The sequence below is a fragment of the Streptomyces sp. H39-C1 genome (assembly GCF_027158125.1).
Taxonomy (GTDB): Bacteria; Actinomycetota; Actinomycetes; order Streptomycetales; family Streptomycetaceae; genus Actinacidiphila; species Actinacidiphila fildesensis.
Map to the genome: position 1 here is coordinate 1 of NZ_JAPVLS010000012.1, position 112,022 is coordinate 112,022.

Annotated in this window: 100 protein-coding genes and 5 pseudogenes; 40 read left to right on the top strand and 65 right to left on the bottom strand. The window is 70.4% G+C overall.

Annotation, left to right across the window (positions count from 1 at the left end; translation table 11 throughout):
• The first annotated feature begins 133 nt into the window (after positions 1 to 133).
• Positions 134 to 2,035, top strand: coding sequence for a LamG-like jellyroll fold domain-containing protein (locus O3W51_RS10365; RefSeq protein WP_269285305.1), 1,902 nt, complete (start codon positions 134 to 136; stop codon positions 2,033 to 2,035).
• 84 nt (positions 2,036 to 2,119) lie between these two features.
• Positions 2,120 to 3,790, top strand: a complete 1,671-nt coding sequence (locus O3W51_RS10370; RefSeq protein WP_138355433.1) for a PHP domain-containing protein — start codon at positions 2,120 to 2,122, stop codon at positions 3,788 to 3,790.
• 48 nt (positions 3,791 to 3,838) lie between these two features.
• Here O3W51_RS10370 and O3W51_RS10375 read toward each other — a convergent pair whose 3' ends face one another.
• Positions 3,839 to 4,243 (bottom strand): winged helix-turn-helix transcriptional regulator, encoded by a 405-nt coding sequence (locus tag O3W51_RS10375; RefSeq protein ID WP_138355432.1) that lies wholly within the window; start codon positions 4,241 to 4,243, stop codon positions 3,839 to 3,841.
• Positions 4,244 to 4,344: 101 nt separating this feature from the next.
• Here O3W51_RS10375 and O3W51_RS10380 point away from each other — a divergent pair, with 101 nt between their 5' ends.
• Positions 4,345 to 5,280 carry an NADP-dependent oxidoreductase gene (locus O3W51_RS10380; protein WP_138355431.1) on the top strand — a complete coding sequence of 312 codons (936 nt, stop codon included), beginning with the start codon at positions 4,345 to 4,347 and terminating at the stop codon, positions 5,278 to 5,280.
• A gap of 58 nt (positions 5,281 to 5,338) precedes the next feature.
• Here the strand turns inward: O3W51_RS10380 and O3W51_RS10385 are convergent, their stop codons facing one another.
• The 4 genes from O3W51_RS10385 to O3W51_RS10400 all read right to left on the bottom strand — a co-directional run bounded on the left by O3W51_RS10385 (position 5,339) and on the right by O3W51_RS10400 (position 7,639).
• Positions 5,339 to 5,569, bottom strand: coding sequence for a hypothetical protein (locus tag O3W51_RS10385; protein WP_138355430.1), 231 nt, complete (start codon positions 5,567 to 5,569; stop codon positions 5,339 to 5,341).
• 114 nt (positions 5,570 to 5,683) lie between these two features.
• Positions 5,684 to 6,517 carry a hypothetical protein gene (locus O3W51_RS10390; protein ID WP_138355429.1) on the bottom strand — a complete coding sequence of 278 codons (834 nt, stop codon included), beginning with the start codon at positions 6,515 to 6,517 and terminating at the stop codon, positions 5,684 to 5,686.
• A complete protein-coding gene (locus O3W51_RS10395) occupies positions 6,514 to 7,257 on the bottom strand; it encodes a sigma-70 family RNA polymerase sigma factor (RefSeq protein ID WP_269285311.1) in 744 nt (247 codons plus the stop codon). Before O3W51_RS10395 ends, O3W51_RS10390 begins: the two co-directional genes overlap by 4 nt.
• 160 nt (positions 7,258 to 7,417) lie before the next feature.
• Positions 7,418 to 7,639 (bottom strand): hypothetical protein, encoded by a 222-nt coding sequence (locus O3W51_RS10400; RefSeq protein WP_138355428.1) that lies wholly within the window; start codon positions 7,637 to 7,639, stop codon positions 7,418 to 7,420.
• Positions 7,640 to 8,246: 607 nt separating this feature from the next.
• On the opposite strand from O3W51_RS10400, the gene O3W51_RS10405 reads away from it, so the two are divergent.
• Positions 8,247 to 9,002 carry an alpha/beta hydrolase gene (locus O3W51_RS10405; RefSeq protein ID WP_138355427.1) on the top strand — a complete coding sequence of 252 codons (756 nt, stop codon included), beginning with the start codon at positions 8,247 to 8,249 and terminating at the stop codon, positions 9,000 to 9,002.
• Positions 9,003 to 9,058: 56 nt separating this feature from the next.
• Here the strand turns inward: O3W51_RS10405 and O3W51_RS10410 are convergent, their stop codons facing one another.
• A complete protein-coding gene (locus O3W51_RS10410) occupies positions 9,059 to 9,478 on the bottom strand; it encodes a PPOX class F420-dependent oxidoreductase (RefSeq protein ID WP_138355426.1) in 420 nt (139 codons plus the stop codon).
• Positions 9,479 to 9,788: 310 nt separating this feature from the next.
• Between O3W51_RS10410 and O3W51_RS10415 the strand changes: the two genes are divergently transcribed.
• Positions 9,789 to 10,622, top strand: a complete 834-nt coding sequence (locus O3W51_RS10415; RefSeq protein ID WP_269285489.1) for an aldo/keto reductase — start codon at positions 9,789 to 9,791, stop codon at positions 10,620 to 10,622.
• A 686-nt stretch (positions 10,623 to 11,308) separates the two neighbouring features.
• On the opposite strand, the gene O3W51_RS10420 is transcribed toward O3W51_RS10415, so the two are convergent.
• From O3W51_RS10420 to O3W51_RS10430, 3 genes are all read right to left on the bottom strand, one after another.
• Positions 11,309 to 12,892 carry a HEAT repeat domain-containing protein gene (locus tag O3W51_RS10420; protein WP_269285315.1) on the bottom strand — a complete coding sequence of 528 codons (1,584 nt, stop codon included), beginning with the start codon at positions 12,890 to 12,892 and terminating at the stop codon, positions 11,309 to 11,311.
• 135 nt (positions 12,893 to 13,027) lie between these two features.
• The gene (locus O3W51_RS10425; RefSeq protein ID WP_138355423.1) at positions 13,028 to 13,741 is read right to left on the bottom strand and encodes a peptidase E; all 714 of its coding nucleotides are present in this window, start codon (positions 13,739 to 13,741) and stop codon (positions 13,028 to 13,030) included.
• Between the two features lie 65 nt (positions 13,742 to 13,806).
• Entirely contained in the window at positions 13,807 to 14,676 is an 870-nt protein-coding gene (locus tag O3W51_RS10430; protein ID WP_232485973.1) for an endonuclease/exonuclease/phosphatase family protein, read from the bottom strand.
• A 506-nt stretch (positions 14,677 to 15,182) separates the two neighbouring features.
• On the opposite strand from O3W51_RS10430, the gene O3W51_RS10435 reads away from it, so the two are divergent.
• Entirely contained in the window at positions 15,183 to 16,742 is a 1,560-nt protein-coding gene (locus O3W51_RS10435; protein WP_244809690.1) for a flavin-containing monooxygenase, read from the top strand.
• Positions 16,743 to 16,830: 88 nt separating this feature from the next.
• Here the strand turns inward: O3W51_RS10435 and O3W51_RS10440 are convergent, their stop codons facing one another.
• The 3 genes from O3W51_RS10440 to O3W51_RS10450 are packed head-to-tail and all read right to left on the bottom strand — an operon-like array spanning position 16,831 to position 19,171.
• Positions 16,831 to 17,730, bottom strand: coding sequence for a bifunctional helix-turn-helix transcriptional regulator/GNAT family N-acetyltransferase (locus O3W51_RS10440; protein WP_138355420.1), 900 nt, complete (start codon positions 17,728 to 17,730; stop codon positions 16,831 to 16,833).
• 38 nt (positions 17,731 to 17,768) lie between these two features.
• The gene (locus O3W51_RS10445) at positions 17,769 to 18,311 is read right to left on the bottom strand and encodes a GNAT family N-acetyltransferase (RefSeq protein WP_187145172.1); all 543 of its coding nucleotides are present in this window, start codon (positions 18,309 to 18,311) and stop codon (positions 17,769 to 17,771) included.
• A gap of 26 nt (positions 18,312 to 18,337) precedes the next feature.
• The gene (locus tag O3W51_RS10450; protein ID WP_138355418.1) at positions 18,338 to 19,171 is read right to left on the bottom strand and encodes an alpha/beta fold hydrolase; all 834 of its coding nucleotides are present in this window, start codon (positions 19,169 to 19,171) and stop codon (positions 18,338 to 18,340) included.
• Between the two features lie 177 nt (positions 19,172 to 19,348).
• On the opposite strand from O3W51_RS10450, the gene O3W51_RS10455 reads away from it, so the two are divergent.
• Positions 19,349 to 19,552, top strand: a complete 204-nt coding sequence (locus O3W51_RS10455) for a hypothetical protein (RefSeq protein WP_138355417.1) — start codon at positions 19,349 to 19,351, stop codon at positions 19,550 to 19,552.
• A gap of 38 nt (positions 19,553 to 19,590) precedes the next feature.
• Here the strand turns inward: O3W51_RS10455 and O3W51_RS10460 are convergent, their stop codons facing one another.
• Positions 19,591 to 20,196, bottom strand: a complete 606-nt coding sequence (locus tag O3W51_RS10460) for a dihydrofolate reductase family protein (RefSeq protein ID WP_138355416.1) — start codon at positions 20,194 to 20,196, stop codon at positions 19,591 to 19,593.
• 93 nt (positions 20,197 to 20,289) lie between these two features.
• Entirely contained in the window at positions 20,290 to 20,487 is a 198-nt protein-coding gene (locus tag O3W51_RS10465) for a hypothetical protein (protein ID WP_138355415.1), read from the bottom strand.
• A 219-nt stretch (positions 20,488 to 20,706) separates the two neighbouring features.
• On the opposite strand from O3W51_RS10465, the gene O3W51_RS10470 reads away from it, so the two are divergent.
• Together O3W51_RS10470 and O3W51_RS10475 are read left to right on the top strand one after the other, a co-directional pair.
• A complete protein-coding gene (locus O3W51_RS10470) occupies positions 20,707 to 21,345 on the top strand; it encodes a hypothetical protein (RefSeq protein ID WP_138355414.1) in 639 nt (212 codons plus the stop codon).
• A gap of 130 nt (positions 21,346 to 21,475) precedes the next feature.
• Positions 21,476 to 22,039 carry a dihydrofolate reductase family protein gene (locus O3W51_RS10475; RefSeq protein WP_269285324.1) on the top strand — a complete coding sequence of 188 codons (564 nt, stop codon included), beginning with the start codon at positions 21,476 to 21,478 and terminating at the stop codon, positions 22,037 to 22,039.
• A 77-nt stretch (positions 22,040 to 22,116) separates the two neighbouring features.
• Here O3W51_RS10475 and O3W51_RS10480 read toward each other — a convergent pair whose 3' ends face one another.
• Complete coding sequence (locus O3W51_RS10480) at positions 22,117 to 22,287, bottom strand: hydrophobic protein (protein WP_187145171.1); 171 nt, start codon at positions 22,285 to 22,287, stop codon at positions 22,117 to 22,119.
• 199 nt (positions 22,288 to 22,486) lie between these two features.
• Here O3W51_RS10480 and O3W51_RS10485 point away from each other — a divergent pair, with 199 nt between their 5' ends.
• The 4 genes from O3W51_RS10485 to O3W51_RS10500 all read left to right on the top strand — a co-directional run bounded on the left by O3W51_RS10485 (position 22,487) and on the right by O3W51_RS10500 (position 25,511).
• A complete protein-coding gene (locus O3W51_RS10485; RefSeq protein WP_138355412.1) occupies positions 22,487 to 22,660 on the top strand; it encodes a CsbD family protein in 174 nt (57 codons plus the stop codon).
• Between the two features lie 346 nt (positions 22,661 to 23,006).
• Entirely contained in the window at positions 23,007 to 23,486 is a 480-nt protein-coding gene (locus O3W51_RS10490) for a PadR family transcriptional regulator (RefSeq protein WP_244809688.1), read from the top strand.
• A gap of 90 nt (positions 23,487 to 23,576) precedes the next feature.
• On the top strand, positions 23,577 to 24,833 hold the full coding sequence (locus tag O3W51_RS10495; protein WP_244809686.1) for a DUF2306 domain-containing protein: 1,257 nt from the start codon (positions 23,577 to 23,579) through the stop codon (positions 24,831 to 24,833).
• A gap of 24 nt (positions 24,834 to 24,857) precedes the next feature.
• Positions 24,858 to 25,511: a hypothetical protein gene (locus O3W51_RS10500; RefSeq protein ID WP_269285329.1), complete on the top strand. Its 654-nt coding sequence runs from the start codon at positions 24,858 to 24,860 to the stop codon at positions 25,509 to 25,511.
• Between the two features lie 51 nt (positions 25,512 to 25,562).
• Here O3W51_RS10500 and O3W51_RS10505 read toward each other — a convergent pair whose 3' ends face one another.
• The 6 genes and pseudogenes from O3W51_RS10505 to O3W51_RS10530 all read right to left on the bottom strand — a co-directional run.
• Positions 25,563 to 25,886: a MerR family transcriptional regulator gene (locus O3W51_RS10505; protein WP_138355409.1), complete on the bottom strand. Its 324-nt coding sequence runs from the start codon at positions 25,884 to 25,886 to the stop codon at positions 25,563 to 25,565.
• Between the two features lie 609 nt (positions 25,887 to 26,495).
• Positions 26,496 to 26,840 carry an STAS domain-containing protein gene (locus tag O3W51_RS10510; RefSeq protein ID WP_138355408.1) on the bottom strand — a complete coding sequence of 115 codons (345 nt, stop codon included), beginning with the start codon at positions 26,838 to 26,840 and terminating at the stop codon, positions 26,496 to 26,498.
• Positions 26,837 to 28,186: a PP2C family protein-serine/threonine phosphatase gene (locus O3W51_RS10515; RefSeq protein ID WP_269285332.1), complete on the bottom strand. Its 1,350-nt coding sequence runs from the start codon at positions 28,184 to 28,186 to the stop codon at positions 26,837 to 26,839. The genes O3W51_RS10510 and O3W51_RS10515 overlap by 4 nt, the downstream gene beginning before the upstream one ends.
• Entirely contained in the window at positions 28,186 to 28,995 is an 810-nt protein-coding gene (locus O3W51_RS10520; RefSeq protein ID WP_138355406.1) for an alpha/beta fold hydrolase, read from the bottom strand. The genes O3W51_RS10515 and O3W51_RS10520 overlap by 1 nt, the downstream gene beginning before the upstream one ends.
• A gap of 190 nt (positions 28,996 to 29,185) precedes the next feature.
• A complete protein-coding gene (locus O3W51_RS10525; protein WP_138355405.1) occupies positions 29,186 to 29,536 on the bottom strand; it encodes a PRC-barrel domain-containing protein in 351 nt (116 codons plus the stop codon).
• A gap of 183 nt (positions 29,537 to 29,719) precedes the next feature.
• Positions 29,720 to 30,022, bottom strand: a pseudogene (locus tag O3W51_RS10530) (phosphotransferase); the annotation flags it as partial.
• Between the two features lie 315 nt (positions 30,023 to 30,337).
• On the opposite strand from O3W51_RS10530, the gene O3W51_RS10535 reads away from it, so the two are divergent.
• The 5 genes and pseudogenes from O3W51_RS10535 (at position 30,338) to O3W51_RS10555 (ending at position 34,220) form a co-directional block, all read left to right on the top strand.
• Positions 30,338 to 31,630: a serine/threonine-protein kinase gene (locus tag O3W51_RS10535; protein WP_232485959.1), complete on the top strand. Its 1,293-nt coding sequence runs from the start codon at positions 30,338 to 30,340 to the stop codon at positions 31,628 to 31,630.
• A 253-nt stretch (positions 31,631 to 31,883) separates the two neighbouring features.
• A pseudogene (locus O3W51_RS10540) lies at positions 31,884 to 32,114 on the top strand (thiamine pyrophosphate-requiring protein); the annotation flags it as partial.
• Positions 32,111 to 32,653 (top strand): DUF6328 family protein, encoded by a 543-nt coding sequence (locus O3W51_RS10545; protein WP_232485960.1) that lies wholly within the window; start codon positions 32,111 to 32,113, stop codon positions 32,651 to 32,653. The pseudogene O3W51_RS10540 and the gene O3W51_RS10545, both read left to right, overlap by 4 nt.
• A 138-nt stretch (positions 32,654 to 32,791) precedes the next feature.
• Complete coding sequence (locus O3W51_RS10550; RefSeq protein ID WP_138355402.1) at positions 32,792 to 33,058, top strand: WhiB family transcriptional regulator; 267 nt, start codon at positions 32,792 to 32,794, stop codon at positions 33,056 to 33,058.
• Positions 33,059 to 33,239: 181 nt separating this feature from the next.
• On the top strand, positions 33,240 to 34,220 hold the full coding sequence (locus tag O3W51_RS10555) for an NADPH:quinone reductase (RefSeq protein ID WP_138355401.1): 981 nt from the start codon (positions 33,240 to 33,242) through the stop codon (positions 34,218 to 34,220).
• 50 nt (positions 34,221 to 34,270) lie between these two features.
• On the opposite strand, the gene O3W51_RS10560 is transcribed toward O3W51_RS10555, so the two are convergent.
• Positions 34,271 to 34,732 (bottom strand): MarR family winged helix-turn-helix transcriptional regulator, encoded by a 462-nt coding sequence (locus O3W51_RS10560; RefSeq protein ID WP_138355400.1) that lies wholly within the window; start codon positions 34,730 to 34,732, stop codon positions 34,271 to 34,273.
• A gap of 109 nt (positions 34,733 to 34,841) precedes the next feature.
• Here O3W51_RS10560 and O3W51_RS10565 point away from each other — a divergent pair, with 109 nt between their 5' ends.
• Complete coding sequence (locus O3W51_RS10565) at positions 34,842 to 35,705, top strand: SDR family NAD(P)-dependent oxidoreductase (protein ID WP_164294083.1); 864 nt, start codon at positions 34,842 to 34,844, stop codon at positions 35,703 to 35,705.
• Between the two features lie 73 nt (positions 35,706 to 35,778).
• Here O3W51_RS10565 and O3W51_RS10570 read toward each other — a convergent pair whose 3' ends face one another.
• The 9 genes from O3W51_RS10570 to O3W51_RS10610 all read right to left on the bottom strand — a co-directional run bounded on the left by O3W51_RS10570 (position 35,779) and on the right by O3W51_RS10610 (position 46,753).
• A complete protein-coding gene (locus O3W51_RS10570) occupies positions 35,779 to 36,942 on the bottom strand; it encodes an FAD-dependent monooxygenase (protein ID WP_269285340.1) in 1,164 nt (387 codons plus the stop codon).
• 220 nt (positions 36,943 to 37,162) lie between these two features.
• The gene (locus O3W51_RS10575; RefSeq protein WP_198358919.1) at positions 37,163 to 38,074 is read right to left on the bottom strand and encodes a DUF5829 family protein; all 912 of its coding nucleotides are present in this window, start codon (positions 38,072 to 38,074) and stop codon (positions 37,163 to 37,165) included.
• Between the two features lie 224 nt (positions 38,075 to 38,298).
• Positions 38,299 to 38,583, bottom strand: a complete 285-nt coding sequence (locus tag O3W51_RS10580) for a hypothetical protein (RefSeq protein ID WP_138355397.1) — start codon at positions 38,581 to 38,583, stop codon at positions 38,299 to 38,301.
• A 118-nt stretch (positions 38,584 to 38,701) separates the two neighbouring features.
• Positions 38,702 to 41,518 (bottom strand): DUF5682 family protein, encoded by a 2,817-nt coding sequence (locus tag O3W51_RS10585; RefSeq protein WP_269285343.1) that lies wholly within the window; start codon positions 41,516 to 41,518, stop codon positions 38,702 to 38,704.
• Entirely contained in the window at positions 41,515 to 42,627 is a 1,113-nt protein-coding gene (locus tag O3W51_RS10590; protein WP_269285346.1) for an ATP-binding protein, read from the bottom strand. Before O3W51_RS10590 ends, O3W51_RS10585 begins: the two co-directional genes overlap by 4 nt.
• A gap of 12 nt (positions 42,628 to 42,639) precedes the next feature.
• Positions 42,640 to 44,103: a VWA domain-containing protein gene (locus O3W51_RS10595; protein ID WP_269285348.1), complete on the bottom strand. Its 1,464-nt coding sequence runs from the start codon at positions 44,101 to 44,103 to the stop codon at positions 42,640 to 42,642.
• Positions 44,100 to 45,488 carry a hypothetical protein gene (locus O3W51_RS10600; protein WP_232485961.1) on the bottom strand — a complete coding sequence of 463 codons (1,389 nt, stop codon included), beginning with the start codon at positions 45,486 to 45,488 and terminating at the stop codon, positions 44,100 to 44,102. The genes O3W51_RS10595 and O3W51_RS10600 overlap by 4 nt, the downstream gene beginning before the upstream one ends.
• Positions 45,488 to 45,991 (bottom strand): hypothetical protein, encoded by a 504-nt coding sequence (locus tag O3W51_RS10605; RefSeq protein ID WP_138355393.1) that lies wholly within the window; start codon positions 45,989 to 45,991, stop codon positions 45,488 to 45,490. Before O3W51_RS10605 ends, O3W51_RS10600 begins: the two co-directional genes overlap by 1 nt.
• Positions 45,992 to 46,138: 147 nt before the next feature.
• A complete protein-coding gene (locus O3W51_RS10610; RefSeq protein ID WP_138355392.1) occupies positions 46,139 to 46,753 on the bottom strand; it encodes a TetR/AcrR family transcriptional regulator in 615 nt (204 codons plus the stop codon).
• A 169-nt stretch (positions 46,754 to 46,922) separates the two neighbouring features.
• Between O3W51_RS10610 and O3W51_RS10615 the strand changes: the two genes are divergently transcribed.
• Positions 46,923 to 48,074 (top strand): FAD-dependent oxidoreductase, encoded by a 1,152-nt coding sequence (locus O3W51_RS10615; RefSeq protein WP_138355391.1) that lies wholly within the window; start codon positions 46,923 to 46,925, stop codon positions 48,072 to 48,074.
• A gap of 99 nt (positions 48,075 to 48,173) precedes the next feature.
• Here O3W51_RS10615 and O3W51_RS10620 read toward each other — a convergent pair whose 3' ends face one another.
• Positions 48,174 to 48,497 (bottom strand): putative quinol monooxygenase, encoded by a 324-nt coding sequence (locus O3W51_RS10620; RefSeq protein ID WP_138355390.1) that lies wholly within the window; start codon positions 48,495 to 48,497, stop codon positions 48,174 to 48,176.
• Between the two features lie 120 nt (positions 48,498 to 48,617).
• Positions 48,618 to 49,421 (bottom strand): DUF4232 domain-containing protein, encoded by an 804-nt coding sequence (locus O3W51_RS10625; protein ID WP_331284057.1) that lies wholly within the window; start codon positions 49,419 to 49,421, stop codon positions 48,618 to 48,620.
• A 438-nt stretch (positions 49,422 to 49,859) separates the two neighbouring features.
• Here O3W51_RS10625 and pip point away from each other — a divergent pair, with 438 nt between their 5' ends.
• On the top strand, positions 49,860 to 50,819 hold the full coding sequence (gene pip, locus O3W51_RS10630) for a prolyl aminopeptidase (protein ID WP_269285354.1): 960 nt from the start codon (positions 49,860 to 49,862) through the stop codon (positions 50,817 to 50,819).
• A gap of 93 nt (positions 50,820 to 50,912) precedes the next feature.
• Here pip and O3W51_RS10635 read toward each other — a convergent pair whose 3' ends face one another.
• From O3W51_RS10635 to O3W51_RS10650, 4 genes are all read right to left on the bottom strand, one after another.
• Positions 50,913 to 52,151 (bottom strand): cytochrome P450 family protein, encoded by a 1,239-nt coding sequence (locus O3W51_RS10635; RefSeq protein WP_138355387.1) that lies wholly within the window; start codon positions 52,149 to 52,151, stop codon positions 50,913 to 50,915.
• Between the two features lie 337 nt (positions 52,152 to 52,488).
• Positions 52,489 to 52,986 carry a hypothetical protein gene (locus O3W51_RS10640; protein ID WP_198358898.1) on the bottom strand — a complete coding sequence of 166 codons (498 nt, stop codon included), beginning with the start codon at positions 52,984 to 52,986 and terminating at the stop codon, positions 52,489 to 52,491.
• A 74-nt stretch (positions 52,987 to 53,060) separates the two neighbouring features.
• Positions 53,061 to 53,741, bottom strand: coding sequence for a response regulator (locus tag O3W51_RS10645; RefSeq protein ID WP_138355385.1), 681 nt, complete (start codon positions 53,739 to 53,741; stop codon positions 53,061 to 53,063).
• Positions 53,738 to 54,928, bottom strand: coding sequence for a sensor histidine kinase (locus O3W51_RS10650; RefSeq protein ID WP_138355384.1), 1,191 nt, complete (start codon positions 54,926 to 54,928; stop codon positions 53,738 to 53,740). The genes O3W51_RS10645 and O3W51_RS10650 overlap by 4 nt, the downstream gene beginning before the upstream one ends.
• A gap of 252 nt (positions 54,929 to 55,180) precedes the next feature.
• Here O3W51_RS10650 and O3W51_RS10655 point away from each other — a divergent pair, with 252 nt between their 5' ends.
• Both O3W51_RS10655 and O3W51_RS10660 read left to right on the top strand, forming a co-directional pair.
• Complete coding sequence (locus O3W51_RS10655) at positions 55,181 to 57,409, top strand: MMPL family transporter (RefSeq protein ID WP_232485962.1); 2,229 nt, start codon at positions 55,181 to 55,183, stop codon at positions 57,407 to 57,409.
• 189 nt (positions 57,410 to 57,598) lie between these two features.
• Entirely contained in the window at positions 57,599 to 58,459 is an 861-nt protein-coding gene (locus tag O3W51_RS10660) for a class I SAM-dependent methyltransferase (RefSeq protein ID WP_138355383.1), read from the top strand.
• Positions 58,460 to 58,591: 132 nt separating this feature from the next.
• Here O3W51_RS10660 and helR read toward each other — a convergent pair whose 3' ends face one another.
• Positions 58,592 to 60,748 (bottom strand): RNA polymerase recycling motor ATPase HelR, encoded by a 2,157-nt coding sequence (gene helR, locus O3W51_RS10665; RefSeq protein WP_138355382.1) that lies wholly within the window; start codon positions 60,746 to 60,748, stop codon positions 58,592 to 58,594.
• 431 nt (positions 60,749 to 61,179) lie between these two features.
• Here helR and O3W51_RS10670 point away from each other — a divergent pair, with 431 nt between their 5' ends.
• Positions 61,180 to 62,955 carry a serine/threonine protein kinase gene (locus O3W51_RS10670; RefSeq protein WP_138355381.1) on the top strand — a complete coding sequence of 592 codons (1,776 nt, stop codon included), beginning with the start codon at positions 61,180 to 61,182 and terminating at the stop codon, positions 62,953 to 62,955.
• 30 nt (positions 62,956 to 62,985) lie between these two features.
• Here the strand turns inward: O3W51_RS10670 and O3W51_RS10675 are convergent, their stop codons facing one another.
• Positions 62,986 to 63,546, bottom strand: a complete 561-nt coding sequence (locus tag O3W51_RS10675; RefSeq protein WP_138355380.1) for an isochorismatase family protein — start codon at positions 63,544 to 63,546, stop codon at positions 62,986 to 62,988.
• A gap of 293 nt (positions 63,547 to 63,839) precedes the next feature.
• Here O3W51_RS10675 and O3W51_RS10680 point away from each other — a divergent pair, with 293 nt between their 5' ends.
• Complete coding sequence (locus tag O3W51_RS10680) at positions 63,840 to 64,430, top strand: hypothetical protein (protein ID WP_269285361.1); 591 nt, start codon at positions 63,840 to 63,842, stop codon at positions 64,428 to 64,430.
• Positions 64,431 to 64,625: 195 nt separating this feature from the next.
• Here the strand turns inward: O3W51_RS10680 and O3W51_RS10685 are convergent.
• The 5 genes and pseudogenes from O3W51_RS10685 to O3W51_RS10705 form a co-directional block, all read right to left on the bottom strand.
• Positions 64,626 to 64,865 (bottom strand): annotated as a pseudogene (locus O3W51_RS10685) (oxidoreductase); the annotation flags it as partial.
• Positions 64,866 to 64,948: 83 nt separating this feature from the next.
• Positions 64,949 to 66,019: a CaiB/BaiF CoA transferase family protein gene (locus O3W51_RS10690; protein ID WP_443048269.1), complete on the bottom strand. Its 1,071-nt coding sequence runs from the start codon at positions 66,017 to 66,019 to the stop codon at positions 64,949 to 64,951.
• Positions 66,020 to 66,190: 171 nt separating this feature from the next.
• Positions 66,191 to 66,871 (bottom strand): response regulator transcription factor, encoded by a 681-nt coding sequence (locus O3W51_RS10695; protein ID WP_138355377.1) that lies wholly within the window; start codon positions 66,869 to 66,871, stop codon positions 66,191 to 66,193.
• Positions 66,868 to 68,136 (bottom strand): sensor histidine kinase, encoded by a 1,269-nt coding sequence (locus tag O3W51_RS10700; RefSeq protein ID WP_138355376.1) that lies wholly within the window; start codon positions 68,134 to 68,136, stop codon positions 66,868 to 66,870. Before O3W51_RS10700 ends, O3W51_RS10695 begins: the two co-directional genes overlap by 4 nt.
• 2 nt (positions 68,137 to 68,138) lie before the next feature.
• On the bottom strand, positions 68,139 to 68,783 hold the full coding sequence (locus O3W51_RS10705) for a hypothetical protein (RefSeq protein ID WP_269285365.1): 645 nt from the start codon (positions 68,781 to 68,783) through the stop codon (positions 68,139 to 68,141).
• Positions 68,784 to 69,067: 284 nt separating this feature from the next.
• Here O3W51_RS10705 and O3W51_RS10710 point away from each other — a divergent pair, with 284 nt between their 5' ends.
• Positions 69,068 to 69,586 carry a hypothetical protein gene (locus O3W51_RS10710; RefSeq protein WP_164294102.1) on the top strand — a complete coding sequence of 173 codons (519 nt, stop codon included), beginning with the start codon at positions 69,068 to 69,070 and terminating at the stop codon, positions 69,584 to 69,586.
• A 156-nt stretch (positions 69,587 to 69,742) separates the two neighbouring features.
• Here O3W51_RS10710 and O3W51_RS10715 read toward each other — a convergent pair whose 3' ends face one another.
• Together O3W51_RS10715 and O3W51_RS10720 are read right to left on the bottom strand one after the other, a co-directional pair.
• The gene (locus tag O3W51_RS10715; RefSeq protein WP_269285493.1) at positions 69,743 to 70,081 is read right to left on the bottom strand and encodes a DUF427 domain-containing protein; all 339 of its coding nucleotides are present in this window, start codon (positions 70,079 to 70,081) and stop codon (positions 69,743 to 69,745) included.
• A 71-nt stretch (positions 70,082 to 70,152) separates the two neighbouring features.
• Positions 70,153 to 71,397: an MFS transporter gene (locus O3W51_RS10720; protein WP_269285367.1), complete on the bottom strand. Its 1,245-nt coding sequence runs from the start codon at positions 71,395 to 71,397 to the stop codon at positions 70,153 to 70,155.
• Between the two features lie 80 nt (positions 71,398 to 71,477).
• Between O3W51_RS10720 and O3W51_RS10725 the strand changes: the two genes are divergently transcribed.
• The 3 genes from O3W51_RS10725 to O3W51_RS10735 all read left to right on the top strand — a co-directional run bounded on the left by O3W51_RS10725 (position 71,478) and on the right by O3W51_RS10735 (position 73,794).
• Positions 71,478 to 72,056, top strand: coding sequence for a CGNR zinc finger domain-containing protein (locus O3W51_RS10725; RefSeq protein ID WP_244809682.1), 579 nt, complete (start codon positions 71,478 to 71,480; stop codon positions 72,054 to 72,056).
• 209 nt (positions 72,057 to 72,265) lie between these two features.
• Positions 72,266 to 73,408 carry a serine hydrolase domain-containing protein gene (locus O3W51_RS10730; protein ID WP_164294202.1) on the top strand — a complete coding sequence of 381 codons (1,143 nt, stop codon included), beginning with the start codon at positions 72,266 to 72,268 and terminating at the stop codon, positions 73,406 to 73,408.
• 74 nt (positions 73,409 to 73,482) lie between these two features.
• Positions 73,483 to 73,794 carry a hypothetical protein gene (locus O3W51_RS10735; RefSeq protein WP_269285369.1) on the top strand — a complete coding sequence of 104 codons (312 nt, stop codon included), beginning with the start codon at positions 73,483 to 73,485 and terminating at the stop codon, positions 73,792 to 73,794.
• Here the strand turns inward: O3W51_RS10735 and O3W51_RS10740 are convergent.
• Entirely contained in the window at positions 73,767 to 74,723 is a 957-nt protein-coding gene (locus O3W51_RS10740; RefSeq protein WP_269285370.1) for a GlxA family transcriptional regulator, read from the bottom strand. The two genes, O3W51_RS10735 and O3W51_RS10740, sit on opposite strands and share 28 nt — an antisense overlap.
• 117 nt (positions 74,724 to 74,840) lie before the next feature.
• On the opposite strand from O3W51_RS10740, the gene O3W51_RS10745 reads away from it, so the two are divergent.
• Together O3W51_RS10745 and O3W51_RS10750 are read left to right on the top strand one after the other, a co-directional pair.
• Positions 74,841 to 75,773 carry an NADP-dependent oxidoreductase gene (locus tag O3W51_RS10745; protein WP_269285495.1) on the top strand — a complete coding sequence of 311 codons (933 nt, stop codon included), beginning with the start codon at positions 74,841 to 74,843 and terminating at the stop codon, positions 75,771 to 75,773.
• A 40-nt stretch (positions 75,774 to 75,813) separates the two neighbouring features.
• Positions 75,814 to 76,488, top strand: a complete 675-nt coding sequence (locus O3W51_RS10750) for an alpha/beta fold hydrolase (RefSeq protein ID WP_269285372.1) — start codon at positions 75,814 to 75,816, stop codon at positions 76,486 to 76,488.
• A 32-nt stretch (positions 76,489 to 76,520) separates the two neighbouring features.
• On the opposite strand, the gene O3W51_RS10755 is transcribed toward O3W51_RS10750, so the two are convergent.
• From O3W51_RS10755 to O3W51_RS10765, 3 genes are all read right to left on the bottom strand, one after another.
• A complete protein-coding gene (locus tag O3W51_RS10755; protein WP_269285374.1) occupies positions 76,521 to 77,459 on the bottom strand; it encodes an AraC family transcriptional regulator in 939 nt (312 codons plus the stop codon).
• A gap of 34 nt (positions 77,460 to 77,493) precedes the next feature.
• Positions 77,494 to 78,417 (bottom strand): NADP-dependent oxidoreductase, encoded by a 924-nt coding sequence (locus tag O3W51_RS10760; RefSeq protein ID WP_269285376.1) that lies wholly within the window; start codon positions 78,415 to 78,417, stop codon positions 77,494 to 77,496.
• 170 nt (positions 78,418 to 78,587) lie between these two features.
• Positions 78,588 to 79,514 carry an EamA family transporter gene (locus O3W51_RS10765; RefSeq protein ID WP_269285378.1) on the bottom strand — a complete coding sequence of 309 codons (927 nt, stop codon included), beginning with the start codon at positions 79,512 to 79,514 and terminating at the stop codon, positions 78,588 to 78,590.
• 83 nt (positions 79,515 to 79,597) lie between these two features.
• Here O3W51_RS10765 and O3W51_RS10770 point away from each other — a divergent pair, with 83 nt between their 5' ends.
• Positions 79,598 to 80,536 carry a LysR family transcriptional regulator gene (locus tag O3W51_RS10770; protein ID WP_164294106.1) on the top strand — a complete coding sequence of 313 codons (939 nt, stop codon included), beginning with the start codon at positions 79,598 to 79,600 and terminating at the stop codon, positions 80,534 to 80,536.
• A 103-nt stretch (positions 80,537 to 80,639) separates the two neighbouring features.
• On the top strand, positions 80,640 to 81,158 hold the full coding sequence (locus O3W51_RS10775) for a GNAT family N-acetyltransferase (RefSeq protein WP_269285381.1): 519 nt from the start codon (positions 80,640 to 80,642) through the stop codon (positions 81,156 to 81,158).
• A gap of 24 nt (positions 81,159 to 81,182) precedes the next feature.
• Here O3W51_RS10775 and O3W51_RS10780 read toward each other — a convergent pair whose 3' ends face one another.
• From O3W51_RS10780 to O3W51_RS10810, 7 genes are all read right to left on the bottom strand, one after another.
• A complete protein-coding gene (locus O3W51_RS10780; RefSeq protein ID WP_138355369.1) occupies positions 81,183 to 82,472 on the bottom strand; it encodes an ATP-binding protein in 1,290 nt (429 codons plus the stop codon).
• A 142-nt stretch (positions 82,473 to 82,614) separates the two neighbouring features.
• Positions 82,615 to 83,535 (bottom strand): ATP-binding cassette domain-containing protein, encoded by a 921-nt coding sequence (locus O3W51_RS10785; RefSeq protein WP_269285384.1) that lies wholly within the window; start codon positions 83,533 to 83,535, stop codon positions 82,615 to 82,617.
• Entirely contained in the window at positions 83,532 to 84,578 is a 1,047-nt protein-coding gene (locus O3W51_RS10790) for an ABC transporter ATP-binding protein (RefSeq protein WP_269285386.1), read from the bottom strand. The genes O3W51_RS10785 and O3W51_RS10790 overlap by 4 nt, the downstream gene beginning before the upstream one ends.
• Positions 84,578 to 85,483 carry an ABC transporter permease gene (locus tag O3W51_RS10795; RefSeq protein ID WP_232485969.1) on the bottom strand — a complete coding sequence of 302 codons (906 nt, stop codon included), beginning with the start codon at positions 85,481 to 85,483 and terminating at the stop codon, positions 84,578 to 84,580. Before O3W51_RS10795 ends, O3W51_RS10790 begins: the two co-directional genes overlap by 1 nt.
• On the bottom strand, positions 85,480 to 86,496 hold the full coding sequence (locus O3W51_RS10800; protein ID WP_269285388.1) for an ABC transporter permease: 1,017 nt from the start codon (positions 86,494 to 86,496) through the stop codon (positions 85,480 to 85,482). Before O3W51_RS10800 ends, O3W51_RS10795 begins: the two co-directional genes overlap by 4 nt.
• A complete protein-coding gene (locus tag O3W51_RS10805) occupies positions 86,493 to 88,178 on the bottom strand; it encodes an ABC transporter substrate-binding protein (RefSeq protein WP_198358905.1) in 1,686 nt (561 codons plus the stop codon). Before O3W51_RS10805 ends, O3W51_RS10800 begins: the two co-directional genes overlap by 4 nt.
• A gap of 78 nt (positions 88,179 to 88,256) precedes the next feature.
• Positions 88,257 to 89,984 carry an amidohydrolase gene (locus O3W51_RS10810; protein ID WP_138355365.1) on the bottom strand — a complete coding sequence of 576 codons (1,728 nt, stop codon included), beginning with the start codon at positions 89,982 to 89,984 and terminating at the stop codon, positions 88,257 to 88,259.
• Positions 89,985 to 90,113: 129 nt separating this feature from the next.
• Here O3W51_RS10810 and O3W51_RS10815 point away from each other — a divergent pair, with 129 nt between their 5' ends.
• The 3 genes and pseudogenes from O3W51_RS10815 (at position 90,114) to O3W51_RS48770 (ending at position 91,509) form a co-directional block, all read left to right on the top strand.
• Entirely contained in the window at positions 90,114 to 90,812 is a 699-nt protein-coding gene (locus tag O3W51_RS10815; protein ID WP_138355364.1) for a TetR/AcrR family transcriptional regulator, read from the top strand.
• Between the two features lie 81 nt (positions 90,813 to 90,893).
• A pseudogene (locus O3W51_RS10820) lies at positions 90,894 to 91,217 on the top strand (FAD-dependent oxidoreductase); the annotation flags it as partial.
• Positions 91,216 to 91,509 (top strand): FAD-dependent oxidoreductase, encoded by a 294-nt coding sequence (locus O3W51_RS48770; protein WP_368860189.1) that lies wholly within the window; start codon positions 91,216 to 91,218, stop codon positions 91,507 to 91,509. The pseudogene O3W51_RS10820 and the gene O3W51_RS48770, both read left to right, overlap by 2 nt.
• A 93-nt stretch (positions 91,510 to 91,602) precedes the next feature.
• On the opposite strand, the gene O3W51_RS10825 is transcribed toward O3W51_RS48770, so the two are convergent.
• Positions 91,603 to 92,310, bottom strand: a complete 708-nt coding sequence (locus O3W51_RS10825) for an alpha/beta hydrolase (RefSeq protein WP_269285391.1) — start codon at positions 92,308 to 92,310, stop codon at positions 91,603 to 91,605.
• Positions 92,311 to 92,562: 252 nt separating this feature from the next.
• Here O3W51_RS10825 and O3W51_RS10830 point away from each other — a divergent pair, with 252 nt between their 5' ends.
• Positions 92,563 to 93,057, top strand: coding sequence for a cupin domain-containing protein (locus O3W51_RS10830; protein ID WP_138355363.1), 495 nt, complete (start codon positions 92,563 to 92,565; stop codon positions 93,055 to 93,057).
• 140 nt (positions 93,058 to 93,197) lie between these two features.
• Positions 93,198 to 94,517, top strand: coding sequence for a threonine--tRNA ligase (gene thrS, locus O3W51_RS10835; protein WP_331284058.1), 1,320 nt, complete (start codon positions 93,198 to 93,200; stop codon positions 94,515 to 94,517).
• A 131-nt stretch (positions 94,518 to 94,648) separates the two neighbouring features.
• Here thrS and O3W51_RS10840 read toward each other — a convergent pair whose 3' ends face one another.
• From O3W51_RS10840 to O3W51_RS10850, 3 genes are all read right to left on the bottom strand, one after another.
• On the bottom strand, positions 94,649 to 94,915 hold the full coding sequence (locus O3W51_RS10840; protein WP_138356634.1) for a hypothetical protein: 267 nt from the start codon (positions 94,913 to 94,915) through the stop codon (positions 94,649 to 94,651).
• A gap of 70 nt (positions 94,916 to 94,985) precedes the next feature.
• Positions 94,986 to 95,957 carry a hypothetical protein gene (locus tag O3W51_RS10845; RefSeq protein WP_269285397.1) on the bottom strand — a complete coding sequence of 324 codons (972 nt, stop codon included), beginning with the start codon at positions 95,955 to 95,957 and terminating at the stop codon, positions 94,986 to 94,988.
• A gap of 65 nt (positions 95,958 to 96,022) precedes the next feature.
• Entirely contained in the window at positions 96,023 to 96,484 is a 462-nt protein-coding gene (locus tag O3W51_RS10850) for a hypothetical protein (protein WP_138356636.1), read from the bottom strand.
• 9 nt (positions 96,485 to 96,493) lie between these two features.
• Between O3W51_RS10850 and O3W51_RS10855 the strand changes: the two are divergent.
• Positions 96,494 to 96,868: pseudogene (locus O3W51_RS10855) on the top strand (LysR substrate-binding domain-containing protein); the annotation flags it as partial.
• Positions 96,869 to 96,972: 104 nt separating this feature from the next.
• On the opposite strand, the gene O3W51_RS10860 reads toward O3W51_RS10855, so the two are convergent.
• Positions 96,973 to 97,740 (bottom strand): IclR family transcriptional regulator, encoded by a 768-nt coding sequence (locus tag O3W51_RS10860; RefSeq protein ID WP_138356638.1) that lies wholly within the window; start codon positions 97,738 to 97,740, stop codon positions 96,973 to 96,975.
• Positions 97,741 to 98,058: 318 nt separating this feature from the next.
• Here O3W51_RS10860 and O3W51_RS10865 point away from each other — a divergent pair, with 318 nt between their 5' ends.
• A complete protein-coding gene (locus O3W51_RS10865) occupies positions 98,059 to 98,877 on the top strand; it encodes a DUF2785 domain-containing protein (protein WP_138356639.1) in 819 nt (272 codons plus the stop codon).
• A gap of 68 nt (positions 98,878 to 98,945) precedes the next feature.
• Here O3W51_RS10865 and O3W51_RS10870 read toward each other — a convergent pair whose 3' ends face one another.
• Genes O3W51_RS10870 through O3W51_RS10880 form a run of 3 tightly spaced genes read right to left on the bottom strand, consistent with a single transcriptional unit; the run spans position 98,946 to position 111,928 of the window.
• Complete coding sequence (locus tag O3W51_RS10870) at positions 98,946 to 104,291, bottom strand: neuraminidase-like domain-containing protein (RefSeq protein ID WP_269285401.1); 5,346 nt, start codon at positions 104,289 to 104,291, stop codon at positions 98,946 to 98,948.
• 4 nt (positions 104,292 to 104,295) lie between these two features.
• Positions 104,296 to 104,589 (bottom strand): hypothetical protein, encoded by a 294-nt coding sequence (locus O3W51_RS10875; RefSeq protein WP_269285403.1) that lies wholly within the window; start codon positions 104,587 to 104,589, stop codon positions 104,296 to 104,298.
• On the bottom strand, positions 104,579 to 111,928 hold the full coding sequence (locus O3W51_RS10880) for a SpvB/TcaC N-terminal domain-containing protein (RefSeq protein WP_269285405.1): 7,350 nt from the start codon (positions 111,926 to 111,928) through the stop codon (positions 104,579 to 104,581). The genes O3W51_RS10875 and O3W51_RS10880 overlap by 11 nt, the downstream gene beginning before the upstream one ends.
• Positions 111,929 to 112,022 lie beyond the last annotated feature (94 nt).

Consider the following 112,022-nt stretch of genomic DNA (forward strand, 5'->3'; position numbering starts at 1 on the left):
CGTGCGGCCCTTTCGTTTCGCCCACCCGTTCACGCAGTCTTCGCCATGAGGTCGTCGCCCGGGCCCCGTCGTGCACGAGTCTTTCGCCTAGCGTGCTCAGCGATCACCCGACGAAACGCCCGCGGAGACCTCCATGTGCAGTCCGCTCCACCAGCCCGACGGTGCCCTCCCGACCGGAGCCAGCCGTCGTACGTTCCTCCGTGTCACCGGACTCACAGGTGCCGCCGCGGCCGCAGCGGCCGGAGGGCTCACCACCGCCGCTTCCGCGGCCGCCCTGCCCCGACAGGAGACGGCTGACAACGTTGCCAATCGGAGTCCCGACCCCGACAGCCCCCGCTTCACGCTGGTCGTCATGCCGAACACCCAGTACCTCTTCGACGGCGCCAGCATCAACGCCGCGCCCGTCGAGGCGTCCCTGCGCTACATCCTCGACCACGGACGCGACGAGAACATCGCCTTCCTGTCCCACCTGGGCGATCTCACCGAGCACGGACTCAAGGAGGAGTTCGGGCCGCTGAGCAAGGCCTTCGAGCTGCTCGACCGGCGGCGCGTCGGTTACAGCGTCCTGGCGGGCAACCACGACATCAACTCGTCGACCGACGACCAGCGCGGCCCCACCCCCTATCTGGACGCCTTCGGCCCGCGGCGCCTGCGCAAGCTGCCCACCTTCGGCGGAGCGACACCCGACGGCTACAACACGTACCACCTCTTCCGCGCCGCGGGCCGTGAGTGGCTGGTCCTCGCGCTCGACTGGCGGCCGTCAGCCGCCGGACTCGCCTGGGCCCAGGACGTCATCCGGAAGCACCCGAGGAGGCCGGTCATCCTCACCACCCACGAGCTCGTGTACGCCGACCGGGACGGCGACGAGGCCGACTTCTCCGAGCACGGCCGGCACCTGTGGGACGAACTGATCGCCGGGAACGACCAGATCTTCCTGACCCTGAACGGTCACTACTGGCCCGCCGCCCGCACCACGCGAAAGAACGCGGCGGGCCATGACGTGCATCTGCACATCACCAACTACCAGAACCGCTACTACGGCGGCAGCGCGATGATCCGCCTCTACCGCTTCGACCTCGCCAGGAACACCATCGACGTGGAGACCGTCTCCCCATGGATCCTCGGCCGCGCGGGCGAGGGGCTCAACGAGCTGGAGCGCCGCGAGATCGAGCTCACGGGGCCGCAGGACAGCTTCTCCGTGCCGCTGGACTTCGAGCAGCGCTTCGCCGGCTTCGCACCCGTCACCCCGCGCGGCCCCCGCCCCGCCGCGCAGCTGCTGGTGCCCGGCGCCGTCGCGTACTGGCGGTTCGACGGCCCGCACTCGGACGGCGCCCCGGCCGACGCCGCCCTGCGGGTCGACGACCTGTCCGGTCACGGCAACCACCTGACCCGGGGGCCCGTTCCCGGCTCGCCGGCGGACGCCCTGCGCTGGTCCGCCGACCACCACCCCGACCAGCCGGGCCACGGCAGCCTCTACTTCGACGGCGGCAAGCCCCCGCTGCACGGCGCGTATCTGCAGACCGCCAAGGACGCCCCGCTCAACAGCAAGACCTTCCGCACCGGCTACACCGTCGAAGCCTTCGTGAAGCTCCCCGCCGACTGGGACGCCGGCCACCACGCGTGGGCCTCGATCCTCAGCCGCCGCGGCACCCTCGGCGCCGCCGGAAAGACCGCAGGCGACCCGGAAGAGCCCGTCGCCACCCTGTCCCTGTCCGACGGGCCGGGCCTCCAGTGGGCGGCCGCGCCGCTCGACCAGCCCGGCCTGGTCACCAACTGGAGCCACGAGCTGGCGCGGGGCACCTGGTGGCATGTCGCTGTCGTCAACGACGGCAGGCACACCACCTTGTACGTCGACGGCTGCCGGGTCGCCCGCAACCCCGCGACGCGTACCAACGGTCTCGCGACGCTCGGACTGCCCTGGCTGCTCGGCGCCTACGAGTACGGGGGCGTCCTCGACCAGCTGATGCACGGCTGGATCGGGGACATCAGGATCACCGAACGCGCGCTGCCCGTGCGCGACTTCATGAACTCCTGACCGGACCCCACCCACTTCGCCACCTGGCAGCACCACCTCACAGCACCACCGCCGATATGGCACCACCCCTCAAGGAGACACCTCATGGCGCGATCGAATCAGCCGCTCCCGACTTGGGCGGACCCCGACGTACCGGTCGGCTCGCTCGACCCGCAGGGACTCTCGCGCCGCCGGCTGCTCCGCAGCGCCGGCCTGTTCGGCGCGGCCTTCGCCGGGGCCGGCCTGCTCGCTCCGACCGCGGCCGAAGCGCACACCGACGGCGGCGGGGACCCGGACCTCGCCTATCTCGTCGGTGACCACCATGTGCACTCGGTCTACAGCCACGACGCGAAGTACACCTTCTCCCAGCTGGCGCGGGCCGCCTCCCAGTACGGCCTCGACTGGATGGTCCTCACCGAGCACAGCAACTTCGGACACGCCAGGGCCGGCGGCGCCCAGGCCGAGCACCGCGAGATCCTCAAGGCCCGCCGCGACAACCGGCGCACACTGATCTTCCAGGGCCTCGAGTGGTACATCCCCGGCGCCGAGCACGGCACCGTCTTCTCACCGCCCGGACGCCACGAGGTCGACCTGCTGACGCGCTTCGAGGAGGCCTTCGACGGCAAACTCCTCGGCTACACCGCGGGCGCGCCGGGCCACCCCGACACCCCGCGCAACGAAGCCCACGCCGTCAAGGCCATCAAGTGGCTCGAGCAGCAGCGCCGCAGCGGCTACGTCGACGACGTCCTCGTCCTCGCCAACCACCCGCTGCGCCTGGGAATCGACTCTCCGCACGAGATGCGCGCCTGGCGCGACGCGGCTCCGGGGATCATGATCGGCATGGAGGGCGCGCCCGGCGCCCAGTGCGCCGCCATGCCGGAGCGCGGCTCGACCAGCCACCGCGGCGAGTACGACAACTCCCCGTCCGAGAACTCCTGGCCCGGCTATCCTCGCGAGGCCTATCAGACGTACGGCGGCTTCGACTGGGCGACCGCGACGGTCGGCGGCCTGTGGGACGCCATGCTCGCCGAGGGCAAGCTCTTCTCGGTCACCTCCAACTCCGACGTGCACCGGGTCACGTTCGACACCTGGAAGAACGGCGACTGGCTGCCCGGCCAGAACTTCGACAACACCGGACGGCTCCCGGACCCGGTCAACACCACGGAGCCGCAGCCCGGCAGCGACTTCTGGCCCGGCCAGTTCAGCCGTACCCACGTCGGCGTCACCCACTACGGCTACCGGCACGTGATGGCCGGGATGCGGGCGGGCCGCGTCTGGGTCGACCACGGCCAGCTCGTCGACGGCATCGACGTCCGGGTGAACAGGGAGCACGGCTCCGGCCGTGGTGTCACTCTCGGCGGCCGGCTGCGGGTGCGCCGCGGCGAGAGGATCGTCCTCAATGTCACCGTCACCACCGCCTCACGCCCCAACCACCACGGCGAAGTGCCGGGCCTGGCCCACCTGGATGTGATCCGCGGCGCCGTCCGCGGCCCGGTCGCCGACCGCGACGCGTGGCGCGCACCCGACACCCGGGTCGTGCACAGCGCCGACGTCTCGGGCCGCAGGGGCCGCTACACCCTGCGCATCCCCCTGGGCCACGCCGAGGAGTCGTCCTACCTGCGGCTGCGCGGCAGCGACGGCAAGCGCAACGGCCCCGGGCTGCTGGGCGCGTCGATCGACCCGCACGGCCCGATCACCCATGAGCCGGGCAACGGCGACCCGTGGCTGGACACCTGGCTCTACACCAACCCGGTCTTCGTGGACGTCGTGCGCTGACCGTTCACTGGACGTGATCCTGGCCGACGAAGGGAGCCGCAGCCGCCGCTAGAGGAGCGGCTGCGGCTCGGCCGCCGCCTTCGCATCGTGGGCACACCGCGCGGCCTCGATCTCCCCGAGGTGCTCCTGCGACCAGTCCCCGATGGCCAGGGCCAACCGTGCCGCCTCGCCGCCGAGTCGAGTGAGTGAGTACTCGACGCGAGGCGGCACGGTGGGGTAGACCTCGCGGCGAACGAGGCCGTCGCGCTCCAGCGAGCGCAAGGTCTGCGCGAGCATCTTCTGTGTGACGGTGCCGAGTTGCCGCCGCATCTCGTTGAACCGCATCGGCGCGTCGTGCCTGCGCAGCAGGATGAGCGTGAAGAAGACCCACTTGTTGGCGAGGAGCTCGATGACGGTACGGGCCGGGCAGTCGGCCTGGTAGATGGGGAGTCCGGCCGACGGAGTGGTATCCATGAGGTACCTAGGTACCAAGAAAGTGCCTTCTTCACAAGAGATACCACTCGTACGCAGGATGTTCCTTGGAACCGACCACTCTCTTCCGCAAGGAGCAAGCCATGCGTGCCATCCGTTACGAGTCCTTCGGCGGTCCCGAAGTCCTCCGGCTCGTCGAGCTGGAGCGCCCGGTACCCGGCCCCGGCGAGGTCCTGGTCCGCGTGCGCGCAGCCGGTGTGAACCCGGTCGACTGGAAGGTCCGCCAGGGCATCCTCGACAAGTGGGGACAGCCGCCGATCACCCCCGGCTTCGACGTGTCGGGCGAGATCGCCGAGGTCGGTCCCGGTGTGACCGGGTTCCGGCGCGGCGACGAGGTCTTCGCCGCCCTCTCCAGCCCGAACGGCGCCTACGCCGAGTACACGGTCGCACCCACTCCCGCGCTCGCCCTCAAGCCCGCGTCCCTCGACCACATCACCGCCGCCGCACTGCCCATCGCTGGGCTGACGGCCTGGCAGGCGGTGGTGCACGCGGCCGAACTCAAGCCCGGTCAGCGCATCTTGGTGCACGCCGCGTCCGGCGGCGTGGGCCACCTCGCCGTACAGATCGCCAAGGCGCACGGCGCGTACGTCATCGGCACCGCGAGTGGCCCAGGGCACGCGCTGCTGCGCTCGCTCGGCGCGGACGAGCTCATCGACTACCGCGAGGCCGACTTCGCCGCGACCGTCCGCGGCGTCGACGTCGTCCTCGACTCGATGAACGACGACTACGGCCCCCGCTCGCTGGAGACCCTGCGCCCGGGTGGCCTCCTGCTGGCCGTCAACGGCACCGGAGCCGACGAGCGGGTCACCCCGCAGTCCGCCGCGGCCCGCGGCCTGCGCTACGAACTCTTCGGCATGACACCCTCCGGCGCCGATCTCGCCGAGCTCGGCGAACTCGCGGCGGCGGGCACCGTACGCGTTCAGATCGCCGAGGCCCTGCCCCTCGAGGAGGCCGCCCGGGCCCAGGAGCTGAGCGCGTCCGGCCGGGTACGCGGGAAGATCGTCCTCACCATCGCGTAGCGCCGGCGCCGCTCCCCCGGCCGCACACCGGCTTCACCGTGCGCGCTGCCGCGCGGCGTCAGAGATCCCCGTCGAACGCGGGCTGACACTGCCTGCTCGCCGGGTGCGCTTCGCAATGCGCGCCCCGCGCCTGCCAGGTCACGACCAGGGCGGCGACGAGCGCGGCGAGCGCGCAGGCATGGACGACACTCCCCCACAAGGCCATCCGGCAGCCCGTCCATCGACGGCATGCCGATGCCCCACGTAAGCAGCACGGCCAGAGCGGCACGATCACCAGCACGGTCAGCACGGCGCCTCCTGCGGACAAGTCAACAGGGTCGGTCGGGCGAGCGGTAGTGCGGAGCCAGTGGCATCGGAAAGCCTGCAGAATGGATCAATGGCCGTGATTCCGGGGATCGTTGCGTCACCGGTGCCCACCGCGGGCGGAGTCGTCAGGTGCGGCGTCGGCGCGTGTGTGGTCGGGTCGCCGCCGTAGCGAGGGCGAGCGTGCTTTCTGGCGCTGGCAGACGGCGCCGCCGACGCTGGATGCCGCGGCCAGGATGATCGCGATGTGATCGGCGAAGTGCGGCCCCGGCAGCGGGATCTCGAAGTCGGGGTTGTCGGCGTAGCCGGCCGCGACGGCGCTGGGGACGTACTCCATCACCGCGGTCACGACTTCGGTTCTGGAACGGTCGGCCGGGCTCAGGAGCCGGCCCAGGATACGCAGGACGGTCGGGGTGCTGGAGTCGAGGTCGAGGTTGTCGGCCGGGTCCGTGTAGCCGGGAAGGTTGACCTTTTCCGGCGCCGGCTGGGTGTCGATACCGGTCTGCTCACCCCACCATGCGGCGGCGTGGGTCTCCCCCAGGGCGAGGTGGTGCAGGTACAGGCAGTACGAGGCGACGTCGTCGCCGGCCCCGGCGGCGTACTGCCACCAGAAGCGGGCACCGTCCTCGGAGTCGGCCAGATGCAGGATGCAGCCCAGGACCCGGGCACCGCGCGGCTCCGGCAGCTGCTCGGTGACGAAGTCGCTCAGCGACGTCGCGGCGGTCTGGGTCACGACGGTCTCGCAGAGCGTCTGCAGATCGTAGGCCGCGTCCCGCCCGGGAGGGTTCTCGTTGAAGGGGCTCGACGACGGCCAGGACAGAACGTCGTGCGAACCGGCCGAGGTGTAGACGTCCTCGTACGTCACGACGTCGTGCGGAATCCCGGGCTCCGTCATCAGGAGCGCGCGGGCGAGGAGTTGATCGATCGACGTCATAGGGAAGCGCCTCCCGGGCGGTCGTGGAGGTTGAGGGTCTCGGTCAGCGTGCGTTTGGCGTGCCGGTCGTCGGAGCGCGCCGAGGCCAGCGGAACGCCCAGCACCTCGGCCGCGACGGTGGTGTCCATGCCGCACAGGTAGCGCAGGATCGTTACGTCCATCTGGTTGTCCGGCAGGCGGCTGACCGCGTCGAACAGCATCAGCGACTCACCGACCTGGGCGAAGCGGGCCGTGGGGTCCACGGCCCGGTCCTGGGCGACGGTGGCGAAGGCGGCGGCGGCCAGCAGCGGGTGGTTGTCGATGTGCGGGGTGCGCGCCATGACCCGGGCCCGCAGGAGCCTCCAGGCGAACCGCTGGACGTTCGAGCTCCCCAGTGCCTCGTCCCAGCACAGCCACAGGATGTCGAAGGTCTCCAGGACCACACAGGCGGCCCGCTCGTCGGTGAGCAGGAGCGCCTTGGCGTAGGAGGTGTAGGGGGCCTGGTGGGTGTCGGTGAAGCCCTGGTGGTCCAGCGGCCGGACGTCGGGCCGTTTGGACGGCGGGACCTCCGCTATGCAGCCGTCTATCCAGTCCTTCTTCTTCTGCGCCTCGCGCGCCGCCGCGACCCACAGGCGCCGCATCGGACGGGCCGGTATGCCCAGCACCCGGATCACGCTGTAGGTGATCTCCCACCGCGGGTACCGGCCGGCGCCGCGCAGCAGTTCCGAGATCCGCGTCTTGGAGTACCCCGAGCGCTCCACAGGTCGTCGAGCGTCAAGCCGCTGGTGAAGAGCCGGGTACGCACCGGCTCGAGCCAGGCGCGGTGGGAGGTGCCGGCCTGGTCGGTGATCGGTTCCGGCTTCCGGCCCCGCCGGATGGGAGGCTCCCCCTCGGTCTGCTCGGGCGGAATCGCATGGGGGCTCACCGGGCGGCACCTTCGTCCGGCCCCGCGACGGGCCCGGCCCCCGCGGCGGTGGATTCGGGCTTCCCGCAGGCGGACGCATGGACGACCTGCTGCACCAGCAACGCGAGCGAGGGCACTAACGCGGCCACCGCGGTCAGCTGCCCGAGCGCGGCCATGACCGCACTCCATGAGAAGACCGACACCAACACGATGACGGTCAACACCTGCTTACTGGACATCGAGACCTTTCCCATTCCGACGACGAGGGGCATCCGGAAGGCCTCTTCGCGGCGGTGCTGACGCGCCGTCGAGGAGCCGGGACGCCAGCATGGTGGGAAGACCACCCGCTACGCCATGTGATCATGGGATCAGGGAACAATGACCGGGGATCCCCAGGCCGCTCACCACCGCTCGCCTCCAAGGCAGCAGGACATGATGCCGAGTTGAGCACTCTTCCAGGCGAACTTCCCTCATCCGCCTGCGCGGGCGGCGCCGATGACCGCCAAATGGGAGACCGGACGCCTTTGGCGTCGGACCTTCCCTCCGGAAGGCCGTGCCGTCCCCGTGCTGAGCGACAAAGGGGGGCGCACACACCGCTCCCGCCTGTTCCCTCGCCGGCGGGAGCGGTTCCGGTTCCGAGCCCGCCACGACCCGACAGTTGCGGCTGCGGTTGCGGCTCCCCGCATGATCCGAACGGGTGAGTCACCTCGCCGAAGTATCGTGGCCAGGTGCGGGCAGCTGCTCGGGCGTGCCGCCGCCCGCACGGACCGGACCCATCCGCAGGCCGGTCAGATCCGAATAGGGAGTGCGGGGGTATCCGTCCCGCGCCCCGATCAGGAGGTTCATGTGGCACCAGCACCGCCGTCGGCAGCGGTCCTCATCCTGCACGGCGGTCGCGAAACGGGGCTCAAGCCACCCCCGCCCGGCCTGCTCAATCTGCCCGCCGTACGGATGCGCCCGTTCGTCCGGCACCTCGCACGGGCCACCCGCGATCCGGGCGGCGACAACGGAGGACCGGTACTGATCCGCAGCACGCCGTACACCCACCGTGGCTGGAACGGCGCCCGCGAGGACCCCCTCCACGATGCCGTGCGCGCCCTCGACGCCCTCCAGGACGAGACCGGAGGGATCCCGGTGGTGCTCCTGGGCCACTCCATGGGCGGCCGCGCCGCCCTCCGCGCCGCCGGTCATCCCCTGGTCACCGGAGTGGTCGGCCTCGCCCCGTGGTGCCCGCCAGGCGATCCATTCACCCAGCTCGCGGGCCGCGACACGGTCCTGATCCACAGCAGCCGTGACCGGATAACCAGCCCCCAGGCCACCCGGTCCCTCACCACCCGGGCCCGCCAGGCAGGAGCCCGCACCTGCTTCATCACGATCCGGGACAGCGACCACGCGATGCTGCGACGCGCCCCGTCATGGCACCGCCTGGCGACCACCCTGGTCACCGGTCTCCTCGGTCTCACACCCCTGCCGGCCGACGTCACGGAGGCCCTGGCCCTGCCCGCGGACGCCGAGGCCACGGACGGCACCCTGGACCTGGACCAGCTGCGCGCCGCGGCAGAACCCGACGCCTCGGGCGCCGCCTCCGCCGCGCGGGCCTGATACGGGCCGCACGCGCGGCCGTTCCGATGGCAGATCTCCAGACCCGCGGCCGGGCATCAGCCGATCTGGTCGTTGTCCTTCAAGGTGCCCCACCCGTGCCAGCGGTCGATCTCGATCCATGCGCTGAATCGGCGGCGGTCCCGACGGGGGTAGGGCTTGCCGAGGTACTGCTGGGACAACCGGTCGATGTCGAACAGGTCCTTGTCCTCGCGCAGTTCGGCGACGCGGCCGATGATGCTGATGTGGGTGTACCAGCTGCTCTCGTCGAGCACGGTGATCGTCACCCGCGGATCGTTGCGCACATGCTCCAGCCGTTTGCGGCCCTCATCCATGTTGACCAGTACCCGGCCGTCGTCCCAGAGGTACCAGGTGGCCGTGGACACGGGCTGACCGTCCGACCGCAGAGTCGTGACGACGGCCGAATTGGCCTTCGTCAACATCGCGACTGCATCGTCGGGAAGCGGCGGTTTCGACATCGGACACCCTCCGTCACGCCTTGCTCATTGCACCGGGCTGTTTCCCGCTCGCAGGACTTGAGTTTTCTCCATTGCGTGACGCCGCGCCACCGCACCGGACGGGCGCCGGGGTTGCCTGCGTCGCGCCTGGCCGCACGGGGAGCGGCCGCCGTACGGGACGAAGCAGCCGTACGGGACGAAGCAGCCGCCGAGCGCTACAGCCGCCCGGGTGGTTGTCCTCAGCTCGACGGGAACGTACATGGCGCAACGGGCTGCGATCATGATGATCACCCGCTGGCGACAGACCTTCGTGGCCGACAAGGAGCAGACGATGGCACAGGCTCGGACCGTGACGTTTCCCTCCGGCGTCCGGGTGCCCGCCCTCGGGCAGGGCACGTGGCGCATGGGGGACGATCCCGCACGGCGTGCCGAGGAGATCGCCGCCCTCCGGCGGGGCCTCGACCTCGGGCTGACGGTGATCGACACGGCGGAGATGTACGGAAGCGGCGCCGCCGAGGAATTGGTCGGCGAGGCGATTCGCGGCCGAAGGGACGAGGCCTTCCTCGTCAGCAAGGTGTTGCCGTCCCATGCCGACAGAAAGGGCACGGTCGACGCCTGCCATGCGAGCCTGCGCCGTCTGGGGACGGACAGAATCGATCTCTACCTGCTGCACTGGCGGGGCGGCATCCCCCTCCACGAGACCGTCGAGGCCCTGGAATCACTGGTCTCGGAAGGCAGCATTGGCGCCTGGGGTGTGAGCAACCTGGACGTCGACGACCTCACGGAGCTGCCCGACGGCGCCCTGCCGCAGACCGATCAGGTGCTCTACAACCTCTCCCGGCGCGGCCCGGAGTTCGATCTGTTCCCCTACTGCCGGGAACGCTCCATCCCGATCATCGCCTACTCCCCCGTGGAACAGGGCCGTCTACTGGGCCACAAGGCCCTGCAAACCGTCGCCGCCGCCCATGGAAAGTCCCCGGTCCAGGTGGCGCTGGCCTGGGTGCTGCGCCAGGACGACGTCATCGCCATCCCCAAGGCCTCCACCGCCGCCCACGTCGAGGAGAACCACGCGTCCCTCGACCTCCACCTGACGGACGACGACCTCCGCACCCTCGACAAGGCCTTCCCGCCCCCAGCGCGCGAACAGCCCCTCGAGATGCTGTGACCCGCGCGGCTCCCTCGCGCCGGATGGCCAACCGTCCACCGGTCGACTCCGCCAAAGCCTGGCACTCCCCCGCAGACCAACCCACTGTGCACCGACCGCTCGCAGCAATGCGGCTTGCCCTGCCTTAAGGGCGAGTTGCTGTTGCTGGGCTTTCGAAGGGGGAAGGCCTGGCGTAAATCGGCGGGGGTCGTCATCATGGGGAACGAGGGAACACCCCGGGGGGCCGACGACGCGGACCGTCGAATCCGGGCCGGCGCCTCAGCGCCAGGGGGTCCCGGAGAACGGATCCCTCCCATGGACCTGATCCTCCTCACCGTAGACGGCCTCCTCGGCGTCCTCGCCTCCGCGCTCGCCCTGTCAGGGGAGATTGTTCGCGCACGACAGCGCGCAGCGACAGACCTGCGGCCCAACCGCCCTCAGGGATACGTTCAACTCCCGCCGGCCTGCGACTGCGACTGCGCCAGGCGGGATCAGTACTGACTCCAGCGGACGACACCACCGGGTTTCCGGCGATCTCATTGCGCGGCTCGCCACACACGAAGACCCCGATGTGCGACTCGCAGTCTCCGCCCGCCCGGGACTCTCGGAACGAGAGCGCGCCGCGATCGACTGGACGGTTGGTCCCGAGAACCGGCTGGGCATCCTGCGGTGGCTGCCGGGGCTTCCCCGTCAGCCGGATGCTGCCGCTACGGCCGTCCCGTACCGGTGAGAAGGAAGCGGATGATCCTGACGTCCTCGTCGTCGCCGGAGGTGGCCGCGTCGTGCAGCAGGCCGAGAAGGCTCTGTCGCTGCTCGTCCGTGGGCCGGCTGTGGGCTGCTGCGGCCGAGGTGGCCCAGGCTCGGACGTCGCGGTGTGCTGCGGCAGCCAGGGCGGGGTCGGCGTCGTGAAGCAGCCGCAGGTTCAATTCCAGCCGGTCCCAGGTGCCTGCGGCCCGGATGATCCGGGCTGCCTGAGCCCGGAGCGGGGCCGGGCGCCCAGGGGCGAGCAGGTCGTTGAGACGCTGCCGGGGGACGGTGGCGGCCGCCGCCTCCAACAGGGTGGCGGCGGTCCGCTGGACTCGGGCGGCAGGGTCGCGGTCCATGACGGCGAGGAGTTCCGCGGCGGTGACCGCGGGGGGCCGCATCGTGCCGAGCACGCGGAGAACGGCCGCGCGTACGCCCGGGCGCCGATGGGTCAGCTGCGGGCGCAAGAGATCGGCGGCCTGGGGGCCGGTGACGTCACCGCATTCCGCCAGGCCGGCGATAGCGCCGGGCGTGATCTCACCGGCCGGGCGGGCAAGGCGGGCACGGCAGGCAGGCGCGGGGTCCTGGCCGTGGCTGCGCAGAACCCAGCGCGCGATCTCACGCACCTGCCTGGAGCGGTCCGCGGTGAACGGTTCGGCCAGGTCGGGGCGCTGGGCCCGGCGCAGCACGGTGACGGCGACGGCCCGCACCGCCGACACCCGGGAGGCGAGCAATCGGCGAAGCACGGTCTCTGCCTGCGCGGTGGCCGGCGTATCGGGCCCGGGCGGGACGAAAGAGCGGAGGAGTTGTTCGGCCGCGTGCCGGGCCACGACGGCATCGGGGTCGGAGCCGGCAAGCGCCAGCAGCTGCGCCGTCTCGCACCGGTCGAGGTCGACCGCCGCGCTCAGGGCGCGCCGACGAACCCGGTGATCGGGATCCGTGAGCAGTCCACTCCACACCTCCGGGGCCGCGCCGCCAAGGCAGGCGGCCACGATACGAACGGCGTCCTCACCTCGCTGACGCCCCTCGCACGACCACGCCATGACCGCCGCTTGAACGAGCTCAGCAGGCCCGGAGCTCGCCAGCACGTCGGTGAGCGCCGCCTGGGCGGCGACCCGCACCGGCGCGGCCCAGTCCGAGCAGCGCACCACCAGCAGTGGGATCAGAGCGCGCGCCCCGAGCGGGAGAGTTTCCTGGGCGAGGGCACGCTGGCGGGTGCGACCGTCGGCGGCGCAGACCGCCAGCGCCCAGTCCCAGGCCGGAGACAGCTCCTGACTATCCGGCGCCGTCGAGCCCGTGGACGGAGCCGTGGATGCCGGCGCGGTGGCGCCCAGCAGCGACCGACGGACATGGCGTGCGTGCTCGTCGAAGGCACTCCACCAGTGTGGTCCCGTCGCACGGAACTCGGCGCTGTCGGCCAACTCGTGCAGGACTCGGATCAGTTCGGCACCGCGATGCGCCAAGGGGTAGTGCAGCTCGTTGAGCAGGAGCAGCGCCGCCGCAGATCGCGTGATGGTTTGGGCGTCGGCATCGGCTTCGGCAGTCATCGGGGCGTCTCCTCGCAGCGGCACACCGAGGGTCGGCGACACGGTGGCGACCCGACCGTAGCGCGCTCCGGCGTGACCTGACCAGCGCTTTTGTCCGGCCTTCAGCTCTTCAACAGAGCCCTTTGACGCGCCACTTCAGCCGAGCAGTCGGCAATCCAGTGCCCGCTCGCCGGCTCCGTCTTCCCCGTCGGGCTCTACCCGGTACAGGTTGGCCCCCGCAGTCCGGGTCACCACCTCTGTCAGGAGACCGTCGGTGAAGAGAGCACCCACGCCGTCCTCCAGCGCCCACCCGGCAGGCAGCGCGCCGACTGCCACGGCTGCACGGTAGGAGGGACGGCGGCCCGGTTCGCTGTCATAGTGCGGGCATACCGAGCCGGGCAGCAGGCCCAACCCGTCCGGCAGGAACGTCAGGGGCCCGAAGGAGTCGGTGTGCGAGCCCTCGGCCCAGCAGTTGGCGCCGGCGCTGATACCGCACAGAAGCGTCCCGCGGCCGTAGGCCTCACGCAGCAGCCGGTCCACCCCGTGTGCGCGCCAGACCGCCAGGAGATTCGCGGTGTTGCCGCCGCCGACGTACACGACGTCTTGAGCGAGCAGGAAGGTTCGCAGAGCGTCGTCGTCGAGCTCACGCTGGAACAACGGCAGGACGGAGGGTTCGCACGAGCGTGACCGGAACGCGTCGAGAAAGCGCTCGATGTAGGCGGAGGCGTCCCCGCTGGCCGTGGGGACGAAGCACACCTGTGGCCGAGGGGTACGCGCGTGGCTCAGCACCCAGTCGTCCAACAGCCCGTCGTCGTCGGTGGAGAAGCCGCCCCCGAGGAGGGCCAGACGGCGAGCGGGGACGACGGCCACGGAAGCTACTCCTCAGCAGACGGACAGGCGGGAGAGCAAGTGCCGCGAACGGGCATGCTCGGCGATCAGGGGGCGAGCTTAATGCCGGCGGTGATTGGGAGATGGTCGCTGCCCGTGGCGGGCAGGGTACGGACGTCGGTGACGGTCGCCGAGCGGGTCATGATCTGGTCGATCCGGGAAACGGGGAAGGCAGCAGGCCAGCTGAAGGCGAAGTCCCGGGGCGGCAGATTCATGTGCGCCGTGAGTGGGGCCAACCCGCGATCGTCCACCGTTGCGTTGAGGTCACCCAGCAGGATCACCGTGTTCAGCTTCTCGGCGGCGAGGGCCACGCCCAGCAGCTCGGCGCTTTCGTCCCGATAGGCGGAATCGAAGCCGTTCAGCCGGACGCGGACCGACGGCAGATGGGCGACGTAGACCGCGATCTCGCCCCACGGCGTCCGCACGCTGGACCGCAGCCCCCGGCTCCAGCTCGCGTCGATCCCCTTCGGTTTGATGTCCAACACGCGCACGTCCGTCAGCGGGTACTTCGACCAGAGACCGACGCTGCCTTGGACTGCGTGATAGGCGTATGCGGATGCCAGTGCGCTCTCGTAGCGCGGCAGCGCGGCGGGTGTCAGCTCTTCCAGGGCGATGAGTTCCGGCCGGGCGTCCGTCAGAGCTTTCGCGGTGCCGGCCGGATCGGCGTTCTCGTCGCTGACGTTGTGCTGGAGCACCGTCATGTCGTGTGCGCCGCGCACCCCGGGAAGGAACGGCCCGCCGAACAGCTGTGCCCAGACGGCAATGGGGAGCGACAGGGCCACCAGCGCGGTCGCGGAGCGGCGCAGCAGGGCCAGGAGAAGCAGTATCGGGACGGCCAGGCCGAGCCAGGGCAGGAACGCCTCCAACAGACTTCCCAGGTGGCCGATGGTGTTGGGGACGGCGGCATGGAAGGCCATCAGCCCGGAGACCAGCACGGCAAGCGCTGCGAGAACCCGTCCACGCGCCCAGGAGGACCGGCCCTTGGCATCCTTGTCCCATCGCCACCACCCGGGCCCCACGGTCTGCGATTTCGACGCCACGCTGCCCTTTGCCCGCCTGGTCAGCCAGTGTTTGCCGTCCGTCATGTGCACATCCTGCTCAACCGGTGGAATACGGGTTCGTGGGCCCCTGGGCTCACTGGTCCGGACTCTCCTCAACTACGTCCGGTTCCGACGGCCCGCGGAGCCGGGAAGTCCCAGGACTGCGCGCGCGAGCACCCCGTGCCACGGACGAGTGACGTCGTCGGCTTCCGAGAGCAGCCGGGCGCGCGCTTCGGGATCATGGTTGGGCTGATCACGACGAAGCTCGCCGGTAGATGTCGGAAACGACGGAAGGAAGGCCCAGATGCACGAGGTCCGCCTTTGACCACGATGAATACAACAGACCGAATCCCGTCCGCTTTCCGCTTGACCGGACCAGGACTGTGATCCCGGCGCAGGCCACGCGACCTGCCAAGGACGTACGCGTCGTGGTCGTCGGAGCGGGGTTCTCCGGTATCGGGGCCGCCATCCGGCTGCGCGAGGCCGGGTTCCGCGATGTGGTCATTCTGGAGAAGGCGTCGCAACTCGGCGGCACATGGCGGGAGAACACCTATCCGGGTTGCGCCTGTGATGTGCCCTCGACGCTCTACAGCTACTCGTTCACCCCGGATACCGCGTGGAGCAGGGTCTTCGCCGGGCAGCCGGAGATCCACGCCTACTTACGGACGACGGCCGAGCGGTACGGGCTCGGCGATGCCCTGCGCTGCGGGGTGCATGTGCGGGGCGCCCGGTGGGATGCGGCGGCTGGGCGCTGGCTACTGGAGACGAGCGACGGGCCCTACAGCGCGGCGGTACTGGTCCTGGCCACCGGACCGTGGCACGTACCACGTCACCTGGACGTCCCCGGGATCGAGGACTTCACAGGGCCCGTGCTCCATACCGCCCAGTGGGACCACGGCGTCGACCTGACCGGGCGGCGTGTGGCCGTGGTCGGGAGTGGTGCCTCCGCGGTCCAGGTCGTCCCGGCCATCGCGGGCCGGGCGGCGACCGTGCACCTCTTCCAGCGGACCGCGCAGTGGGTGCTGCCCAAGCCAGACCTTCCGGTACCCGCGGTGTTCAACAGGTTGCTGAACCGCCTACCCGGTGCCCGTGCCACCTTGCGCGCCGGGCAGTACGCACTACAGGAAGGCTTCGGCTATGCCTTCCGTCACCCACCGATCGCCCGCCTCATCGAGTCGGGAGCCCGCGCGCATCTGCGGCTCGCGGTCCGTGACCAGAGCCTGCGCCAGTCGCTCACCCCGGACTACCGGCTGGGCTGCAAGCGTCTTCTGACCTCCAGCACTTTCTACCGCGCCCTGGCCGAGCCGCATGTCCGCCTGCATCCCACCGCTGTGACGGCCGTACGCGGGGACGAGATCGTCGGCGCCGACGGCACCGTGACCAAGGCCGACGTTCTCATCACGGCGACGGGCTTCCGCATCGGTGAACTGCCGCTGGCCCGGAGCCTGTACGGCACGGGCGGCCGGACTCTGCACGAGACCTGGGACGGCGAACCACAAGCGCATCTGGGCACCACCGTCAGCGGCTTCCCCAATCTCTTCCTGCTTCTGGGCCCGAACCTGCTCGGCGGCTCCACCTCCGCGATCACCGTCCTGGAAGCCCAGCTGACGTACCTCACCGCCGCCCTGGCCCACCTCGACCAAAACGGCCACCGAGTCCTGGAGGTCCGGCCGGCCGCGCAGGCCGCACACAACACAGCGGTGCAAGAGGCCTTGCAGACCACCGTGTACAACTCCGGCGGCTGCACCAGCTACTACTTCAGCCCCAGCGGACGGAACACCTTCGCCTGGCCATGGTCCACCGGACGACTCACCCGCCAACTGAGCCGCTTCGACACCGATTCCTACATCTGCCACACCCCAGCCGACCCCACTCCCGTACTCGCCCCTACGGCGCCGCGGCACGACGACCATCCTGCTCCCGCGAAGGGAGAGCGGGCATGACGCCAGAACCCGCCGACGGCGCCGTCCGGTCCCTGCAGCCGCGCTCTCAGCCCCGGCCCAGGGCTGCGCGCCATTCGTCCGCCGGTTCTCACTCCGACGGCGCCGCGGTGATCCGCTTCTCGAACCAGTGGTCGGCGTAGGGCTCGTCGTTGAAGGGGGCGACCTCTTCGAAGCCGCAGGAGTGGTACAGGGCGATCGCGGCGCTGAGTGCCTTGTTGGTGTCCAGGCGCAGGGCGTCGCGGCCGTGCTCGGTGGCTCGGGCCTCCAGTTCGGTCAGGAATCGGCGGCCGAGGCCGAGTCGGCGGGCTTGGGGGGCCACCCACATGCGTTTGATCTCGGCGGGGGCGCCGGGCGGCAGTTTCAGGCCGGCGCAGCCGACGGGGTCGCCGTGCAGCCGGGCGACCAGGAACAGGCCGTACGGTGACTGGAGTTCACCCGCGTCGGGCAGCAGGCTGCGTGCCGGGTCGAAGCCCGTTTCGAAGCGCTCCTGCAATTCGGTGAAGTAGGACCGCAGGCAGTGCTGCGCGTCGGGGTGATCCGGGTCGATGACGGTCAGCGTGACCGTTGCGGCGGTCAGCAGCCGGTCGACCTCGGTCATGGCGGCGACCAGCCGGGCCCGCTGGGTGCTGTTGAGCGGCTCCAGCAGGGAGCCGGCCAGCTCGTCGCTGCGGGAATCGAGCAGGGCGTGCTCCTCGCGGCCCGCGTCGGTGAGCCGGACGGTGCGCACCCGCCTGTCGTGCGGCTGCGGCTCCACCGTCACCAGGCCGTCGGTCTCCAGCGAGCGCAGCAGCCGGCTGACATAGCCGGAGTCGAGCCCGAGGCGCTCCCGCAGCCGCCGGACGTCCTGCCCCTGCTCACCGATCTCCCAGAGGAGCCGGGCCTCGCCGATGGGCCGGTCGCGGCCCAGATAGCGGTCGTGGAGCACGCCCACGCGCTCGGTGACGGTGCGGTTGAACCGCCGCACCTGGTCGATCTGCTCCCCATCCATTCTCTGACTTTAGTCAGAGAACCCGCATGACGTCAGAGCTACCAGACATCGCCGTCGCGCCAGTCGCAGGTGAGTTCCCGCGACAGCTCCAGCGGGACCGTCAGCGGAAGGACGTGGACGCAGCCGTCCTCCGCCGGCGTGGGCACGATCCCGCCGGGCGTCAGCGCCGAGGTCGGCCCCTGCCATCGCTTCCAGCCGCGCGCCACGTAGAAGGCCGCCGCCTCGTCGGTGGCGCCCAGCGCGCCCAGATCGTAGGCGCGACGCGCCACGCGCTCCAGGCCCTGCATGACGGTCGCGCCATGCCCGCGCCCACGGCGGTCCGCGCGCACGCCGACTCCCTCGACGTAGCCGGCGCGCAGCGCCCGACCGCCGTGCAGCAGCCGGCGCTGGACGAGGGAACCGTGCCCGATGAGCTCGGCTCCCTCCCACACCAGGACGTGGACCCCGCCCAGCACGTGCTCCCAGTCGTGGTCCGTCAGGCCGTCGTCGAAGACCTCTTCGAGCAGGGCCCGGGCCGCCCTGAGATCAGCGGCGTCGAGCTCCGCGGTATGGGCGGTTCGCACGTCGGTCACACACTCCATGGTGCAGGAGTCCGCCGTGAAGACGCTCAGCCGCCGCTCAGCACCTCGCGCAGCCGGATCGCGAACCCGTCGGGATCCTCGGCGAACCCGATGTGACCACCGGGGAACATCGTCGGCTCGCCGCCGAGCGCCGAGGCGAGCGCGATCGAGGTGCGCTCGCACAGCTGACCACCCGACTCCTTGCCCAGGCCGACGAGAACACGTGCCGACGTCGAGCGCAGGGCGGCGAGGTCCGGGCGCCACCGGGTGGTCGGGCACAGCATGTGCGCGAACTGGAAGTGGTCGTCCGCGATCTGCTGCGGCTCCCACTCCCCGCCGAACATGTGCTCGAAGACGCCGTCGGGCAGGTTGATGTCGGCCAGCGCCATGAACTTCCTCCATGCACCCGTCACGTCTCCGGACAGGTGGGTGGCGACGATGTCCTCGGTCCGCTCATGGATCTGCTCGCGGTCGTCGAGCAGATCGTTCAGCGGGGGCTCGTGGGCGATGACGGTGTGAACGAGTCCGGGGTGCGCCTGGACGAGGGCGAGGGCGCTGACGGCGCCACCGCTGGAGCCGAGGACCGTGGCCGGGCCGGCGTCGAGGTGGGCCAGGAGCCGGGACAGGTCGTCGGCCCGCATCTCGGGGGTCGAGTCCTGGTCGGGGTCGTCGACCGGGCTGCGGTTGATGCCCCGGGGGTCGGTGGTCAGTACGGTGTGGTCGGCCGCGAGCCGCTCCGCGAGCGGCGCGAACGATCCGGCGTCCATCGGCGCGCCGACCAGCACCACCAGAGGACCCTGGCCTCGTACCTCGTAGTGCAAGTGGGCGTCGGGGACCCGGAGGGTCGCAACGGTGGCGGGAACGGGAGACGTCGGGTTCATTCTGATCCTCCTGGTGCGGGACATGCGGGAAACGTGGTTTCCCCGGTTACGCGAGAGCGTGCGGGGCGACGATGCGTGGGCTCACACAAGGGAGACTCCCCTCCGGCGGGAAACTCGTCGGTCCCGAGCGAACGGCTTTCCATCGAAGGAGCGGCAACTGCGCCCCACCACAACGCAGTGGTGGAATTCCGGGGCTCTTCGTACGTTCCGCTGGAATTCCTCGGACACGTCGGCTGCACGGTCCGTGAGTGGTCGGTCGAGGTGTTGGCCTGGCTCACCGAAGTCATCGGCTGGGCCATGCGGGACGCGGGCTGCGGAGCCCACGGTTTCGTGCGCCTGCGGCGGCGAGCGCCCGCCGAACCGCCTCTCGTGCGCGGTTAGTCGGGGCACCACTGGCCAGTGGCGGCAGGTGCTCCGGCCTACCTGGTCGCGACCGGGTGGTACCGCACGTTCACCGCGGCCGAGGGACCGTCACCGTTGCGCAGTTCGAGGCGGACGGGGACGCCGCCGGGGTTGTCGAAGAGCCGGATCCCGTCGCCGAGCAGCACCGGGGCGACGTGCAGGTCGATCTCGTCGATCAGTCCGCGTTCGAGGAGTTGCCGGCCGATCGTGGGTGAGAAGACCTCGAGGTTCTTGCCGTCGGCGGCCTTCAGCCCGATCCGGACCGCCTCGGCCACATCGCAGGTCAGGAACGTCACGCCATCGGTGGGCTGCGCGTCATCGGGGTGGTGCGTGAGAACGAACACCGGCCCCTGCCACGCGCCGCCGTAGATACCGCTGACGTCGGGGTAGGCATCGAACCCGTCGCGGCCTCCCAGCACGGCGCCGGTCGTCCCGGCGTACTCCTCGACGAGGTCCGGGCGGAACGAGGTCCCGGTCATCCAGTCCATCGAGTGGTTCGGACCCGCCACGAACCCGTCCAACGACATCGTGAAGTGCCAGAGCACCTTGCCTGCGCCGGTCTGCCGTTCCGTGTCCGCGATCTGTGGGGCGTCCGGGCTTCTCGGGGGCTCTGCAGTGGACATGATCGATCCTCTCTTCAGCTCTTCAGCCGGCTCCGTTCGGTGCCGTTCGCCGAACAGCGGAGGGCCCGGCGCAACCGTTACGGGGCGGAGAGGTCAGGCCTCAGGGGCCGCAACAATGCGCCACTGGCCGACCTCCGCGTAGTCGGAGTCGTAGATGGCCGAACCATCGCCGGGGCTCAGGGGGTAATGGTGCAGGTTTCCGCCCCAGTACCGGAGGATGCGGCCCAGCTCGCTCGCGGCATCCTCCGCCAACCGCCCGTCAGCCATGTTCACTTCGAGAAGGAACTTCACGTTCGCCGCCCCTCACCACGGATCCGTTCGGCCCTGCCATCGGACAGAGCCCTGCGGTAGCGATTGTTCCATCGAATCCCCGTCGGAGACTCTGAGTCACCGTTTGCATCCGAACGGGAGAGGTGACTCTGCGTAGCAGCCTCCGGGGACGGGCCCGGGCGGTTCCCCGTTCGGCCTAGTCCTCCTGCTGGCGCTCGGCCGAGGCCGCAGTGTGGGTGTATGAGCGACGATCAGCCGACTCCGCCGCAGCAGCCCACGCCGCCTGAGCAGCCGTGGGGCTCCCCCAAAGGCGCCCAGACGGGGCCTCCCGAGCCTCCCGGGCCTCCCTCAGGGGCCGGATGGCAGCATCGGAACCCTCCTCCCGGAGGGCAGGGCTGGCAGCAGCCGCCCGCCGGGCAGCCGCCGCACAACTACGGGCCGCCCGCCCCGCCGGAGAACAAGAGCAGATTCGGGCGGGGCTGCGTCTTCGGATGCCTGGGAGCGGTCGTCGCCGTCATCGCGCTCGTCGTCGTCCTGATCCTGGTGTTCGCCGGGACCAGCTCCAAGACCGATATCCCTTCAGTGACGAACAGCGACCACCCGCCTGCCGACGACGTCCGGATCACGGCCTGTGACGTGGACTCCACCGTGGGCCTCCCCACGGCCAGGTTGGAGATCACCAACCACTCCTCGAAGAGGTCGAGCTACGTCGTCACCGTGGAGTTCGACAAACCGGACGGCACCCGCGTCTCCGAGGGAATCACCGGCAGCACCAGCGTGGCTTCCGGCCAGAAGGTGCAGACATCCGCGGCGGGCTCGGACCAGGTCAGCGGCACGATCACCTGCAAGGTCACCAACGTCAACCGGTTCGCCAGCTGAGCCACGTGCGGCGTGCCACGTGCCACGTGCGGGTGCGACAAGCCGCCGGCGGGGCTCCCAGCGATGACTTTCGGCGTTCGAGGCAGTCGTACAAGGGTCGGAACGAGCACCCTCGCAGGAGAGGCGAGACATGCGCACACTCGCGATCACCCAGAACATCACCGTCGACGGCTCGATCGAGATGCTCACGAACTGGTTCGACCCACAAGGCCAGGGCCAGATGGACATGGCCGACGTCCTGGAGGAGAGCCACCGGCAGGACCGCCGGGCCGACGCCCTGCTCCTGCGCCGGCAGACGTTCGAGGACTTTCGCGGCTACTGGCCGCGGCTGACCGACGACACCACGGGCATCTCCGACTACCTCAACCAGGTGCAGAAGTACGTCGTGTCCTCCTCCCTCACCGACCCGCAGTGGGAGAACTCGACCGTGCTGGCGGGCGACCCGATCAAGGAGGTGACCGCACTCAAGGCGCAGGAGGGCGGCAAGGACATCGTGCTCACCGGCAGCATCAGCCTGGCCCACTCGCTGATCAACGCGGGCCTTGTCGACGAGTACCGGCTATTCGTCTATCCGACGGTCCAGGGCCGCGGCCGCCGGCTCTTCCCCGAGGGTTACGAAGTCCCGCGACTGAAGCTGCTGGACTCGAAGGCATTTCGCAGCGGAATCACCCTGCAGCGCTACGCTCCGGCCTGAACGGAACCTGAACAGAAAAGGGTCGGGCCCCCGTAGTACCGGGGCCCGACCCTTTTCTGTGGTGTGCCGTGCGACCGCTACCAGCGGTACCAACGGCCGCGGCTACCGGAGGCACCGGAACCGCGCATGACGAAACCGAGCAGCCAGACCACCAGTACGACAACGGCAACCCACCACAGAATCTTCAGTGCGAAACCGGCACCGAAAAGAATCAGGGCGAGCAGTAGAACCAAAAGCAGTGGACCCATGGTTATCAACCTCCTGACCAGCGGATACCCCCGACTGAATCGTTCAGTCACCCGAATTTTCGCTCGTTGCGGCGCAGCGCCTCGGGCTGCGCGGACAGCAGGGTTCTGCTACCGATGGAATCGGAAAGAACGGGCATTGCCGTGGCCGACCTGGGTAGGCGGCCCAGTGCCACACCGGCACCGATCTTGGAGGAAACGCATGGGCACCGAAGACAAGGCCGAGAACACCGCGGACAAGGCCAAGGGCAAGATCAAGGAAGCCGCGGGCAAGACCGTCGGCAACGAACGCCTCGAAGCGGAAGGCAAGGCCGACCAGGCCAAGAGCGACGTCAAGCAGGCCGGCGAACACATCAAGGACGCCTTCAAGCACTGACCCACGAGCACCGCACGTCCCGGGGCCGCAGCCGTGAACGGTTGCGGCCCCGTGCGCTGTCCGGACGACCGGGCTACCGGCGGCGACCGCCCAACGGCCACCGCATTCCGCGCGCTGTACTACGCCGGGATCACGTCGGATATCGACGGGAAGGCGTCGGAGGGCGCACGACTGCCCCCAGGCACACTGGAGTCGCGGCTCGGTCCCACTCTGAGCGCGACCGACCGTCCGGAGGACGACTCACCCGGCTACGGCGGCGCCTGAGCCGGCGCCGTACTCCCCCCGCCGGCCCCCGCGATACGGTCGTGACATGGCTGATGTGCGGTTGACTCCACCTTCGTTCCTCGTGCTCGGCATCATCGACAAGCTGGGCGAGGCCAGCCCGTACGACGTGAAGGTCGAGGCGGCCCGCACGGTGGCTCCGTTCTGGTCGATGCCCCATGCGCAGGTGTACGCGCAGTGCGACCGGCTGCTGGGAGCGGGCCTGTTGTCGGAGGTCCGGGACACCAACGCGCGGAACCGACGGGTGATGAAGGTGACGGCGGCCGGTAAGACCGCTTTGGAGGAGTGGCTCGCCGACCCGGCCTTCGTACCGGTCGAGGCGCGCGAGCGCGGCATCCTGAAACTGTGGTTCGGCGCCAGACCGGAGGTCATCGCCCCGGTGCAGATCGCCGAGCACCACCGCACGCTCGCCGAGTACGAGGAACTCACCGGGAGCGTGGGCGACTTGCTCACGCGCGGGCAGCGCGAAGCGCTCGAGTTCGGGCTCCGCTACGAGCGCATGATGGTCGATTTCTGGCAGTGGGTGGATCAGCGCGGATCGTGATGCCGGGAAGGTTGACCACGACGGCGGATCGCCTCTACCTTCTCGATAGTCCAAAGAGGACTATCGAGGGTCGCGATCGAGGGAGCCGCCGTGCAGCGTCCGAGGAGCATCCCCTGGGCCCGCGTGGCCACGATCGCCCTCGTGGCCGTCTGCGTGGGCTACGCGCCGATGGCGATGACCGAGCTGTGGCCGTACGCGCGCCCCGGCGCCCCGGCCTTCGGGGAGTGGTTCCTGTCCCGCATGGTGTCCGGGCGCTATGTCGCCGACGCGGTCGCCACACGGGTCGGGCCGTACGGTCGCGTCCTGCTGCCGATGATCATCCACTCCGTCCTCGGCGGCGCGCTGATGCTGCTCGGGCCGGTCCAGTTCCTCACGGCGGTACGGCGGCGCACCCGTCTGCACCGTGCCACCGGGGTGGTGTTCGCGGTGACGGTCTACGTCTCGATGACCGGCGCGGCGATCTACCTGGTCCGTACGGCACCGGCTGACGCGTTCAGCGGGGCGGCGTTCTGGATCGATCTCACCACCATCCTGATCGGCACGGTGATGAGCGTGACGTTCGGCATCTTCGCAGCGGTCGGGAGCTTCCCCGACCTGCACCAACGGTGGATGCTGCTGTGCTACGGCTACCTCATGACCGCGCCGCTGCTGCGCTTCGAGTGGGGCGCGCTCCCCTGGTTCTTCCCGGGCCTGTCCATGGAGGAGATCAACCGGGTGGCGATCATGCATCTCGGTTCCGTGGTGGTGTTCGGAGCGCTGGTCGCGTCACGGGCGATGGACCGGCGGACCTCCGTGACCGGGGTGACCGGGACCTGGGTGCCGACGCCCGTGCTCGTCGCGGCGCATCTCGCCGGCGCGGCCGCGATGGCCTGGATCGTCAGGTTCTACCTGGGCCGGGGCGCGGAAGGACATCGCCTTCTGGCGGCGTACCTGGTGCCGTATGCCGCGGCGTACACGGTCATGTTCGTGCGCCAGCGGAGCGCGGGCCGGAACCGGAGGAACTGGGCGCGTGAGGAGTGGCGCGTACATCTGGTGGGCCTGTGCCTGGCCCCGGCGTTCTCCGTCGCCGCGGCACTGCCCCTGGAGCGCTATCTGGATCTCGACCGGGTGACCGCCCTGTCGGCGGGAGTGGGCATCGGCTGCGGTGTGCTGGCCTTCGCGGCGACCGCCGTGGTCAGTCTGCGCGTCATGTACGGCCGCGAGCTGGTCAAGCGGCAGGGCCTGACCACCGCGCGCAGCACGCGCCAGGTCCCGTCGCCAACCGCGCACACCACCCCGGCCGTCGCACCGCACGCAGCACCGGTCGTCGCACCGCACGTAGCCCGGACCACCCGAGAGACGATCTGAGGGACGATCCGAGACGGAGTGCAGATGACCGAGGCAATGGACCTGTCCGGGACCACGGGTCCCGCTGTCACACCGGCGACGGATTCCGGTGGCCGTGAACTCACTCCGGCCGTAGCGATGCTGGCCGTCGCCGTGGCGATCGTCAGCCTCCTGGTCGGCGCGCTCATGGCTGCGGTCAGCCTCGCCGGCCACGCCTTCGGAGCCTGGAAGTCGCCCGAGGCGCTGACCCCCGGACTGATCGGTGCGGCGATGCTCGGCGTGTCGCCCGGCCTGCTGGCGATCGGCCGGGCCCGCGTCTGGGAGGAGGTCCGTACCCTCGTTCTCCCGCTTGCCGTGGTGCTCGTCGGCCTGCTCGGCGTGAGCCTGGGCAACGCCGGGAACCTCCAGTTGGCGGAAGGCGGCTCCGTGATCCTCGTCCGCGCACTGGTCGAGGACGACCTGCACCGACTTCGCCCCGCGCTCCTCGCCGTCCCCGGCGTCGCGCTCGCCGCGGCTGTCGTGCTGGGCGTCCACGCATCCGACGTCGACTGGACATCGGGCCCCGGACTGTCCCTGACCTGCATGATCACCGGACTGCTGCTGACGGGCGCGACCGGAACCCGGCTCCTGTCCGCCGGCCCGGCTTCTCCGAGGGGGACCATCGAGGTGGCCACCGTGGAAGAGAGCGACCGGGGTTGAGCCGGACCGGTCATCGCACCGGATCGGCGCGCCCACCCGCCGGTGGAGGGATCAGTGGGAACGCCGGCGCAGTTCCTCGTTGAGCGCCAACGCCTCGTCGAGCTGGTCCTCGAACGCCACGATGCGGCACGCTGTCTCGATCGTGGTGCCCTGGTCGACGAGCTCGCGGGCCCGGGCGGCGATGCGCAACTGGTAGCGGGAGTAGCGGCGGTGGCCGCCCTCGGACCGCAGTGGGGTGATCAGGCGGGCCTCACCGATCGCCCGCAGGAACGCGGCATTGGTGCCGATCATCTCGGCGGCCCGGCCCATGGTGTAGGCGGGGTAGTCCTCGTCGTCGAACCGGTCCGCTGGGGTCGCGGGCGGCTGCTCGCTCATCACACCTCTTCATGTCTGACGGTCATACGGCCTCCTGGAGAACACATGGAGGGGCCCCGGGAGCCGAACTCGGCTTCCGGGGCCCCAAAGGGCGGTTCAACACCATCTACATCTACCGGCGTCTGTACGCCGGTCCTGCCGTATCCGCACTGCCGCGCCGGGGGAACGCGGGGTGCGGGGATCGTGAATGCCTGACCGGGGACCACCTTCCAATCCGGGGCCTTGCGAGTGCCCACACGAACGCGACGTGTGAGCGATCCTGATGGCGTTGCTGCCGTACCTTCCTGCTCGAATCTGGACATCGGATCCTGCGGAACTGCTGGTACTCCAGAAACTGCGGTCCTGCACGGCGGCTCCTTGTCGAGCCGCCGGACCCGGCAACCAACCCTGCGACCATCCGCACTCACCGGCCGCCGGATTCCCTTGCCGTGCCCTGCACGCTGAGCGGCAGTTCGTGTCTGCCGCTCCTTGCTGTCTTCTTGGCTACGAGAGGAACATTACCCACACTCGGAATCGAATGTCTACCGCACCCACGATAGATTTTCGTGTTGCCGAGAGTCAGGCATATTGCCCCAGGTCCAGGCCTTTGCGGGCGTCCGCAGGGGTCGGTCAGCCGACGGGGTCGGTGTCCGCGCCGGGCACGGGCTGGATGCGGAAGATCTGGTCCAGGCCGAGGAGACGCAGGATGCGGACGGTGACCGCGGGAACCTCCGTCAGCACGATGTCGGCGCCTTGCTCATGGACCTGGTTGCGGGCGGCGATGAGCGCGGTGATGCCGCTGGAGTCGCAGAAGGTCAGGCCGCCGAAGTCCACGGTCAGCAGCTGACCGGGTTGGAGGGCGATGAGGGCCACGGCGCCGCGGAACCGGCCGGCGCTGTCGTGGTCGAGATCGCCGGCCACCGCCAGGACCGAGCCCGCGGGTGTCCGTTGAGTGGTCAGGTGCAGATCGGTCATCGTGCGCCGCCGGTGTGGGTGTCAGGGGCGGGAATACCGAGGGCGAGCAGGGCGGTGTCGTCGTCCAGACCGTCCCCGAAGCTCTCCAGCAGGCCGGTCATGGCGTTGACGGTCTGCTGCGCGCCGGCCGGCGCCAGGGTCCCGGCGAAGGCGTGCAGGGCTTCCTCACTGTAGCGGGGGCCGTCGGCGGTGCGCGCCTCGGTCAGACCGTCGGTGTAGAGCAGCATCGTGTCGCCCGGGCGCAGGACGGTGGTGGCCGGGGTGAAGTGGGGTCGGGGCATGATGCCGACGAGCATGCCGCCGGGGGTGGGGAGATAGCGCGCGGTGCCATCGGCGCGCAGCAGCAGTGCGGGTGGGTGGCCACCGCTGGCCACCGTGACGTGGAGATCGCCGCCGCGCGGGGTGAGGGTGCCAGCGATGGTGGTGCAGTAGCGGGGATCGTTGCCGGCGTAGCGCTCGAGCAGCGCGGCGTTGAGGGTGTCCAGCGCCTGGGCCGGGTCGCCGGCGTGCAGGGACGCGGCGCGCAGCGTGTAGCGGATCAGCGAGGTGACCGCGGCGGCCTCGGGGCCCTTGCCGCAGACGTCGCCGAGGAAGAAGCCCCATCGGCCGTCGCCGAGTGCGAACAGGTCGTAGAAGTCGCCGCCGAGCTGGTCGGCGGAGGCGGTGTGGTAGTACGCGGCGGCCTCCATGCCCGGCACCTCCGGCAGAGCCGGGGGCAGCAGGCTGTTCTGCAGGATGGCCAGGACCTGGTGCAGGCGCATCCGCTCGGCCTCGGCGACCTCCTGGGCCCGCTCGGCCTCCTTGCGGGCGCGCAGCAACTCCTGCTCGTAGGCGCGGCGGTCGCGGGCGTCGAAGACGGTGGTGCGGATCAGCAGCGGCTGCCCGTCCGTACCGGTCTTGACCACCGAGGTGACGAGGACCGGCAGACGGCTGCCGTCGGCGGCCTTGAGCTCCAGGGCGATTCCGGAGACCTGGCCCTGCATCGCCAGCAGCGGAGCGAAGTGGGTCTCGTGGTACAGCCGGCCGCCCACCGTCAGCAGATCCGAGAAGCGCTTGCGGCCGACCAGTTCGGCGCGGGTGTGGCCGAGCCAGTCCAGCAGCGTCGTGTTCACTTTGGCGATCCGGCCGTCGAGCAGCGTCGACAGGTATCCGCACGGAGCGTTGTCGTACAGGTCCTCGGCGCTGTCCTCCAGCAGCGCCGAGAACTGCGCCCGCTCCGCGTCGTGCACGTCGTCGCCGGACGCGTCCGAGTCCTTGTCCTGCTCCCTGCCCGGCTCCTGGTCCTGGTCCTTGTCGTGGGCGGAGCGGTCGGCGCGGTCGGATTCGCCGTCCGTGGTCCCGCACATCACCGGGCGGCGCCGGCGAACGCCGAGATCTCCCGGGCGGTGGCCTGCGGGGCACTGAGCTGCGGACAGTGCCCGGTCGCCTCCAGCGTCACCAGTCGGCTGCCGGGCACGGCGGCATGCACGAACGCACCGACCTCTCGTGGGGCGATGGCGTCCTGCGCACACTCCAGCACCAGCGTGGGTACGCGGACCGACGCCAGCTCGGAGCGGGAGTCCGACAGGAACGTGGTGCGCGCGAACACCGCGGCCATGCCCGGATCGGTGGCACAGAAGCTGTTGGTCAGTTCCTGCCCGAGCTCGGGCCGGTCCGGGTTGCCCATGATGACCGGCGCCATCGCCGCCGCCCAGCCCAGATAGTTGCTGTCCAACGACTCCAGCAGCTCATCGATGTCCGCGGCGCTGAACCCGCCGACGTAGTCGGTCCGCGGGTCGTCGATGTAGCAGGGCGAGGGCGCGACCATCACCAGCTTGCCGAACCGCTGCGGCTCGCGGGCCGCGGCGACCACCCCGACCATCGCGCTGACCGAGTGCCCCACGAACACCACGTCGGACAGCTCCAGCTCCGAACAGATCTCCAGCACGTCGGTCGCGTAGCCGTCCAGCGAGCCGTAGCGCTGCTGGTCCCAGGCCGTCAGGTCCGAGCGCCCCGAGCCGACGTAGTCGAACAGCACCACCTGGAAGCGCTCGGCCAGCACCGGCACCACCAGATGCCACATGTTCTGGTCGCAGCCGAACCCGTGCGCCAGCATGATCACCGGCGCACCCGTTTGCCCGGTGACCGTCACGTTGTTCCTGCTGACCACGTCCATGCCCAACATCGTCCCACGGAAGGTCACACCGGCAACCGCCGCACGGCCGCACACAGGTCCGCGTACGAGACCGGAGCGTGGTGCGAAGTGCGGCGGTGAACCAGGTGCGGGCGCAGCTGCGCCGGGTGGGTGACGCCGAGGGACGCCAAACCTTGGCGAGGCGAGGCGCTGTGTCACGGCGGAACGTCGCTCAGGCGCGGTGGGTGCCGTAGTAGGCCTCGACCTGCTGGTGGTAGCCCGAGTGGCCGGTGTGCTTGTCCTTGTCGAACTCCGGGGCGTTCTTGATCTCGTCCTTGTCGCGGGCGACGTAGATCTTCCGCTCCGCGACATCGATGGACTGGATCGTCCCCGCCGGGAGCAGGACGTGCTTGCCGAAGATCCACACTCCGGTGTCGACCACGATGTATGCGGCGCTGACCTCGTCGGAGTGCTTGTCGACCTTGCCGATGCTGCCGTTGGTCGCCTCGACCTTGAACCCGGTCAGGTCCGTTCCGGCCTGGTGACCCGACGCTGCCTGGTAACCCCACATGCTGTCAGTCACAAAGAGTCCTTCCGTCGTGGTGCGGTGGCGCGAGGGGACCCTTCCGGTCTGTTCGGTGGGTGCCCCTCGAAAGGCGCCTGCCCTGCAACCTCCGGCACACACTCGCCCGATCCGCGGCGGGGCGAGACGGCCCGAGACGCGGCGCACACCCGCGCGGCGAGGTCGCTGGGGCGGCCCGCCGAGTCAGGCGCTGCCGAACCAGGTCTCGGCCAATGAGTCCAGCGTGTCCTCGGGCGGTGCCGGCAGCTCTCGGAAGTACCAGGGCAGGTTGCTGTAGACGTGCGGAAGCGTGTGCGCCATCAGCTCGTGAGGTGAGAAGGTCCGGCCGTAGGCAGCCATGACCCGGCCGAGCAGCCGCGGATCACCGCGCGAGACGAACAGGCCGACGGCGACGAATTCGTAGGCGCGGTCACCGAGCATGGCGGGCTCGAAATCGAAGAGCCCGCTCAGCGTCCACCGGCTCGGATCCACCAGCAGGTGCTCCCGCGTCGCATGACCGCCTCGTCGCCGACAACGGCGTCCCACTCTTCGTCCGTACGCACGGCAGGCAGCATGTACCGGAGCGTAGGGGTCCCTGATCGCCCGCACGAATCGATTTCCCCGGGCCGACGCCGGACCATGCCCTGCTGCTCTCGTGGCCAACAGGCCCTGAACAGAAGGCCGGTGGGAATGCAAGTGGCCGGATGATGGCGGAACCGTGCGCCCCGGATCAGACTGATGTCGCACATCCCCGCCGTCCGCATGTGCCTCGAGGGGCCGGGTGGACGGCGGGCCACCGCAGGACGCAGTCAGGGAGATCGCATGACGGCCCACCCCCGCCGACCTCAGCACCCCGGCCCTCAAGCCGGCGAGATCGTCGGCGGCCGCTACCGCCTGGACGAACTGCTGGGTGCGGGCGGCACCGCGGACGTCTTCCAGGGAACCGACCTGCAACTGCCGCGTGAGGTCGCGGTCAAGGTGTTCAGGCCCGGTGCGACCGCGGTGACAGCGGACGGATTCTGCAAGGAAGCGGTGCTCCTGGGCCAGCTCGCCCACCCTGCCCTCGTCCCTGTCTACGACATGGGACGGCACGAGGGCGGTGCCTACGTGGTGATGCATCTGGTCAAGGGCGTCACGTTGCGCGAACGGTTAACCGACGGCCCCCTCAGCGGCGAGCACGTGGCGCGCCTCGGCGTCCGACTGGCCTCCGCGCTGGCCCATGTACACGCGGCAGGCATCATCCACCGCGACGTGAAACCCTCCAACATCCTGATCGGCCCCGACGACGCCCCGTATCTGGCGGACTTCGGACTCTCCCGTCTCATCGACGAACCCACACGCGCCGAGCCGGGCACGATCGTCGGCACCATCCCATACCTGTCTCCCGAGCAGGTTCTCGGCAAGGCTTCCGGACCCGCCAGTGACATCTACGGCCTGGGCCTGGTCCTGCTCGAAGCCCTCAAGGGCGAGCGGGAGTACCAGGGATCTTCCCCGGAGGTCGGCACCGCCCGACTGCTGCGCCCCCCGGAGATCTCCCGGTGCGTGCCCGAACCGCTGGCGTCCGTCATCGAAGCGATGACCCATGCCGATCCCGGCGCCCGGCCCGACGCCACCCGATGTGCCCAACTGCTCCAGGACGCGGCCGACCCGCCTCCCCTCGACACGGCGGACGCAACCGTCGTCGTGCCGTTGAGTGGCACGGCGCTCCACGGCACGCAATCCAGCTCCGGCCACCCCGCCCCTCCCCCGGGCCGGGCAGGTCTTCCGCGGCGACGGCGCGCTCTGCTCGCCGCGCTGGCAGCCGGTGTTCTCCTGGGCGCCGCCGGAGTCACCCTGTCGGCCCTGGATGATCGAACCGCCACCCCTGACGCGGCCGTCCGGCACCCCACACCCAGCAGCAGCCCTCCTGGCCTGTCGTCACCGTCGCACGGTGCTCCGGCCCCGCCTTCCCCAGCGACGCCCGCCACGGCGCCGGCGCACACCTCACGCCATCCATCGGCTTCATCGCCCCAGGGCCCGGGAGCCTCCACCGCTGCAACCGGCAACGGCCACAAAAATGCCAAGGGGAAGGGCAAGGGGAAATCTCACGGCAAGGATGGCAAATCCTCCGACTAGCACGCGCCTGGCGCGGTCGTTCGGCGGCCCGGCGCAACCGGGCGGCTCCGCCCTGAGGTTTGTCCCGGGCTGCGCGGGTTACGCGAACACCCTCATGACCCGCCGCGCGCGTCGAAGACCGACGCAGATCGAGGGGAGCCGCTCCATGAGCACAACGGTTTCGGACCGTCTGCTCGCCCGACTACGGGAGTGGGGTGTCGAGCAGGTCGGCCGCTACGACGCCAAGCTCGACCACGTCCCGGTGGTGGCCGCCGCCGCCTGGGACGCCGCGCTCACCGCCGATGGCCCCGTGGTGGTGGAGTTCCGCACGGATCCCGCCGTGCCGCCGATCCCGTCGCACGCCACCTGGGAGCAGATGGAGTCGACGGCGGCCGCGATCCTCAAGGGAGACAGCGACCGCGCCGATATGATCAAGCAAGGCGTCAAAGCCAAGATCCAGGAATTCCTCCCCGACAACCGCAAGAAGGCGGGCGAGCACGGATGACCCCACCCGCGGACCGCCCGCCGACACGCCACAACGAGGATCCGGATCAACGCGCCGACCGGCTATGGCTCGAACTGCTGCAGGAGGTGCGGGTCGCCGAGACCGGTGTGCAGATCCTGCTGGGGTTCCTGCTGACGGTGGCCTTCACGCCACGCTTCGCCGACCTGAACGGCTTCGACCGGAACATCTACATCACGACGGTCCTGCTGGGCGCCGCCGCGACGGGCGCTCTCATCGCACCCGTCTCCCTGCACCGCATCGTCGCGGGCCACCGGCTGAAGCCCGAAGCGGTGGTCTGGGGCTCCCGGTTCACCGTGGTCGGGCTGATTCTCCTGCTGGGCACGGTCGCCTCGGCGCTGCTGCTGATTCTGCGCGTGACCGCGTCCGGTACGACCGCCGTGGTGTGGGTGACCGTCATGGTGGCGTGGTTCGCGGTCTGCTGGTTCCTGCCGGCTGCCTGGCTGCGCCACCGGGAGCGGAGCGACTCGAACGGTCCACGAGGACCCGAGGTGGCGCAAGGATCCGAGCGGCCGTCGTAGGACGTGCCAGCAGCCCGTTGCATCCGGTGCCGCGGATCACTGAATGGATCACCGAAGTTGGGGCACGCGTGACCACACGGCATGGAGCGGGTCCGACCGGCGGATCCGCCGCCCGCGACACGCATCGGAGGGAATCCCATGAACTGGCGACACCGTGCGGCCTGTCGTGCAGAGGATCCCGAACTGTTCTTTCCCGTCGGCAGCTCCGGCCCGGCCCTGCTGCAGATCCAGCAGGCGAAGGCGGTGTGCCGCCGCTGTCCGGTGCGGGAGGAGTGCCTGAGCTGGGCCCTCGAGGCCGGTCAGGACGCAGGCGTCTGGGGCGGGCTGAGCGAGGACGAACGACGTGCGGCGAAGCGCAGAGCGGCCCGCGGCCGTGCGATCGCCGCCCGCAAGGCCACGGACTGACCGGCTCGACACCCCCGGCACCCCTCCCGGCTCACCGGTGGGAGCCGATGGGCGCCCGACCGCGCCGTCCGAGAGCAGTGCACCTCCCCCCACGCGGGATACGTCGTCTCTTGCACAGCACGCGCCCCGCACCACGCCTACTCTCGGAAGCACGCCCGCTCACCGGCCACGGAGGTTCCCCATGATCGCGTCCTGGTACGACCTGCAGGGCCCGGCCGCCGACGTCCTCCGGGTCGGTGAGCTGCCCGACCCGCAGCCCGGACCCGGCGAGGTCCGGGTGCGTGTGCACGTGTCGGGCGTGAACCCCGGTGACACCAAGAAGCGCCAGGGCTGGCTCGGCTCGGCGATGCCCTACCCCCGGGTGATCCCGCACAGCGATGCCGCCGGTGTCGTCGATGCCGTCGGCGACGGAGTCGGCACCGTCCGCCGCGGCCAGCGGGTGTGGGTGTACGGCGCGCAGTCCTACCGGCCCTTCGGGACCGCCGCCCAGTACGCGGTCGTCCCGGAGCACTTGGCCGTGCCGCTTCCTGACCACCTCAGCGACGACCTAGGAGCGAGCCTGGGCATCCCCGGGATCACCGCCCACCGGGCCGTGTTCGGCGACGGTCCGGTGGACGGCCGGATCGTCCTCGTGCAGGGCGTCCTCGGGGCCGTCGGCTCGGTGGCCGCCCGGCTGGCTCGCTGGGGCGGTGCGACCGTCATCGGCACCGTAACGCGCGGTAGCGACCTCCCCCACGTCGACCCGGCCGTGGTGTCCCACACCGTCGCGCTGGACGAGGGCGACCCGGCGAAGGCGATCCGCGCCCACGCACCGCAGGGCGTGCATCGCGTCATCGAGGTGGCCCTGTCCGACAACGCCGACCTGGACGCGGCGGTCGTCGCCGACCATGCCGTCATCGCCGCCTACGCCACCCGGACCGACCGGACCGAAGTGCCGTTCTGGCCGCTGCTGTTCGCCAACGTGACGCTGCGCCTGCTCGGCAGCGACGACTTCCCCCTACCCGCCAAGCGGCAGGCCGTCCGCGACCTCACCGCCGCCGCTGCCGTCGGCGCTCTGACGGCGAACGTGAGCTACCGCTACCCGCTGGAGGAGATCGCCAAGGCGCACGACCGCGTCGACGCCGGCGTACGCGGCCGCGTCCTGGTCACCCTCACCGACTGATTCCCCCCTCGCGCGCAGGGCGACCGTCAGGCCACGGAACCGGCGGGCGCTCAGTCGTCGCGGTGCTGTTTCAGCTTCTGCCAGACGGTCTCCAGTGACTGGATGTCGTCGTCGTCCAGGAGGTCGTTGAAGACCTCGGCCAGAGCCTGTCTGCGGGTGGCGTCGGCCGCCGCGAAGGCCTCTCGGCCGGCCGGAGTGAGGGTGATCCGCACCGAGCGGGCGTCGGATGGGGCGGTGCTGCGCTCGATCAGGCCACGGGCCTGCAGCGCGTCCGCGACGCGGGAGACCTGGCTGCGGCTGAGGAGGGTTTTCGCGCCGAGGTCGGACGCGGCCACCGGTTCGCTCTGGCCGTGCAGCCACAGCATCACCTCGAACCACGACAGCGGCAGGTCATGGGCGCGGACGAGGGCGCGGTCGACGCGCGCGGTGAGCGTGGTGCCGGCCCAGACCAGGCCGTAGAAGGCGTGATCCCGGGCGGCCAGATCACCCAGGTTTATGTCGGCTCGTGGCATGGCGCAATCCTACGCGATTTGCGTGCGTGCACACACAGACGTATGGTGTGTGTGCACGCACACTATATCCGGGGGTCATCTCCCGACCCCCGGCAGAGACGAGGCCCGCATGTCCGCCCAGCCCGCCCAGCCCCAGAAGACCGTCCTGATCACCGGCACCTCCTCCGGCATCGGCCTGGCCACCGCCGTGGCCGCGGCTCAGGCCGGATGGCTGACCGTCGCCACGATGCGCGACCCGGGCAAGGCCGACGCCCTGCGCAAGGCGGCCGCCGAGGCCGGAGTCACCGACCGCATCCAGATCAAGCGCCTGGACGTGGTCGACCCCGACTCCGTGGCCGACTGCCTGACCGAGGTCATCGCCGAGCACGGCCGGCTGGACGCGTTGGTCAACAACGCCGGAGCCGGACACGTGGGCACCATCGAACAGGGCACCGTCGCGGACGTCCGCGGGACGATGGAAGTGAACTTCTTCGGCGTCGTGGAGGTCACCCGGGCCGCGCTGCCCCACCTGCGGGCATCCCAGGGACGGGTGCTGACCGTCACCAGCGTCGGCGGCGTGGTCGGGCAGCCGTTCAACGAGGCCTACTGCGCTGCCAAGTTCGCGGTCGAAGGCTTCATGGAGTCCCTCGCCCCGGTGGCAGCCACCGTCGGCGTCTCGGTGACCGTGATCGAACCAGGCGCCGTGGCCAGCGAGTTCGTTGCCAGCCAGAGCCTCGACGTCCCGGCGCTGACCGCGGCAGCCGGACCGTACGGACCCGCCCTCCAGGCCTACATCGACCGGACCATGAAAGCCTTCGGCTCCGCGCAGACCCCGGCCCAGGCCGCCGCACCGATCATCGACGCCCTCACGGCGGACCGGCCGGCGTTCCGCGTCCAGACCTCCGACCGGGCCCGCGACTTCGTCGGCACCAAGCTCGCCGACCTCGACGGCTCCACCATCCAGAGCCTCACCGGCACCTGGGTGACCGGCTGACCCGGACGTCCCCGGTTCCACCGCGTCGACCGGCTGCGGAACGCTGGTCTCCGCCCCCCGGTGGCTGGTCCGATCAGAAGTCCTTCAGGACGAGGCCATTGACCACCTGGCCGAAGTCCTGGACCTCGATATCGGCGATGGCCTCACCTTGAGCAGCACCCGTCTCGGCCGCGATGCGGGCCTTGTTGGTGAGGGCGAGCTGCTGGTTCTCCGCCACGTAGCCGCGCAGGGCGTCCTGATAGGCGGGGTAGGCAATCCGGTGGTCACCGTGGGCGGCCTTCAGTTCGCCAGCCAGCACGTAGGCACCGACCATGGCCATGCTGGTGCCCTGCCCCGACATGGGCGAACCGCAGTAACCGGCGTCACCGACCAGGACCACCCGCCCGCGCCACCACTGGTCCAGGTGGATCTGGCTCATCGAGTCGAAGTGGAAGTCGGGCGCGTCCCACATGTACTGCAGTGCACGGGGAAACTCCCAGCCGACATCGGACAGACGGTCGTGGACCAGCTTCTTCTGCGCCTCGGTGTCGCGGTAGTCGTAGTCGACAGGTTCCGGTGCCTCGAATCCCGCGAAGACCCGGATCTCGGCGTTGCCGCGGGCGGTCATGATCGCACCGCCTGCGGTGCCGCCCTGGTGCCAGACCTGCCAGCGGTCCAGCTCGAGGTAGTTGGGGGCGGTGAAGACCGACAGGTAGGTGCCGAGGTGGGTGATGTACTCGGACTCCGGGCCGAAGGCCAGCCGCCGGGTGTTGGAGTGCAGCCCGTCGGCGCCCACCACCAGGTCGAAGGTGCGCGGATCGGCGTTCTCAAAGGTGACGTGGACCCCTTGCGCGTCCTGGGCAAGGGCGACGATGGAGTCGTCGAAGAGATACTCGACGCGGTCGGCGGCGGCCCGGAAGAGCACCTGGCACAGGTCGTCGCGGAGGATCTCGACATCCGGGGTGGCGAATTCACCGCCGCTGATGGTGCCTTCCGTACTGCGGTAGAGCTCCTTACCGGTGGCGTCGACCATCGACATGCCTCGCATGTCGGTGGCCAGGCTCCGCAGCTCGTCCAGCACGCCCATCCGCTCGGCGACTTCCAGCGCCGGGCCGCGCACATCGACCGCCTGACCGCCCGGTCGAAAGGCAGGGGCGCGTTCCACGACGGTGACCTCGAAGCCGTACTCGGCCAGCCAGTAGGCGAGAGCCGGTCCGCCGATGCTGGCACCGGAGATGAGGACGGTGCTGCTCTGCATGGTGTGCTCCTTGCGAGTGCCGCTCGGGCCGATCCCGTGCGCTGCTCAGAGACTCCCTGGGGCCGCGCACCGCGCGCTGACCGCTCGCTGACCATGGGTGGACGGACCTGGTGCGACTGGCTGGGCCACCGGCCTCATGAGGCCGGGCGACCCGCGCCGCAACGCGTAGGCGCCGTGCCGAAGCCGGCACGGCGCCTACAACGGATCCGCAGGATTCCGGTTACTTCGTGTCGCCGAAATTCCAGACGGCGCGGGGGCCGGGGCCGACGGTGAGCGTCGAGTGGCCGAGCCGCTCCTCGTGCCGGTACAGGACGGACCGGTTGAGCGACATCTCGACCTGGCGCAGACCCACCTTGTCGCGGGCGACAGCGTCGAGTCGGATCGTGGTGCCGCCGCCCTGCGCAACGACGCCGCCTGCCACGGAGTGCACGCGGAACCCGCCGGCCTTCAGCAACGGCACCGTACTGGCAAGGTCGCGTTCGGTGACCGCGAGACGGACCAGGGTCACATCGCGCATCAGATGGCTGCGGTAGTCGTCGGACAGGTACCGCTCCCGGCCGACGTCACCGGGGTAGCTGGCCGGCTCGGTCTTGCTGCGCGGGTCGGCGAAGTACTCCGGCAGGTACTCCATCCCCCAGGCGCCGAAAGTGTCGTACTGGTCGGTGGTGAACACCGCGTCGAACCACGGCACCGGCACGCCGGCGCCGAAGTCTCGCGTCTGGCGGAACCCGATCGGGTTGGGGGTCCCCTGATCCCGCAAGCGCTGGGTCACCGTCGCCAGGTCGCCGGCCCGCTCTGCTGAGACCCCCATCCCGGCGGAACCGAGAACAGAGTCCTGGCCGGGCAGATCGCCGATCCCGAACAGTTCGAGGTAGGTCTGGCGGCCCATCAGATAACGACCGGTCCAGGTCTCGCCGCCGGTACCCGTCGTGGTGCGGACCTGGAAGTTGGCGAAGTTCCGCAGGTATTCGGAGTGCTCGATGGCATCGGCCGTCTCGCGGTCGAACACGCCGTAGGCATGGTTGTAGAACAGCAACTGCCGATCGGACGACGTCCGGCTCTCCCCGGCCCACGCGGTCCCCACACCCCCCTGAACCACTCCGGTGAGAACCACAGCAAGAACCATGACCATGCGCAGCATTCGGCGAAGCAGCATGTAAATGATCGTAGGACGCAGGGGACCGCATTGGCTGCCGGTTCGAGCAAAGGCAGACCGCCATCGCGGAATCCGGCACAGGCCGCGGCATCGCCGTCCGGTGTCACCGCGGCCTCGCTCAGCGGTGGCCGGGCGAGTTCCGCCAGGGGATCCCGCCCGGCCACGGGTGCGACGGGAGACCTGCCACAAGGGGCCGTCGATCAGGCGCTGCGTGTGGTCTTACGGCGGCAGGTGATGATCACGGCGCCGACGCCGAGCGCGAGCACGGTGGCTCCACCGGCAGCCGTCCAGGTCATCCCGTTGCCGCCACCGGATTCGGCGAGGCTGTCACCGGAATGGCTGCCGTCCGCTGACAGGCCGCTGTCCGCTGACGGGCCGCCGGACGACGCGGGCGTCTGTTCACCGGCCTTGCCCGCCTTGATGTAGAGCCGCGCAATGTTGTTCTCGTAGTCGGCGGTCGGATCCTCACGCGTGACGGCGACCATACCGGCGTACTGTCCGGAGAATGCCAGGACTGGTTCCGGCAGGGCATTGACGCGAAACCCGGACCATTCGCGGCCGGACCGCGGTTCGCCGGTCCGGCCGCATCCGGAGGGCTTGTGCTCACAGGTGTCCCGGTCCGGACAGCACCGCCTCCAGTGCCGCAGCCGTGGCCGGGTGGAGGGCCGCCAGCGCCGCGCCCCGCGGCTGGGGAACGGTGGTTTGCCAGGGCTCTTCGCAGCCCAGCAAGCTTGCCATCGCGTCGCACGTCGCGGGGTGGGCGGCGAGGAGCGTGCAGCCGTGGTCGGCGTCCGTGCGGCGTGCCACCCGTACGGCTTCCGTTCCCTGCGGTGCCCGCCATGGGGGCACCCACGCGTCCAGCGCCGCGAGCCGGCCGGGGAAGATTCTTCCGGCCTCACGGATCAGTAGCGGGGCCAGTTCGGCGCCGCCCGAGCGCAGGGTGGTGATCAGGGTCGGCAGCCACGGCAGGAGGACCGGGTCCGGCAGTCGGCCGAAGGCGTTCGACACCGCCTCCACGACGAAGTCGGTGAGGCCCGGGACGGGCTCCAGGGCGTGGACGAAGCCGCTCAGGTAGCGCGGATAGGCGGGTACCACCATGGGGTTGCTGAGCAGCTCGTCGCAGCGTGCCCGGAGCTCCGTGCGGCTCAGGTGCCCGAGCTGTACCTGGGCCGCCCACAGCAGGGCCGTCCTCGACGGGTCCTGCGGATGCGACTGGGCCACCGCCAGTTCCAGTTGGGTGCGGTCGCAGCCCAGGGACAGGGCCAGGCTCTCCATGCTGAACAGGAATCCCAGCATCGCCGCCACTTGGCGGACGGTGGCGTCGTCGTCGGTGAACGCGGTCGGCAGCAGGGTGCAGTAGTGCGCGTAGCCGGTCTTGACGAAGGACTCGATCCATGGCGGCAGCACCGGCTCGCTGGTGCGGTAGTACGCCAGCAGCCGCCGGACCCGGCGCAGGACCTCCGGGGCGCCGTCGACGCTGCGCTCGGCCGACAGCACCTCCAGAGCGCGGGTGCCCAGTTCGTCGGCGATGCGGCGGCTCCGCAGGTACAGCGTCGCGTCCTCGACGGCTTCCAGGACGGTCGCTGCGGTGGCCTGTGGGCTGTAGGCCGTGCGGCGCAGGCGCTGTTCCAGGACCTGCTCGATGCTGACGCCCTCGTAGCCGAGCTCGATGAGCGCACGCTGGTGGGTGCCCAGCGCCACGTCCCATGACTCCTGGATCGGCCGCTCCCCCAGTTTCCGCTCGCCCATGATCGGTCGCGCGGCGCCGTGCGGCATCAGGTAGCGCAGCATCCACAGCACGTCGGAGCACTGCTCCAGTGCGGGCTGGGAGGTGATGTCCAGCAGTGCCCGCTGCACTCCTCGCTGCTGGAGCTTGAGGTTCAGCGGCGCGAGCCGGTCGTGCACGTCGCGGGCCAGCGGTGGCAGCGCGTCGTAGCCGACCTGGCCCACCCGGTCGCCACCCATCATGATCTCCACGAGCCGGCGCACGTCCCGCCGGCCGGGCACGGAGTCCTTCTCGATACAGGTGACCGCCGCGTCCTGGAAGTCGTACGGCGTGGGCCTGGCCCGGTCGCGCATGCCGGCCAGCAGGATCGACGTCTCGAACACCGCGATGGCGTCGGCGGTGGAGGCGAGATAGCCGTTGCGGCGCGCGGCGCGCACGATCTCCACCGACCAGCCGAGCAGTTCGGCCTCGTCCAGCCGGTCCAGAACGGGTGGCTGCCGCAGGAAGCCCGTCAGCTTGTCCGAGGCGGGGACCGCCGGCACGGGAGCCCCGGCCGCGATCTTCTTGGCCTTCGACGGCGCACCCGCCTGTCCTGTCAGCCGGTACGGCTGCACGCGCGTGCGCTTGACGTTCTTCGCCCAGACGGTCGCGGCGATCGACACCGAGCCCGCGGCGAGGCCGAACTGCGCCTCGATCGCCGCATGGCTGGACGGGATCAGCCCGTGCAGCCACTTGGTGGCACTGCGCGGGCTGATCTCGAAGGTGTCGGTGCCGTCGATACCGAACTCCGCGACGCGGCTGGCCGCGTGGAACGCACCGCAGACGTAAAGGCAGTCCGCGGGATCGGCGCCGGTCGCGGCCAGGTGTTCGCGCATCCTGGTCCACATGAACCGCTCACGGTCCTCGTCCACGCGCACCCGGTCGGCGTCGCCGGGTGCCAGCCGCCGGAAGAGGCTACCGATCAGCAGCATGACCTGGCGGTAGGTGTCGTGATCGCTGTCGCCGAGCGGCAGTTCGACGTACTGGTGCCACCACTCCGACCAGTGCCGCACCCGGCCGTGGCGCAGCAGGTGCTCCTCCAGTTCGGCGAACCGGGGCCGCAGGTCACCGATCTCCACACCGATGGCGTCGCCGTGCAGTACGGCTTCCTCCTCGGCGGGCGGCGCTTCCGGCGCTCCTGGATCAGCGCCGGGCTCGGCCGGGTGGTCCGCGCGCGCGTCCCACTGGAAGACGTGGTCGGAGGACCGGTCGACGAGGACCAGTTCGACGCCCGGGGTGTCCAGTGCGTAGGCGATCGCCTGGTACTCGGCCGAGGCTTCGGTGATCGGAGCGACCACCGACAGCGGTGACCACTCGGCAGGGAAGCCGCCGACCTCGGTGGCGAACGACTGGACCGCCACCGGAAGCCTGCAGTTGCGCAGTTCGGTCAGCAGCGGCGCCATGTCCTCGCACAGTTCCAGATACACGACCTTCGGCTGCTTCTCGCGCAGCCGGCGTGCCATCGCGATCGCCGAGGCGGGCGAGTGGTGGCAGACGGGGAAGATCTCGAGCGGCTCGCGCACGGCCCGGTCGACGTCGTCGACGATGCCGAGGAGGATGCCCTCGAGAGCGCCGGGTCCGTCGGCGAACGTCGCGGCCGTCTCCTGCAGTTGCGCGCGCAGCGTTTCGAAGGCCCCCTCGTGGGTGCCGCTCATGACAGGGTGGCGATCGCGTCGCGGCCGCCCTCCAGGAACTCCGGCCAGGATCCGCCCTCTTCCTTGCTGCGCGGCTCGACGACACCGTGCAGGTACTTGTTGAGGATCGCCAGGTCCTCGGGCTCCCGCCGGGCCAGTGACCCGACGAGCGAGGAGGCCAGCGTGCGTGCGGTCAGGGCGCGCTCGCCGAAGAAGTTGCTGTGCAGGATCGCGTCCTCGAGCACGCCGATCTGTTCGGCGGTCGACAGCGCGGACTCCAGCTTCTCGTCGTCGCTGCCGGCCGCGGCCGCGGAGGCGCGCAGGTCGGCGAAGCTCTGCAGCAGCACGTCGAGCAGCGTCGGCGGCACGTCCAGTTCGAGCTGGTGGCGGTGGAGCAGTTCCTCGGTGCGGAAGCGGACGATCTCCGCCTCGCTCTTCCGGTTCGTCATCACGGGGATGCGGACGAAGTTGAAGCGGCGTTTGAGCGCCGAGGACAGATCATTGACGCCTCGGTCACGGCTGTTGGCGGTGGCGATGATCGAGAAGCCGGGCTTGGCGAAGACGATGTTGTCGCTGTCGAGTTCGGGAACGGAGATGTACTTCTCGGACAGGATCGAGATCAGCGCATCCTGGACATCACTGGTGGAGCGGGTGAGTTCCTCGAAGCGGCCGATGGCGCCGGTCTCCATCGCGGTCATGATCGGCGAGGGGATCATCGACTGCCGCGACTGACCCTTGGCGATGACCATGGACACGTTCCAGGAGTACTTGATGTGATCCTCGGTGGTGCCCGCCGTGCCCTGCACCACCAGCGTGGAGTTACGGCATATCGCGGTGGACAGCAGCTCGGCCAGCCAGCTCTTGCCGGTGCCGGGGTCGCCGATGAGCAGCAGACCGCGGTCGGAGGCCAGTGTGACGATGGAGCGCTCGACGAAGCTGCGGTCGCCGAACCACTTCTGCGAAATCTCCCGGTCCAGGCCGTCGGAACCCTCGGAGCCCAGGATGAACAGTCGGACCATCTTCGGGGACAGCCGCCAGGAGAAGGGCTTGGGGTTGTCGTCGATCGACTCCAGCCAGTCCAGCTCCTCGGCGTACTTGATCTCGGCGGGGGCGCGCAACAGGTCGGACATATGAGGGCCTTTCTAAGCGAGGAACGTCTTGAGTTCGTGGACCAGCTTGCGGATGTGACCGGAGACCACCGGCGTACCGAGGGCCTTGAAGCGCTCCCGGAACCAGGGGTTGACCTCCTGGCGTCCGGAGCTGGTCACCGAGCCGACCGGGATGAACTTCACGCCGGAGCGGTGCACCGCCTCGATGCCTTCGAACAGCGGCTGTGAGCGGTTGAATTCATAGAAGTCCGAGATCCACACCATCACGGTGTTCCGGGGCTCGGTGATCTTCGGGCGGGCCATGGCCATCGCGACGGGGCCGTCGTTGCCGCCCCCGAGGTTGGTCCGCAGCAGGGTCTCGAAGGGGTCGTGCACCCACGGTGTGAGATCGATGGCCCGCGTGTCGTACGCGATCAGATGGACGTCCACCTTCGGCAGCCCGGCGAAGATCGACGCCAGGACGGTGCAGTTCACCATCGAGTCGAGCATCGAACCGGACTGGTCCACGACGACGATCAGCCGCTGCGGCGTCGTCTTGCGGGCGGTGTGCCGGTAGTAGAGGCGGTCGACGTACAGCCGCTCGTCCTCCGGGCTCCAGTTGGTGAGGTTCTTCCAGATCGTGCGGTCGAGGTCGAGGTTGCGGAAGACGCGTTTGGGCGGGATCGAACGGTCCAGAGCGCCCACCGTGGCCTTCTCCACCTGGGTACGCAGCACTTCGGCGACCTCGTCGACGAAGCGGCGGATCAGGGACTTGGCGTTGGCCAGGGCCACGCCCGAGAGGTTGCTCTTGTCCCGCAGCAGCTGTTCGATCAGCGACATGCTGGGGGTCAGCTGCGCGGCGAGCGTGGGGTCGGCCAGTACCTCGCGCAGGTGCATCCGCTTGACGAGGTCGGCCTCGATGGCGCCGAGTTCCGGGCCGATCGCCGGAATGAGCCGGCTGAGATCGGGCGTCGTGCCCGGGCCGCCGGCTCCGGCCGGGCCGGCACCCCGTCCCGCGGCCTTCGCGCCGGCGCGGCCGCCGCGCAGCTCGCCGGGCCGGCAGCCGAGCGCGCGCTCCAGCCAGTCCGCGTCCGACTGCCAACGCGTCAACTGTCCTGCGGTGACAGTGCCGGAGCCGGAGGCGAAGACGTTGAGCAGCACCTTGGACACCAGCGCCGCACGCCGTACCTCGGCGGCGCGGTCGCGTGCACCATCGTCGTCCGGCCCTGGCACCATCAGTCCGTCGAACTCGGCGGCCAGCTCCGGGTGGCGCTGCACGACCGAGTCGACGGAGGCCTGCGGGTCCAGCAGCGCGGACGGCAGACCGATGTCCTCGACGACAGCGAGGCTCGACGATTCCAGCGAGGCCTGCTCCTCACCGTCGAAGAGGCGGGCGAGGAGTCGCCAGTACAAAAGCTGACGGCGGTTGTCGTCGGAATCCACCTCAGGGTTCTGTGCGTCCGGGTGCTCGGCCGAAGGCCCGCTGCCGGCGGTTCGCGCGGTCGCGTGCTCCGTCATTTCCGCAGCAACCTTCCGGCGCGCTCCCGCAGTACGGCCACGGCGTCGGTGGCGGCCTTCTCGGATCGGACGCCGGCCTTGTCGGTCGTGCCCCCGGCCCAGCCCCCGGCGTGGATCGCGACAGCCTTCTTCCGTACCGTCGTCTCGACGGCCAGGGGCTGGACGCGATACGTCCCGGCGTCCCAGCGGAGCAGTCCGATACAGGCACCGGACGCCGCGACGGCCTCGGGGGTAAGCGGACCGGCGGCCGGAATGCGGTCGGTGTCGACAGCGAGCGGATGACCGGCCACGGTGAACGTCAGTGCCTCGTCGTCCCGTTGGGCGGCGTACCCCTCGAGGAACACGGGGACGGCGATGCGCGCCGGGTGCCGGTCCATGGGCGCGGTTGCCGGGTCGATGGCGGTGGGCAGGGCGACGCGGGCCGTGGCGAAGGCGTCGGCGGGCTCGCTCGGGCGGGCGTGCTCATCGCTCCAGAGCAGGTCGCCCTCGGCGGTGACCGGCATCTCGGCGAGGTCCATGGAGCGGCCGTCGCTGACCGCTGCCAGCAGCGACATGTGCGGCCGGAGCAGCTGCCACAGTCCGGCTCCGACGACCGTGTCGGGCTTCGGCACCGACACACTGGCGCGCACCAGGCGCGGCGCGGTGCCGTCCGCCGGCTCGAACACCGCGTGGACCTGGGCCTGCACGGCGGTCGCGTGTTCCTGCACGTCGATGCCGAGGGGCAGCAGACGGCCGGTGACCGTCCCGGTGACCGGCGCGTCCGCCACACCGGGCAGAGTGAGCAGCATCGCGCGCGACCACAGGTCGCCCCAGCGGCGGGCCGGGATGCGTTCCAGGGCGGAGCCCGGGCAGGAAGCGGCGAGTTCGGCGGCGAGGCCGTCGAGGAGCGTGGCCAGGCGGCGCAGGGCCGGGTCGGGAAGCATCGCGGAGACGACATGCGCCGCTCCGGAGACCGTGTCGTGGTCGATGCCCTGCCACCCGGCGCGTGCCAGGTCGGACAGCCAGGACCGGGCGGCGGCCAGCAGGTTCGCCCCTTGCCGACCGCCGGGCGCCGGGGCGGTCTCCGCACCGCGGGGCCGGCCGGACGCCTCAGCGACGCGGGCCATCAGTGCGTCATGGACCGAGCCCAGCAGTGCGGTGCGGGCGGCGGCGAGGGCGACGAAGTGGTCCTCACCCGCGGATCCGGCCGCCGCCTTATCGGCCGCCTCGGCGACCCTGGCGGCCAGCGGCGTACCCGAGACGGCGTTGGCCAGTTCGGTCAGGCCGGCGGCCTGGGCGGGCTGGGGACGGAGCAGACCGGTGACGAGAGCCCGGTCGAACGCGTCGACGGCTGTCAGGGCTTCGTCGAGTCCGGCGATGTTCTCGACGAGCAGGTCGGCGCGCATCACGCCACCTGCCTGGTCGGCGGGAACCACTGCATCTCCGGCAACGGCGCGGTGGTCGGGGCGAGTTCCAGGTAGGCCAGGTGACGCAGGAACCGGCTGAAGACGGGCGCCGCGGCCTTGGTGTCCGCCTGCGGCGGACGTGTGGAGCTCATCGCGGCGGTGATGGTCTGCGCGCCGATGTCCCCGTCCGCGATGTCGACCCGCAGGTAGCGGGCGACGCGGTCGGCACCGTACTGAAGCACCGCCTCGTTGATCAGGGCCTGGATGTGGTTGCAGAACGAGCCCCGAGCGCCCCCGCACGGCCGGTTGTTGTTGGTGCTGCACGCGAACGCGTAGGTCCCGGCCGCGACCGACGAGACATAGACCCGCTCGATGTCCGAGCCGCTGGACACCACACCCTGCAGGCGTCCGTCGGCCAGTTCGACGAACGGCACCTTGGCGAGCTTGCGCGGCCGCGAGGGTGCCGTCACCCGCGCCGTGCTCGACCTCTCCCAATCTGACAACTCACCGTCTCCTATGCACCAGAAGGCCTTCCGCACCAGATCGGCGGGATGCGACTGAACATAGTGGCGATCACTGACAACGCTGATCGCGGACGCACAGGGGGCGGTCCGCGCCGCAGTGAGAACGCGTTGACGCCGCGGAGTTGTTCAGGCGCCCGGCCGGCCGGCGTTCCACCCGTGTTCGAGGAGCTCGAAGGCGCGGATGAGCGCCTGGTGGGAGTCGGCCTGCCCGCGCACGGCGCGGGGGGCTTCGAGGGCGAAGTGGGCGAGGGCGGCGCACGTCGGATCGGCGGCTGGGGCTCCGGCCTCCTCGGCGATCGCGTGGGCGAGGGCGGTTTCGTGGCGCAGCCACATGCTCTGGCCGTAGTCGCGCAGGGCGGGGGTGCTGTCCACGAGGTTGCTGAAGGCGGCGAAACGGCCGTCGGTGTCGGCGGCGACGATCCGGTGGCGCAGGGCGTGCTCGCACAGCGCCGCGGGAATCGACTGGCCGTCGGCCCGTTGACGCACAGCGGCCAGCAGGAGTGCTTCCTGGTCGGTCTCCTCGTCGAAGACGAGGGCCTCCTTGACCGGGAAGTGCTTGAACAGCGTCGTGGTGGACACATCGGCCGCGTCCGCGATCTCCCGGATGCCGACCTGGTCGTATCCGCGCTCGAGGAACAGACGCAGGGCCGCATCGGCGAGCGCCTGACGGGTGGCGGCCTTCTTGCGCTCGCGGCGTCCTGTCGGCGCCTGCTGCGGAGTGCCGGTCGTCGTTTCGGTCATGCCGGCACTCTACTCCTAAGTTGAACAACTGCAAAAGTTGTACCGTTGCAGTTATTGAGTTGATGTGCTCTTCTGGATGAGGGCCGCGTGACACTCCCCGGCTCCTGAACCCCTTCTCCCGCGCTTCCCCACCCCTCGCACCCATCCGCACAGCGAACGGAGCACACCCATGAACACCACCACCCCTCGCATAGCGATCATCGGCGCCGGCCCCGGCGGCCTCGTCTGCGCCCGCATCCTCCAGCAGCACGGCCTGACCCCCACCGTCTACGACCTGGACGCCTCCCCCACCGCCCGCAACCAGGGCGGCACCCTCGACATGCACCCCGAATCCGGCCAACACGCACTGCGCGCAGCCGGTCTCCTGGAGGAGTTCCTCACCCTGGCCCGCCCCGAGGGCCAGCAGGTGCGGCTGGTCAGCCGCGACGGACGCGTCCTGTTCGACGCCGCCCCGCCCGGGACCGACCCCGAAGTGGGCAACCCCGAGATCGACCGTGGCCAGTTGCGCGACCTGCTGCGCGACTCCCTCAAGCCGGACACCGTGCGATGGGGACACCAGCTCACCCGCGCCGCATCACTCGGCGACGAGGGCACCCACCGCCTGCACTTCACCGACGGCACCACCGCGGAAGTCGACCTCGTCATCGGCGCCGACGGCGCCTGGTCGAAGGTCCGCCGGCTCCTGTCCGACGCCCTGCCCGTCTACACCGGCGTCACCTTCGTCGAGGCCGGCCTCGACGAGGCCGACATCCGCCATCCCCAGCTCGCCGCCCTCACCGGCGACGGCACGATGCTGGCCCTCGACAACAACCAGGGGGTCATCGCCCAGCGCACCAGCGGCGGACACATCCGCACCTACCTCGGCATGCGCACCGACGAGAACTGGCACCAGCTTGCCGGACTCGACCTGACCGACGCCACCGCCGTACGCGAGGCCCTCCTCAAGGAGTTCGCCGGCTGGAGCCCCGACCTGCTCGCCTTCATCACCGACACCGACACCGGCTACGCCAACCGCCCTCTGTACGCCCTGCCCGTCCCCCACACCTGGCGCCACACCCCCGGCGTCACCCTGCTCGGCGACGCCGCCCACCTCATGTCCCCCTTCTCCGGCCTGGGCGCCAACCTCGCCATGCTCGACGGCGCCGACCTCGCCCGCGCCGTCATCAGGCACCCCACCATCGACGACGCGATCACCGCCTACGAGGACGTCCTGCTGCCCCGTTCCGTCGAAGCCGCCGAAGGAGCGGCGGAGGGCATCGACGGAGCCTTCGCTCCCGACAGCGCCGACCAGACGCTCGCCCACATGACCCAACACCACTGACGAACCAACCGAACCACAGCAGGGATCAAGCCGATGACCACCTTCGGCCATCATCGGACACGGCGGATCGCGGACTGATTCCGGCGGGAGAGCCCGCAGTCAGTCGATGGAGAGCTCGCCCATCGCACTCCAGCCGGTCGCGTCTTCGATCGTCGTGCTCACGATGTCGGGCGTACGGCGCAGCAGGGGGCGCATGTGCTCCAACGCCGCCCGGAAATGATCGGAGTTCACGTGCGCTGCGGCCGCGTCGTTCTGGAATGCCTCCACCAGAACGTAAGTGTTGGGCTCTTCGAGGCTGCGCGACCACTCGAACCACAGATTGCCCGGCTCGGCCCGGGTGCCACTGGTGAAGGCGTCGACGTGCGTCGGCCACTCATCCGCATACTCGGGCTTCACGGGGAACTTGACGACAATAAAGATCATCCGGTGATTTTAGGTCATCCAGAACATCCTGCGCCGGGACACGCTCCTACCGGGATACCCCAGGACATCCGGACAGTGGCAGAGCGGCGGAAGGACCAGGGCGCCTGAGCAGGCTGGTCTTCACGGTCGCCTGGGGACGGCGGTCAGGGACGGCGGCGCCGGCCTGCCGGACGTGCCGCCGGTGACCGGCCCCATCGTGTCGTCCCTCTTCCAGGGGCCGACACCCAGCTTCCCTGTCGAGCCCAGGTCGAGTTCGGGGATCACCGTCATCGGAGCGGCACCGGGCTTCGCCCACACCCTCACGTACGGGGCGTTCACCGGATCGCCGGCGCCGGCTTCGTAGGTGTTGCGCCAGACCATATCGGCGTAAGCGCTCTCGCCCGGCTTCAGGACCAGTGGCTGGGGCACCCCGTCGGCTCCGGAGCTCGCGGTGATCGCGCTGCCGCCATGGAGGACCTTCACGCTGCTGACGGGCTTGTGGCCCTCGTCGAGGATCTGAAGCTGCGGGTAGCCGTTGAGCCGGTAGGTCTGCGTACCGCAGTTCCGCAGGTGGAGACCGACGGCGCGCAGTCCCATGGCGGCGTCGCCCTTGTCGACGTACACGCTCACTCCCGAGAGCGGACAGACGCCACCCGCCGGGGCCGCTTCGGCGGTGGGGACGCTCCTGACCTTGGTGATCCGCACGCCTGCCTTACCCTTGGCCTTCCCGTCCGTATGCGAGTGCATCGTGTCGACAGCGAAGACCCGCTTCACGGACCGACCCGGTGCGACGGACGGAACCGTCTGCTCCATGGACGACGGTTCCCTGCCGGAGTCCGACAGGAACGCGAAAGCGATCGTGTAGGTGAAGGGTTCGGCCCCGTGGTTGGTGACCTCGAACTCGGCGCAGGCGCTGGAACCGCTGCTGAATCCCGTGATCCTCACTCCGTCCTTCTCGAGACCGGAAGGGGATCCAGGCGGCGCCATATCGCTGGGCGCGACCCACGTGTCGGAGGACCGCGCCCCGCAGGAGGCTGTGCTGGCGGGATCCGTGGAGTCGGCCCCCTCCGCCCGTGGCGAGCCGTCGCCCGACGAGGCGACCCTCTGCGTTCCGCAAGCCGTGAGCACAAGAACGCCGGCGACGACGAGGGGAAGGGTGAGGGAGACGCTACGCATTCGGTGAGTCGATCAGGCCTGGACCGGGTCAGCCATGACGGGAGTCACAGCGGTGGTAACAGGCCTGTCACAGAAGGGAGGAGCCGCTCGGAGAGGGGCCTGACGAGGAGCCGGCCGTGCTCGCGGACCTGAGCTGAATCCGGTCGCGAAGGTAGTGTGAGCGGCTTGTGCCTGTTCGGGCGACCTCGTAGGAAAGAGAGTCAGACCATGGCCGCGCCTTACCCGCCGATCGAACCCTACGACCACGGCATGCTCCCCACCGGGGACGGCAACCTCGTCTACTGGGAGGCCTGCGGCAACCCCGACGGCAAGCCCGCCCTGGTCGTCCACGGCGGCCCCGGTTCGGGCTGCTCGACCGGCCGCCGCAGCTCCTTCGACCCGGAGCGCTACCGGATCATCCTCTTCGACCAGCGGGGATGTGGACGCAGCACACCCCACGCAAGCGATCCGGCCGCCGACATGGACGTCAACACCACCGAACACCGGATGGCCGACATGGAGCAGTTGCGCGAGCATCTCGGTGTCGAACGGTGGCTGCTCTTCGGCAGCTCCTGGGGTTCCACGCTCAGCCTCGCCTACGCCGAGCGGTACCCGGAACGAGTTTCGGAGATCGTCCTCGTCGCCGTCACCAGCACTCGTCGCACCGAGATCGACTGGCTCTACCGGGGTGTGGGCCGCTTCTTCCCCGAGGCCTGGGAGCGGTTCCGCGACGGTGTTCCCACGGCCGACCGCGACGGTGACCTCGTCGGGGCGTACGCACGCCTCATGAACAACCCCGACCTGAACGTACGGACCAAGGCCGCGCTCGACTGGTGCGCCTGGGAGGACGCGGTCCTGTCCGCGGAACCCAACGGCGCGCCCACCCCGTACAGCGACAGGCCGCCCCTCGCCATGCTCGCCTTCGTCCGGATCTGCGCGCACTACTTCGCACACGGAGCCTGGCTGGAGGAGGGCCAGTTGATCCGCGACGCGGGACGTCTGGCGGACATCCCCGGCGTCCTCATCCACGGCCGCCTCGACATGAGCGGACCGCTGGACACGGCCTGGGAACTCAGCCGCGCCTGGCCCGGCTCGGAACTGATCGTCATCGACGACTCGGGGCACAAGGGCAGCGCCACGATGAGCGCTGCACTGTACGAGACCTTCGAGCGGTTCGCGCCACGATGACCTCAACTGGCCCGGCTGAGCCCGCCGGCCTGGCCGGGCCGGCGTGCATCGCGGCCAGGCCCCATGGTCAACGACCGGCGCTGTACGGGCCGTTCAGTACCGCACCGGGAGAGCGAGCAGTCCCCGGGCCCGCATCGAGGGCCGCCACCGCAGAGTGTCGGGTGGAACGTCGAGGGCGAGGTGGGGAAAGCGGTCGAGGAGCGCGATGAGGGCGATCTCGGTCTCCATGCGGGCCAGTGGCGCGCCGAGGCAGTAGTGGATGCCGTGCCCGAGGGCGAGGTGGCCGGTGGCGTCGCGGGTGATGTCGACGTGGTCGGGATCGGCGAACTGGCCGGGGTCACGGTTCGCCGCGGCCAGGGACAGCAGGACGGTCTCGCCGGCCGGGATCGTGACACCGCCGATGGTGATGTCCTCCAGTGGGAAGCGACGGATCGCCAGCGGTGCGGGCCCGTCGTACCGGGCGAGCTCCGCGACCGCGCCGCCGACCCGGCCCGGTTCCGCCCGCAGCGCTTCGAGTTGGTCGGGGGCGGTCAGCAGGGCCAAGGTGGCGTTGCCGATGAGGTGGATGGTGTTTTCGTAGCCGGCGAACAGGATGAGGAAGACCAGTGACATCAACTCGTCCTCGCTGAGCCGGTCCTCGTCGCCCTCCCCGGCCCCGGAGCGGTCCTGGTGGCTCTCGTCCCGTGCGGCGATCATCGCGGAGAGCAGGTCGTCGGCGGGGTGGGACCGCTTGGCGGCGATCAGGTGGGTGAAGTACCCCAGCATGCTCCCGACCGCTTCCTTGGCGCGCGAGGGCTGGGCGGGGTCCGGCGTGATGAGGGCGTCGGTCCAGGACCGGAAGTCCTGGCGGTCGGCCGGGGCCACCCCGAGCAGGTCGCAGATGACGGTGATCGGCAGTGGGGCCGCGTACGAGGCGATCAGATCGGTACGACCGTGCGGGGCGATGGCGTCCAGCAGGTCGTCGGCGATCCGCCGGATCGGGGCGCGCAGCTCCTCGATCCGGCGGGGCGTGAACGCCTGCGAGACCAGCCGGCGGATACGGGTGTGGTCCGGCGGGTCCATGTTCAGCAGGTTCGCGTCCAACGCGGGCGGCAGGGCGAGTCCTTGGTAGCCGCCGGGCCGCGCGTTGCGCTTGTCCAGAGCGAGCCGCGGATCCGCCAGCGCCCGGCGCACATCGGCGTAGCGGGTGATCAGCCAGGCCGGCAGTCCGTCCGTACCGGTGATCCGGTGAACGGGCCCGGCCTCGCGCAACCGCGCGTACACGGCGTGCGGATCGTCGATCAGCTCGGCGGGGTCAAAGGACTGCGGAGGGCCGGACGTTGTGGTGGGCATGAACCCACCCTAGATTCCCCACCTCGCCATCTCACGCCCGGTAGCGCACCGAACTACCGCCTGCACAGGCGACCTGCGACGGCCCTGTGGACGGAGCAGTTCGGGATGTCCCGGAAACCCGACCGGTGGACGAGCGCTTCGTTCAAGACCGGGTGGCACCGTGCGATCGAGACTGCCCGCATGACCGAACGAACCTTCACCCCAGCACTGGGCCGCGTCGCCCGGGTGCGGGTGCGGGGGCGGGTGCGGCACCGGAATGGCGGGTCGGCATGGGGGACGCGCTGGTGGAGGTCCTCGGCGCGGATGTGGCGAGCACCGTGGTCTCCAGCCTGGCCCTTCACCAATGTCCGGTCGTGATGAAGGGGCGAAGGCGCTGGGGTGACAGCCCGGCCGTCGCGGCGAGGCCCGGCATCGGAACTTTCCGCTCCGCCAGTGTGTTCATCGCCTTCACCAGCCGGGCATCGAGCTCGGCCGACGGAAGCGCACCGGCGGCACTGATGTCCTTCTCGCTGAGGCCGCGCAGCTCGGGGGCCGGGGTGATGCCGTTGCCGCAGCGGTCGCGCAGCCGGTCCGCGAACGCGCAATGCGGCTCGATGAAGAAAGTGACCAGGGTCGTCATCGCCAGGATGCGATGCCGCGTCATCGGCGGCACGATCAGCGCCTTGGCGCGGTGGTGGGTGCCGTAAGCGTCCATCATGGTCACCTCGCCCTGGACGGCGATGGCGACTTGGAAGGCGGCGTGGGCATGCAGCGAGCCCGCCGCCGACGGGCCCCGGTACACGGCGTTGCCCTCGCGGATGGCGAATCCCGGCACCATCTCCTCCCCCACCTCCACACCCTCGATACTGCCAGGCAGACACGACACCAGCGGACGGGTCCTGGAGATGGTGTCCTGTCCGGGGCCTGCCCCTAGTTCTGCTGGGTCTCCACGAGACCTGACTCGTAGGCGGCGATCACCGCTTGGGCGCGGTCCCGGACGCTGAGCTTGTCGAAGATGCTGGTGATGTAGTTCTTGACGGTGGAGACGGTGATGTCCAGCGCGCGGGCGATCTCCGCGTTGTCGAGGCCGGTGGCGATCAGGCGCCACACCTCGACCTCGCGGGGCGTGAGTTCATTGAGGCTGATCGGTGGCTTCTGCGGACGGTGCGGGGCTCTGACGTAGGTGGAGATGAGCCGGGTGAGCAGCCGGGGCGCGACGGTGGCCTCACCCGCGTGGACGATGTGGATCGCCGCGACGAGTTCCTCCGGGGAGATGTCCTTGGGCAGGAATCCGTAGGCGCCGGCGCGGAGCGCGCCCACGACGTACTCGTCCATGTCGAAGGTGCTCAGGGCCAGCACACGGCAGTCGGGGAGCGCGGCGGCGAGCTGCTCGGTCGCCTGGACACCGTCGAGGACGGGCATCCGGATGTCCATCACGACGACGTCCGGCCGGAAGCGGTGCGCGAGGGCGACGGCCTGTTCGCCGTCCTCAGCTTCGGCCACCACCTCGAACGCCGGGTCGGGGGAGAGGATGAGTGCCAGGCCGCGCCGTACCAGCGGCTGGTCGTCGGCGATCAGCACGCTGATCTTCTGCTGCGGGACTGCGCTCATCGGAGGAGTTCCGCTCTCTCATCCGCTGCCAGTGGCAGGCTGGCCGCCACCCTGAATCCGCCGCCGTCCAGCCCGCCGGTCTCCAGGGTGCCGCCCTGCAGGGCGACACGTTCGTGCATGCCGATCAGCCCGTAGCCGGTACGGGACGCCGCTGCCGTTTCCAGCGCTCCCACGGGCACCAGCGCGCCCGCGCCGTCATCGAGGACCTCGACGTCGACGCGGTCCGGGAGATACGTCAGCTGTACCGACGCGCGGGCCCGGCCGGCGTGTTTGCGAGCGTTGGTGAGTGCTTCCTGTACGACCCGGAACACGGTGAGCCCGACGGTCGGCGGCAGTGGTCTCTCCTGGCCGCAGACCCGGAACTCGGTGGGCAGGCCGGCCAGCCGGGACTCGGTGACGATACGGTCGATGTCATCGGCTCCGGGTTGGGGTGCGTGCGGCGCGAGCTCCGGTTCGTCGCCTGCGCGCAGGACGTCGAGGAGCTGGCGCATCTCGCCCAGGGCCATCCGCCCGGAGGACTCCAGGGTGAGCAGCGCGTCCCGCGCGGCTTCGGGGTTGCCCGCGAGGTTGGCTCGTGCCCCGCCGGCCATCAGCTGCATGGTGGTGATGTGGTGGGCCACGATGTCGTGCAGTTCCCGGGCGATGCGACGCCGTTCGTCGGCCACCGCTCGGTCGGCCAGCAACCTGCGGGTCGCCGCGACCTCCTGTTGCCAGCGGCTGACCACGATCGCCGTTATGACGACGATAAGGACGGCGAGGACATTGGCAAGGACGTCCGTCCTCGACGTGGTCCGCCCGAAACTCTGACTCAGCAGCGTCAGGAGCACCGTCACGATGGACACCACCGCTGTCATCGGACCGGAGCAGACTCGGGCCGCCGAGTACAGGCCCACCGTGATGACCGCTCCGAAGTGGCTCGGCAGCGACGAGGACAGATTCAGCACCGCGGTGAAGGCCAGCACGGCGATGAACGCCGGCATCGGATGGCTACGGCGGGCCAGCAGCGGCAGAGCGGACAGGACGACGAGAAGGACTCCAGGGACCGTGACGGAACCGTCCTCGGTCTGGCTGCCGATCAGGTAACCGAGAAGGTCCACGACTGCGGCCCCGACGGCAACGAGCCCGTCGTTGCGCGTCCACGGCAGCGCGCCGGGAATCAGTGGCGCGGTGTACCGGCGCGTTCGCATGGTGCCCCTCCCTGTTCTCGGCCCTCCGGGTGCTCCCCCGGGCGGACGACCTGCTGGCTGATCCATTCTCGCATCGGGCCGAGGGCCGGACATTCCCCCTGCGGCTGATCTTCGACCAGGACCACGGTCCTGGTCGGGGAGCATTGCCGGACCCCGGACCCCTGATCGTGTTCATCCTCTGCTCGGACGATCTCCAGGGCCCCCGCGTGATGGTCTGGAAACCGGCCGGGATCCCCCGGCGATGAAGTCCATTTGCCGGAGGACACAGTGATCCGCGCCCTGACCGGATTCTCCACCAGAAACCCGTGGAAGGTCATCGCCGTCTGGGCGGTGCTGGGTATCGTTCTGACCGCTCTGAGTTCGACGTTGATCTATCGGGTCACCCAGAACCAGACCGGGGATTTCCTGCCCAAGACGTATGACTCGGCCGCCGCGCTGAAAATCGCCGAGGACCAATTCGGGGTGAAATCCGACGCCAATACGGTCACCGTGCTCGTCGCCCGACCGGACGGCAAGGCCCTTACCGCGGCGGACCAGCAGCGGGTCGGCGCCGAGGCCGAGAAACTCGGCCGGCACCGGGTCACCATGCCAAAACCCAAGGACGGCGGACCGTCCTTCCTGCTCAAGGACTATTCACAAACGCCCCGGGTCACCCCGGCCATGATGGCGCCCGACCGGAGTTTCGAGCTGCTCTCCGCAGAGCTGGTCGGCAATTCCACGGCCCCCGGAATGCAGGACCTCTACCGGGCCTTCCGGGATGACGCCCGCGCGCAATTCACCGACGCGGGAATGCGCACCGGATTCACTGGCGGCCTGGCCGACACCGTCGACACCACCGACGCCGGTGAGACCGCCTCGAAGATCACGTCGATGCTCGTCATCGGGCTCATCGTGCTGCTCAATGTGCTGGTCTTCCGCAGCGTTCTCGCGGCATTGCTGCCACTGCTCGCCGTCGTCTTCATCGGCGGTGCGGCGTCGGGTGCCGTCGTCGGCGCCGCGATGCTCACCGGAATCAAACTGGACCCGGGCACCCCCTCACTGATCAGTGTGGTCCTGCTCGGCATCGGCACCGACTACCTGCTGTTCCTGCTGTTCCGCTTCCGCGAACAGCTGCGGGCGCACCCGGAGCAGAACGCCCGCACGGTGGCCGGTGAGGTATCCGGCCGAGTGGGCAACGCCATCACCTCGGCGGCGCTGACCATCGTGGCCGCCTTCGCCACACTCGGGGTTGCGTCCTTCGGACAGTTCCGGGTGCTCGGTCCGGCCATCGCCGTCTCGGTCCTGGTCATGCTGCTGGGCAGTCTCACCTTGATGCCGGCCATGCTGGCGGCAGCCGGCCGCAAGATGTTCTGGCCCTCCCGGGCCCTCAAGCGCGAGCCCCGTCCGGGCTCTGCCGCCCGCTTGGGCGACCTGGTCGCACGCCGGCCGCTGATGATGCTCGTCGCCTCCGTCGTCATGCTGGGCGCGCTGTCCGCCGGGCTGGTCGGGATCCGGATGGACTACGGCCTGCACAACGGAGGACCGCAGACCGCGGCCGCGACCACCGCCACCGAGATCTCCCGTGCCCTGCCGGCCGGCGTATCGGACCCGACGAGCGTCTTCGTCACCGCCAAGGACGGCGGCACCCTGCGCTCGGACCGGCTCGACGCCCTCTCGCAGGCGCTCACCAAGGTCAAGGGCGTGGGCCAGGTGGGCAAGACCACCCTGAACCAGGACCACCGCGCCGCTCGGATCGACCTCTACCTGACAGCGGATCCGCAGAGCCAGCAGGCTCGTGACCTGGTCTCCGGGCCGGTCCGGGATACGGTCGCCGCGCACACACCCACCGGTTTGACAGCACATGTCGGCGGGACGGCAGCGATCTTCGCCGACATATCGACCGCGGTCGACCATGACCTGAAGATCGTGTTCCCGGTCGCGGCCGTGCTGATCTCTCTGATCCTGCTCGTGCTGCTGCGAAGCCTGCTCGCGCCGATGATCCTCATGCTCTCCGTCGGCCTCGGCTTCGCCGCCACCCTCGGCGCCTCCACCCTGCTGTTCCAGCACCTGTTGAACAAGCCGGGCGTCGCCTTCACCCTGCCCCTGGTGCTGTTCCTGTTCGTCGTCGCGCTGGGCACCGACTACAACATCCTGATCAGCGACCGCATACGGGAGGAGATGGAACGGCCGGGACCGGCCCGCGCAGCCGTGGCCCGTGCCGTACGACACACCACGCCGGCCATCGCGACCGCGGGGCTGGTATTGGCCGGCTCCTTCGCGAGTCTCGCCGCCACTCCGTCGAGCCAGCAGGTCGGCTTCGCGACAGCCCTCGGCATCATGCTCTCCGCGTTCATCCTGTCGATCGTGCTGGTGCCCGCACTGGCCGCCCTGCTCGGCCGCAGCATCTGGTGGCCGGTCCGCCCCGGCAAGCACGCAAGCCGTCACCCGCAACACCACACGAACGTGCCGACGCAGGAGCGTGACCGGATCCCGTCCTACTGACCGTGCACCCCACGGTGTCCCCGCTCACGAGCGGGGACACCCGCGCGCGGCCTGGTCAGCCGGCCTTGGACAGCGCCTGCGGTGCGTAGATCTCGACTGCATCCATCAGACGGCCCACCCTCCGAGTGGTCCCCGACCCGTCACCGACCGTCCCGGACGCCGGCCGCGCCATGGAATCATCAGGATGTGATGGGCGACTGGGAGTGGGACGACACGCTGTTCCTCGGCACAGCCACCTACTACGGGCGCGGGAGGCTGCCCTACGCTCCCGGGCTCGCGGACCTGCTGGCCACGGCCGTACAGCTCGACGGGCGGGGGCGTTTGCTCGATGTGGGATGTGGTCCTGGCACCCCCGCCCTGAGCCTGGCGCACCTGTTCGGCGAGATCGTCGGTCTGGACCCGGACGGTGGAATGCTCGCCGAAGCCGAGCGCGGGGCCGCACGGGCGGGAGCGGCCCGAAAGGCGCGGTGGGTGCAGGCCCGGGCCGAGGAACTGCCCGTGGGTCTTGGAGAGTTCACCGTCGCGACGTTCGGCCAGTCCTTCCACTGGATGGATCGCGACCTGGTGGCGGCCACCGTCAGGGACATGCTCCGGCCCGGCGGGGCGCTGGTGCACATCTCCGACCTCAAGACGGAGATCCGAACCGTCAACGGACTTCCGTATCCAGCCGTGCCCTACGCCGCGATCGACACGCTGGTCAGGCACCACCTGGGACCGGTCCGACGAGCCGGGCGGGGGGTGCTGACGCACGGAACACCCGGTGATGAGGCGGCGGTGCTCACACGGGCCGGCTTCTCCGGCCCCCAACGCCATGTCGTCCCCGGCGGGCAAGCGCTGGAACGCACGTCCGACGACATCGTCGCGTGGGCGTTCTCCATGTCGTCCTCGGCTCCCCATCTGTTCGGCCCGCACCGCGACGACTTCGAGGCGGATCTCCGTCGGCTACTGCGCGACGTGTCCCCGGCAGACCGGTTCTCCGAACGACAGCCGGGCACCGAGGTCTTCGTCTGGTGGAAGAGCCCCGCCGGGCCGGCACCGCTGCCGGCGTAACGCGGACCAACGGACCAGCGCGAACCAGCCGACCTGCGCGCCCACCCCGCGCGCAGGTCCGCTGCATCCGCACCGCGCATCGGCGGCGGCCTTCACCACCGCCGAGTGGCGCTCAGGTCGTCCTGGCCGAGGTCAGGAGCTCGTGAGGATGACGAGTTGCTGAGTCGCGCGGGTCATCGCGACATAGCGATCAACGGCTCCCTCGATGCCCGTGCCGAACGACTCCGGGTCGATGAGGACCACCAGGTCGAACTCGAGCCCCTTCGACAGCTCCGGGGTCAGCGACCGGACGCGGGATGTCGCCCGGAACGTGGGATCGCCGATGACGCAGGCGATGCCTTCGTCATGGGCGGTGAGCCACGTGTCGAGGATCGAGTCCAGCTCCGCAACGGATCCATGGACGACGGGGAGATCGCTGCTGCGGATGGAGGTCGGCACATTGGCGTCCGGGAGTACGGTCCGGATGACCAGCTCGGCCTCCGTCATCACCTCTTCCGGCGTCCGGTAGTTGATGCTCAGGGAGGCCACGGTGATCCGGTCGAGCCCGACCCGCTCGAGCCGTTCCTGCCACGACTCCGTGAACCCGTGCCTGGCCTGGGCGCGGTCCCCGACGATGGTGAAGCTCCGGGACGGGCAGCGCAGCAGCAGCATCTGCCATTCGGCATCGGTCAGTTCCTGCGCCTCGTCCACGACGACGTGCGCGAACGGGCCGGCCAGCACATCGGGTTCGGCGCCGACCAGTGCGCTCTCGTCGATCAGGGTGTCCTGCAGGTCCTGTCCGCGCAGCATCCCCACCGCGCCTTCGCTCTCGTCGATCAGCATGTTCTGCAGCAGGCTGTCGATGGCGGCGGCCCTGGTCGCGCGTTCGGCGGCGACGGCGGCCTCGTTCCGCCGCATGCGCCGGGACGCCTCCGGGTCGCCGAGCCGCTGCCGTGCCGCGTCCAGCAGCGGCAGGTCGGACACCGTCCAGGCCTCGGTCTGCGCGCGCTGCAGCTTGCGGACGTCATCGGGACCGAGCCAGGGCGCGCACTTGCGCAGATAGGCGGGCACCGACCACAGATCCGCGACGAGGTCGGTCGCCTCGACCAGGGGCCACGCCCGGTGGAGGGCCTTGAGCAGCGCCCTGTCCTGCAGCAGCGACCTCCGCAGCAGCTCGGGCGAGGCTTCGCTGTCGTCCTTGTCCATCAGGATCGTGAGCAGCTCCTCCATGATCTGTTCGTGTGCCTCGTTGTGCGGAGTGCCCTGCTCCACCGCTTCGAACGCGACCGCCCAATCGCGGGGGCTCAGCCAGAGGTCGGACCAGTGGGTCGCGACCGTCATCCCCTTGGTGGGCGGCTCCTCGTAGATGCCGACGGCCGCCTCGATCGCCTTCACCAGGTCCGCGGACGACTTCAGACGGGCCACGTCCGGGTCGGGCTCGATCACTGCTCCGGCTCCCTCGGCGACGAGGTCCCGCAGGGTGCAGGTCTGCACGCCCTCCTCTCCGAGGCTGGGCAGGACATCGGCGACGTAGGCCAGGTAGGGCTGGTGCGGGCCGACGAACAGCACGCCGCCCCGACGGTGCCCGAGGCGGGGATCGGAGTAGAGGAGGTAGGCGGAGCGGTGCAGGGCGACGACGGTCTTCCCCGTACCCGGGCCGCCGTCGACGACGAGAGCGCCGCGGGATCCCGCCCTGATGACGGCGTCCTGGTCGGTCTGGATGGTGGAGAGCACGTCCCGCATCCGGGCCGACCGGTTGCTGCCCAGGCTGGCGATGAACGCGGACTGGTCGTCGAGCGCGGCGCGCCCTTCGAGCCCTTCGGCGGTGAACACCTCGTCCCAGTAGTCGCTGATCCGGCCGCGCGTCCAGCGGTACCTGCGGCGGCTCGCCAGACCCATCGGATTGGCGTGGGTCGCCGCGAAGAACGGCTCAGCCGCGGGGGAACGCCAGTCGAGCAGCAGCCGGCGACCAGTGCTGTCGGTGAGGCCGAGTCGTCCGATGTACACCGGCTCGGAGTCTTCCGCACTGACGATGTGGCCCAGACACAGGTCGAGACCGAAGCGCCGCAGGGCGCGCAGCCGACCGGTCAGGCGGTGGATCTCCGTGTCGCGGTCCATCGCTCCGCGGCCGATGCCGCCGGGTGCCCTGCGCTCGGCGTCGAGGAGGGCGGACAGTTCGGCGATCGCCTGCTCGAGGCTCTCCGCGATGGCCGCGAAGTGCTGCTCGTCGCCGGCGATCATCGCCGGTTCCGCCTTGGGCGCGAGGCGGTCGGGAAGGTCGAACGCGCTGGTGGTGGTCAGAGGGTTCATGTTCATCGCCTCCGGTCCGAGGTCGCTGCCGCGACGGCCGGAGCGCACACCCGCATCCCGGTGCCGGGGACTCGCACCCGCAATGCGTATCCCATCACCACCGACTCGATGTCACCGCACGACCCGTAAACCGACAACAACACATGCACTTCGTGAATCTCCCATTTCTGCAGGTTATGACCTCGGCCCGTGATTGTGCCCCACGACCGGGGCCTTGCCGCAAGCCCCCCATTGCGCTATAAGTTGAAAGTGGCAAGGAGTGGATATTCCTCCTGCCCTCCTCGCCCACTCGGGGCCGACAAGCCACCTGCAGTCGCCGAACGCGGCCTTCTCGTCCTCTTGAGCAAGTTCGCCGCATTTTCCTTGCTGCGCAAGCCAGCCCGGACGGGTTGGGTGCGTGATCGTCCCGCGTGTCTCGTAGGCTCCGGGCCATGAGTAACGGGGAATCCGGCAGACGGGTCATCGACGGGCGCTTCGAGCTGGAAGCGCGGCTCGGCAGCGGTGGCATGGGGCTGGTGTGGCGGGCACGCGATCTCGTGCTCGACCGGGCGGTGGCGCTCAAGGAAGTACGGCCGTCGGATCCCGGGCTGGCCGAGTACGACCCGCCCGCCGCAAGCCTGTTGCGGGCCCGGGTGCTGCGGGAGGCCCGTGCGCTGGCCCGGGTCGAGCATCCCAATGTGGTGACCATCCACCACGTCGTGGACGGCGGTGAGGGCACCTACCCCTGGCTCGTCATGGAGCTGGTGACCGGCGGATCGCTTCAGGACCGGCTCGCGCGCGGGCCGATGGAGCCGGTGGAGGCGGCTCTGCTGGGCCGCGAACTGCTGGCCGCGCTGCGGGCCGCGCACGCCGTGGGAATCCAGCACCGGGACGTCAAACCCCCCAACGTCCTGCTGCGCCCCGACGGGCGCCCGGTGCTCACCGACTTCGGCATTGCCGCGATCCGTGAGTCCACGGTCCTGACGGCCACCGGATCGATGATCGGTACCCCCGACTTCATGGCCCCCGAGCGGATCACCGGGGACGGCGGCGGGCCGAGTTCGGACCTGTGGTCCCTGGCGATGATGCTGTATGTGGCGGTGGAGGGCCATCACCCGCTGCGCAGGGCAACCACCCTGGCCACGCTGGCGGCCGTCCTCAGCGAGGAGCTTCCGCCGCCGCGACAGGCCGGGCCGCTGACAGAATTCCTCAACGCCCTTCTGGTCAAGGACCCGGGCGACCGGCCGGACGCCGAGTCCCTGGACCGCATGCTGGCGGTCGCAGCCCAACAGCAGCCGACCGGACCGGTATCCGGTCCTGGACCGGTGCAAGGACACGGACCCGTGCCCGAGGCAACGTCCTTCCGGCTGGGATCTCCCGTCGCCGAGCCCACGGCGGCCCGGCCGGACGGTTTCGGGCCGCCCATGCCCCACGACGCCGTTCCCCACGGTGCCGGTTCCTCGGCCTATCCCTCGCCCTATTCCTCGCAGTACCCCTCCCCCTACGCCTCGCAGTACCCCTCGCCGGAGCCGGGCGCGACGCGCCCGTCCATCGGCAACCAGCGGCGCAGGCTCCGTACGCGACGGGTGGCGATCGGCTCGGCGGTCTGCGGAACCGTGCTGACGGGCGTGCTGGTGTGGACGCTGCTCCCGGAGCAGAACGGCGACAACATCGTGTCCGGGAAGCCCGGCTCGGACGCCTCCACGTCACATTCGTCGGGTCCGGTACCGACCACCGCACCGTCCACGACGCAACCGGAGAAGGATCCGGTGAAGGTGAGCCTGCTGACGCCCGACGGCATCCGTGCGGCGATCAAGGAACTGAAGGCGCAGATGGGGACCGACAAGGTCGGCCGCTTCGTGGTCTACCCGGAGTACATCTCCGCCGAAGGCATGGTCAAAGGCAGCGCCACCCACTACGACAGCTACGACTACCGGGTCGGACAGGGCGTGACCCGCGGCACGATCAGCGGAACACTCCTGGGCGGTGAACAGCCCGTCAGCCTGGACCTCTACAACTGGGACGCCCTGCCCGCCCTGCTCAGCCGGGCACAGAAGGACCTGAAAGTCCCCAAGCCCACGACGCGCTACCTCGTGCTCCGCCAGCCCAACAACATCTTCCATACCCCCGCGGGCATCGGCGTCTACCTTGCCGATGCCTACGACGGCGGTTACCTGGACGCAGATCCCAAGGGCAAGGTCACCAGGCTGATGCCCGCCGGTGACTAGCGGTCCTCCTCCGATCCCCGTTCCCAGGCGTCAGGAGGTGCCACCGAAGTCGACGTCCTTGGTCGCGACCGCCCCGGCGGTCCGTCCCGGCGCCGTCTGGTAGGTCCAGTACAGGTTCGTGTGCGCGATGACTTGGTCCGGCGGCGGCGCGCCCCATTCCGACTGGTCCCCCGTCGTGTGGGCGTCACTGACGAGCGTCGCGTCGTACCCCCGCGCGAACGCGCCGTGGAGGGTCGAGCGGATGCATGCATCGGTCTCCGCACCGGCGACGACGAGCCGTCCGACTCCGAGTCCCGACAGCACGGTCTCCAGGGTGGTGTCCTCGAAGGCGTCGCCGTAGTTCTTCTCGACCAACGGCTCGGCCTCGCCCGGAGTCAGCTCGGGGACGATCCGCCAGCTGTCGCTCCCCCGCACCAGGTGCTCGTCGGAATGCTGGACCCAGACGACCGGGACCCGCTCCCCCCGCGCCTGCTCGACCAGGCTGCCGACATTGGCGACGACCGCGTCGCGCTCATGGGCTTCCTGGACGACGCCGACCTGCACATCGACGACGAGGAGTGCGGTGTTCGGTCGGTTCTCGAGTGTGGTCATGGGTCCTCCTGATCACGCTGGGTTCCTCGGGCCATCCACGGTAGACCCACCCACTGTCAGCGAGGTCGATCACCGGCACGCGGCACCGGAAATCCGGCGGCATCGAGGAGGCCTGTCGGCCCCCTCGCCACCTGCCGTCGCACGCCGGCCGGAACGTGTGCAGGGGGCCGCTCGGGTGTCGGAACTGCTCCATCCGGGCCCATGGGGCAGTAGAAGCCACCTCACTCGGGGCACAGCTCCTTCCGTGCCGGCGTCCCGCCGCACACCGCATCACGTCCCGATGGAGATCCCCCATGAAGTTGCGCACTGCCGCGTCAGCCGCCACGACCACGTTGGTTCTGCTCGCCCTGGCCTCCCCCGCCGTGGCACAGACCGCGCCGCCCGCCCCGACCGCCCCCGCCGCTGCCCCGGCCGCGTGTGCCAAGGAGCAACTGGCCTACCTCACAGCCGAGGACCAGGCGATGGCAGCCGCCATCCAGGCGGACACCGCACGGAAGGCGGCCGACGCGGCCGAGAAGGACGTCGCTGTCCTGAAGGAGAGCTCGCACGTGGCGGGCGACCTGGGAGCGCAGTACGGCTCGCAGGGGCTGCAGGCCGGCATGGCGGTCTCCAAAGCCACCGACGCCCGGGATGCCGCGGCCACGGCCACGGCGCTCAAGAAGCTGGCGGAGCTCGCCAAGAGCAAGGGCGGCGCCGACGGCACCTACCAGTCCGACCGGCTGACGCGTCAGGCTGCCCTGGCGCAGAAGGCCACCAAGGCCAAGAACGCCATCACCCTCAACGCCACCGCCGACAAGGCCGAACTGGCCGCCATGACCGCGGTCAAGAACCTGGCAAAGCCCCGCACCCTGCTGGAAAGCTGCCTGAAGAAGGCCTCCGCCTGATCTTCCGGAGGGCACCACGGTGAGCAAGGCCCCTGGCAGTCCCGATGTCCCGGCGGAACCCACCGTCCGGAACGGCGCGGGACAGGTCCCGGCGACCTGGACCGATCACCGGCTGCCCTGACCGTCAGGTGCGGAGCGCCCATCCCGACGCCCCGCACCTGGCGGTTTCCCGCCCGGCTCGTTTCACACCCTCGCCAGCACCGGGTAGTCCGTATAGCCCTCCTCGACGGCGTTGACACCGGATCCGGGCGAGATCCGAAGGCCGACCCGCTCCGGGCCGATGGCCTCGGCGACGGCCCGGACCACTTCGGTCGTGAAGCGAATGCGTCCCTCCACCCCGCCGCCCCACTCGTCGGTCCTGCGGTTGGTGTTCCGCGCCAGGAACTGGTGCAGCAGATGGCCGTTGGCGGAGTGCACCTCCACACCGGCGAAGCCTCGCGCGTCATGGCCCATGCGAGGACCGTAGTGACCGCGGAATGCGGCTGTTCCCTCGGCCGGGACCGGTCCCGTCGCCTGGTTCACGAGTCCAGCCACGCGCCGATCTCGTCGGTGTGCTCTCCCAGCCGGGGCGGCCGCCGGTCGTAGCGGGGCGGGGTGCGGGACAGACCGATGGGGTTGGCCACGAGATGCATCGGCCGGTCGTCGGTGGTGATCGTGGCGCGCGGCGCGAGACCCAGGCGTTCAGCCAGCCCGAAGGCCTCCGCCAGGTCGTTCACCGGCCCGCACGGCACGCCCAGCGGTGTGAGGACCTCGAACCAGTCGGCTGCGGTGCGGCGTTCGAGCAGCCGGGAGAGCTGTCCGGCGAGCTCGTCGACGTGCGCGACCCGGCCGGTGTTGGTGGCGAACCGGGGGTCGGCCGCCAGCTCCGGTGCTTCCAGCCCGTGGCACAGGGCGGCGAACTGCCGCTCGTTGCCAACGGCGATCACCATCGGGCGGTCGGCGGCCGGGTAGACCTCGTACGGGGCGATCGAGGGATGCCGGTTGCCCATGATCCCCGGCACCGCGCCCGCCAGCGTGAAGCCGCCGGACTGGTTCACCAGACTGGACAGCAGGGACGACAGCAGATTGACCTCGACATGCTGTCCCTCGCCCGTCGCATCGCGGTGCCGCAGCGCGGCCAGCACGCCGATCGCGGCATGCAGGCCGGTGAGCACGTCCACGACGGCCACGCCCGTCTTCACCGGCTCCCCGGATTCCGGGCCCGTCACACTCATCAGTCCGCCGACCGCCTGCAGCAGCAGGTCGTAGCCGGGCAGGGCGGCGCCCTTGCCTGAACCGAAGCCGGTCACCGAGCAGTAGACGATGCCCGGGTTGACCGCGCGGGCCTGCTCGTAGGAGAGCCCGTACTTGGCCATGGTCCCCGGCCGGAAGTTCTCGAACACCACATCCGCCCGTCGGACCAGTTCCAGCGCCCGCCGACGGCCCGTCCCGTCGCGCAGATCGGCGGCGAAGGAGCGCTTGTTGCGGTTGACGGACAGGAAGTACGTGGCCTCCCCCTCGGCATGCGGCGGGCCCCACGCCCGGGTGTCGTCGCCGGTGTCGGGATGCTCGACCTTGACCACGTCCGCGCCGAGGTCGGCGAGGAGCATCGTGGCGTACGGGGCGGCCAGCACACGGCCGAAGTCGGCGATCAGAACGCCTGACAGCGGCAGTCGGACGGCATCGTTCACTGGGCACCTGCCTGGGAACTGGGGTGGTGGACGGGCGTTGCGCCGGTGGGGACTCCGCACGCGGCCGCGGCAGGCCGAAGCGGAGTGCGGTCAGATCAGGCCGTGCTGCTGGGCGTAGCGGGTGGCCGCCGACCGGTCGCGGGAGCCGGTCTTGGCGAAGATCCGGTTGATGTGGGTCTTGACGGTGTTGCCGCTGAGGAAGAGCTCCGCGGCGATCTCGGTGTTGTTGCGACCGCGGCCGATGAGGGTGAGGATCTCCGCCTCGCGACGCGTCAGACCGTCCGGAAGTTCGGCGGGCGGTGCCTGCTCGGGCGGTTCCTCGGACTGCCGTGGGCCGGCCTGCGCGGCGGCCAGCAGGGTCGCCTGAACCTGAGGGTGGAGCACGCTGAGGCCGGCGGCGGCGCTGTGCAGGGTGTGGGCGATGTCCCGCCGGTCCGCGTCCTTCGTCAGATAGCTGCGGGCGCCGGCCTGGAGCGTGTCGAGCACCGAGCGGTCGTCGGCATAGGTGGTCAGGACGACGATGGCCACCTCCGGGTGCTCGGCGGTCAGCCGCCGAGTGGCCTCGATGCCGTCCATCACGGGCATGTGCAGGTCGAGCAGGATCGCGTCCGGGTGGTGCCGGGCGACCAGGTCCAGAGCCTCCTGGCCGTCGGCGGCCGTGCCCACGACGTCGAGGTCCGGGAGCAGATCGAGCATGAGCGCGAGACCCTCCCGCACGCTGGCCTGGTCGTCGGCCACGATCACCCGCAGCGGCTTCTCCGGCGTGGTCATCGGGGAACCGTCGCGGTCACGGTCCAGCGCCTGCCGTCCGCGGCGTCCGCCGTGAGGGTGCCGCCGAGCAGCAGCAGGCGCTCCCGCATGCCTGTCAGGCCGTAACCGCCGTCGAGGGTCGCGAAGCCGTGCGCGGCCGCGGCTCCGAGCGGATTGGCGATACTCATGGTCACGTTGTCGTCCCCATAGGTCAGTGTGAGCGTCACCGGCTGGTGCGGCGCGTGCTTGGCGGCATTGACGAGGGACTCCTGGGCCGTACGCACCAGGGCCAGCGTCTGGTCCGGCGGCAGCGGTACCGGGCCGCCGTCCACCCGCAGGGCGACCGGTGTGCCGTGGCGCTGCTCGTGGGTGGCGGTCATCCGGGCCAGCTCCTCGTCCAAGGGGAGCGTGTCGGTGCGCAACGCGTGCACGGCACGGCGTGTTTCGGTCAGTCCGTCGGAGGCCATCCGCTGGGCCACCGCGAGCACGCCGTCCGCCCGTTCCACATCGGGGGTGTCGGCGAGGAGGGCGCGGGCGGCCTGGATCTGGATGCCGAGCGCGCCGATCGAGTGGGCCAGCACATCGTGGATCTCGCGGGCGATGCGTGTGCGTTCGTCGAGGACGGCACTGCGGCGCTGCTCGGCCCGCAGTTCCTCCGACCGGGCCCGCAGTTCCTCGGACTGGGCCAGCAGGGCCGCGCTCTGGTCCGCGCGGAGCCGGTAGGCCCGGCGGTTGAAGCCGGCCTGCAGGCCGAGCATCAGCAACAGCGGGATGCCGAGCGCCTTCGCCGGGCTCGCGTCGGTGATCAGGGCACCCGTCGCGGCCGCGACCACCCCGGCTCCGAAGACGGCCCAGGCGGCCGTCAACCGGGCCTCGGTGCCGGCGTCCATGACGGCGATCACGCCGAGCGCCGCCAGGGAGGTGACGTCCTCCTGGGCGCACACCCCTGCGGCGACCACCGTGATCAGTCCGAGAAGCACCGGCAGCGCGGGTGCTGTGCCACTGCGGTTGATCACCGCCGCGCAGACAACCTGCAGGATCCCGCACAGGGCGTAAGCCGCGACGGTGACGGGAAGCGCCACCGGCCCGAGCGAGGCACGGAGGAAGATGTCGACCCCGATCAGGCCGTACGCCCCCGCCCTGATGAGCCAGGACACCGTGCGCAGCATGAGCTCACGATAGCGGTCACGATCACGGGCGGCCGTCACGAGGTCCGCGCCGCGGGGACCGGCCGGCAGGACGGGGCGGCCGGACGCGACCGGGAGCTCCGCAGGGTGGAGTCCCATCACTACCTCCGGGTGGTCGGCCGATCGTACGGGTTCGTCGGGTTCGACGGGTGTGAAGGGTTGGACGGGTGTGCAGAGTTGGACGGGCTGGACGGGCCGGACGGCTCGGAGGGGGTGCCCGTCAGTCCGTCAAGGCGCGAGTTGAGTTCCTGCAGACGGCCACCGAGGAAGACGGAACCGTCCTTCTCCTGGGCGAAGGGGATTCCGGACCGGTGAGCGCGCCGGGTGATCATGGCGGCCTGTGCCAGGCGGTTGATGCCGAGCATCAGCACGATGGGTGCGGAGGACGCGGCGACCTGGGCTCCCATGGTGCTCGCGAGCAGCATCAGGGTGAGCCGGGAGCCGATCAGGGCCGCCCACAGCCACAGGCTGCGCGCCGGCATCTGGCCCCACAGGCCACCGTCGCGGTTGCGGAGCCGCATCATCGATCCCTGCCCGGTGCCGATCGCGGCGGCGATCACCGCGCCGACCACCAGCAGTGCCACGTCCGCGGGCTGCACCGCGCCGTGCCCGCCGAGCCGGGTCAGACCGACCACCGCCAGGACGGCCGGCAGCAGGATCACCCGCTTGCCCCGCAGCGGCTCTCCGAGCAGCTGGCGTCCGATCACGTAAGCCACGATCGCGATGACGGCAAGCACTTCCCACATGTCTGCGCCCTCCTTCTGTCGATGCGAGTGGCGGGCGGTCCAGCCCGACACCTGCGACGTTAGGGAGAGAGCCCCTGCTCGGGCGTCACACCGCGGGGTGAGGTCCGGGGTGACGTCCGGATCACCCCTGGAGCCGTATCGGGGCCCCGCAGGCTGCCTGGGTACTACGCGGGCCCGGACAGGTCGTACCCGATCTGGACCCGTGCTCCGATTCCGTCGGCGGCCGAACGGCCGAAGGTGAGGGCATCGCAGGAAATGCAGCCTTCACCCCCAGGGAGCACACCATGCTGTCGCAACTGACCGAGGCAATGATCGTCAACGGCGCCGTGCTGGTGGCCGTGCTGGAGAGCGACCTCGGCGGCCACCGCAAGATCGGCACGTTGCGGATCCTGCGGCCCGCGCTGATCGCCGGCGCTGTCATCCCGCTCTTCCTCGAGCGGCCGGCCACGCACGGCACCGGCCTGGTCCTCGAGATGGGCGCCATCGCCGTCGGATTCCTCTGCGGCCTGGCGGCCATCGGCCTGATGCGGGTCTACCGCAGCCCCCGGACGGGCCTGCCGGTCAGCGGCTCCGGAGCGCCGTACGCGCTTCTGTGGACCGCGGTCATCGGCGCCCGCGCCGCGTTCTCCTACGGATCGGCCCACTGGTTCCCGCGGCAGCTGACCGACTGGTGCGTGAGCCACGACGTCACCGGAGCGGCCATCACCGACGGGCTGATCTTCATGGCCGTGGCGATGCTGCTGACCCGCACCATCACTCTGGCGCACCGCGCCTACCGGCTGCCGGCCGTCGCCACCGCCTGAGCCGGACCACGTCCCCGGCCGACACACGCGAACCCCGGCTCCGTTCCGCCCTCAGGGCGGATCCGGAGCCGGGGTTCAGCGCGTCACGCCGGTGTACAAGCCCTGCCCGGCGGCCTCAGGAGCCTGACGGGCGGTCACGGACGCTGTGCGGAAAGGTCATCCCGCCGTGACGACCTCGATGTCGTAGAAGCAGAAGTGGTCCTTGATCGCGGCCACGTCGTCCTTCGGCTCCCGGTACGCCCAGACCAGGTCGGCAGCGCCGGGTACCGACCAGTACGACGCGTCCCCCTTGAACGGGCAGTGCGTGCTGGTGTCGGAGGCGGTGAGCAGCTCCGTGCGCACATCCTCGGGCGGCAGGTAGTAGCGCACCGGACAGCCCGTCTCGCGGAGCTCCAGCGGGCGACTGCTCTCCGCCAGGACCTGTCCGTCGCGCACGACACGTACCGGGGTCGTGCCCTCTTCGATGGTGATGCGGTGTCCATTCGTCATACCCAGTGCAGCGCCCGGGGGCGGTCGGTTCTTCCCTCTCCGGCCGCCCACCGGCACAACATTCGGCCTGCCGTTTCTCAAGAAATTCCGGGGACGGCGGCGAAATCCGCCACCCGCTGCTCCCGTCCCCGGGCGGCGAGCACCCGGGCGACCGGCACCTGCCCGATGGCAAGCGCCACGGAGACGGCCGCCAGCCCCGACCACAGCACCGCCGGTCCCGCGTGTTCGAGGATCTGGGTGCTGACGATCGGCGCGGCGACGCCGGCGAAGCCCCAACTGATGCCGTAGACGGCCAAGTAGCGGCCGGTGCCACCGGGCGGGGCAAGGTCGGCGACAAGTGCGTAGGACCGTCCGAGGATCACCAGATCGCCCAGGCTCCAGACGACCGTGGCCGCCAGCGAGGCCGTCAAGGCGTGCGCTACCGCGTAACCGGCCAGGCCGACCGCGAGCAGGACGTAGCCGAGCGCGAGCGCCGCAGGCGCGGACAGGGCCGAGAGGCGCTGGACACGCAGCAGTGGCTGGGCGGCGACGATCGTCACCGCGGAGACCGTGAAGAGCACTCCCGCGTCCGCCGGTCGCATGCCGCGGCGCGCCAGGGACAGCGGAAGCGCCATCATCACCTGCAGGTACACCAGGGCGTACACGGTGCCGGACGCGAGCATGAGGAGCAGCACGCGATCGCGCCACGGCTTGATTCCGGCGGCAGGTTCGGGGGACGCCGGGCCGGGCTCGGCCCGGCCACGTCGCACGGGTCGGTCGGCGGGCAGGACGAACCGGATGATGACCGCGCAGACCAGACAGCTCAGTGCGTCGGCGACGAACAGCCAGCGCAGGTCCCACCGGCCCAGACCCGCCGCGATCAGACCGGCGCCCATCCCGCCGACGGCCAGGGCGGCGTTCAGCAGGCTGTAGGCGCGGACCCGGTCGGCGGGGCCGACGGAGTCGGCGATCATCGCCTGGCTCGGCGGTTCGTACAGCTCGAAGACCAGTCCCAGCAGCACGGCGAAGACCGCGACCTCCGCCAGCGAGCCCGCGGCGGCGATGCCGAGCTGGGCGACGGCGCAGCCGGCCAGGCCGAGGACGATGGTGCGACGCCGTCCGAGGTGGTCCGCGAGGCGGCCGCCCGCCAGGCGCGACGGGATCGTCGCGAGCCCGAAGGCGGCCGAGACCAGCCCGGCGGTGGCGACGCTCGCCCCGAAGTCCGTGCTGATGAGGACGGTGAGGAACGACAGGGAGAAAGCCCCGAGCCGGTTGATCGCCCGGGCGGCGAGCAGCAGCCAGACGGTGCGGGGCAGCCGGCCACCGCGCGCCATGAGTCCCATGCACGTCTCCGCATCCTCGTCACTGGTGAATCGACTATTGTCAGTGACGGACGTTAGGCCCGAAGGGAGTAACTGGTCAAGTGCTATTCGACAGTCACATGGCGATCCTGCTCGACGCGGCCGTTTCGCTCGTCAACGCGTTGACCGACGGCGAGGCGCGCGGCAAGCCGTTCACCGCACCGCGCGGTGCGGACCTCCCCGCCGCCGTCGATGCCGCGCTGACCGCCTCCAGCACCAGCCCGGGCACGATCGAACCGGCGCAGGCCGCGCACCTGGCCGGCACGGCGCAGAAGCTGCGACTGGTCTTCGAGGGCGTGAGCGGCGGCCGCATGGATGACGCGGTCGCGGTGCTGAACGAGCTGCTGCTGTCGAACGGTGCCCGCCCGCAGCTGGACCGTGTCGAGGGAGAGCCCTGGCAGGTCCATTTCCATGGCGCGGACGACACCCTGGCGGTGGGGTGGAGCGCCGGCTGTGCGACCGGCCTGGCCATGGTCATCGGCGGCGACCTCGCCGGCCGCCTCGGCGTCTGCCAGGCGACCCAGTGCGATCGCGTCTACGTCGACACCTCACGCAACGCCGGCCGCCAGTTCTGCTCGACGGCCTGCCAGAACCGCTCCAAGACGGCCGCGTTCCGTGCGCGCCGGGCCACGAAGCCGTGAGCACACCTGATCCCGCGGGCAGGCTCCTTCAACGCGCTTGCACCCGGCCGAGGCATGTTCCTCGGCCGGATGGAGCACCGTGAAAGGTGCAGCCGGACGCGTCACCTGAAGCTGGGCACGTGAGTGCGAGGTCGGACCCCGCGCCACGCTCCCCGGGAGGTACGCACGTGCTGTCACGATCGTCCGGACGCCGCCACACCCGCCGCTTGATGCCGGTCGCCGTGGTGATCGCCGCCGCGGCAGCCGGCGGGCTCGTCCAGCCCGCGCACGCCGGGGACGAGGCCCGTCCCAACCCCGGCCAGGCGCTGCAGCGCAGCATCCAGAAGCTGGTCGACACCGCGGGCGGCCCGCCCGGAGTGATCGCCGTGCTCACGCGCGGTGACCGGACCGAGGTCTACCGGGCCGGAGTCGCCGACCTCAAGACCGGCAGCCCGCTGCACGCGACCGACCACATGCGGCTCGCGAGTGTCTCCAAGGCGTACAGCGGGGCGGTCGCCCTGCAGCTGGTGGACCAGGGGCGGCTCAAGCTCGACACCACGATCGGCGAGCGGCTTCCCTCGCTGCCCGCCGCCTGGTGCAAGGTGACGCTCCGCCAGCTGCTCAACCACACCAGCGGACTGCCCGACTACACCGGCTCCGCCGAATTCCGGCGGCTCCTGGGCGTGGACCCGCACCACGTCTTCGATTCCCGTAAGTTGCTCGACTTCGTCGCCGACGAGCCGCTGGTCTTCCCGGCGGGCGCGCGGTACCAGTACTCCAACTCCGACAACATCGCCGTCGCGCTGATGGCCGAGGCGGCGACCGGCCGGCGCTACGAGGACCTCCTCAAGCAGCTCGTGTACCAGCCGCTGAACCTGCGGCGGACCAGCCTCCCGCAGGGCTTCCGGCTCCCCCGCCCCTACCTGCACGGCTACGCGGTCGACCCGCCCGCCCCGCCGGAGGACGTCACCGAGCTCTTCGGCTCCTCGGGCGTGTGGGCCTCCGGCGCCGTCGTGGCGACGCCGAACGACCTCACCGCGTTCATCCGCGGCTACGCCGGCGGCAGCCTCCTGTCACCGCAGACCCGCAAGCAGCAGCTGACCTTCGTCCCCGGCGGAGCGTCGGAACCGGCCGGCCCTGGAGTCAACGCGGCAGGTCTGTCGATCTTCCGCTACACCACCCGCTGCGGGATCCTCTACGGCCACACCGGCAACACCGCCGGCTACACCCAACTGGCCGCCGCCACCCCGGACGGCAAACGGTCCCTGACCTTCTCGATCACCACCCAGACCAGCAAGAGCATCAAGCCCGAGCTCCTCGCCCAGGTCCGCACTGTCCAGGAAGACTTCGCCTGCGCCCTGCTGCGTCACTGAGGTCCTGCGGCGACCGGCCGGGCGCGGCCGATGGGGCTGGTCCGGCCGGTCGTCCGTTCATACGAAATGGGGCCATGGATGCTGGAATCGCCGCGCTGCTCGGCGCCGCCGTAGGATCGCTCTCCACCCTCGGCGCCGCGATGGTGAACGGACGCTCTGCGGCACGCTCGCAGTTCGATCAGTGGCGCAGGCAGCATCGCCGGGACGCCTACGCGCACTGCCTCGCGGCTCTCCATCACCGTGACATCGCCATGGACGACGTGCTCGACGCACTCCGGTCACAAGGCTTCCTTCGGGAGTGTTCCGGCGACCGGGCGAACCGCGCCCGACACTTCGCACGGGACGTCGCGTACGCGCCTCAACGGGCGCGGAAGGCCTGGCGGTAGGCCGTCGGGGAGACGCCGATCGTGGTGGCGAGGTGTTGGCGGAGGGAGACGGCGGTGCCGAAGCCCGCGTGGGCGGCGACCTGGTCGACCGGCAGGTCGGTGGTTTCCAGCAGGCGTCGGGCGTGGCCGACGCGCTGTTGGGCGAGCCACTGGCCGGGGGGCATGCCGACCTCGTCGTGGAAGCGCCGGCAGAACGTCCGGACGCTCATGCGGGCGTGCTCCGCCAGTTCGGCAAGGGAGATGGGCCGCTGCAGCTGCTGCAGGGCCCAGTCGCGGGTCGCGGCGGTGGTGGCGGCCGAGGGCTGCGGCATCGGGCGCTCGATGTACTGGGCCTGGCCGCCCTCCCGCCAGGGGGGTACGACGCACAGCCGGGCCACCTGGTTGGCGATGTCACTGCCGTGGTCGCGGCGCACCAGGTGCAGGCAGAGGTCGATCCCGGCGGCCACACCGGCCGCTGTGAGGACCTGTCCGTCGTCGACGAACAGCACGTTCGCGTCGACCTGGATCTTCGGGAACGTGCGCTGGAAGTGGTCGGCCTCGTTCCAATGGGTCGTCGCGGAGCGGCCGTCGAGCAGACCGGCCGCGGCCAGCACATAGGAGGCGGTGCAGATCGAGACGATGCGGGCTCCGGGCGGCAGGAGGGCGAGCGCCTGGGCCAACTCGTCGGGCAGCCAGTCCCGTTCCTCGTCGGGGCCGCAGGCGAACGGCGGGATGACCAGTGTGTCGGCGCTCCGGAGCGCCTCGCTCCCATGGGCCACGGTGATGGTGAAGTCGGCGCTGGTGCTCACGGGTTCCCCGTCCAGACTGCAGGTGATGACCTCATACAGCGCTTCGCCGTCGCGCCCGGCGGCGGTGTCGAAGATTCTCATCGGAATGCTCAGTTCGAAGGGATAGACGCCTTCGAGGGCCAGGACCACGACACGATGCATGGCAAGATTCTTTCAGATGCTGGCAATCTTGCCACTCGTTCTTCATGGCGGAATGCGAAAACCTTGATCTCAACGGGCCACAGGGGCCCGGCGGAACAGGGGATCAGGGGAATGACGATGCGTGCGATCGGCCAGGACGAGTTCGGCGGACCCGAGGTACTGAAGGTCATCGAGGTGGAGCGCCCGGAGCCCGGGCCGGCCGAGGTGCTGGTTCGGGTGCACGCGGCCGGGGTCAATCCGACCGACTCCTGGCACCGGGCCACCGGCGGCCTGGCCGGTACCGTGATCCGGCTCGGCTGGGACGTCTCCGGCGTCGTCGAGGCGGTCGGGTTCGGGGTGACCACACTCGCCCCCGGCGACGCGGTGTTCGGGATGCCGCGCCACCCCCTGCCGGCGGGCACCTACGCCGAGTACGTGACCTCCCCGGCCCGGCACCTGGTCCGCAAGCCCGCCGGACTGACCCATGTGCAGGCCGCCGCGCTGCCGCTGGCCGCGCTCACCGCCTGGCAGGCCCTGGTGGACGTCGCCGACGTGCGCCCCGGACAGCGCGTGCTGATCCACGCCGCGGCGGGCGGCGTCGGCCACCTCGCCGTCCAGATCGCCAAGGCCCGCGGCGCCCACGTCATCGGCACCGCCCGCCCGGCCAAACACGACTTCCTGCGCGGTCTCGGCGCGGACGAACTGGTCGACTACACCCAGGCCGACTTCGAGACCGCCCTCGAACCGGTCGACGTCGTGATCGACACGATCGGCGGCGAGTACGGGCCGCGCTCCCTGCGCACCCTGCGCGCCGGCGGCACCCTGGTCGCCCTCGCCTCCCCGGCCGAGGCGTACCTGGCGGACCAGGCCCGACCCCTCGGGCTGCGCGCCGCCTTCATGGTCGTCGAACCCGACCAGGCGGGCATGCGGGAGATCGCCGCCCTCGCCGAGACGGGCCTGCTGCGCCCCGAGATCGATACGGTGCTCCCGCTCGAACGGGCCGCCAAGGCCCATGAACTCGCCGACAGCCGCCGCACCACTGGCAAGATCGTCCTCACCGTCACCGACTGACCCGCATCGTCAACGACCGACCCGCATAAGGACTCGCCCGATGACCACGTTCGTCCTCATACCCGGCGCCTGGCACGGCGCATGGACCTTCGAACCGCTCGCCCGTCAGCTGCGCGCACACGGGCACCAGGCCTTCCCCCTGACCCTGACCGGGGTGGGCGACCGCAAGCACCTGCTCACCCACTCGGTCAATCTCGACACCCATATCGACGACGTCGTCAACCTTCTGACGGACCAGCAGATCACCGACGCCGTCCTCGTCGGGCACAGCTACGGCGGCATGGTGATCACCGGCGCCGCCGACCGCGTCCCCGAACGGGTGGCCGGTCTGGTCTACGTCGACGCCATGGTCCCCGAGGACGGCGACTCGTGCTGGTCCCTGGTCACCGACCAGGAGCGCGAGTGGTATCTCAGCGGCGCGCACGAGACCGGCTTCACCAGTGCGCCACTCCCGTTCTTCGACCCCCGCGCCACTGCGCACCCGCTGGCCTCCCTGCTCCAGTCGGTCCGCCTGGCGGGCGGACTCGACCGGTTCCGGAGCAGGGACTACGTCTACGCCACCGGCTGGGACGGGCAATCCCCGTTCACCGGGCTCTACGAGCGACTGCTCGACGACCCCACCTGGCGCACGCACGCCCTGGCCTCCGGCCACAACGTGATGCGGGACGCTCCCGATGAGCTGCTGAAGGTCCTGTTGGCGAGCGCGGAGGACTGAGGAGCGGAGAGCAGAGAACGGGGCTACCGCCGTCAGGCCGCCCTGACCTGGCGTCGGTAGCCGCCCGGGGCCAGGCCGTACTCCCGCTTGAAGGCCTTGGCGAAGGCGAACTCCGAGCCGTAGCCGGTGCGGGCGGCGACCGTCGTGAGCGGAGCGTCGGACTCCCGCAGCAGACAGGCCGCGGTCGTCATGCGCCAGCGGGTCAGATACGCCATCGGCGGTTCGCCGACCAGCGCGGCGAATCGCCGGGCGAAGGCGGCACGGGACAGGCCCGCCCGTTCGGCCAGCGACTCGACCGTCCACTGGGCCGAGGGGTCGTCGTGCATCGCGGACAGGGCGGGCGCCACCGCCGAGTCGCCCAGGGCCGCCGCCCAGCCCTGGGCGGCAGCCGGTGGCTGGTCGTCGAGCCAGGCCCGCAGGATGTACAGGAGCAGCGAGTCGATCAGGGTGGGCACGATGCCGTCCGAGCCGATGCGCGGGTTCTCCAGCTCGTTGCCGAGCAGCTGGACGGCTGCGCTCAGCTCAGGGTGGCGGCCGTGCCGCGTCGCCAGATGGATCACCTCGGGCAGCTGCCGTACCAGGGGGTGCGGGCGGCCCTGGTCCAGGTGGTAGTTGCCGCACAGCAGGCTGGTCTCGGGGCCGTCGCCGCCGAGGGTGACCGAGCCGATCGGTGAACCGCCCTCGAACTGCTCGTCGTTGGGCTCCTCGGCCGGCGTCGAGGGATGGTCGGCGAGGATGTGGCCGCGTCCGTCCCGCAGGAAGACCACGTCGCCGGGGCTCAGCGGGATCGGCTTGAGACGCGACGACCCCTCGTCGAGCGGGATCAGCCAGCAGGTCCCGTACAGCACCACATGGAACCCGGCGCCCGCGACCGGCGGCAGCCGCAGGCCCCAGGGGGCGCGGCCGTTGGTCCGCACGGACGCCGGGTGCCCGGTGCGCATCGAGGCCAGCGCCTCGGTGAGGATGTCCATCCGGCCTCGCCCTTCCTGGTGCGGCCCGCTGTGGTCAGACCGTCAGGACAATCTTGCCCTGTACGTGCCCCGAGGCGACCAGCTCGTGTGCCTTGCCGACCTCCGCCAGGGGAAACGTCTCCTCGACGTACGGACGGATCAGCCCGGCGTCGACGAGCTCGGCGATCGCTTCGAGCGCGGCGTAGTCCGGCTCGACCGAGATGCCGGCGAAGCGCCGCCCGGCCGCCTGGACACGTGCGGCGAGCTCCGGGTTGCCGTGCTCCAGGATGCTGATGAGCACGCCGCCGGGGCGCAGCACGCCGAGCGAGAGGTCGCCCTGGGCCGTGGAGTCGAAGACCACGTCGACGTCCTTGACGGCCTCGGTGAAGTCGGTGGTCCGGTAGTCGATGACCTCGTCGGCGCCGAGACCGCGGACGAAGTCGTGCCGGGCGGCACTGGCGATGGCGATCACATGGGCGCCGCGCGCCTTCGCGATCTGCACCGCGAAGTGGCCGACGCCACCGGCCGCCCGCTGGATCAGCACCCGGTCGCCCTTCGTGACCCCGGCGGCCTGCACCAGACCCTGCCAAGCGGTGAGCGCCGCGAGGGGGATGGCGGCGGCGTGCACATGGTCGATGGAGGCGGGCTTGCGGGCCACCTGACGGGACGGGACGGCCACGTACTCGGCGTACCCGGTGGCGGCACGGGGGAAGAACGGCATCCCGTACACCTCGTCGCCCACTTCGAACCTGGCGCCGGGACCGGCCTCCTCCACCACTCCGGAGATGTCCCAGCCCACGCCGAACGGCGGCTCACCGAGCAGCGGGAAGGCGCCGGACCTGACGGCCACGTCCACCGGGTTGACCGCACTGGCGTGGACCTTGACGAGGACCTCACCGGACAGCGGCTTCGGCCGCTCGGTCTCCACGACGTCGAGGACCTCGGGACCGCCGAAGGACTTCTGGATGACTGCGCGCACGGTAACTCTCCCTGGGTTGGGTCCGGCTGGTGCCCGGCCCGGCTGCCTGCTTGATGTCCTCAACCCTAGGGAGATCGAATGAGCCGCAGAATAGCCTTCCGTCTCTGTTACATGTCCCAGCGTCTTTCCGAATGACTCTCTCAGCCATGCGTGCCGGGCGCCTTACGTACTCAGCCGTCGTCGACGACGACAGCCGGTGCCGCGGTGCGCGCGCCGGCGCGGGTGGCGCCGATTCCCGCGACCACGACGAATCCGACGCCGACCGCGGACGCCGGGCCGGGGATCTGCCCGAGGATGACGAGGCCCACCGCGAGCGCGATGGCCGGCTCAAGGCTCATCAGGGTGCCGAAGGCCGTGGTGGTGAGCCGGCGCAGGGCGAGGAACTCCAGGCTGAACGGGAGCACCGGATGCAGCGCGGCCAGCGCCAGACCGGTGAGGATCAGCGGCCAGGTCACGTGGCCCAGTTCGGTCGGCGCGGCGAAGAACGTGGCGACGATGGCGGCGACCGGCATGGACAGGGCCAGGCCCTTCAGCCCGGTGACCTGGTCGCCCACCTTCTGGGTGAGCGCGATGTACACGGCCCAGCAGAGCGCGGCGGCCAGCGCGAACCCGACCCCGACGAGGTCGGTGCCGCCGTGCCAGGGCTCGGTGAGCAGCACCACCCCGACCCCGGCCGGCAGGGCCCATATCCTGCGCCCGCCCGCGGCGCCGTACAGGGACAGGCCGAGCGGCCCGAGGAACTCGAGCGCGCTGGCGGTGCCCAGCGGGATCCGGGTGACCGCGCACATGAAGAGCACCATCAGGCCGGCTGTCGCCGCGCCCAGGACGGTGCACGCCAGCAGGTCCTTCCGCGTGAAGTCCGACGGGCGGGGCCTGACCAGCACCAGGAGCAGGATTCCGGCCCAGGCGAGCCGCAGCCACGCGGTTCCCAGCGGACCGAGCTGGTCGAGCAGCGGGACCGACAACCCCAGGCCGAGCTGGACGCAGGACATGGACGCGACGGCCATGAGCGCTCCACCCCGGGCCCCGCCGGGCAGCCTGCCGAGGGCGGAGGGAGCCGCGGGAACGGTCGGAGCGGCGGTGGCTGCGGAGGTCATGGCTCCAGTAGAGGGCCGACACATCGTTGATGTCCACGTGGCGATCATGGACAGTCCGTTCAGGAATGCTGAACAATGACGGAATGGAGACACGGCGGCTGGAACTGTTGGCGGAACTGTCCCGGCTGGGGTCGATGCGGGCCGTCGCCGACGTTCTCGGCACCACGACCTCGACGGTGTCGCAACAGATCGCAGCCCTGTCCCGGGAGACGGGCACCGTGCTGGTGGAGCCCGACGGGCGCAGGGTGCGGCTGACGCCGGCAGGGCGCCGGCTGGCCGAACACGCGGTGACCATCCTCGCCGCGGTCGAAGCGGCGCGGCTCGACCTGGGCCCGGAAGCGGAACCCAACGGCACGATAAGGATCGCGGGATTCGCCACCGCCATCCGCAGCTTCCTGCTGCCGGTCATCACCGATCTCGCGGCGAGCCATCCACGGGTGCACATCCTGATCCGGGAGCACGAGCCCGCCGAGGCTCTCGCGCTGCTGACCGGCGACCAGACGGACCTGGCGCTGACCTACGACTACAACCTCGCTCCCGCGACCGTCGACCCGTCATTGAGGGCGACACCGCTGTGGACGGCGACATGGGGTCTCGGCGTTCCCGCACTCGCCACCGCCTCGACCGCCCCCACCGGAACGGCCCAGGAGGTGTTCGCCGGGTTCCGCGACCACGACTGGATCGTCAACTCCCGCAACACCGCGGACGAGCACGTCATTCGCACGCTCGCGTCCATGGCCGGCTTCAGCCCCCGGATCACCCACCAGGCCGACAGTCTCGACCTCGTGCAGGACATGATCGCCGCGGGCCTGGGCGTGGGCCTGCTGCCCATCGGCCATGCCACCTACCCCGCCATCCGGATCCTGCCCCTCACCTCCCCCAGCGTCGAGTTGCACTCCTACGCCGTCGCCCGGCAGGGCCGGCTCAACTGGCCGCCGCTGGCCCTGGTCACCGGCCTCCTCACCGACCGCGCCGGGCGCATGACCCCGGGCCACGACGGTCTCGACGCACCGGGTCCGTGACCGGCCTCCGGGGGGCGTCGGCGCCACCACCCCGGACGATCACAGCAGGGTGAGTCATGCCGAACCAACGGGGCTCCGCGGCACCGGTGCGTAACCTTGCGCCATGCCTGTCATGCAACTCCTCGACCTCGGACATGCCCCGGCGCTGCTGGAATTCGAGCAGAAGAACCGGACCTATTTCGCCGCGTCGATTCCCGACCGCGGCGACGACTTCTTCGCCCACTTCGATGCCCGGCTCGATGAGCTGCTGACCGACCAGGCCGCAGGGCTGCTCTACTTTCACGTGCTGGTCGCCGACAACGGCGCGGTGCTGGGCCGGGTCAACCTGGTTGATGTGGAATGGGGTTCGGCGGAACTCGGGTACCGGATCGCCGAGGAGGCCGCCGGGCGCGGGCTGGCCACCGCCGCTGTTCACCAGATCTGCGAACTGGCTGCCACGGAGTACGGCCTGACCACGCTGAGGGCCAGGACCACACTCGACAATGCCGGCTCCCGGGCAGTGCTGGCGCGAACGGGGTTCACGCCCATCGGCGACATCCAGCTGAGCGGTCGCCCGGGCCTCCGTTTCGTACGGGACCTGCCGGCAGCCCGGCAGAGCGACGACTCACCCGCCTCACCCTGAGGCGACCCTTGGGTCATGACGTGCTCAGAGGCGGGCGTGGGCGGTGATGTCCGCGCTGAACTCCTCGGTCATCGCGGGGGTGACGGTCGGCCGGCACTGGGCGATCGCCGCCAGGTAGTCACCGGTACTCGCCCCCGGCGGGCTCTGCATGCCCGCCCCGCCGCCGATCGACTCCAGATCCCGTTCGAAGGACGCCTGGGCGGCGGTGCGCGCCGCGTGCTCGATGTCCGCCGGGGTGAACAGCTCGCTGGCCACCACCAGAGCCGGCACCTCCACGTCGGGGCGGCCGCCGGTGTACCGGGACCAGATCGCCGAGCGGGCGGCCGCGTCCGGGGTACCGATTGGGATCAGGTAGTCGAAGCGGCCAGGACGCAGGAACGCCGGATCCAGGGAGCGGATGGAGTTCGTCGCGCACACCAGCAGCCGCTCGTCGCCCTCCCGGAATCCCGGGATGAGCTTGAGGAGTTCATTGGTCACCCCGTGCATACCGCCCGGCTGCACCGGCTCGGTGCGGACCGGGGCGACCTCCTCGACCTCGTCGATGAAGACCAGCACCCGCTCCAGCTCCGCGATCCGGGCGAAGGCGCTGCGGAGGGCGGCGGCGAGGTTGCCCTCGTCCGCCAGCCGGGAGGGCAGCAGCTCGACGAACGGCCAGCCGAGTTTGGACGCGATGCCCCGTGCGAACGTCGTCTTGCCGGTGCCGGGCGGGCCGAACAGGGCGATGGCACGCGGCGGCCGGACCCCGTGCCGGGCCGCCCGCTCGGGCTCCGCCAGCGGCAGCACGACCCGCCGCTCGATCAGGTCCTTCTCCGCTTCCATCCCGGCCACCTTGCCCCACAGGTCACCCGGCAGGAACCGGCCGCCGAGGTCCTCCAACAGGCTCGCCGCGGGGCCGTGCGACGGTTCGACCTTCTCGAAGTAGGCCACCGCGGGCTGCCGGGTGTAGCCGGCGTTCAGGAGGCCCTCGCCGAGCAGGTCCTCCTCGGGCAGCACATAGGCGATCCGGCCCACCCGCGCCGCGACGAGCCGCCGCTCCAACTCCACCAGCAGGGCACTGGCCAGTCCTCGCCCGCGCCAGACCGAGGAGATCGCGATACGCATCACCCAGGCCCGCTCACCGGCCACGCACGCCAGCGCCGCGCCGATCGGGACGCCCTGGTGAACGGCGACCACCGCGGGCTGCCGGGACGTCAGCGCGCCGATGCACTCGGCGAGGGAGAAGACCGACTCCTGCCCGAGCTCGGCCGTGGTGTCGATCAGGTGGACCACTGCCGCGAGATCGCTCTCGCGGTAATCGTGGATGAGCCAGTTCACCGGTACCGCCCCTCGTCCGTGCCGTTTCGGTGAGGCTAGGGGCGGGGCCGGGGCGGGGCCCGCTCCACCGTGAACAATCCGGCCGGCCGAACGCTACGTTCCGTCCGTAGGACGCGGACCCCGCGGCCCCTATGCGCCGGACCTACGCGATCGGGGCGGTCGGGGCGGTCGGGGAACCCGTATCGCCCGGGAGGACGTCGAGCGCGCGCCGCCGGCGGCCGATGGCGTCGGGGTCCCAGCCGGGGCGGGGTACGGAGGCCAGCAGCAGGCGGGTGTAGGGGTGCCGTGGCGCGGTGAGAAGATCGGCGACCGGTTGGTGTTCCATGGTCCTCCCCCGGTACATCACCAGCGCCTCGTCGCAGACGTAGCGCACCACCGCCAGGTCGTGGCTGACGAAGACCAGGCCGATGCCGGTGTCGCGGCGGATGTCCGACAGCAGGTTGAGCACCTGGGCCTGCACCGAGACGTCGAGTGCCGACACCGCTTCGTCGAGAACCAGAACAGCCGGTTCGACTGCCAACGCACGGGCGATGGCGGCGCGTTGGCGCTGACCGCCCGACAGCTGACGGGGCAGCGCCGCCGACTCGCGGTCGCCGAGGCCGACCTGGGCCAGGAGCTCCCTGACCCGGCCGGCCCTCGCCGCGCGGTCACCGCAGCCGTGCAGCCGCAGCACCCCGTCGATGGTCGTCCCGATGCTGATCCGGCCGTCCAGCGGCAGGTAGGGGTCCTGGAAGACGATCTGCACGGCCTTCGCGCGGGCGAGCCGTGCCGCCCGTCCGCGCACCGTCGCGGCGATCGGGGCGCCCTGGACCAGGATCTGTCCATGGTCGGGGCGTTCGAGACCGACGAGCATCCGCGCCGTGGTCGTCTTGCCCGAGCCGGACTCGCCGACCAGGCCGAGGGCCCCGCCGGGATGCAGGGAGAACGACAGATCGTCGACGGCGACCACTTGGGTGCCGCCGGTGGAGTAGGCCTTGCGCAGACCGCTGACCTGGAGCAGCGGTCTTCCGGGCGATGCGGGGGCTGGGGTGGGCACAGGGGCGGGAGCGGGTGCGGTGTTCAACGGTCCTCCTCGCTGGGTGAGGCGCAGACGGCCGCCATCGCCGGCCGGCCATCGATCTCATCGGCCAGATGGCAGGCGACGAGCGCGGGGCCACGCTGCGCCGTGGACGCCGGGACCTGGACGGGGGCAGGCCGTGCCAGGTCGGGCGCCGTCCTGTCGCAGAGTCCCGGCCGGGCGTGCGGGCAGCGGGCGGCGAAGGAGCAGCCCGGTGCGGCTTCCAGCAGGCCCATGGGGACGCCGCGGATCGGCGTGAGTCGTCCGAGCGGTCCGTCCAGAGGCGGCGTCGAACCGAGCAGCCCGGCGGTATAGGGGTGCCGGGGCGCGGTGAGCAGTTCGGTCGCGGTCCCGGTCTCGACGATCCTCCCGGCGTACATCACGTAGATCCGGTCGCAGGTCGCTGCGGCGAGATCGATGTCGTGCGTGATCAGCAGCAGGCCGAGGCCACGCTCGCGTTGCAGTCGGCGGAGGATCGCCATGATCTCCGCCTGGGTGGTCACATCGAGCGCCGTGGTGGGCTCGTCGCACAGCAGCAGCCGCGGCTCCGCCGTGAGCGCCCCGGCGATCATGACGCGTTGCAGCATTCCGCCGGAGAGCTCGTGCGGGTACTGCCGCAGGTGCCGGACGGGGTCCGGCAGCCCGACTGCGGTCAGGAGTTCCAGCGCGCGGGCGCCCGCCCGTGCCCTGGACCAGCCGCCGGTCAGGCGCAGTGACTCGGTGAGGAAGTCCCCGACGCGTCGCACCGGGTTGATGCCCGCCCGGGGGTCCTGGAAGATCATGGACGCCTTGCCGGTGCGCACCTCGCGCAGGCATCCGGCGTCCGCTCCGACCAGATCGGCCCCGTCGACGCGGACGTGACCGCCGATCGCCGCCCCGGCCGGGAACAGGCCCAGCGCGGCACGGGCCGTGACCGACTTCCCCGAGCCGGACTCCCCGACCAGCGCGACGGCCTCGCCGGCGGCGACGGTCAGGCTGACGCCGTTCAGGATCGGACGGGCCATGCCCGGCAGCGCCACACTCAGGTCGTTGAATTCGAGCAGCGGCATCAGGACTCCCTCCCCGCGAGCCGGTCGCCGAGGTTCTCCCCGACGACGTTGAAGGCGACCACGACCAGGACGACCGCGACGGCCGGAACGATCGCGGACAGCGGTTGTCCCTGGAGGACGGCTGCCTGCCCCTGGTTGATCATCGAGCCCCAGTCGGGTGTCGGCGGCTGCACGCCCAGGCCCAGGAACGACAGGGCCGCGAGGTCGAGCAGGGCGTACCCGAAGTTCACCGTCGACTGGGCGAGCACGGTCGGGGTGATGTTGGGCAGCAGCCGGCGGAAGGCGATGAACACCGCCGAGTGGCCCTGCACCTGGTAGGCGGCGATGTACGGCCGGGTCTTCTCCTGCGCGGTCAGACCGCGCACCAGACGGGCCGTGTAGGGCATGTACGCGATGGCCATGGCGAGCACCGGTGCGGTCAGACCCTTGCCGAACAGGGCCACCGCGAGGATCGCCAGCAGCAGCGCGGGGAAGGCGAACAGGATGTCGAGCACCCGGCCGACCGCCGTGTCGACCCACCCGCCGCGCCACGCGGTGAACAGACCGACGGCGACCCCCAGAGTGGTGGAGAACAGCACCACGGCGAGCGGGCCGGCGAGGCTGGTGCGGGTGCCCTCGATCAGGGCCGAGAACGTGTCGTGCCCGCCCAGATCGGTGCCCAGCCAGTGGTCGGGGCCGGGCCCGGCGAAGCCGTTGCCCAGCTCGCCGAAGGTCGGGTCCTGCGGGGCGATCCAGGGCGCGAACAGAGCGATCAGGACGAAGAGGGCCAGAAGCAGCAGACAGCCACGCATCAGCCAGCCGCCACCGGCCCGCCGCAGCCACACCAGCGGGAGTCGCAGCCGGGACGGCGACGGAGCGGGTGGGTCGGCCCGGCGGTCGGCCATGGTGGAGGAAGGGGCATTCATCGTGCGCTCCCTGCTGCTGCCGCGACGCGCGGGTCGATCAGCGGATACACCAGGTCCACCAAGGTGTTGACGACGACGAACGCCGCGACCACCAGCAGCACGATCGCCTGGACCACCTGGAAGTCCATCTCGTTCACGGCCTGCACCAGCAGCGAACCCACCCCGGACATCCCGAACGCGGTCTCGACGATCGCGGTGCTCACCAGCATTCCCGAGAGCAGCAGCCCGGAGACAGTGACGATGGGCCCCAGCGCGTTGCGCAGCACATGGCGCCGCACCACGGACGACTTGGACATCCCCCGGCTGAGCGCGACCTCGACGTGTTCACGGCGCAGCTCGTCCAGCATCGCCGAGCGCGTCACCCGCGTCACGAGTGCCATGAACGTCACCGACAGGGCGATGGCGGGAAGCACCACATGGTGCATCCGGTCCAGCAGACCGGTGCCGTTCCCGATCGTCGGGAACCAGCCCAGGCGTACGCCGAGCACCGAGCGGAGCGTGATCGCCGCGACGAAGGACGGCACCGCCGCCCCCACGGTGACCATCAGCAGCACCGCCGTGTCGGTGCGCGTTCCGCGCCGCAGCGCCCCGACGATCCCGGCGCCGACCCCCACGACCGCGATCATCAGCGCCGCCGTGCCCACCAGGAGCATCGAAGCGGGCAGCCGGGACCACAGCACCTGGTCGACGCTCTGGTGGAACAGGTACGAGCGGCCGAGGTCCCCTTGCAGCACGCCCTGCAACCAGTGCCAGTACCGCTCGGGGAACGGGTCGTTGAACCCGTACTGCTCCCGTATCGCGGCGATCGCCTGTGGGCTCGGGCTGCGCCCGCGCACCAGGAAGCTGACCGGGTCGCCCGGTGCCAGGTACAGCGAGGAGAACACCACGAACGAGGTGACCAGCAGCGTCACCGCCATCGTGAGGAGCCTGCGCAGCGTCGACACCGCCAGGGCGCCGAACCTCCCGGCCCGCCGGGCACCGTCCACCGCGGTGGTCGCCAGGGCGGCTGTCATCCGCGGGCTCCGATCTCGGCGGCCCACGGGTAGTACAGGTAGGCGATGGACGGCTGGACCCCGGTGATCCGCTTGCCGAGGAAGACGCTCACCGGCTCGGTGTACAGCGGCAGCCAGGGCAGTTGCTCCATGGCCGTCTGCTGCGCCTTCCCGGTCGCGGCGGCCACCGCTGCCGGATCCTGGGCGACGGTTGCCTCGTCGATGGCCGCGTCGAACTGCGGGTTCGACCAGTTGCCGTAGTTGCTGAACGCGCCGGTCTGCAGCGAGCCGTACATGTCCAGCGGGTCGGTGATGGACGTGTACCAGAAGGTGAGGAACAGATCGATGCCCTTGCGGGCGGCCGCGTCGGTGAACAGCGCCGTGTACTTGTCGGCGGAGATGGTGTCGATCTGCGGGTTCAGCCCGATGGCCTTGGCCGCCTGCGCGACGGCCTGGGTGATGATGGTGGTCTGGGAGTCCAGCGGGCTGCTGGCGATCACGACCTTCTGCCCGGCGACTCCGGCCTGGGCGGCCAGCGCCTTGGCCTTCACCGGGTCGTAGGGATAGCTCGGCAGCGCCTTGAGCAGTCCCTTGACGGTGGAGTCGGGTGTACCGCTCCAGGTGTTCGAACTGACCAGTGAGTCCGCGACATCGGCGACCCCGCCCGCGCCCGCCTTGACGATGCCCTTGCGGTCGATGGCCATCAGCAGGGCCTGCCGTACCCGGGCGTCGCCCAGCGGTCCCTTGAGGTTGTTGACGATCTCGGAGGCGACCGTGGTGTTCCGGCCGAAGTACAGCGTGCCCGCCTGGCTCGCCTTCAACTGGGCGTAGGCGTGCGGCGGGACCATCCAGCCACCGTCGACCTCACCGGTCTGGAAGGCGTTGACGCGGGTCGTCGGGTCGGACAGGAAGACGAACTTGACCTCGCCGGCCTTGGGCTTGAGCTTGGCGTCCCAGTACCCGTCGAAGCGCTTGAGCACCAGCGACTGGCCCGAGGTCCAGGACCCGAACGAGAAGGGTCCGGTGCAGTTCACGCCCTTCGCCGGGTTGCCGTAGTCCTTGCCGTCCTTCTTGAGGGTGGCCGCGGACTCCACCGTGCCGGGACTCGCGGCAAGGTACTTGTTGAACGTCGAGTCCGGTGACTTGAGGCTGACGGTGACCTGCGACGGTCCGGTCCGGTCGATCGACTTCACATTGCGGAACGGGTAGGCCCAGTTGCTGGCCACCTCGGGATCCAGGTTGCGGCGCAGCGAGGCGACGACGTCGTCGGCACTGAGCGTCGTACCGTCGTGGAAGCGCACGCCGGAGCGGATCTGGTACACCCAGCTGGTCGGCGTGGGGTGGGTGTAGGAGGTCGCCAGGCCGGGTGAGGTCGTCAGGTCCGGGTTCCAGCGCAGCAGGCTCTCGCAGACGTTGGCGAGGATCTGGTTCGGCGGGTAGTCGAACGCGTAGGCGTAGTCGATCGAGGTCGGCTCGGCGAAGAGCGACCAGGTGAACGAGTTGACCGGGCCCGCGGCGGCCGGGGTCTTCGCCGTCAGCCGGTACGCGGCGTCGGCGGTCCCGGCCGGCGGGTGCGCCGTGCCGCTGCAGGCACTCAGGGTGGTGAGGGCGAGTGCGGCGGCCGCGGCGACAGCGGCGGTCAGGGTGCGGCGGACGGGTCGCCGGTCAGGTCGCAGGACAGTTCTCGGACAGACTGCTGGCATGGTGTTCCTCCGTGAGTGGTGCGCCTGAGGGTGCGCGTGGGAACAGCGGGAACGGCTTCGGCGTGCGGGCGGCACAGCTCAGTCGGTCGCGGCGAAGACGAGCCGCCCGTCGATGTAGGTCCGCAGCACCCGGGTCTCGGCGATCTCCAGGGCGGGCCGCTCGAAGGGGTCCCGGTCCAGCACCACGAGGTCGGCGTACTTGCCCACCTCGACCGTCCCGGTGACGTCGTCGAGGTGGTTCACCCACGCGCTGCCCGCGGTGTAGGCGGTCAGGGCCTGGGCGAGCGTCAGTGCCTGCTCCGGGTAGAACGGCTTGGCGGGCTCCTGCGCGGTCGAACTGTCGGGGCTGTGGACGTCTTCGGCGGTGTCTTGCGCCTGCGGAGCGTTGGGGGCTTCGGCGGGCACCGCCCGGTTGACCGCGACATGGATACCCCACATCGGGTTGGGGCTGCTCACCGACCAGTCGCTGCCGGCGACCAGCCGGGCGCCGGCCCGCAACAGGTCGCCGAACGGGTACTGCAGGGCGGCCCGCTCGGATCCGAGGAAGGGGATCGTCAGCTCGTCCATCTGCGGCTCGTGCGCCGCCCACAGTGCCTGGATGTTCGCGGCGGCCCCCAGCTCGGCGAAACGCCCCAGGTCATCGGGGTGGATCAGCTGCAGATGGGCCAGATGGTGGCGGTTGTCGTTGGTGCCGTTGGCCGCCTTGGCGCCGGCCAGCGCGTCGAGCGCCTCACGGACGGCCCGGTCCCCCAGCGCGTGGAAGTGGATCTGGAAGCCCGCTTCGTCGAGCACCCGCACGGCGTCGTCCAGCAGCTGAGGATCGACGAAACTGAGGCCGGAGTTGTCCGTGGCGCAGCCGCAGTGGTCGAGGTAGGGCTCCAGCAGGCCCGCGGTGAAGTTCTCCGCGATGCCGTCCTGCATGATCTTCACGGTGGTCGCGTTGAACCGCCCGACCTGGCCGGTTCGCCTGCGTTCCTCGAGCTCGGGAAGCTGCTCCAGCCCGCGCTCGCGGTCCCACCACAGGGCGCCGACCACCCTCGCCTGGAGCGACCCTTCGCTGGCCGCCCGCACATAGACGTCGAAATTGTCCGGGTTTCCGGGGAAGACGCCGATCATGGCGTCCTGCCAGGTGGTCACCCCGAGGGAGAACAGATACTCCTGCGCCACCAGCAGTCCGGCGAGCGCCTCGTCCGGTGTCGCGACGGGCAGGTGCGCGCCGACCAGGCCCACGGCACCCTCCTGAAGGGTGCCGGCCGGAGTGCCGTCCGGCTCCCGCTCGATCCGGCCGTCCACCGGGTCGGGGGTGTCACGGCCGACGCCGGCCAGCCGCAGTGCGAGCGAGTTGACCCAGGCGCCGTGGCCGTCCCGGTTGCTGAGCAGTACCGGCCGGTCGGGGACGATCGCGTCCAGCATCTCGCGGGTGGGAGTGCCGCCGGGGAAGACGTCCATGGACCAGCCACCGCCGGATATCCAGTCCGTGTCCGGGTTCGCCTTCGCGTACTCGGCGACCACCGCCAGATATCCCTCGACAGAACGCTCCTCGGACAGATCGCAGCGCAGCATCTGGACCCCGGCCACCGCCGGGTGCATGTGCGCGTCCTGGAAACCGGGGACGAGCAGGCCACCCGCGAGATCGACGACCTCGGTGTCCCCGTCGCCCAGGGCGCGGACCGACGTCTCGTCGGAGACCGCCAGGATCCGTCCGCCCCCGACCGCTACAGCGGCATCGATCGGCGCCGACGAGGTCCCGGTGAAGACCCGGCCCCCCACGAAGACGGTGTCGGCCCGCTGCCTGGTGTTCCCCATCGACGTACCCTCCGGCTCGGCGGGCCGGGCCCGCACTGCGTGTGTGTTGAGGAGGAGTGAACGGCAGCGCAACACTGTTGTCAACGGCGTTGCGCGCATTGGTGCGGGCGTCGTTAGACTGGCCGCACCATGCCGAACCCACACGCCGCCACCCCCGCCCGGACGAAGCGCGCCGGCGCGCAGTTGTCACCCGACGCGATCATCGAAGCGAGCCTGCGCATCGCGGCTCGCGGCAGCGCCGACGCCTTCACGGTCCGCCGCCTCGGCGAGGAGCTGAGCGCCGACCCGACCGCGATCTACCGACACTTCCGCGACAAGGACGAGTTGCTGCTGTCCGTCGCCGACCGGACGCTGGGAGAGGTGCTCGACGGCATCCCCGGCGGCCTCGACTGGAAGGGACGGCTGCGCGCCCTGGCCGCCGGCTCCCTGCGGGTCGCCCTCAAATACCCGGCGGTCGCGTCGGCCATGGCCAGCCGCACCACCCGGCGCACGAACGAGTTCCGCATCGTCGAACTCATCCTCGGAGCCGTCATGGAGGCCGGGCTCTCGGGCCAGGACGCGGCCGTGCACTACCGCATGGTCGGCGACTCCCTGCTGGCGCACGTCGGCCAGCGCGCCGCCTATCTGCTGTTCGACCCGGACGTACGGGCCGGTGACGAGTCCTCGTGGAACCGCGAGTACCGGCGGGTCGACGCCACCGCGTTCCCCAACATCACCCAACTCAGCTCCCAGCTGGCCGAAGTGACGGATGACCAGATCTTCGAAGCCAGGGTCGAGTCGCTGATCGCCGCGATCGAGCGGAAGGCCGAGGCCGTTCGCGGGGCATAACGCCACGCGGGTCCGCCCGGATCCCCACGGATGGCTGAGCGTTGGCATTGCCGCGTTGGCGCAATGCTGTTGGCAACACTGATGTGCCAGCGCTTCACTCCCCCTCGACTCGGATACCCGCGGCGGGCTCCACCCCGCCGCCCGAGCGTCGGCGCGGGCCTCGCCGGCCTCCGCTGTGCGCACCAGCTGTGGAACCGTGGCAAGCCGGTGGCCGCGACCGTGTACGAGGCGGACATTACCCACCTCGGCGGCCGCCGCTGGTCCCTGCGCGGCTTCTTCGACAACGGCCAGGTCAGCGAGCACGGCGGGGTCTTCATCAGCTCGACCGACACCGCGATCCTCAAGCTCGCCGCGACCCTGGGCCTCAAGCGCGAGTACGCGAACTGCGGCGCGCTGGACACCGGTGACTACGTCACCCGGATCAACAACAGCACCTACACCGGGGCCCAGCAGCAGAGCGACTGGGACGGCGACGTGTACAACGCCTTCAGCGCCTCGTACGCCGCGGCGGGAACCGCCCGCTAGCGCCTATCACTACTACAAGGTCGGCCAGTACACCTCGTTCGCCGGCTACGAGGGCGTCCAGGAGGGCCGGATCCACTTCGCCGGCGAGCACACCGACGTCGACAACTCCACCCTGAACGCCGCGGTGGCCTCCGGCGAACGTGCCGCGAGCGAGATCACGACGCAGATCTGAACCTGTGGAACTCCTGAGGTGACCGCGCCGCATCAGGGCCGGGCAGGATCGCCGCTTCCCGCGAAGCGGCGATCCTGCCGTTGCGCACCGGCGTCACCGGCTGGACTCGGCGTGGTTGCAGATCCGGTAGGCGTCCAGATGTTCGACCAGTTCCTGCGGGTGGGCCAGCGCCGGGAGGTGGCCGCCGTCCATCTCGTCCGGGGTGAAGCCCAGCCGTTCCTGGACGACGCGGCGCTGGAAGTCGGCCGGGAAGAACCGGTCCTGCCGGCAGAGCAGGAACTTGGTCGGCACCTGCGGCCAGGTCGAGAGCGGCCAGGGCTTGAGGAAGGGCGCCTCGGCCTGGTCGAGGACCGGCCGCACCATCAGAGCGGCGGCCACATCCTCGGGAACATCGTGCAGAAAAGTGATCCGCGGATCGAACTCGGCATCCGGGTCACGCCCCTCCCGCACATCCAGCTCCCGTCTGGCACCGGGCTGCCCGGTGTTGGCCCACCAGTCCCCCGGCGACTCCCCTGGCGCAGGAACCATGGCCGCCACCAGCACCATCAGCTCCACCGGAACCCGCGCACAGACCAGCGGGGCGGTGAACCCGCCCATCGACTGCGCCACCAGCACCAGGTCCTTACGGTCACCGATGGCTTCCAGCACCACCTCGGTGTACTCCGCCAGCCCGGCCGTCTCGTCCGCGCACGGCAGATCCGGCGTCACCACGTCGTGCCCCCGGGCCCGCAGAAGCGGCGCCACCCGGTGCCAGTACCAGGAGTCGGATCCCGCACCGGGAATCAGCACATAGGTCGCCATCGTCAGTCCTCACGCAGCCCGGCGACGCGCGTATCGAGCCGCCACAACGTTAGACGCTGCCACGGCCCGGAACTCATCGCACGCACTGCGATGCCGCGTCGCCGGACGCTTCACGCCGGATCCAGGCCCTCCGATTGACCCATCTTTCCTGCTCCGAAATGCACCCGGCACCAGGCCTATTGGTTGGCTAGAGTTATCTCATCAAGCAACGGAACAACCCCGCGGCAACCGCCCGGAGCAGGGAGTACCACCGTGAACGCCAACGCACTGACGCCGGTTCTGACGCGCGCCGCCACCGCTGAGACCACCAGTGACCCGAGCAGCGTCATGACCCTTCTCGCCGACTGCGGCACCGACGGCAGCTCGCTGACGAGTTACCGCTCGCAGTTCACGGAGGGGGCGGTGGGTGCTCCGGCCCATTTTCACACGCGGGCCTCGGAGCTCTTCTTCGTCATCGGCGGTTCCCTGCAGGTGCTCGTCGATGACGAGGTGAAGATACTGAACGAGGGCGACCTTCTGCTCGTGCCGCCGCACACCCCGCACGCCTTCGCGGCGGCCCCCGGCGCCGAGGCCGACGTGCTGTTCGTGTTCACCCCCGGCATGCCGCGCTTCGACTACCTGCGGCTGCTCGGCCGGGTGATGCGCGGTGAGGCGAGCCCGCAGGAGATCAAGGACTCCTCCGAGCAGTACGACAACCACTACGTCGACAGCCCGGTGTGGCGCGCCGCTCTCGACGCGGCGAAGTAGTCCGAAGGGTTGAGCGCAGGGTTGGTGAGAGCCCTGCGCGCCATCGGAAAATGGGCCAGCGATGTCTGCCGCGCCTCTGCTAGCGTGGAACGCATGAAGCGCGCTGCTATGACGACGACCCCGGAGAGTGTCCCGGCGCGCTGACTGATGTCTTAGTCCGAAGCCCCGGGGCGAGTGCCCCGGGGCTTCGCCGTGTGGTCACTCGCCTCACTGTCCGCGAGGAGACCACGATGCATGATCACCGCAAACTCGGTCGTGAGCTGGAACTGTTCGACACCGACCCGCTGATCGGTGCCGGGCTGCCGTACTGGCTGCCCGATGGTGCGACCGTGCGCCACGCGCTGGAGGAGTACATCCGCAACGCCGAACGGCGCGCGGGCTACCGGCACGTGTACTCGCCGGTGCTCGGCAAGCGGGAGCTCTATGAGATCTCGGGGCACTGGTCCCACTACAGCGACGACATGTTTCCATCGATGGACCTCGGCGGTGAGCAGGTCGTGCTGCGGCCGAGCCTGTGTCCGCACCATGCGGTGATCTACCGCTCGCGCTCCCGCAGTTACCGCGAGTTGCCGCTGCGTATGGCCGAACTGGGAGGCATGTACCGCTCCGAGCAGTCGGGCGTGCTCGGCGGGCTGACCCGCGTGCGGGCCATCCAGCTCAACGACGCGCACATCTTCTGCACCCTGGACCAGGTCGCCGACGAGGCCCGGTCGGCGCTGCAGATGATCCGCCGGGCGTACGAGGCGCTCGGCATCAGCCCGAGCCGCTACCGGCTCTCGCTCCCCGGCCCCGGCGGGAAGTACGTGGCCGCCCCGGAGAAGTGGGAGCGGTCCACCGCCCTGCTGACCGAGGTCCTGGACCGCTCCGGCCTGCCCTACGAAGCCGCCGGGGGCGAGGCCGCGTTCTACGGACCCAAGATCGACGTCCAGGTCGTCGACGGCGCCGGCCGCGAGTCCACCCTGTCCACCATCCAGATCGACTTCCACCAGCCCGAGCAGTTCGATCTGCACTACATCGGCGCGGACGGCGCGAAACACCGGCCGGTCATGGTCCACCGGAGCATCATCGGCAGCGTCGAGCGTGCCGTCGCGCACCTCATCGAGCAGCACGGAGGCGCCTTCCCCGCCTGGCTCGCGCCCACCCAGCTCGTCGTTCTCCCGGTCTCCGACGCCGAGTTGCCGCAGGCCGCCGAACTCGTCCACCGCTGTCTCGACCAGGGGCTGCGCGCGGAACTCGCCGGGCCGGAGCGCGGCAGCCTGGGTGCGCGCATCCGGCTCGCACGGCTTGTGCCCTACCAGGCGGTGATCGGTGCCAAGGAGGCCGTCGACGACCAGGTCGCCCTGCGCCTGCGGGACGGCCGCCGCCTGGACGCCCTGCCCGCCGCGGAGGTGCTGGCCCGCATCTCCGCTCTCGTCGACGCTCACAGCACCGACCTGTGGGACGGCGACGCCAAAGCGTAGTGCGCGGTTCGACCCGGCCCGCGGTGGCATCGAGATGCGCCGGATCGGATGGCCTTGGACAGGACCATGGCCAGGACCGTCCGACCCGGCGTCTCAGGCTCACCGCGGTCTGCCGCACAGGACCTACCGTGTCACCGGGTGTCGCCTTCCCAGTCCCAGTGATCCGGGTCGCCCGCGCGGGGGCCGTAGAGGGCACGGCCTCCCGGGCCGAACCTGCCGATCTCGGTGATCAGCGCGGCACTTTCCTGCAGTTGCCGGTTCGTCCAGCCGGTGACGTCGAGGAGCAGTCCGTCCAGGGGACCGCCGACCAGTTCCCGGTATACGTGACCGGTCCGTGGCCCCGGATCCGGATCGTCATGGTCGGCACCGTAGACCCGGCGCCAGATCAGTTCACCCATGCCCATCAGCATTGCAGCCGGCACTGACACCGCGCCGAAATCGGCTGCCCGGACGCGGAGCCGGACCCCGTCATCCCGCGATGAGGCCGATGCGGATGGAGTCGTCGTAGGGGACGACCAGGGTCTCGCTGTTGCCGGCGATCCACTGCGCGGGGACGAGGAACAGCCTGCCGTTCGACTCGACCAGCAGGCGCAGCCCTCGGTAGCGGAAGCGGTAGGAGTCCTTCGCCGCGCCGGCGACCTCCGTCTGCTCAACTCCGCTGGGGGCATCCCGCAGGGGTTCCTTGGTGTAGAGCACGACCTCCGGACGGTGCTCGAGTGACGCCGCGTCGTCCAGCGCCCGGCCCCGGCCGTACGCGGCGGCGAAGCTGTTGGCCGTCCAGAAAGAGCCGGCTACGACGATGACGGCGACCCAGGCCAGGGCATAGCGGCTGATGCGCCGGACAGCGGGGGACTCCAGCCAAACGGCGAGCTCACCGCTGTGCGCGGCGGGCGAAGGAGGCGCGGGCGGAGGCAGAGCAGGAGGCGGATCCGCGGACGGGTCGCCGACCGCCGCACGGTGCCGGTCCCAGCGGATGGCGAAGGTGCGCAGCAGTCCGAGGCCGTAGGCGATCGCGAGGGCGCCGCACCCCAGACAGACCGGTGTCGTCGCGATCGTCTCGGTGCGCGCCACGCGCGGTATCAGGAGCCCGACGACGCCCCTGGTGAACACCAGCAGCCCGAGCAGAACGGTGAACAGCCCCACCCAACCGGTGATGGCGTCGCGATCCGAGGAGGACACCATCCAGCGGACCGTGGCGTGGGCGGCGATGACCAGCAGGCTGATGACCGCGAGAACGATGAGGGGCGGATAGACGACCTCCACGCCGTAGAGCAGCATCTCCTGCAACGACAGGTCGACCATGTCGAGGTAGACACCGAAGTAGCGGAAGCGCGCCGTCGTCGCCACGTAGCCGAAGTAGAACAGCAGGGTGGTCAGTGCGGTGGTCGGCGCGATGACGTTGGCCACCGTCCACAGGCGTGCCCAGATCTGGCTGTCCACGAGTGGAGCGTCGGGCTCCGGGGTCGGATTCGGTTCAGGATCCGGGGTCGGTTCGGGGTCGGGGGTCACGTCCCGCCCTCGGAGGGCGTTGCCGAGTCGGACGGCGTCACTTCGGAGGGGTCACCGGTCGGCCCCTGCGTGTCGTCCGAGGCCGAATCCGACGGGTCGGGAGAATCGGTGCCACCGGCGGAAGCCGAGGAGTCCGGAGCGAAGGTCATCGTGTGTGTGGTGGTGACGAGCGCCGTCACGGGATGCCCGGAGGACGGCGCGTACTGCCCGCCGAGCAGCGAGCACGGGCGGGGTGAACGCGACACGCACCGCACGGTGACCTTGATGTCGAGTGTCGCCTTCCCGGCGCCGAGCCCGTCCGGCCTGGCGAACCGGATGCTGCAACCGTGCCTCGGCGCCTGCGAGGTCGGTTCCAGCATGGTCCCGGCCGAGCAGGCGTTCACCGGGTCCTTCACGTCCGGCGCACCGTCGCGGATGTTCCATGACGCCGGTTCGCCGTCGTCATCGAGTGCGCGCACCCCGCACGGATGATAGGAGCCCACCCGTCCAAGGTGAAGAGGCCTGCCCGCGGCGAAGAGGGCACCCATCACTTCGCAGGGCCGGGTTCGCCGGAGGTCATCAGCCCCAGCGAACCGTCCGCCGCATTTGCTTGCGCCGCAGGAAGAAAGTGCCGATGCATCCGCACATGTGCGCACACCAGGGCGGACGACGACCTCGTCCTGCGCGACGGGGCAGCGGACCTGGAGATCCGGGTCATCACCTCACCGGCGCCCGAACCCCTCGTCGAGACGCTGTTCACCGACGAGATGGTCGCCGTCGTCCGGCGCGGGCACCCCCTCGCCGGAAAGCCGCTCACCCCGGCCGCCTTCGCCGGCGCGCCGCACGTCCTGACGTCCCGGCGCGGCCGGCTGCGCGGGAGCAGGTACGTGCCGCTCCCGCCGACGACGCCGAGCCGGCGCCCGAGCACCGATGACGCACCGCGCGCCGTGCCGGTCGGCGGACCCGCTCACCGGACGCGCAGCGACGCGCTGATGGCCTTGCCCGTCCGCTGCACGACATCCGCGAGCCGTTCCAGATGCTGTGCGGGATGCGTCAGGACACACAACGCCGCCACCGGGACATCGTCCGCGGCGTACAGCGGAACGGCCACACAGCACACTCCCGGCACCACCTCCTCACGGTCGAACGCGGCACCGCGGTCCCGGATCGCCGCCGCTTCGCGAGGCCAGGACGCGGGGAGCCGGTCGAGCGGCAGAGCGCGGTCCGCCCCGGCCACCAGCACCTTGCCCGCCGCGGTGAACCACGGCCAGACCGTGCCGCTGCGTGGCGGTGGCACCACCGTGTTCTCGCCGGGCGTCCAGTCCAGTACCAGCGTCTGACCCTCGCGTAACGCGCTGATGCCCACGGTCGCGCCGGTCGCACCCAGCAGGCGGCGCACCGGCTCCCGCACCGCGGCCCGCAGCCCGGGATGCGGCTGCCACTCCTGCCCGAGCTGGAACATGCGCGGACCCATCCGGTATCCCCCGTGGCACCGCTCGACGGCGTTCAGCGCGACCAGTTGCTCCAGCAGCCGGTACGCGGTCGTCTTGGGCAGCCCGCACTCCGACGCGAGCCTCGTCAGTCCTGCCTCCCCGGCCCGGTCCACAGCCCCCAGCAGTCCGAATGCGCCCTGCAGCACACCACGCCCGCCGGCCCACGGCGGGAGATCCGCCAGGACCCCTGTCTCCGGCTCGTACGCGCCTGGCCGGTTCAACGGCTCGTTCAACTGCCTCATCGATGAGACCCCCGTCTCGATGCGATCACCACGCTGCCGGCGCTGCCCGTGGTGTCGTCGACCGACCCCCACGGCCGCGCGCGCCGCCCACCCTGACCGAACGCCGGCTCGTACCCCGCACCCCGGCTTCGCAGGGAATACGGTTCCGACGACACTCGAGTTCAGCACCGCGGAGCGTGAGTTCCGTACGCAGCGCGACGTGGACAGGTCGTAGTACGCCCGGCCCACGGGGTTGAGGCTCATCTCGCGGCGCGGAGGCGGAACCGAAAGCCGATCGCTTTCCTTGCCGGTCTTCGAGGGGCGTGGAAGGCTCGGGCGATGAGTACGGATCTTGTCGACTGGTCGTCGATCGCCGCCACGGATTTCCCGTTCCCCGCCGCCGTACCGGTCGCCCGGCTGGGCGACGAGCTGTCGGCCATGCTCGTGTCCCCCGACCCCGAAGTCCGGGACGAGCACGCCTACACCGCCGCCGCGCGCTGGATACGCGAAGGTCACCTCGACGAGGTTCTGGAGGACCTCGGTGACGCCGCCGCGGACCGTTTCACCCATCGGGAGATCCAGGCCAGGACCTTCGCGCCCCTCGTGCTCCGGTGCGTTCTGACCCGCGGACAGGCCGCCCCCGGCACGGTGCCGCGGACGGCCGCGGAGCGCTGGTACGCCGGCTTCGCCTCCTGGTACCCGTCGGAGCTCGACACCCGCGGCTGGGACGACTCCCTCGGCTGGCTGCACGCCGTCGCACACGGCGCCGACGCGGCCGCCGCGTTCGGACAGGCGCTGCCCGCCCGCCGCACCGAACTGCTGGAACTGTGCGCCCGCCGGATGACGGCCGAACACACCGACTACCGCTACGCGCAGCTGGAGGATGCCCGTCTCGCCCACGCGCTCAGCCGCATCCTGCTCGCTCCGGACCTGACGGCCGAGCAAGCCACCGGCTGGTTGGGCATCGTGACGGACGCCCTCGACGGTGGCGGCCCCGGCCCCGTTCCACCCTGGGCCTTCAACACCTTCGCCACGCTCCAGTCCCTGCATCTCCATCTCACCCGCGGCCTTGCCGACGGAGGCGTTCCACCGCACGCTCCGGTCGTCGCCGATCGTGTGGCCGCCGTCCTCCGGCTGCCCTACGGCTGGCTCGCCTGACGTTCATGGCACCGCCCGGAGGGGCAGCCGCTGTGCGCGGCCGCCCGTCCGGGCGGATGGTCATCGGGTCAGGACGTCCAGGCCGGTCCCTGCCCGGTCCAGCTGATGACCAGCTGAATGTCGTCCAGCTTGCCGGAGTCGAACAGAGCAGCGGCGTCCTCGCCGAATCCGAGCAGCCAGTCTCCCCTGGGACTGGTTCCGGAGAGCGAGGCCCAGGTCGCGGCGTTGCCCCGCCGGGTGCTGGCCGTGCCTTCCGTGGTGGTGGCGCTTCCACCGCCCTTGATGCGACGCAGCGACAGCAGCGTGTTGGGCACCGGTTCACCACTGTCGAGCCGGACGGCGACCGCGGAGGTGACGAGGCCCGAGATCCCGACCGGGAAATCGATGTCCCGCAGGTTGAGCGTGACCGAGCGGGCCTTCGGGTCTGCGGGGTTGTTGAGGTCGTACCACTGGTCGGGGAAGTCGGTCGCCAGGCTGAACACCCGGTCCGAACCGCGCTCCCGGGATCCGTTGAACCGGTTGATCAGCTGGCTGCGGTAGCCGTCGTCGTACAGGGCCGTGTAGTCGATCGTGAGCATCACATCGGCGATCGCGGCGAAGTCGATCGGATTCGCGGCGGGCGGAAGGTGGAGTTCCCACGTGGTGTCCACGCCGCTGGACTCGAACGGCCGCAACATGTCGGCCTGGGCGTCGAGTTCGAAGACCCCGCTGGCGTTGACCGGTGACGTCAGAGCGACCACTCCGGGGTCGTGCCGCACCACGATGTCCTTGAAGCCGCTGTCCTGCCGGGTGGTCACCCGGGAGATGCCGTTGGAGGCCAGCGTGGCGCGAACGCCCCGCTCCGGCGGAAAGAGCCCGGCGATGCTGACGCGTACCTGGCTGATCATCCGGCAGAACTGACCGGGGAAATCACCGTCGAACAGGGACATCGGGGTGGCGAAGGCGATGGATCCGGTACGACGGAACTCCAGGAACTCCACCGGCATGAGCTGGGCGAGGGAGAACGTCTGGGACAGGTTGAGACGCCGGCGTTCCGACCGGAAGGCGTACTCCTCCAGGCCGCTCAGGTCCTGGCTGAGCCGTTCCGCTCCGGTCAGCCCCCGGCGATTGACCTGATTGCTGGTGTCGGTCGTCTCGGCCGGCGTCTGCCAGTAGTCGTTGCCGATCAGTGTCTGGGCCGATTCGGCCCGCTCAAAGGCCAGTTGCGCCTGCGCCAGCCGCGCGGTGGCGGTGGCCTGCTGCAGGAAGTACCGGTACGTCCCGCCGAGCGTGTTGCTCATCCACAGATACAGATCGGCGTTGGTGAACTGGTCGTTGAGGAACTTCAGCGTCGCTGTCGCCTGGTCGCGCTGGAGGGTGGCGATCGCCTGCTCCTGAGTGGCTATCGTCACCTGGTCGTTGGCCGTCACCATCTGCGCGGCCGCGACCAGTGAGTCCTGCTCGGCAGAGGTCTTCTGCAGGCGCCACTCGTCCTTGTGCTGCTCGATGCCGGCCTTGAGCTGGTTGGCATCCATCCGTGCCTGGAGGGTGTTCTCGTTGGCCTGGAAGATGCCCCTGCTGACAAGTCCGGCCGTGATGGACATCGCTATGGCCGGCCTGGCGCCGCCGGAGAAGACCGCACCTGCGAGGTCAGCCGCGTTGTACGCCTGCTGCAGGACACCGACCGCCGTGTCGACGGCGTTGATGGTGTTCCGGATGGATCTCATCTCGCCGTACTGGTCGAGGAGGTCGCGCTCGTACTGGTTCGGCGGCAGACCGATCTGCCGCTCGTAGGTCCTGACCATGACGTCGGCCTTGGCACGCTGGGCTGCCGCCGCCTTGACCGCGTCGTTGGCCTCCGTCACCCGACTGGTGGCGAGGCCGATCTGTGCGTTGGTCAGATCGATCCCCTTGCCCGCGTCGAAGGCCCGCAGGCTGCGATCGTCGTACTTCTCGAGTGCGGCGAGGTAGCCCGCCTCCATCTGGGTTGCCTGGGACACGAGTTGATGCGCCCGCTCCATCAGCGTCTTGAAGCGGAAGGGCGTGGGCTGGCTCACCGTGATCGTCCCGACGACACCTTGCGTACGGGGCATGCCCGCGATGTTCCGCCCCTGACGCAACTTGGCGAGCTGTACGTTCACCCGCGCCGACAGCGACTCCAGCTCCGGGATCGGCAGGATCGGCTCACCGGGATTCATCGGCTCGAGCGGGCGCAGCGCGGGAACGGAGAGCAGTCGGCGGGCGGCGAGGTAGAGGGTCCTGGCGTGGGCGACCGACTCACCCGTCTCGCGGCTGAATTCGGAGTCCGCGAAGTCGATGTGGCACCGGATCACCGCCAGCAGCGTGGCACGGGTGTAGGGGGCCGGACGGTTGTCCACGAGCCCGAACGGATCCAGCTTCTCCGTCCACTGGGGAGGGAATTTGAGATCGGGGCGGACCGCTGTCTCGGTGGCGATCCGGAGGTAGCAGGATTTGGCCACGCCGTCGTCGTACGGGTACACGAGCCAGTACCAGTCGAGCGCCGCACGGTAGTCACCGGCGGTCTGCAGCCGCTGGGCCAGCAGGAGAGGCACGGCCCAGAAGGTCTCCCGGTTCTCCGCGTCCGGCCTGCCCACCTGAAGCCTCCTGAGGTCGTCCTGGTGCGTGGCCGACCTGGGGGGATCAAGATATTTGAAGGCCGAGCCCGCGTAGTCGCCCGCTGCTTTCACGGCCTTCTGCGCGCTGAAGACGCCCGGCCCGCGGATGGCCTCGAAGAAGGCGGCCAGTTGCGGCCTGCCGCGCGGCACCAGCAGGGTCGGGTCGAGATTCCGCTCGGGAAACAGGAACGCCGTGGTGGCGGCCTGCCAGCTTCCCATTTCACCCATCCAGACCCATGCGCGGGTGAACGTGTCCGGGTTGCCGAGTCTCCAGCTGAACGCAGGATGCGTCGGCAGCATCTCGCCGGATCTCTTGGCGGACAGGAGCGACTGAATGCTCTCCAGCGCCTGCTTGACGCGGGTGGTGCGCAGCGATCCGCCGGCGAGGACATCGACGAGGAACAGGGCCGTCATCTCCTCCCCGATGACACCCGTGGTCGTGGGTTTCAGGTCGTCGAGCAGGGCGTCGCGCAGAATCGGCAGGGCGACCTGCTCGGCCGCGATGACTGCCTGCCCGTTCCCTTCGATGATGTCCGCGCGCTGCGTGGTCCGGCTGCGCAGCACGGACTGCCAGTCGTGACGGGCATCGCTGTCGACGCGGTACGTGCTGACCCGCGGACCGGCACCGGAGAGGACGAAGTAGTCGGGGGAGAGCGCGAACGCGGTCTCCTGGGTCGTCCAGACCGGGAACAGCTGGCGCTTGTGGGCCCCGGTGAGGACCGAGACGGCGTCCTTCCACTCGGCGGCCGAGAGGTTCCCGGTGGCGGCGAGCCGGGCGAGCTTCCGCAGGAGGAGGAAACCGGGGCGGCTCAGTCCGACCGACGCGAGCAGGCCACTGATGTCGGCGCCCTGGTTCTCCTTGCTCTCCCAACGGGCGAGGTCGGCACCGGGCAACGCCTGGGTCACCATGGCCGTGAGTCCCAGGATCGCGGTGGCGGCATTGACGCGCAGTGCGTCGAGCATCTGCTCGTAGCCGGCGAGCGTCCCGGCTCGCTGCGTCAGCAACAGCCGGACGGGGTCACCGTTCGGACCCTCGATGACGTCGGCGGCGCTGATCACATCCGGGTCGGCGAGCACCCCGTACGCCCGCGGCGTCGTCGGGTGCTGGTCCTGATCGGCCCAGGACAGCGCCAGCCCGGCCAGCTGCCAGGTGAGCAGCAGCGGGGTCGATGGCGTACGCAGCGGGTCGGACCGGGTGGTGGAGGTGAGACCGAAGAGGGTTTCCAGCGCCGCTTCGGTGAGGCCCGGGCCATCCAGTACCAGTTGGTCCAGCTCATCGGGTTTGGCCGCCGACAACCGGATGCCCAGTCGTGCCGCCAATGCCTGGCGAACGGCGGGCGCGGCGCCCCGGACCAGCCGCAGCTCCGCGTAGGAGGTGCCCACCGCGGCGAGCAGCGACGTGTACGCCGCATTGCGGTAGGCCTCCTCGCCTGCCGCTCCGGGCCCGGCAGGGGTCCCGGTGGCCGCGATGCGTGCCCGGAGCAGTTCCACGGGCACACGCAGTTGGTTGATGTCGACGTTGCCCTGGTCAGCGGCCGCGGACAGCGGCTGGCTCAGCCGGTCGAGCGGCTGGCCCAGAACACGGACAAGGGTGGCGGTGTCCAGCGACGCCTCCGGTGGTCCCGGAACCTTGACCTGCTCCTGGGCGAAGGACAGCAGGGCAACCAGATACTCCCGTTCGTTGAGCCGCTCCTCCAGCGTCTTCGGCTTGAAGTCGCTGATGACCACGACCGGGAACTCCGTCGGCTTGAGCATCGTGTTGCCTGCCGCGTCGGTCGCCCACACATAGATCGTGTGCGCGCCGAACCCTTTCAGCGGCACGTCGGCAAGCCATTTGCGGAAGTCGCCGGGGGTCAGTGCCTGCGCCGTCGTTCTGGTTCCTTCGGGACTCAGGGCCCAGGCCACCGCCGCCTTTCCGCCGATCATCCCGCTCTGGGGGTCCTCCGCGGTTCCGCTGATGTGCGCGGTCCCCTGCCCGTCCTTGTCACCGAGAACGTCGGCCTGCGGAACGACGGGCGCGCGGGGCAGCCCGACGTCACGGCCGCTTATCGTGCGGACCTTTGTCGACGTGAAACCGTCCCGGTCGCCGACGGTCACCGCGATCGGCCGCGGTCCCAGCGGCAGGGAGCTGAGGGTGAGGGTCTTCTGGTATTGGGTGCTGGAGATCGTCTCGGCCGAAACGAACTGACCGTCCACGGCGATACTGACCGTGACCGGGAAGAACTGGTCGGCCGGAATGCTCACCCTCAGATCGACCGACCCAGGGCTCTCCCCCAGATCGACCACCGCACCCTCGGCCGGCGCCGTCACCGTGAAAGCCGGTGGAACCGCCGCCGCCACCTGGAAATTGACCGGGCCGGAGACGAAGACCCGCCCCGTGTCGGTGACCGCTTGAGCTGTGACCGTGTGGGTACCGGGCGTCGGGAACGTCAGAGCGAAGTCCCCACCGCTCCGGTTCTCCCGTGCCTTCTCGACGCCGTCGATGCTGACGGCGGTCTGTACGTACGCGACGAGAGGAGTCGATATCCATTTCCCGTTGATGAAATCCCATCTGAAGCTCGCACCTCGGAAGGCATCCACCGACACCGTGGCGGCAATCCCCGCCACCACCCGCCCGGCCTGGGCGGAAACGCTCACCGACGGCTGGATGGGGTCCGGCGTCGGCCCCGGCTGCTCGATGATGGACTCCACCGGCCCGGTGTCCACTGCTGATAATTCTCTGTCCATCACGAGAAACCCCGTCCGATAGTCGATCTGTTGGAAATGAGCGGTTTCATGACAAGGCATGGGCGCGACCACGGTGCTATGCGCCTGTCGTCATGGTCAGGTGCGTCACGCCCGGCAGTGAGAGCGTCCCCTGACCTGTCAGTTCGACCTTCGCCGAGTGCGGAGGACCGAGCAGGTCGATCGGCCTGCCGTAGCGCCAGATGCGAGTGACATACAAGGCGACCCGAGCGTCCTCGCCGCCGGTGGACGTGGCCACGTCGAACATGTCCCCGGGGGACACCACACCCTCCAGGCAGCGCACAATGCACACAGCGCGGTCGACGGTCGCTGCCTCGGTGTCCTCGACGCTGATACGGGCTCTATTTGCCATGGGCGGCGGCCTCCTTGATGAACTGCTGGGTCTGTGCCGGAGTGAGTTTCGGGGTATTGGCCAAAGTCGGCGAGATGTTCTCGATACTCATCCGCCCCGGTATCTCGATTCCCATCCGCCCCAGAATCGCACGGGCGGCACTCGTCGGGATCTCGATGCTGGCGCGGCTCGCGAACTCCGCGGGGCTCAGCTCGACTCCGACTTCCAGCTCCGAGGCGATGTATCCCTCGTGAGTGGCGACTCCTACCAGGTCCCCCGGTTGTGCGATCTGGATGACCGATTGCCCGAACCGTTCGGCGTGCGCGCCGAACACGGTGGCGACTCCCGGATCGGTGGTCGTGGGAGTGATCCCCACCCGCTGCGTTCCGGCGCTGCCCTGATAACCGCGTGTTGTGCCCCGGAAGAGTGCCGGACCGCTCGGGGCTGCCGGCTGAACAGTCGCAGCAGGGTCACTGGCCGTGGACTTGAGGTAGGTCGGCTCGGCCGGCGGCGCACCTGCCCCGCCCGGCGAACCTGACCGCCCGCCACCGCCGGCGGACGTCGCGCCGGGACCTTTCGGAGCCGAGCCGCTGGGCACCGCTCCCAGCGGTCGGCCCGTCTTCCACATCACATATCCCTGAGCGGCCGTGTGAGCCAGACCTGCCGCGCTCACGAAGTTCTCCTCGAGACGCTGCGCCGAGGGGCCGAGAAGAGCGCCGACCGCAGTGGGCCGAGGCCTGCCGCCCAACGCCTGCACCGCCCCCGAACCTGCGACGTCAGCGCCTGCCACCATCAGCGGAGCGCCGACGACGCAGCCCACGCCCGTCTCGCACAAAGCCGCTCCCGCGACGAAGGCCGCCGCGCCACCCAGTACCTTGGCCCCGCCCTCCACCCGGGGGGCGATCTCCTCCTTGGTGAACTCGAGGGGCTCCCACTCCCGCGGATCCCAGGTGAACTCCCAGTCCGTCCCCGCGGTGTCGGTCCTGTTCATCGGGCCACCGCCGCACATCTGGTACTGGTTGACGCCGCCGGCCGGTCCCCTGGGGTCACAGCCGCTCCAACGAGCCGTCCACGGCAGGTAGTAGCGCGCCGAGTGGTGGGCCAGACCGCTCTCCTCGTCCCGCTCGCAACCGGTGAAGCGGTAGCGCTTGCGGGTGTAGCTGCCGAAGCTGGTTTCGCCGTACGGGGTGTATTCCTCGCGGTTGGTGAGGGTGCCCGCGCCGTCGACGACGGCAGTGCTGCTGCCGAGGTGGTCCGAGAGCTGGACGGCGACCGCCGGGCCGCGGTCCTCGGGGTGGGCGGGGCCGAGGCGGACCAGCGCGACCCGCCGGGAATCGTCCATGACGTGGACCTGGTTGTTCTCGCCCGCTCCCGGGGCGGCAGCCGATGCGGGCGCCGCAGCGGCCCAGCGGTGATGCTCGAAGGTGCCGTCGACGTAGTGGGTGACCTCGACGGCACCGCCCTGGCGGCGGACGATCTTCTTCACCCGCAGGCCGGACGCGTCGTACAGGTACTGGGCGTGGACGGAGGGTTCGGCGCCCGGAGTCTGGGTCGCGAACGCCTTCAGCCGGTCGGCGTGGTTCCACGCGAAGTGCCGCGAGGTCGTCTCGGCGACCAGGTTGCCGTTGCTGTCGTACGTGTAGGTGTACGGCGTCTTCCCCACGGCCATCGCCCGCAGCCGGTTGCTGTCGGTCGCGACGTCGAAGGCGCGGCTGAAGCCGCCCGTGCCACTGTGGCCGAGGCTGAGGACGCTGCCCACCGCGTCGTAGCGGTACGTCTCCGTGTACGCCTGCGCCTTCGTGACATCAGTGCCGCGCGGCAGGTCGCTCCACGGATCCCCGGCGGGCTGCGCTTGGTACTCGCGGCCGGTCGCGGCGAGCAGCCGGTAGACCGGGTCGTAACTGAACCGCCGGTCGAGTGCGTCACCGCTGCCGAGCAGTTTGCGCAGGACGGGGTCGGTGGCACCGAGCGCGTCGGGGTTGTTGGGGATGCCGCTGCCAGGTGCCCGGTCGCGGACGGTGAGGATGTTCCCGACGAGGTCGTAGTCGTAGCCGTAGTCCTGCAGCGCGGCTCCGGTCGGACGGTAGGTCAGCCCGTCAGCGGCGAGGGTGAACCGCTCGCTCCGCAGCCTGGTCGGCCGGAACGTGTGCGGGTCGTAGGCGTACCGGGTCATCACCCCGTTGCCGTAGGCGACCAGGGACCGCTGTCCCTTGGCGTCGTAGGCGATCCGCTGCACATGGACCGCGTCGTCGAGGCGCATCCCCTCGAGTGCGCCCGCCCTGTTGTACGTGGGGTGGAGTTCCCTGCGTCGGCCCTCCACGTCGGTTGGCAGCACGTGTCTGACGACCCGGTTGAGCGCGTCGTAGCCCGTCGTCGTGACGTAGCCACCGGGTTCGAGCAGTTGCGCATCGCGCGCCGCCCGCCCCTGTCCGGCCGCGGGTGTCCACTCCACCTGGAACGGCACCACCTGCCAGCCCTTGGTCTTCGCCGCCGTGTACGTGGCGAGGATCGGCGCGTCGGCGATCACCCGCCGGGCGGATTCCAGCACGTTGCCCTTGTAGTCGACCACCGTGACGGTTTCGAGGCCCGCCTCGTCGTAGTGGCGCACCGGACGGCCGAGCAGGTTGACCACGCGGGCCGCGGCCCGGTCGGTGGCCGGCTGGTCGGAGGCACCACCGTCCCCGTATTCGATGAGCCGGCGCAGTGTCACAGACCCTGCGGAGTCGTCCCGCGCCCAGACATGAGTCGGCCTGCCCAGAACATCGGACACACCGAGCGTCAACGCACCCTTGCTGTCGCGGGCTTCGACCGGATTGCCGAGCGCGTCCGGAACGCTGTCCCGGCGCCCCGCGTCGATGCTGTCCGTACGCCAGCGCCGCTTGGCCACGTCGAAGCGGTACCGGAACGCATCCCGTCCGAGCGCGTCCGTGACCGTCACCAGATTGCCCTGGATGTCGTACACCGATCTGGAGTTCAACAGGTCGGCGTCCGCCACCCCGTTGCGGGCGACGGTGCGCACCGTACGGCCCAGGGCGTCGACCTCGGTGCTGGCCGGGGTGTTCCAATGACCGCGATACGCCCCCGCGGTGTCACCGTGGGTGCGACCCGCGTTGTCGTTCTGGTCGTAGGTGTAGGACTCCCATGGCGTCGGTACGAACACCTCGGGAACCGCCAGGTCGGCGGGGATTCCGAGGATGACGCGCTGTTCGCTGCCGTCGGGGTTCAGCGTTCGTACGACCTGCCCGCGCGGATCGTAGAACATGCTTGTCTTCTGGCCCGTCCGGGTACCGAGCGGCGGGACATGGTCGAAGCCGGTGGAGAAGAACGGCTCGTACTTCTCCACCACCCGGCCCTTGTTGTCGTAGACCTGCGCACCGGAGACGATCACGTTGTCCGGGTCCGCGGGGCCGCGTGTTCGACCGGTGGTGTCGCCGACCGGCGCGAGGTCCTCGCCGGGTATGGCGCCGCCGCCGTGGGTCGGGTCGCCGAAGAGGGTGTCCTCCGCCTGGGAGCGGGTCTGCAGCAGCCGCCCGAACCCGTCGGAGTACGTCACCGACACGATCACCTCGTCGCGCTGGGCGGCCGGGACGTTCGTGTCCGTGTCGTGGTGCACCCGGCGGACGGTGCGCGCGGAGGCGGGTCGACCGCGCTCGGCAAAAGCGAGCAGATCGTAGGTCGTCCGCGAACTCGCCGCGTCGCGGTCACCCTCGCCCCGCTTGCCGCGCACGAAGTGGGCGGTGACGAGCCCGATGGGAGAGAACGTCACCGTGCCGGTGTTGCCGTTGGCGTCGGTCGTCTCCCTGGTCTGCAGCATGCGGTAGTCGTGCACCGCGAGGGTCTCGAGGCCGACGGCATCGATCAGCCGTACCGGCAGCAGATCGTACTGGTCGTAGACGATCTGGCTCTGCGCGCCCAGCGGGTCGAGCGACGCGACCGGCAGTCCTCGCGGCACCCGGCCGGCGACGTGCACGTCGTAGCGGCGCCGAGCGCCGGTCACGTAGTACCCGCCGGGTGATCCGGGCACGTCGGTGTCCGTGTGGTGCGTGTAGCCGGCGAGACCGGGCAGCGCCGCGCGGAACCCGGGCGGGTACTCGGCCGGCCAGGTCGCGACCCCGCCGGGGGCCAGATACACGGGCCGCGGTCCGACCGCGAGCGGGTCGCCGGGCGGATGGAGGGCGTTGAGGAAGGCATCCGTGAACGTGAGGGACTCGGTGCGGACCGGCAGCCCGTGGTCGCCGAGGGTGCCGAGTGGCAGTCCGGTGAACGCGTCGCCGTCGTAGTACGTGCGGGCGTGGCCGATCACGCGCAGCGACAGACCGGCCTCCGTCGGGCCGGAGAGGATCGCGTCGCGCAGCTGCGCGACGCTGAGCCGGCCGTCGTTGATCACTTCGTAGCTGGTCGTCCGGCCTACCCGGTCGATCAGATAGTGGTCGGCGTCGTCGCGGCGGGAGTACTCGGTGGTGGCATACGTGGCCAGGTACGGCTGGGGTGCGGCGGTGACGGCGGCCATCGGGTCGCGGCCCCGGGGAACGGCGATGGAGATCTGCCCTGCCGGGAAGCCGTACCCGTCGTAGCCGCTGGGGACGGTGAACCGGGTCATCGGGTCGTCGCCGCGCTCGTACTGGGTGGTCCGGCTGCCGAGGCTGAACGGGAAGAAGATTCGTTCCCGCACGTCCTCCAGCCCGTCCCCGGAGCCGGCCGGCGGTGGCGACTCCTCCCTTACCCCGGAGATCGTCTCGGTGACGGTGTAGGGACGGTGCTCGCGGTCGGTGCCGTCCAGACCGTACAGCTCCGTGCGCAGCAGCTGTCCGCGCAGCGTCCGCAGCGCGGCCCTGCGGGCGCTTCGGGGCAGGGCGGCCAGGAAGGCGGTCTGCCCCGGGGGGCGGGACAGCATCGGTACGTCCAGGCCGGAGTATTCGTGCCGCAGATCCAGTTCGGTCCACTCCCCCGCCTCCACGGCGGCGACCGGTCCCGGGTGGAACCAGCTCTTCGTGAGGGTGGGCGGCGAGAAGTGCCCGTCCGGCACGGCGCCGGGCCCTGTCGTGGGCGCCGTCCCGAAGGATTCGCTGTCCAGCTGTTCGACCATCGCGAAGCCGCGGAACTCCCGCTCCACGCCGTCCCAATAGCCGTGGTGATAGCGGTACTTCGTGGTCAGCCGGCCGCCCGAGAGCGCGTCGCTCACCTCGACCCGGGACACCACCTGCACCGGGAACGGCAGGGTGGTGCGCCAGCGAGTCTCCGGATGGTGCTGGTCACGGAGGTACTCCTGCGTCGACGGCGCGTAGGTGACCTGCGTGGTGGCTCCGAGGTGGTGGTCCATACCGGTCAGCAGATGCGGCTTGACGCCACCGGCGAAGTCCAGGAAGCGCAGGTGCGGCCTCCCCGAACCGTCGTCGGCCCGGCTGAAGAGCAGGCCGGCCATCCCGGTTCCGTACAGGTCGGACAGCTGGAGCGAATCGCTTCCCGTGACGGCCGGAGTGCCGGTGATGGTGACGGGCTCTTCGGTCCAGGCGTTGCCGGACTGGTTGCCCCACAGCAGCACCCGCCCGTGGTCGACATGGATCAGGTCGGCCGCGCCGTCCCCGTCGACGTCGCCGAGCAGCACCCGGCGCGGATCGAAGCCGTCGGGCAGCCGGGGCGACCGGCGCATCGTCACCCGCGCTCCCCAGCGGCCATGGCCCTGGTTCGGCCAGTACGCGATGTTCCCGTTGCGGAGCAGCACGATGTCCTGCAGTCCGTCGCCGGTCATGTCCGCGAACCGCACCCGGGGATCCGCCAGATCCACGAGCGGTCCGGTGCTCTGTGAGGTGCGCTGCCACGCCTGGCGGGGGTCGGGATCGTTGAACCAGCACTCCAGGCGGGTACCCGAACGCAGCACGTCGGTGAGCCCGTCACCGTCCAGGTCGAGCAGTCTCACGTTCGGATCGGAGAGCCGGACCGACGGCGACTGCCGGTAGGGCCGGAACGAGCGATGGCTCCAGCCGCCCGCGAAAGTCATCGGGTAGTAGCCCGCGGTCGCACCGGAAGTCCGGCCGCCCGAGGTCACCACAGGCACGACCAGGTCGGCGCGGCCGTCACCGTCGGCGTCCATGAACCGCACCCCGGGATCGGCGAGGGACACCGGCGGCGCCTCGGCCATCTGCCGGGGAAGCTCGAACCGACCGCCGCCGGCGTTGCGCCAGACACGCTTCGTGGCCCCGAACTCGACCAGGTCGGGAAGTCCCGTCCCCCGCAGGTCGACCAGGGCCAGCGTCGGGTCGCCCAGCGACGCCGTCGGCAGGGCCGGCCCGGCCAGCGCTTCGAACCGGCGCACGGCCGGATCGAACCCCGAGTACCCGAAGGTCAGCGGCGGCAGGTTCTCCAGTAACGGGTCCTGGCCCGGCGGCTGATCCTGGCCGTCGATCCCGACCACGTCGACGCGGATGAGCAGTGAGACACCGTTGAACCCGGCCTGCTGGTAGGTGAACCGGCACTCCCGGGCCACCCGGGCGATGCCGTCCGCGGCGTGGGTGGTCACCCGGACGGTGCGGCAGCGCAACGACGTCCGCACCTCGAACCCGGACCGGTGGTCCGAGAACGCGTCGGGCCGCGACTCGTAGTCGAAGTCCACCGCGACGAGGAACGACGGTTCGGCCCGGTCACCGTAGTCCGCGTAGGAGATCCGGGCGAGCAGCGGACTGTCCCACGTGTGCCCCGCCTCCTGGCCGTGGTCGCGCAGATAGTCGTAGCGGATCACGTTGCCCAGCGCGTCCTCGGTCCGGGTGATCCGCCACCCGAAGACCCGGCTCGCGTCATCGGGATCAGCGACCACTGCGGGGTCGCGCCAGGTGGCGTCCGCGGTGGCCGGACGGGGCGTCCCGTAACGGGTCAGCAGACCGTCCTTCCCGCGGACCTCCCAGTAGTTCCCGGAGGCGTCCCTGACGTGCTCGATCCGCGCGAACAGGCCCTCCGTCCGCGGCCGGTACCGCACCCGGCCCGGCCGGCCACCGTCGACGGGCACCAGATCCTCGGCCCCCGACAGGACGAACACATCGGCCCGGTCCGCCCCGGGCCCGGCAGGCCCGGCCGTCTCCGTTTCCGCGTATCGGGGAATGCCTCGGGACGTCTTGCGGGACACCCCCGGCAGGCTCAGCTGCCATCCCTGGCCGAACGGCCCGTTCCCGTTGCCGGTGCTGTATCCCAGCGACAGGTGCGGTGCCAATCCGAGCCGGCCGGCGGGGACCGTGATCGGCACCGTGCAATTCCCCGTCCCGGTGAACAGGTCCGGAGTGAACGTCTCCCCCATGCCGCCGACCGCACCGCCGCCTTTCGGCAGCGACAGCACCGCACCCTCCACCGTGGAATCCGCTCCGTCGCTCATGACCCGCCCCCGCTTCGACATCGCCGAATCCCACGAAGGAGTCGGACTGACGGTCTGCAGCATGGGAGTGACGGGAGCCCCCTGTCATGCCGCG

Excerpts from the sequence above, each read along its gene's own strand:
- O3W51_RS10365 (WP_269285305.1), top strand. The coding sequence starts at position 134 with ATGTGCAGTCCGCTCCACCAGCCCGACGGTGCCCTCCCGACCGGAGCC.
- O3W51_RS10370 (WP_138355433.1), top strand. The coding sequence starts at position 2,120 with ATGGCGCGATCGAATCAGCCGCTCCCGACTTGGGCGGACCCCGACGTA.
- O3W51_RS10375 (WP_138355432.1), bottom strand. The coding sequence starts at position 4,243 with ATGGATACCACTCCGTCGGCCGGACTCCCCATCTACCAGGCCGACTGC.
- O3W51_RS10380 (WP_138355431.1), top strand. The coding sequence starts at position 4,345 with ATGCGTGCCATCCGTTACGAGTCCTTCGGCGGTCCCGAAGTCCTCCGG.
- O3W51_RS10390 (WP_138355429.1), bottom strand. The coding sequence starts at position 6,517 with ATGACGTCGATCGATCAACTCCTCGCCCGCGCGCTCCTGATGACGGAG.
- O3W51_RS10400 (WP_138355428.1), bottom strand. The coding sequence starts at position 7,639 with ATGTCCAGTAAGCAGGTGTTGACCGTCATCGTGTTGGTGTCGGTCTTC.
- O3W51_RS10410 (WP_138355426.1), bottom strand. The coding sequence starts at position 9,478 with ATGTCGAAACCGCCGCTTCCCGACGATGCAGTCGCGATGTTGACGAAG.
- O3W51_RS10415 (WP_269285489.1), top strand. The coding sequence starts at position 9,789 with ATGGCACAGGCTCGGACCGTGACGTTTCCCTCCGGCGTCCGGGTGCCC.
- O3W51_RS10420 (WP_269285315.1), bottom strand. The coding sequence starts at position 12,892 with ATGACTGCCGAAGCCGATGCCGACGCCCAAACCATCACGCGATCTGCG.
- O3W51_RS10430 (WP_232485973.1), bottom strand. The coding sequence starts at position 14,676 with ATGGCCTTCCATGCCGCCGTCCCCAACACCATCGGCCACCTGGGAAGT.
- O3W51_RS10440 (WP_138355420.1), bottom strand. The coding sequence starts at position 17,730 with ATGGATGGGGAGCAGATCGACCAGGTGCGGCGGTTCAACCGCACCGTC.
- O3W51_RS10445 (WP_187145172.1), bottom strand. The coding sequence starts at position 18,311 with ATGGAGTGTGTGACCGACGTGCGAACCGCCCATACCGCGGAGCTCGAC.
- O3W51_RS10450 (WP_138355418.1), bottom strand. The coding sequence starts at position 19,171 with ATGAACCCGACGTCTCCCGTTCCCGCCACCGTTGCGACCCTCCGGGTC.
- O3W51_RS10460 (WP_138355416.1), bottom strand. The coding sequence starts at position 20,196 with ATGTCCACTGCAGAGCCCCCGAGAAGCCCGGACGCCCCACAGATCGCG.
- O3W51_RS10470 (WP_138355414.1), top strand. The coding sequence starts at position 20,707 with ATGAGCGACGATCAGCCGACTCCGCCGCAGCAGCCCACGCCGCCTGAG.
- O3W51_RS10475 (WP_269285324.1), top strand. The coding sequence starts at position 21,476 with ATGCGCACACTCGCGATCACCCAGAACATCACCGTCGACGGCTCGATC.
- O3W51_RS10480 (WP_187145171.1), bottom strand. The coding sequence starts at position 22,287 with ATGGGTCCACTGCTTTTGGTTCTACTGCTCGCCCTGATTCTTTTCGGT.
- O3W51_RS10485 (WP_138355412.1), top strand. The coding sequence starts at position 22,487 with ATGGGCACCGAAGACAAGGCCGAGAACACCGCGGACAAGGCCAAGGGC.
- O3W51_RS10500 (WP_269285329.1), top strand. The coding sequence starts at position 24,858 with ATGACCGAGGCAATGGACCTGTCCGGGACCACGGGTCCCGCTGTCACA.
- O3W51_RS10505 (WP_138355409.1), bottom strand. The coding sequence starts at position 25,886 with ATGAGCGAGCAGCCGCCCGCGACCCCAGCGGACCGGTTCGACGACGAG.
- O3W51_RS10510 (WP_138355408.1), bottom strand. The coding sequence starts at position 26,840 with ATGACCGATCTGCACCTGACCACTCAACGGACACCCGCGGGCTCGGTC.
- O3W51_RS10515 (WP_269285332.1), bottom strand. The coding sequence starts at position 28,186 with ATGTGCGGGACCACGGACGGCGAATCCGACCGCGCCGACCGCTCCGCC.
- O3W51_RS10520 (WP_138355406.1), bottom strand. The coding sequence starts at position 28,995 with ATGGACGTGGTCAGCAGGAACAACGTGACGGTCACCGGGCAAACGGGT.
- O3W51_RS10535 (WP_232485959.1), top strand. The coding sequence starts at position 30,338 with ATGACGGCCCACCCCCGCCGACCTCAGCACCCCGGCCCTCAAGCCGGC.
- O3W51_RS10545 (WP_232485960.1), top strand. The coding sequence starts at position 32,111 with ATGACCCCACCCGCGGACCGCCCGCCGACACGCCACAACGAGGATCCG.
- O3W51_RS10550 (WP_138355402.1), top strand. The coding sequence starts at position 32,792 with ATGAACTGGCGACACCGTGCGGCCTGTCGTGCAGAGGATCCCGAACTG.
- O3W51_RS10555 (WP_138355401.1), top strand. The coding sequence starts at position 33,240 with ATGATCGCGTCCTGGTACGACCTGCAGGGCCCGGCCGCCGACGTCCTC.
- O3W51_RS10560 (WP_138355400.1), bottom strand. The coding sequence starts at position 34,732 with ATGCCACGAGCCGACATAAACCTGGGTGATCTGGCCGCCCGGGATCAC.
- O3W51_RS10565 (WP_164294083.1), top strand. The coding sequence starts at position 34,842 with ATGTCCGCCCAGCCCGCCCAGCCCCAGAAGACCGTCCTGATCACCGGC.
- O3W51_RS10570 (WP_269285340.1), bottom strand. The coding sequence starts at position 36,942 with ATGCAGAGCAGCACCGTCCTCATCTCCGGTGCCAGCATCGGCGGACCG.
- O3W51_RS10575 (WP_198358919.1), bottom strand. The coding sequence starts at position 38,074 with ATGGTCATGGTTCTTGCTGTGGTTCTCACCGGAGTGGTTCAGGGGGGT.
- O3W51_RS10580 (WP_138355397.1), bottom strand. The coding sequence starts at position 38,583 with ATGGTCGCCGTCACGCGTGAGGATCCGACCGCCGACTACGAGAACAAC.
- O3W51_RS10585 (WP_269285343.1), bottom strand. The coding sequence starts at position 41,518 with ATGAGCGGCACCCACGAGGGGGCCTTCGAAACGCTGCGCGCGCAACTG.
- O3W51_RS10590 (WP_269285346.1), bottom strand. The coding sequence starts at position 42,627 with ATGTCCGACCTGTTGCGCGCCCCCGCCGAGATCAAGTACGCCGAGGAG.
- O3W51_RS10595 (WP_269285348.1), bottom strand. The coding sequence starts at position 44,103 with ATGACGGAGCACGCGACCGCGCGAACCGCCGGCAGCGGGCCTTCGGCC.
- O3W51_RS10600 (WP_232485961.1), bottom strand. The coding sequence starts at position 45,488 with ATGCGCGCCGACCTGCTCGTCGAGAACATCGCCGGACTCGACGAAGCC.
- O3W51_RS10610 (WP_138355392.1), bottom strand. The coding sequence starts at position 46,753 with ATGACCGAAACGACGACCGGCACTCCGCAGCAGGCGCCGACAGGACGC.
- O3W51_RS10615 (WP_138355391.1), top strand. The coding sequence starts at position 46,923 with ATGAACACCACCACCCCTCGCATAGCGATCATCGGCGCCGGCCCCGGC.
- O3W51_RS10620 (WP_138355390.1), bottom strand. The coding sequence starts at position 48,497 with ATGATCTTTATTGTCGTCAAGTTCCCCGTGAAGCCCGAGTATGCGGAT.
- pip (WP_269285354.1), top strand. The coding sequence starts at position 49,860 with ATGGCCGCGCCTTACCCGCCGATCGAACCCTACGACCACGGCATGCTC.
- O3W51_RS10635 (WP_138355387.1), bottom strand. The coding sequence starts at position 52,151 with ATGCCCACCACAACGTCCGGCCCTCCGCAGTCCTTTGACCCCGCCGAG.
- O3W51_RS10645 (WP_138355385.1), bottom strand. The coding sequence starts at position 53,741 with ATGAGCGCAGTCCCGCAGCAGAAGATCAGCGTGCTGATCGCCGACGAC.
- O3W51_RS10650 (WP_138355384.1), bottom strand. The coding sequence starts at position 54,928 with ATGCGAACGCGCCGGTACACCGCGCCACTGATTCCCGGCGCGCTGCCG.
- O3W51_RS10660 (WP_138355383.1), top strand. The coding sequence starts at position 57,599 with ATGGGCGACTGGGAGTGGGACGACACGCTGTTCCTCGGCACAGCCACC.
- helR (WP_138355382.1), bottom strand. The coding sequence starts at position 60,748 with ATGAACCCTCTGACCACCACCAGCGCGTTCGACCTTCCCGACCGCCTC.
- O3W51_RS10670 (WP_138355381.1), top strand. The coding sequence starts at position 61,180 with ATGAGTAACGGGGAATCCGGCAGACGGGTCATCGACGGGCGCTTCGAG.
- O3W51_RS10675 (WP_138355380.1), bottom strand. The coding sequence starts at position 63,546 with ATGACCACACTCGAGAACCGACCGAACACCGCACTCCTCGTCGTCGAT.
- O3W51_RS10680 (WP_269285361.1), top strand. The coding sequence starts at position 63,840 with ATGAAGTTGCGCACTGCCGCGTCAGCCGCCACGACCACGTTGGTTCTG.
- O3W51_RS10690 (WP_443048269.1), bottom strand. The coding sequence starts at position 66,019 with ATGCTCCTCGCCGACCTCGGCGCGGACGTGGTCAAGGTCGAGCATCCC.
- O3W51_RS10695 (WP_138355377.1), bottom strand. The coding sequence starts at position 66,871 with ATGACCACGCCGGAGAAGCCGCTGCGGGTGATCGTGGCCGACGACCAG.
- O3W51_RS10700 (WP_138355376.1), bottom strand. The coding sequence starts at position 68,136 with ATGGGACTCCACCCTGCGGAGCTCCCGGTCGCGTCCGGCCGCCCCGTC.
- O3W51_RS10705 (WP_269285365.1), bottom strand. The coding sequence starts at position 68,783 with ATGTGGGAAGTGCTTGCCGTCATCGCGATCGTGGCTTACGTGATCGGA.
- O3W51_RS10710 (WP_164294102.1), top strand. The coding sequence starts at position 69,068 with ATGCTGTCGCAACTGACCGAGGCAATGATCGTCAACGGCGCCGTGCTG.
- O3W51_RS10720 (WP_269285367.1), bottom strand. The coding sequence starts at position 71,397 with ATGGGACTCATGGCGCGCGGTGGCCGGCTGCCCCGCACCGTCTGGCTG.
- O3W51_RS10730 (WP_164294202.1), top strand. The coding sequence starts at position 72,266 with ATGCCGGTCGCCGTGGTGATCGCCGCCGCGGCAGCCGGCGGGCTCGTC.
- O3W51_RS10735 (WP_269285369.1), top strand. The coding sequence starts at position 73,483 with ATGGATGCTGGAATCGCCGCGCTGCTCGGCGCCGCCGTAGGATCGCTC.
- O3W51_RS10740 (WP_269285370.1), bottom strand. The coding sequence starts at position 74,723 with ATGCATCGTGTCGTGGTCCTGGCCCTCGAAGGCGTCTATCCCTTCGAA.
- O3W51_RS10745 (WP_269285495.1), top strand. The coding sequence starts at position 74,841 with ATGCGTGCGATCGGCCAGGACGAGTTCGGCGGACCCGAGGTACTGAAG.
- O3W51_RS10750 (WP_269285372.1), top strand. The coding sequence starts at position 75,814 with ATGACCACGTTCGTCCTCATACCCGGCGCCTGGCACGGCGCATGGACC.
- O3W51_RS10755 (WP_269285374.1), bottom strand. The coding sequence starts at position 77,459 with ATGGACATCCTCACCGAGGCGCTGGCCTCGATGCGCACCGGGCACCCG.
- O3W51_RS10765 (WP_269285378.1), bottom strand. The coding sequence starts at position 79,514 with ATGACCTCCGCAGCCACCGCCGCTCCGACCGTTCCCGCGGCTCCCTCC.
- O3W51_RS10770 (WP_164294106.1), top strand. The coding sequence starts at position 79,598 with ATGGAGACACGGCGGCTGGAACTGTTGGCGGAACTGTCCCGGCTGGGG.
- O3W51_RS10775 (WP_269285381.1), top strand. The coding sequence starts at position 80,640 with ATGCCTGTCATGCAACTCCTCGACCTCGGACATGCCCCGGCGCTGCTG.
- O3W51_RS10790 (WP_269285386.1), bottom strand. The coding sequence starts at position 84,578 with ATGCCGCTGCTCGAATTCAACGACCTGAGTGTGGCGCTGCCGGGCATG.
- O3W51_RS10795 (WP_232485969.1), bottom strand. The coding sequence starts at position 85,483 with ATGAATGCCCCTTCCTCCACCATGGCCGACCGCCGGGCCGACCCACCC.
- O3W51_RS10800 (WP_269285388.1), bottom strand. The coding sequence starts at position 86,496 with ATGACAGCCGCCCTGGCGACCACCGCGGTGGACGGTGCCCGGCGGGCC.
- O3W51_RS10805 (WP_198358905.1), bottom strand. The coding sequence starts at position 88,178 with ATGCCAGCAGTCTGTCCGAGAACTGTCCTGCGACCTGACCGGCGACCC.
- O3W51_RS10810 (WP_138355365.1), bottom strand. The coding sequence starts at position 89,984 with ATGGGGAACACCAGGCAGCGGGCCGACACCGTCTTCGTGGGGGGCCGG.
- O3W51_RS10815 (WP_138355364.1), top strand. The coding sequence starts at position 90,114 with ATGCCGAACCCACACGCCGCCACCCCCGCCCGGACGAAGCGCGCCGGC.
- O3W51_RS10825 (WP_269285391.1), bottom strand. The coding sequence starts at position 92,310 with ATGGCGACCTATGTGCTGATTCCCGGTGCGGGATCCGACTCCTGGTAC.
- O3W51_RS10840 (WP_138356634.1), bottom strand. The coding sequence starts at position 94,915 with ATGGGTGAACTGATCTGGCGCCGGGTCTACGGTGCCGACCATGACGAT.
- O3W51_RS10860 (WP_138356638.1), bottom strand. The coding sequence starts at position 97,740 with ATGAGGCAGTTGAACGAGCCGTTGAACCGGCCAGGCGCGTACGAGCCG.
- O3W51_RS10865 (WP_138356639.1), top strand. The coding sequence starts at position 98,059 with ATGAGTACGGATCTTGTCGACTGGTCGTCGATCGCCGCCACGGATTTC.
- O3W51_RS10875 (WP_269285403.1), bottom strand. The coding sequence starts at position 104,589 with ATGGCAAATAGAGCCCGTATCAGCGTCGAGGACACCGAGGCAGCGACC.
- O3W51_RS10880 (WP_269285405.1), bottom strand. The coding sequence starts at position 111,928 with ATGAGCGACGGAGCGGATTCCACGGTGGAGGGTGCGGTGCTGTCGCTG.